Source organism: Natronincola ferrireducens, from assembly GCF_900100845.1.
Classification (GTDB): domain Bacteria; phylum Bacillota; class Clostridia; order Peptostreptococcales; family Natronincolaceae; genus Natronincola_B; species Natronincola_B ferrireducens.
Genome location: NZ_FNFP01000002.1, coordinates 230,686 through 346,028 on the forward strand (window position 1 = coordinate 230,686; position 115,343 = coordinate 346,028).

General features: G+C 32.3%; 112 protein-coding genes (2 of these 112 only partly in view). 70 read left to right on the plus strand and 42 right to left on the minus strand.

Translation table 11 applies throughout. The features are described 5' to 3' along the window. The 40 genes from frr to BLS22_RS06810 all read left to right on the plus strand — a co-directional run. Positions 1 to 340: the 3' portion of a ribosome recycling factor gene (gene frr / locus BLS22_RS06615; protein ID WP_090552458.1), read on the plus strand. 218 nt of this gene lie to the left of the window's left edge; 340 of the gene's 558 nt are visible here — the last part of the coding sequence; its start codon lies beyond the left edge, outside the window; the stop codon is at positions 338 to 340. 2 nt (positions 341 to 342) lie between these two features. Then, complete coding sequence (locus BLS22_RS06620) at positions 343 to 531, plus strand: PASTA domain-containing protein (protein ID WP_090552461.1); 189 nt, start codon at positions 343 to 345, stop codon at positions 529 to 531. Positions 532 to 578: 47 nt separating this feature from the next. Continuing rightward, entirely contained in the window at positions 579 to 1,337 is a 759-nt protein-coding gene (locus BLS22_RS06625; RefSeq protein WP_090552464.1) for an isoprenyl transferase, read from the plus strand. Between the two features lie 11 nt (positions 1,338 to 1,348). Continuing rightward, entirely contained in the window at positions 1,349 to 2,131 is a 783-nt protein-coding gene (locus tag BLS22_RS06630) for a phosphatidate cytidylyltransferase (RefSeq protein WP_090552468.1), read from the plus strand. Positions 2,132 to 2,192: 61 nt separating this feature from the next. Beyond that, complete coding sequence (locus tag BLS22_RS06635) at positions 2,193 to 3,338, plus strand: 1-deoxy-D-xylulose-5-phosphate reductoisomerase (RefSeq protein ID WP_090553274.1); 1,146 nt, start codon at positions 2,193 to 2,195, stop codon at positions 3,336 to 3,338. Between the two features lie 12 nt (positions 3,339 to 3,350). Next, complete coding sequence (gene rseP / locus BLS22_RS06640) at positions 3,351 to 4,364, plus strand: RIP metalloprotease RseP (RefSeq protein ID WP_090552471.1); 1,014 nt, start codon at positions 3,351 to 3,353, stop codon at positions 4,362 to 4,364. Between the two features lie 233 nt (positions 4,365 to 4,597). Next, positions 4,598 to 5,644, plus strand: a complete 1,047-nt coding sequence (gene ispG / locus BLS22_RS06645; protein ID WP_090552475.1) for a flavodoxin-dependent (E)-4-hydroxy-3-methylbut-2-enyl-diphosphate synthase — start codon at positions 4,598 to 4,600, stop codon at positions 5,642 to 5,644. Between the two features lie 18 nt (positions 5,645 to 5,662). Then, positions 5,663 to 6,292, plus strand: a complete 630-nt coding sequence (locus tag BLS22_RS06650; RefSeq protein WP_090552478.1) for a glycosyltransferase family 2 protein — start codon at positions 5,663 to 5,665, stop codon at positions 6,290 to 6,292. 15 nt (positions 6,293 to 6,307) lie between these two features. After that, entirely contained in the window at positions 6,308 to 10,627 is a 4,320-nt protein-coding gene (locus BLS22_RS06655; RefSeq protein ID WP_090552482.1) for a PolC-type DNA polymerase III, read from the plus strand. Between the two features lie 273 nt (positions 10,628 to 10,900). Beyond that, a complete protein-coding gene (rimP, locus tag BLS22_RS06660; RefSeq protein WP_090552486.1) occupies positions 10,901 to 11,365 on the plus strand; it encodes a ribosome maturation factor RimP in 465 nt (154 codons plus the stop codon). Positions 11,366 to 11,379: 14 nt separating this feature from the next. Further along, positions 11,380 to 12,423, plus strand: a complete 1,044-nt coding sequence (gene nusA, locus BLS22_RS06665; RefSeq protein WP_090552490.1) for a transcription termination factor NusA — start codon at positions 11,380 to 11,382, stop codon at positions 12,421 to 12,423. Between the two features lie 13 nt (positions 12,424 to 12,436). Then, a complete protein-coding gene (gene rnpM, locus BLS22_RS06670) occupies positions 12,437 to 12,709 on the plus strand; it encodes an RNase P modulator RnpM (RefSeq protein WP_090552493.1) in 273 nt (90 codons plus the stop codon). Between the two features lie 96 nt (positions 12,710 to 12,805). Then, entirely contained in the window at positions 12,806 to 13,003 is a 198-nt protein-coding gene (locus tag BLS22_RS15555; RefSeq protein WP_330386493.1) for a L7Ae/L30e/S12e/Gadd45 family ribosomal protein, read from the plus strand. 23 nt (positions 13,004 to 13,026) lie between these two features. Further along, positions 13,027 to 15,111: a translation initiation factor IF-2 gene (gene infB, locus BLS22_RS06680; protein ID WP_090552497.1), complete on the plus strand. Its 2,085-nt coding sequence runs from the start codon at positions 13,027 to 13,029 to the stop codon at positions 15,109 to 15,111. 21 nt (positions 15,112 to 15,132) lie between these two features. Then, on the plus strand, positions 15,133 to 15,519 hold the full coding sequence (rbfA, locus tag BLS22_RS06685; protein WP_090552500.1) for a 30S ribosome-binding factor RbfA: 387 nt from the start codon (positions 15,133 to 15,135) through the stop codon (positions 15,517 to 15,519). Then, positions 15,503 to 16,471: a DHH family phosphoesterase gene (locus tag BLS22_RS06690; RefSeq protein WP_176762084.1), complete on the plus strand. Its 969-nt coding sequence runs from the start codon at positions 15,503 to 15,505 to the stop codon at positions 16,469 to 16,471. The genes rbfA and BLS22_RS06690 overlap by 17 nt, the downstream gene beginning before the upstream one ends. A gap of 4 nt (positions 16,472 to 16,475) precedes the next feature. Continuing rightward, positions 16,476 to 17,360 carry a tRNA pseudouridine(55) synthase TruB gene (gene truB, locus BLS22_RS06695; RefSeq protein WP_090552508.1) on the plus strand — a complete coding sequence of 295 codons (885 nt, stop codon included), beginning with the start codon at positions 16,476 to 16,478 and terminating at the stop codon, positions 17,358 to 17,360. Positions 17,361 to 17,377: 17 nt separating this feature from the next. Then, entirely contained in the window at positions 17,378 to 18,304 is a 927-nt protein-coding gene (locus tag BLS22_RS06700; RefSeq protein WP_090552512.1) for a bifunctional riboflavin kinase/FAD synthetase, read from the plus strand. Positions 18,305 to 18,403: 99 nt separating this feature from the next. Beyond that, complete coding sequence (rpsO, locus tag BLS22_RS06705; RefSeq protein ID WP_090552516.1) at positions 18,404 to 18,667, plus strand: 30S ribosomal protein S15; 264 nt, start codon at positions 18,404 to 18,406, stop codon at positions 18,665 to 18,667. A gap of 156 nt (positions 18,668 to 18,823) precedes the next feature. Beyond that, positions 18,824 to 20,959, plus strand: a complete 2,136-nt coding sequence (locus BLS22_RS06710; RefSeq protein ID WP_090552520.1) for a polyribonucleotide nucleotidyltransferase — start codon at positions 18,824 to 18,826, stop codon at positions 20,957 to 20,959. Between the two features lie 164 nt (positions 20,960 to 21,123). Beyond that, positions 21,124 to 21,855 (plus strand): polysaccharide deacetylase family protein, encoded by a 732-nt coding sequence (locus tag BLS22_RS06715; protein ID WP_090552525.1) that lies wholly within the window; start codon positions 21,124 to 21,126, stop codon positions 21,853 to 21,855. A gap of 168 nt (positions 21,856 to 22,023) precedes the next feature. Next, the gene (locus BLS22_RS06720) at positions 22,024 to 23,247 is read left to right on the plus strand and encodes a M16 family metallopeptidase (protein ID WP_090552529.1); all 1,224 of its coding nucleotides are present in this window, start codon (positions 22,024 to 22,026) and stop codon (positions 23,245 to 23,247) included. A gap of 342 nt (positions 23,248 to 23,589) precedes the next feature. Beyond that, positions 23,590 to 23,853, plus strand: a complete 264-nt coding sequence (locus BLS22_RS06725; RefSeq protein WP_090552534.1) for a YlmC/YmxH family sporulation protein — start codon at positions 23,590 to 23,592, stop codon at positions 23,851 to 23,853. A gap of 146 nt (positions 23,854 to 23,999) precedes the next feature. Continuing rightward, positions 24,000 to 24,740 carry a ClpP family protease gene (locus BLS22_RS06730; protein WP_244269487.1) on the plus strand — a complete coding sequence of 247 codons (741 nt, stop codon included), beginning with the start codon at positions 24,000 to 24,002 and terminating at the stop codon, positions 24,738 to 24,740. Positions 24,741 to 24,931: 191 nt separating this feature from the next. Next, entirely contained in the window at positions 24,932 to 27,220 is a 2,289-nt protein-coding gene (locus BLS22_RS06735; RefSeq protein WP_090552542.1) for a DNA translocase FtsK, read from the plus strand. A gap of 46 nt (positions 27,221 to 27,266) precedes the next feature. Next, the gene (gene mnmH, locus BLS22_RS06740) at positions 27,267 to 28,313 is read left to right on the plus strand and encodes a tRNA 2-selenouridine(34) synthase MnmH (RefSeq protein WP_176762085.1); all 1,047 of its coding nucleotides are present in this window, start codon (positions 27,267 to 27,269) and stop codon (positions 28,311 to 28,313) included. Continuing rightward, a complete protein-coding gene (rimO, locus tag BLS22_RS06745; RefSeq protein WP_090552550.1) occupies positions 28,310 to 29,650 on the plus strand; it encodes a 30S ribosomal protein S12 methylthiotransferase RimO in 1,341 nt (446 codons plus the stop codon). Before mnmH ends, rimO begins: the two co-directional genes overlap by 4 nt. Continuing rightward, the gene (pgsA, locus tag BLS22_RS06750; RefSeq protein ID WP_090552554.1) at positions 29,634 to 30,170 is read left to right on the plus strand and encodes a CDP-diacylglycerol--glycerol-3-phosphate 3-phosphatidyltransferase; all 537 of its coding nucleotides are present in this window, start codon (positions 29,634 to 29,636) and stop codon (positions 30,168 to 30,170) included. The genes rimO and pgsA overlap by 17 nt, the downstream gene beginning before the upstream one ends. A 387-nt stretch (positions 30,171 to 30,557) precedes the next feature. Further along, entirely contained in the window at positions 30,558 to 31,598 is a 1,041-nt protein-coding gene (gene recA, locus BLS22_RS06755) for a recombinase RecA (RefSeq protein WP_090552559.1), read from the plus strand. Positions 31,599 to 32,003: 405 nt separating this feature from the next. Next, positions 32,004 to 33,545, plus strand: coding sequence for a ribonuclease Y (rny, locus tag BLS22_RS06760; protein WP_090552564.1), 1,542 nt, complete (start codon positions 32,004 to 32,006; stop codon positions 33,543 to 33,545). 206 nt (positions 33,546 to 33,751) lie between these two features. Then, a complete protein-coding gene (gene spoVS / locus BLS22_RS06765; protein ID WP_090552569.1) occupies positions 33,752 to 34,012 on the plus strand; it encodes a stage V sporulation protein SpoVS in 261 nt (86 codons plus the stop codon). A 572-nt stretch (positions 34,013 to 34,584) separates the two neighbouring features. After that, positions 34,585 to 35,913, plus strand: coding sequence for a sodium-dependent transporter (locus BLS22_RS06770; RefSeq protein WP_330386486.1), 1,329 nt, complete (start codon positions 34,585 to 34,587; stop codon positions 35,911 to 35,913). A gap of 236 nt (positions 35,914 to 36,149) precedes the next feature. Further along, the gene (gene recQ / locus BLS22_RS06775) at positions 36,150 to 38,342 is read left to right on the plus strand and encodes a DNA helicase RecQ (RefSeq protein WP_090552573.1); all 2,193 of its coding nucleotides are present in this window, start codon (positions 36,150 to 36,152) and stop codon (positions 38,340 to 38,342) included. Positions 38,343 to 38,603: 261 nt separating this feature from the next. Continuing rightward, positions 38,604 to 39,425, plus strand: a complete 822-nt coding sequence (locus BLS22_RS06780; protein ID WP_090552576.1) for a PHP domain-containing protein — start codon at positions 38,604 to 38,606, stop codon at positions 39,423 to 39,425. 21 nt (positions 39,426 to 39,446) lie between these two features. After that, entirely contained in the window at positions 39,447 to 39,824 is a 378-nt protein-coding gene (locus BLS22_RS06785) for a PadR family transcriptional regulator (protein WP_090552581.1), read from the plus strand. A 167-nt stretch (positions 39,825 to 39,991) separates the two neighbouring features. Then, on the plus strand, positions 39,992 to 41,185 hold the full coding sequence (locus tag BLS22_RS06790; RefSeq protein WP_330386487.1) for a pyridoxal phosphate-dependent aminotransferase: 1,194 nt from the start codon (positions 39,992 to 39,994) through the stop codon (positions 41,183 to 41,185). 118 nt (positions 41,186 to 41,303) lie between these two features. Further along, complete coding sequence (locus BLS22_RS06795) at positions 41,304 to 42,008, plus strand: pseudouridine synthase (protein ID WP_090552584.1); 705 nt, start codon at positions 41,304 to 41,306, stop codon at positions 42,006 to 42,008. A gap of 13 nt (positions 42,009 to 42,021) precedes the next feature. After that, on the plus strand, positions 42,022 to 42,486 hold the full coding sequence (locus tag BLS22_RS06800; RefSeq protein ID WP_090552589.1) for a GNAT family N-acetyltransferase: 465 nt from the start codon (positions 42,022 to 42,024) through the stop codon (positions 42,484 to 42,486). A gap of 3 nt (positions 42,487 to 42,489) precedes the next feature. Continuing rightward, positions 42,490 to 43,071, plus strand: a complete 582-nt coding sequence (locus tag BLS22_RS06805) for a tRNA 5-(aminomethyl)-2-thiouridylate-methyltransferase MnmM (RefSeq protein ID WP_090552595.1) — start codon at positions 42,490 to 42,492, stop codon at positions 43,069 to 43,071. Positions 43,072 to 43,101: 30 nt separating this feature from the next. Beyond that, positions 43,102 to 44,502, plus strand: a complete 1,401-nt coding sequence (locus BLS22_RS06810; protein ID WP_090552599.1) for an oxaloacetate decarboxylase subunit alpha — start codon at positions 43,102 to 43,104, stop codon at positions 44,500 to 44,502. A gap of 51 nt (positions 44,503 to 44,553) precedes the next feature. Here the strand turns inward: BLS22_RS06810 and BLS22_RS06815 are convergent, their stop codons facing one another. Next, a complete protein-coding gene (locus tag BLS22_RS06815) occupies positions 44,554 to 45,195 on the minus strand; it encodes a hypothetical protein (RefSeq protein ID WP_090552603.1) in 642 nt (213 codons plus the stop codon). Positions 45,196 to 45,303: 108 nt separating this feature from the next. Here BLS22_RS06815 and surE point away from each other — a divergent pair, with 108 nt between their 5' ends. The 16 genes from surE to BLS22_RS06895 all read left to right on the plus strand — a co-directional run bounded on the left by surE (position 45,304) and on the right by BLS22_RS06895 (position 58,935). After that, positions 45,304 to 46,068 (plus strand): 5'/3'-nucleotidase SurE, encoded by a 765-nt coding sequence (gene surE, locus BLS22_RS06820; protein ID WP_090552607.1) that lies wholly within the window; start codon positions 45,304 to 45,306, stop codon positions 46,066 to 46,068. Positions 46,069 to 46,293: 225 nt separating this feature from the next. Further along, on the plus strand, positions 46,294 to 46,509 hold the full coding sequence (locus tag BLS22_RS06825) for an indolepyruvate ferredoxin oxidoreductase subunit alpha (protein WP_090552612.1): 216 nt from the start codon (positions 46,294 to 46,296) through the stop codon (positions 46,507 to 46,509). Beyond that, a complete protein-coding gene (locus BLS22_RS06830; protein ID WP_090552616.1) occupies positions 46,499 to 47,638 on the plus strand; it encodes a 2-oxoacid:acceptor oxidoreductase subunit alpha in 1,140 nt (379 codons plus the stop codon). Before BLS22_RS06825 ends, BLS22_RS06830 begins: the two co-directional genes overlap by 11 nt. A gap of 1 nt (position 47,639) precedes the next feature. Then, positions 47,640 to 48,467: a 2-oxoacid:ferredoxin oxidoreductase subunit beta gene (locus tag BLS22_RS06835; RefSeq protein ID WP_208974678.1), complete on the plus strand. Its 828-nt coding sequence runs from the start codon at positions 47,640 to 47,642 to the stop codon at positions 48,465 to 48,467. Between the two features lie 33 nt (positions 48,468 to 48,500). After that, on the plus strand, positions 48,501 to 49,055 hold the full coding sequence (locus tag BLS22_RS06840) for a 2-oxoacid:acceptor oxidoreductase family protein (RefSeq protein WP_090552622.1): 555 nt from the start codon (positions 48,501 to 48,503) through the stop codon (positions 49,053 to 49,055). Between the two features lie 35 nt (positions 49,056 to 49,090). Beyond that, positions 49,091 to 49,957, plus strand: coding sequence for a MurR/RpiR family transcriptional regulator (locus BLS22_RS06845; protein WP_090552625.1), 867 nt, complete (start codon positions 49,091 to 49,093; stop codon positions 49,955 to 49,957). Positions 49,958 to 50,109: 152 nt separating this feature from the next. Beyond that, positions 50,110 to 50,727: a histidine phosphatase family protein gene (locus tag BLS22_RS06850; RefSeq protein ID WP_090552629.1), complete on the plus strand. Its 618-nt coding sequence runs from the start codon at positions 50,110 to 50,112 to the stop codon at positions 50,725 to 50,727. A 5-nt stretch (positions 50,728 to 50,732) separates the two neighbouring features. Then, positions 50,733 to 51,173 (plus strand): hypothetical protein, encoded by a 441-nt coding sequence (locus tag BLS22_RS06855; protein WP_090552632.1) that lies wholly within the window; start codon positions 50,733 to 50,735, stop codon positions 51,171 to 51,173. Between the two features lie 122 nt (positions 51,174 to 51,295). Next, positions 51,296 to 51,952 carry a (d)CMP kinase gene (gene cmk / locus BLS22_RS06860; protein ID WP_090552637.1) on the plus strand — a complete coding sequence of 219 codons (657 nt, stop codon included), beginning with the start codon at positions 51,296 to 51,298 and terminating at the stop codon, positions 51,950 to 51,952. A 161-nt stretch (positions 51,953 to 52,113) separates the two neighbouring features. Beyond that, positions 52,114 to 52,956, plus strand: coding sequence for a 4-hydroxy-3-methylbut-2-enyl diphosphate reductase (locus BLS22_RS06865; RefSeq protein WP_090552640.1), 843 nt, complete (start codon positions 52,114 to 52,116; stop codon positions 52,954 to 52,956). 22 nt (positions 52,957 to 52,978) lie between these two features. Continuing rightward, complete coding sequence (gene rpsA, locus BLS22_RS06870) at positions 52,979 to 54,151, plus strand: 30S ribosomal protein S1 (protein WP_090552645.1); 1,173 nt, start codon at positions 52,979 to 52,981, stop codon at positions 54,149 to 54,151. Between the two features lie 44 nt (positions 54,152 to 54,195). Then, entirely contained in the window at positions 54,196 to 54,969 is a 774-nt protein-coding gene (locus tag BLS22_RS06875; RefSeq protein WP_090552650.1) for a CheR family methyltransferase, read from the plus strand. A gap of 138 nt (positions 54,970 to 55,107) precedes the next feature. Then, positions 55,108 to 56,160 (plus strand): M42 family metallopeptidase, encoded by a 1,053-nt coding sequence (locus BLS22_RS06880; RefSeq protein ID WP_090552653.1) that lies wholly within the window; start codon positions 55,108 to 55,110, stop codon positions 56,158 to 56,160. Continuing rightward, entirely contained in the window at positions 56,151 to 57,173 is a 1,023-nt protein-coding gene (locus tag BLS22_RS06885) for a M42 family metallopeptidase (protein WP_090552657.1), read from the plus strand. Before BLS22_RS06880 ends, BLS22_RS06885 begins: the two co-directional genes overlap by 10 nt. Beyond that, the gene (locus tag BLS22_RS06890) at positions 57,170 to 58,180 is read left to right on the plus strand and encodes a M42 family metallopeptidase (protein WP_330386488.1); all 1,011 of its coding nucleotides are present in this window, start codon (positions 57,170 to 57,172) and stop codon (positions 58,178 to 58,180) included. Before BLS22_RS06885 ends, BLS22_RS06890 begins: the two co-directional genes overlap by 4 nt. A gap of 158 nt (positions 58,181 to 58,338) precedes the next feature. Then, positions 58,339 to 58,935, plus strand: coding sequence for a MerR family transcriptional regulator (locus tag BLS22_RS06895; RefSeq protein ID WP_090553279.1), 597 nt, complete (start codon positions 58,339 to 58,341; stop codon positions 58,933 to 58,935). 92 nt (positions 58,936 to 59,027) lie between these two features. Here the strand turns inward: BLS22_RS06895 and BLS22_RS06900 are convergent, their stop codons facing one another. Beyond that, positions 59,028 to 60,242, minus strand: coding sequence for a pyridoxal phosphate-dependent aminotransferase (locus tag BLS22_RS06900; protein ID WP_090552661.1), 1,215 nt, complete (start codon positions 60,240 to 60,242; stop codon positions 59,028 to 59,030). A gap of 274 nt (positions 60,243 to 60,516) precedes the next feature. Between BLS22_RS06900 and uppS the strand changes: the two genes are divergently transcribed. The 11 genes from uppS to BLS22_RS06955 all read left to right on the plus strand — a co-directional run bounded on the left by uppS (position 60,517) and on the right by BLS22_RS06955 (position 72,462). Next, positions 60,517 to 61,161: a polyprenyl diphosphate synthase gene (gene uppS, locus BLS22_RS06905; RefSeq protein ID WP_090552666.1), complete on the plus strand. Its 645-nt coding sequence runs from the start codon at positions 60,517 to 60,519 to the stop codon at positions 61,159 to 61,161. 112 nt (positions 61,162 to 61,273) lie between these two features. After that, positions 61,274 to 62,722, plus strand: coding sequence for a tRNA (N6-isopentenyl adenosine(37)-C2)-methylthiotransferase MiaB (gene miaB / locus BLS22_RS06910; protein ID WP_090552670.1), 1,449 nt, complete (start codon positions 61,274 to 61,276; stop codon positions 62,720 to 62,722). Positions 62,723 to 62,881: 159 nt separating this feature from the next. After that, the gene (mutS, locus tag BLS22_RS06915) at positions 62,882 to 65,518 is read left to right on the plus strand and encodes a DNA mismatch repair protein MutS (RefSeq protein WP_456298986.1); all 2,637 of its coding nucleotides are present in this window, start codon (positions 62,882 to 62,884) and stop codon (positions 65,516 to 65,518) included. A gap of 10 nt (positions 65,519 to 65,528) precedes the next feature. Further along, entirely contained in the window at positions 65,529 to 67,376 is a 1,848-nt protein-coding gene (mutL, locus tag BLS22_RS06920) for a DNA mismatch repair endonuclease MutL (RefSeq protein WP_090552678.1), read from the plus strand. An 11-nt stretch (positions 67,377 to 67,387) separates the two neighbouring features. Further along, positions 67,388 to 68,332: a tRNA (adenosine(37)-N6)-dimethylallyltransferase MiaA gene (gene miaA, locus BLS22_RS06925; RefSeq protein ID WP_090552681.1), complete on the plus strand. Its 945-nt coding sequence runs from the start codon at positions 67,388 to 67,390 to the stop codon at positions 68,330 to 68,332. A gap of 99 nt (positions 68,333 to 68,431) precedes the next feature. After that, a complete protein-coding gene (hfq, locus tag BLS22_RS06930; protein WP_090552684.1) occupies positions 68,432 to 68,674 on the plus strand; it encodes an RNA chaperone Hfq in 243 nt (80 codons plus the stop codon). A 143-nt stretch (positions 68,675 to 68,817) separates the two neighbouring features. Continuing rightward, positions 68,818 to 69,795, plus strand: coding sequence for an AAA family ATPase (locus BLS22_RS06935; protein WP_090552688.1), 978 nt, complete (start codon positions 68,818 to 68,820; stop codon positions 69,793 to 69,795). Further along, positions 69,792 to 70,397: a GTPase domain-containing protein gene (locus tag BLS22_RS06940; protein WP_090552692.1), complete on the plus strand. Its 606-nt coding sequence runs from the start codon at positions 69,792 to 69,794 to the stop codon at positions 70,395 to 70,397. Before BLS22_RS06935 ends, BLS22_RS06940 begins: the two co-directional genes overlap by 4 nt. Next, entirely contained in the window at positions 70,378 to 70,941 is a 564-nt protein-coding gene (locus tag BLS22_RS06945; protein ID WP_090552696.1) for a hypothetical protein, read from the plus strand. The genes BLS22_RS06940 and BLS22_RS06945 overlap by 20 nt, the downstream gene beginning before the upstream one ends. A 10-nt stretch (positions 70,942 to 70,951) precedes the next feature. Further along, entirely contained in the window at positions 70,952 to 71,164 is a 213-nt protein-coding gene (locus tag BLS22_RS06950; protein ID WP_090552701.1) for a hypothetical protein, read from the plus strand. A gap of 17 nt (positions 71,165 to 71,181) precedes the next feature. Next, positions 71,182 to 72,462: a methionine gamma-lyase family protein gene (locus BLS22_RS06955; protein WP_090552705.1), complete on the plus strand. Its 1,281-nt coding sequence runs from the start codon at positions 71,182 to 71,184 to the stop codon at positions 72,460 to 72,462. Between the two features lie 45 nt (positions 72,463 to 72,507). Here BLS22_RS06955 and lexA read toward each other — a convergent pair whose 3' ends face one another. Next, positions 72,508 to 73,134, minus strand: coding sequence for a transcriptional repressor LexA (gene lexA / locus BLS22_RS06960; protein ID WP_090552707.1), 627 nt, complete (start codon positions 73,132 to 73,134; stop codon positions 72,508 to 72,510). 101 nt (positions 73,135 to 73,235) lie between these two features. Beyond that, entirely contained in the window at positions 73,236 to 74,357 is a 1,122-nt protein-coding gene (locus BLS22_RS06965; RefSeq protein ID WP_090552710.1) for a tyrosine-type recombinase/integrase, read from the minus strand. Between the two features lie 903 nt (positions 74,358 to 75,260). Between BLS22_RS06965 and uvsE the strand changes: the two genes are divergently transcribed. Next, on the plus strand, positions 75,261 to 76,235 hold the full coding sequence (gene uvsE, locus BLS22_RS06970) for a UV DNA damage repair endonuclease UvsE (RefSeq protein WP_090552714.1): 975 nt from the start codon (positions 75,261 to 75,263) through the stop codon (positions 76,233 to 76,235). 40 nt (positions 76,236 to 76,275) lie between these two features. Here the strand turns inward: uvsE and BLS22_RS06975 are convergent, their stop codons facing one another. The 20 genes from BLS22_RS06975 to steA form a co-directional block, all read right to left on the minus strand. After that, entirely contained in the window at positions 76,276 to 77,562 is a 1,287-nt protein-coding gene (locus tag BLS22_RS06975) for an FAD-dependent oxidoreductase (RefSeq protein WP_090552717.1), read from the minus strand. A 13-nt stretch (positions 77,563 to 77,575) separates the two neighbouring features. Further along, entirely contained in the window at positions 77,576 to 78,514 is a 939-nt protein-coding gene (locus tag BLS22_RS06980; protein WP_090552720.1) for a sulfide/dihydroorotate dehydrogenase-like FAD/NAD-binding protein, read from the minus strand. 138 nt (positions 78,515 to 78,652) lie between these two features. Continuing rightward, on the minus strand, positions 78,653 to 79,759 hold the full coding sequence (locus tag BLS22_RS06985; protein ID WP_090552723.1) for a D-alanyl-D-alanine carboxypeptidase family protein: 1,107 nt from the start codon (positions 79,757 to 79,759) through the stop codon (positions 78,653 to 78,655). Between the two features lie 106 nt (positions 79,760 to 79,865). Next, entirely contained in the window at positions 79,866 to 80,291 is a 426-nt protein-coding gene (locus BLS22_RS06990) for a MazG nucleotide pyrophosphohydrolase domain-containing protein (protein ID WP_090552725.1), read from the minus strand. A 123-nt stretch (positions 80,292 to 80,414) separates the two neighbouring features. Then, positions 80,415 to 80,870: a GerW family sporulation protein gene (gene ytfJ / locus BLS22_RS06995; RefSeq protein WP_090552728.1), complete on the minus strand. Its 456-nt coding sequence runs from the start codon at positions 80,868 to 80,870 to the stop codon at positions 80,415 to 80,417. Further along, positions 80,851 to 81,522: a DUF2953 domain-containing protein gene (locus BLS22_RS07000; RefSeq protein ID WP_090552731.1), complete on the minus strand. Its 672-nt coding sequence runs from the start codon at positions 81,520 to 81,522 to the stop codon at positions 80,851 to 80,853. Before BLS22_RS07000 ends, ytfJ begins: the two co-directional genes overlap by 20 nt. Positions 81,523 to 81,676: 154 nt before the next feature. Further along, on the minus strand, positions 81,677 to 82,243 hold the full coding sequence (gene scpB / locus BLS22_RS07005; RefSeq protein ID WP_090552734.1) for an SMC-Scp complex subunit ScpB: 567 nt from the start codon (positions 82,241 to 82,243) through the stop codon (positions 81,677 to 81,679). 22 nt (positions 82,244 to 82,265) lie between these two features. Continuing rightward, the gene (locus BLS22_RS07010) at positions 82,266 to 83,003 is read right to left on the minus strand and encodes a segregation and condensation protein A (RefSeq protein ID WP_090552737.1); all 738 of its coding nucleotides are present in this window, start codon (positions 83,001 to 83,003) and stop codon (positions 82,266 to 82,268) included. A gap of 10 nt (positions 83,004 to 83,013) precedes the next feature. Then, positions 83,014 to 83,637, minus strand: coding sequence for a site-2 protease family protein (locus BLS22_RS07015; RefSeq protein WP_090552740.1), 624 nt, complete (start codon positions 83,635 to 83,637; stop codon positions 83,014 to 83,016). Then, entirely contained in the window at positions 83,627 to 86,260 is a 2,634-nt protein-coding gene (locus BLS22_RS07020; RefSeq protein WP_090552742.1) for a CBS domain-containing protein, read from the minus strand. The genes BLS22_RS07015 and BLS22_RS07020 overlap by 11 nt, the downstream gene beginning before the upstream one ends. Positions 86,261 to 86,395: 135 nt before the next feature. After that, positions 86,396 to 87,559 (minus strand): D-alanyl-D-alanine carboxypeptidase family protein, encoded by a 1,164-nt coding sequence (locus tag BLS22_RS07025; RefSeq protein ID WP_176762086.1) that lies wholly within the window; start codon positions 87,557 to 87,559, stop codon positions 86,396 to 86,398. Positions 87,560 to 87,724: 165 nt separating this feature from the next. After that, complete coding sequence (locus BLS22_RS07030; RefSeq protein ID WP_090552746.1) at positions 87,725 to 88,897, minus strand: phosphopentomutase; 1,173 nt, start codon at positions 88,895 to 88,897, stop codon at positions 87,725 to 87,727. 102 nt (positions 88,898 to 88,999) lie between these two features. Continuing rightward, positions 89,000 to 89,884, minus strand: a complete 885-nt coding sequence (gene xerD, locus BLS22_RS07035) for a site-specific tyrosine recombinase XerD (RefSeq protein ID WP_090552749.1) — start codon at positions 89,882 to 89,884, stop codon at positions 89,000 to 89,002. Between the two features lie 106 nt (positions 89,885 to 89,990). Continuing rightward, positions 89,991 to 90,626, minus strand: a complete 636-nt coding sequence (gene spoIIM, locus BLS22_RS07040) for a stage II sporulation protein M (RefSeq protein ID WP_244269488.1) — start codon at positions 90,624 to 90,626, stop codon at positions 89,991 to 89,993. Positions 90,627 to 90,701: 75 nt separating this feature from the next. After that, on the minus strand, positions 90,702 to 91,241 hold the full coding sequence (locus tag BLS22_RS07045; RefSeq protein WP_090552752.1) for an NUDIX hydrolase: 540 nt from the start codon (positions 91,239 to 91,241) through the stop codon (positions 90,702 to 90,704). Positions 91,242 to 91,285: 44 nt separating this feature from the next. After that, positions 91,286 to 92,368, minus strand: a complete 1,083-nt coding sequence (locus BLS22_RS07050) for a DUF3866 family protein (RefSeq protein ID WP_090552755.1) — start codon at positions 92,366 to 92,368, stop codon at positions 91,286 to 91,288. A 24-nt stretch (positions 92,369 to 92,392) separates the two neighbouring features. Then, positions 92,393 to 93,202 carry an MraY family glycosyltransferase gene (locus BLS22_RS07055; protein ID WP_090552757.1) on the minus strand — a complete coding sequence of 270 codons (810 nt, stop codon included), beginning with the start codon at positions 93,200 to 93,202 and terminating at the stop codon, positions 92,393 to 92,395. 29 nt (positions 93,203 to 93,231) lie between these two features. Further along, complete coding sequence (locus tag BLS22_RS07060) at positions 93,232 to 93,912, minus strand: glycosyltransferase family 2 protein (protein ID WP_090552760.1); 681 nt, start codon at positions 93,910 to 93,912, stop codon at positions 93,232 to 93,234. A 14-nt stretch (positions 93,913 to 93,926) separates the two neighbouring features. Then, a complete protein-coding gene (locus tag BLS22_RS07065) occupies positions 93,927 to 94,808 on the minus strand; it encodes a copper transporter (RefSeq protein WP_090552763.1) in 882 nt (293 codons plus the stop codon). A gap of 12 nt (positions 94,809 to 94,820) precedes the next feature. After that, positions 94,821 to 95,942 (minus strand): putative cytokinetic ring protein SteA, encoded by a 1,122-nt coding sequence (steA, locus tag BLS22_RS07070; RefSeq protein ID WP_090552765.1) that lies wholly within the window; start codon positions 95,940 to 95,942, stop codon positions 94,821 to 94,823. Between the two features lie 211 nt (positions 95,943 to 96,153). Between steA and BLS22_RS07075 the strand changes: the two genes are divergently transcribed. Beyond that, a complete protein-coding gene (locus tag BLS22_RS07075) occupies positions 96,154 to 96,861 on the plus strand; it encodes a RecX family transcriptional regulator (protein WP_090552767.1) in 708 nt (235 codons plus the stop codon). Positions 96,862 to 96,989: 128 nt separating this feature from the next. Further along, positions 96,990 to 98,240, plus strand: coding sequence for a metal-dependent hydrolase family protein (locus tag BLS22_RS07080; protein ID WP_090552769.1), 1,251 nt, complete (start codon positions 96,990 to 96,992; stop codon positions 98,238 to 98,240). Positions 98,241 to 98,359: 119 nt separating this feature from the next. On the opposite strand, the gene spo0A is transcribed toward BLS22_RS07080, so the two are convergent. The 18 genes from spo0A to spoIIIAE all read right to left on the minus strand — a co-directional run. Continuing rightward, a complete protein-coding gene (gene spo0A, locus BLS22_RS07085) occupies positions 98,360 to 99,157 on the minus strand; it encodes a sporulation transcription factor Spo0A (RefSeq protein ID WP_090552772.1) in 798 nt (265 codons plus the stop codon). A 140-nt stretch (positions 99,158 to 99,297) separates the two neighbouring features. Then, entirely contained in the window at positions 99,298 to 100,626 is a 1,329-nt protein-coding gene (gene spoIVB, locus BLS22_RS07090; RefSeq protein ID WP_244269489.1) for a SpoIVB peptidase, read from the minus strand. Between the two features lie 190 nt (positions 100,627 to 100,816). Then, on the minus strand, positions 100,817 to 102,532 hold the full coding sequence (recN, locus tag BLS22_RS07095; RefSeq protein ID WP_090552774.1) for a DNA repair protein RecN: 1,716 nt from the start codon (positions 102,530 to 102,532) through the stop codon (positions 100,817 to 100,819). 14 nt (positions 102,533 to 102,546) lie between these two features. Continuing rightward, positions 102,547 to 102,996, minus strand: a complete 450-nt coding sequence (locus BLS22_RS07100; protein WP_090552777.1) for an arginine repressor — start codon at positions 102,994 to 102,996, stop codon at positions 102,547 to 102,549. A 173-nt stretch (positions 102,997 to 103,169) separates the two neighbouring features. Further along, positions 103,170 to 103,976, minus strand: coding sequence for a TlyA family RNA methyltransferase (locus BLS22_RS07105; RefSeq protein WP_090552780.1), 807 nt, complete (start codon positions 103,974 to 103,976; stop codon positions 103,170 to 103,172). Between the two features lie 17 nt (positions 103,977 to 103,993). Further along, positions 103,994 to 105,895, minus strand: a complete 1,902-nt coding sequence (gene dxs / locus BLS22_RS07110; RefSeq protein WP_090552783.1) for a 1-deoxy-D-xylulose-5-phosphate synthase — start codon at positions 105,893 to 105,895, stop codon at positions 103,994 to 103,996. Positions 105,896 to 105,913: 18 nt separating this feature from the next. Continuing rightward, entirely contained in the window at positions 105,914 to 106,546 is a 633-nt protein-coding gene (locus BLS22_RS07115; protein WP_244269490.1) for a hypothetical protein, read from the minus strand. A 731-nt stretch (positions 106,547 to 107,277) separates the two neighbouring features. Continuing rightward, positions 107,278 to 107,727, minus strand: coding sequence for a divergent PAP2 family protein (locus tag BLS22_RS07120; protein WP_090552786.1), 450 nt, complete (start codon positions 107,725 to 107,727; stop codon positions 107,278 to 107,280). A gap of 19 nt (positions 107,728 to 107,746) precedes the next feature. Next, positions 107,747 to 108,637 carry a polyprenyl synthetase family protein gene (locus BLS22_RS07125; RefSeq protein ID WP_090552788.1) on the minus strand — a complete coding sequence of 297 codons (891 nt, stop codon included), beginning with the start codon at positions 108,635 to 108,637 and terminating at the stop codon, positions 107,747 to 107,749. 3 nt (positions 108,638 to 108,640) lie between these two features. Continuing rightward, a complete protein-coding gene (gene xseB / locus BLS22_RS07130; RefSeq protein ID WP_244269504.1) occupies positions 108,641 to 108,859 on the minus strand; it encodes an exodeoxyribonuclease VII small subunit in 219 nt (72 codons plus the stop codon). Continuing rightward, a complete protein-coding gene (gene xseA / locus BLS22_RS07135; protein WP_090552793.1) occupies positions 108,849 to 110,081 on the minus strand; it encodes an exodeoxyribonuclease VII large subunit in 1,233 nt (410 codons plus the stop codon). Before xseA ends, xseB begins: the two co-directional genes overlap by 11 nt. Positions 110,082 to 110,090: 9 nt before the next feature. Continuing rightward, on the minus strand, positions 110,091 to 111,056 hold the full coding sequence (locus tag BLS22_RS07140; protein ID WP_090552796.1) for a Kae1-like domain-containing protein: 966 nt from the start codon (positions 111,054 to 111,056) through the stop codon (positions 110,091 to 110,093). Then, positions 111,049 to 111,465 (minus strand): transcription antitermination factor NusB, encoded by a 417-nt coding sequence (nusB, locus tag BLS22_RS07145; RefSeq protein WP_090552799.1) that lies wholly within the window; start codon positions 111,463 to 111,465, stop codon positions 111,049 to 111,051. Before nusB ends, BLS22_RS07140 begins: the two co-directional genes overlap by 8 nt. 291 nt (positions 111,466 to 111,756) lie before the next feature. Beyond that, the gene (locus tag BLS22_RS07150; RefSeq protein WP_176762087.1) at positions 111,757 to 112,143 is read right to left on the minus strand and encodes an Asp23/Gls24 family envelope stress response protein; all 387 of its coding nucleotides are present in this window, start codon (positions 112,141 to 112,143) and stop codon (positions 111,757 to 111,759) included. 82 nt (positions 112,144 to 112,225) lie between these two features. After that, positions 112,226 to 112,963 (minus strand): SpoIIIAH-like family protein, encoded by a 738-nt coding sequence (locus tag BLS22_RS07155; protein ID WP_090552804.1) that lies wholly within the window; start codon positions 112,961 to 112,963, stop codon positions 112,226 to 112,228. Positions 112,964 to 112,978: 15 nt separating this feature from the next. Further along, positions 112,979 to 113,569, minus strand: a complete 591-nt coding sequence (gene spoIIIAG, locus BLS22_RS07160; protein WP_090552806.1) for a stage III sporulation protein AG — start codon at positions 113,567 to 113,569, stop codon at positions 112,979 to 112,981. Positions 113,570 to 113,584: 15 nt separating this feature from the next. Continuing rightward, positions 113,585 to 114,208: a stage III sporulation protein AF gene (gene spoIIIAF, locus BLS22_RS07165; protein ID WP_176762088.1), complete on the minus strand. Its 624-nt coding sequence runs from the start codon at positions 114,206 to 114,208 to the stop codon at positions 113,585 to 113,587. Between the two features lie 8 nt (positions 114,209 to 114,216). Further along, positions 114,217 to 115,343, minus strand: partial view of a stage III sporulation protein AE gene (gene spoIIIAE / locus BLS22_RS07170; protein WP_090552812.1) — the 3' portion only. The gene runs 55 nt beyond the window's last position; the window shows 1,127 of its 1,182 coding nt (coding positions 56-1,182); its start codon lies off the right edge, out of view; its stop codon occupies positions 114,217 to 114,219.

Genomic DNA, 115,343 nt, shown 5'->3' on the forward strand with positions numbered 1-115,343 from the left:
AATTATAGGAGCTATTGAAAAAACTATTCAACAATCGGATTTAGGAATCAACCCATCTAATGATGGTAAAATTATTAGATTAAATATTCCACAACTAACAGAGGAAAGAAGAAAAGACCTAACAAAAATTGTTAAGAAAACAGCAGAAGATAGTAAGGTTGCTATTAGAAATGAGCGTAGGAATGGCAATGATGCACTAAAGAAAATGCAAAAAGATGGCGAACTTACAGAGGATGAGTTAAAATTAGCTCAAGAGGAAGTTCAAAAGATTACCGATAAGTTTATAAAACTAATTGATGAGATGACAGAGAAAAAAGATAAGGAAATTTTGGAGGTATAATATTGAAGATAATACCTGATTTATTAGGTTATAGAATTGAAGATGCTTTAGCTTTAATAAATACAAATTCCTTTAAAATTAACATTCAGGAGAGCAAAGGTAAAAAATGGAATGAGCAGGGACAAGCTAGAGTTATACGGTTAAAACAGCTAACAAAGGATGAAATAGAGCTTATAATATCTTATTTTTAAGCCCCCTCCCAAGGGGGTTTAAAAATAGCTGAGGTGATTGTAGCATAATGAATATATCTGAAAAAATTACTGTTAGAGACAACTTGAAAAATTTACATAATGATGGAGATAATATGCCTCAACATATAGGTATTATTATGGATGGTAACGGGAGATGGGCAGAAAGCCGAAAACTTCCAAGAACCCTAGGTCATAGGGCAGGGGTAGATGCAATAAGGGATATAATCACTAAAGCATCTAATTTAGGTTTACAATATTTGACCTTGTATGCCTTTTCAACTGAAAATTGGAAAAGACCGGAAGCTGAAGTGTCTGCATTGATGAAATTATTAATTGAGTATTTAAAAAAAGAAGTAAGGGAATTACATAAAAACAATGTAAGAATTCATACAATAGGAGATATAACGAAATTTCCAGAGTCTGTTAGGGAGGAAATTAGTAGAGCTAAAGAGTTAACAAGCGGTAATAATGGGCTGTGTGTTAATATTGCATTAAATTATGGCAGTCGGGATGAAATCGTAAGAGCTGTGAAAAAAATCAGCAATAAAATACTATGTAAAGAGATGGATTTGAAAGATATAGATGAAGATCTAATTAGTATACATTTGGATACTGGAGGTATACCACAGGTTGACTTACTTATAAGAACCAGTGGAGAATATAGATTAAGCAACTTTTTATTATGGCAATGTGCTTATGCTGAACTTTGGTTTACTGATGTTTATTGGCCAGATTTTAATGGAGAACATTTAGTAAAGGCTATTCATGATTTCCAAAATAGACAAAGAAGATTTGGTGGAGTTTAGGAGGGGATGACATGTTAAAAAGAATAATTAGTGGTGTTGTGGGAATTCCCTTGTTAATTTTCATCGTACTTTATGGGGATTTACCTTTATACTTAGCAACGATGCTAGTAAGTTTAATAGGCTTAGGAGAGTTTTATCATGCAATGACTTTTAAAGAGTATAACCCCATATCTTACATAGGCTATGGTGTTGGTATAGCTTTATTGACAATTTTCTATTTTTCACTGAATCTGGAACTTATCTTTTTACTTATTTTTATAGCTACAATTATTTTAAGTGGCATTTTATTATATAACTCTAAACATACAATTTTAGATATAAGTGTTACCCTTTATGGAGTTCTTTATGTTCCACTATTTTTAGGGCATATTATTTTAACAGATAAGCTAAATAATAGCTATATCATTTGGTTGATTTTTATAATTGCTTGGGCGACAGATACCTTTGCATATTTTGGAGGATGTTTTTTTGGAAAAACAAAGCTATGTCCATCAATCAGTCCTAAAAAAACAGTTGAAGGGGCTATTAGTGGTATTTTAGGGAGTATAATTGTTAGTAGCATATTTGCCTATATTTTTTTCATAGAATATATTGTAATGGTAGGTTTTTTAGGATTTTTTGGAAGTATTATTGCTCAAGGAGGAGATTTGACTGCTTCTCAAATCAAACGGTACGTAGGAATTAAAGATTTTGGAAATTTAATTCCAGGTCATGGAGGAGTGTTAGATAGATTTGATAGTATTTTATTTACTGCTCCGATTGTCTATTATTTCTTTGCTTTATTGGTAAAATAGTAATGGAAATAAGCATGGCCTCAAGCAATGCTTATTTTATTGGATACGAGGTGAAAAAATGATAAAAAAAATTAGTGTTTTAGGCTCTACTGGCTCCATTGGTAAACAAACGTTAGAAATTGTAAGGGAACATCCTGATAAATTTGAAATAGTTGGTTTAGCTGTAATGAAGAGTATAGATGATTTAGAGGCTCAAATCAATGAATTTAAACCTAAAATTGTAGCAGTTTTTGATGAAGAAAGAGCAAAAACATTGATTAATAGAATATCCGGTAACACTCAGGTACGATGGGGAATCAAAGGTCTTATAGAGGTTGCAACCTATTATGAAACGGAAGTGGTTTTAAATTCGGTGGTAGGTAGTGTGGGATTAATTCCTACTCTTGAAGCAATAAAAAATAAAAAAACAATTGCATTGGCCAATAAAGAAACTTTAGTAGCTGCCGGAGATCTAGTGATGAAGGAATGTAAAAACAATGATGTAAATATGATTCCTGTAGATAGCGAGCACTCTGCAATACTTCAATGTTTGCAAGGAGAAAAAAGTGCAAATCTTGACAAAATCATATTAACAGCTTCTGGGGGACCCTTCAGAAACTGGTGTTATGATGATATAAAGCAAGTAACTTTTAAAGATGCATTAAAACATCCTAATTGGAGTATGGGGAAAAAAATATCCGTTGATTCCTCTACCTTAATGAATAAGGGTTTAGAGGTTATAGAAGCTAAATGGTTATTTGACGTGGATGTGGAGAAAATAGAAGTAGTTATTCACCCCCAAAGTATTATTCATTCCATGATAGAGCTAAAAGACGGGTCCATTATTGCTCAGCTAGGAGTACCTAATATGAAGCTACCAATTCAATATGCCTTATCTTACCCTGACAGAATTCAGGGAGAGGTGACAAAACTAGATTTTAAAAAATTTCATACTTTAACCTTTGAGGAACCAGACCTTAAAAGATTTCCTTGTTTAAGTTTAGCTTATGAGGCTATTAGGATAGGAGGAACAATGCCCTGCGTCCTAAATGCAGCAAATGAGATGTTAGTAGATTACTTTTTAAAAGATAAGGTGAACTTTTATGATATTCCTTATTATATAGAAAAAGCTATGGAAAAGCATAGGCCTTTTTCATATCAATCGGTTGAAGAACTTTTGGAAGTGGAGGCATGGGTTAGAGCTTGGATTATAAATGAATTGAGATAGGATGGTGTTTGTATGATTACTACGGCGGTTACAGCGATAATTGTATTTGGATTACTAGTGTTTTTTCATGAATTAGGTCATTTTAGTGTAGCAAAAATAGTAGGTATTAAGGTTCATGAATTTGCTATAGGTATGGGACCTAAGATCTTGAAATATACAAAGGGAGAAACAGATTACTCTGTAAGAATTTTACCTATTGGCGGCTATGTAAAAATGGAGGGGGAAGATGAAGTATCTAATGACAGTAGAAGCTTTAGCAAAAAAACTGTAGGACAAAGAATAGCAGTAATTTTTGCAGGACCCCTTATGAATTTTATTTTGGCCATTGTATTATTTGTTATTATTTTTTATAATATCGCTGGTGTTCCTACTACTACTATCCAAGAAGTAATAGACCAATCCCCAGCAGAGGCGGCAGGGCTTTTGCGGGAAGATAAAATTATTACCATTAATGATGACGAAGTAAAGGATTGGGATCATTTAGTCCAAGAAATAAACACTTCTAAAGGAGAGCCCTTGAAAATTGGATTCATAAGGGATAATAAAAAAATTGAAAAAGTTGTAGCACCTGAAAGTGTAGAAAATGAAGATAGATTTATGATTGGTATTATTCCAACTACTGAAAAGTCAATGTCTTTAGCAATAAAGGGAAGCTACGGCCAAACACGAATGATTATTAGGGAAATGGGTGGTTTTTTTAGAAGATTGGTTACTAGGCAGGCCACAACAGCAGAAGTTGTAGGACCAGTAGGTATTATTAGCTTAGTAGGTCAAGCTAGTAGAGATGGGTTGTATAATGTATTATTTTTAGCAGCTTTAATTAGTATTAACTTGGGAATTGTCAACTTACTTCCTATACCTGCACTAGATGGGAGCAGAATTTTGTTTTTAATATTTGAATTATTTAGGGGTAAACCAGTTGATCCAGAAAAAGAAGCTTTTGTTCATATGATAGGATTAGCACTATTGATGCTACTAATGATTATTATTACCTATAAGGATATTCTAACCTTTATTCAAGGTTAGAAATCCTTAATATAGTAGGTCTAGTGAAAAAATATTCTTATTAAAATGTAAAAATCCTTGTCTATATAAAAACCCATCAATAAAGATTAATAAAAAATAGTAACTAAGCAACGTCTTCTTTACTCATGGGGGAAACCATAGGATGCTTGGCTTTTATCAAGCTTTAATAGTCAATATTTATATAGATGTAGTTCTATAACAGTTATCAATGCTAAAGCTAAGGGTGATATAAATTGAGAAGAAATACAAAAGTAGTTAAATGTGGCAATGTTTATATTGGTGGGGATAATCCAGTATCTATTCAGTCTATGACCACAACCGATACAAGAGATACTGTATCCACCATTGAACAAATAAAAAATTTACAGCAGGCTGGGTGTGATATTGTTCGCCTAGCAGTGCCCAACATGGAAGCAGCCCATGCTTTAAAAGAAATTAAATCTCAAATAGCTATTCCTATTGTTGCAGATATCCACTTTGATTATCGTTTAGCACTAGAGTCTATAAAACAAGGGGTAGATGGCCTAAGACTAAATCCTGGGAATATAGGTGATAAGGCTAGGGTAAAAGAAATAGTAGAAGCAGCTAAAGAAAGGGATATTAAAATAAGAATAGGCGTAAATGCTGGTTCCCTTGAAAAAATTTTTCTAGAAAAATATGGACACCCTACTGCTGAAGGGATGGTTGAAAGTGCCTTATCCCATGTAGAAATATTAGAAGAAATGAATTTTTCTAATATTGTTATATCTTTAAAAGCTAGCGATATCGATTTAACAGTTGAAGCATATAAACGAATTGCTGAAAAAGTTGATTATCCACTACATTTGGGGATAACTGAAGCTGGGACAGTATGGAGTGGAACAATAAAATCCTCTATTGGAATCGGTGCTTTATTGCTCATGGGAATCGGTGACACAATAAGGGTGTCCTTAACAGGGGAGCCGGTAGAGGAGATAAGAGTAGGAAAAGAAATATTAAAAGCTTTAGGCTTAGTAAGAAATGAAGTTACAGTTATTTCATGTCCTACCTGTGGAAGATGTCAAATTGATTTAATTCATGTTGCAAATGAAGTTGAAAAAAAACTAAGTAATTTAAAAAAACCACTAAAGGTTGCTATTATGGGGTGTGCTGTAAATGGGCCAGGAGAAGCTAGAGATGCAGATATAGGGATTGCTGGTGGTATTGATTCGGCACTTTTATTTAAAAAAGGAAAAATCATTAAAAAAATTCCAGAAAAGGATATTATAGCTACATTACTAAGAGAAATAGAAAATTTGTAGCAAAGGAGTAAAAAATACATGAAAATAGCTACTATCATTCCTGCTTATAATGAAGAAAAGAGGATACAAAATGTATTAAATCCTATTGTCAACTCTAATTTAATTCAAGATATTATTGTAGTGGATGATGGTTCAAAGGATAACACTTCTTTAATTGTGAAAGACTATAGCAATATCACTTTAATACAATTACCACAAAACAAGGGTAAGGCTGAAGCTATTAGAAAAGGCCTAGAAAAATGCAACAGTGATATTATTTTACTTCTAGATGCAGACCTAGTTGGATTGAATTGTCATCATATCGAGAGCCTTATATCTCCAATATTAAAAGAGGATGTTGAAATGACAATTGGAATCTTTAAATCAGGACGGATGATAACGGATTTAGCACAAAGGGTTGCACCCAACTTATCTGGACAAAGAGCATTTAGAGGCTATTTAGCAAAAGACATCGTTAACTTAGAAATGACAGGATATAATATTGAAGTTGCTATTTCAAAATTTATTAAAGATAATAATATTAAAACCAAACAAATTATTCTAAAGGATATAAGTCATATTATGAAGGAAGAAAAGCTAGGATTTAGCAAAGGTATGGTGTGGCGATTAAAAATGTATAAAGATATTTTGAAATATTGGTTAAACTAGAATAGGGGGAACCAAATGGATCCTTTAACAAAAGTAAACTTTCATGATTTCATTACTGCATTTGGACTAAAGTCTACTGCCTCATTAGAAAATACTTTAATTGAGGCAGTAAAGTTTTACAAAAAAAGCAAAAAATTATCCGTCTATTTAAAGGCATCAGAAGTAATTAACCAACAAGAACTAGATATGTTTTGTAAGGAACTGAAAAAAAATATAGGAACATTAAATAATGTAGATATTATTGTTGGCTATAACTTACAGTATCAATCTCTTCAAGAATTAATTTCTATAAATTGGAAAAATATTTTATTTATTTTACAAAAAGAAATACCAGTAGTTAAGGCCATGAGAAATCAACTGACTTGGGAAATTAAAGATAAACTGTTGACAATTAAAGTAGAGGACACATTTATTTCTAAAAAGGCAAAGGAACGCAATGTTGAAAAAAATGTAGAAAGCTACTTTTCAAAGCAATTTAATATTAAGCTAAAATGCAATATTGAAACTAGCAATACTACTACATTTAACTTATCAATTTATGAAGAACAAAAAGAAAAAGAAAATATTATTTTTTTAGATAAAATCAAAAAAGAACTAGAAGAAATAGAACAAAAACAACAAAAACAACAAACAAAAGAAAAGGGTGAAGCAAATAAAAGGGGAAATACTGCTAACTCAACTGTTCTTATAGGTAAAAGCTTTTCTGGTGAGGTAACACAATTAAAGGATTTAACCAATGAATTAGGGACTATAATCCTAGAGGGAGAAATTTTCCATATTGATTCTAGGGAGTTAAATAGTGGCAAAACTTTACTGATTTTGTCTGTTACAGATTATACCAACTCAATAACGGTGAAAATATTTGAGGGTAAAAATCAAGGTAATCTTAAGGAAACCTTTAATAAAGGACAATACATCAGAATCAAAGGTGATATTGTATATGATAAATTTCTAAAGGAAAATATTTTAATGGCTACAGATGTTATGAATATCCCACCAAAAGAAGAAAGAAAAGATTTGTGTGAGGAAAAAAGAATAGAGTTACATTTACATACTCAAATGTCATCTATGGATGGGGTTAGTAGCACAACAAACCTAATTAAGAGGGCAGCAGAATGGGGACATAAAGCGGTTGCAATAACTGATCATGGAGTTGTACAAGCTTTCCCGGAAGCAATGGAGGCTGCAAAAAAGTTTGGCATAAAGCCAATATATGGAATAGAAGGCTATATAGTCAATGATGAAGAAAAATTAGTAGACATTGATAAAGAAACCTATTCTTTAGAGGATGAATACATTGTTTTTGATATTGAAACTACTGGTTTATCCAATATCAATGACAAAATAACAGAAATAGGGGCTGTAAAGATTAAAGGTAAGGAGATTATAGACAGATTTTCTACCTTAATTAATCCAGGTATTGATATACCTGAGAAAATCATCCAACTTACGGGTATTACAAATGAGATGGTTAAGAGTGCACCATCAATTGAAGAAATATTGCCAGAGTTTTTTGGATTTATAGGGGATAGCTGTCTAGTTGCCCATAACGCTGCCTTTGATATAGGATTTATTAGGGAAAATGCTAAAAAATTGGATCTACAATTGAATAATCCAGTAGTAGATACCCTTAAGCTTTCAAGAATACTATTAAATCATTTAAAACGACATAAATTAAATGTTATTGCTAAAGAACTCAATATAACTCTAGAAAATCACCATAGGGCTGTAGATGATGCTAAAGCTACGGCAGAAATATTTATAAAGCTTATAGAATTAATGAATAGCAAGGATATTTATACCCTGCAGGATATCAATGAGAAGTTGGTACAAAAAGTAGATATAAAAAAACTGGACACATATCATATTATTTTATTAGCACAAAATCAAATAGGATTAAAAAACCTATATACACTAGTATCAGAATCTCATTTGCGCTATTTTTATAAAAAACCAAGGATTCCCAAAAGCCTCCTGAATAAATATCGAGAAGGTATCTTTGTAGGCTCTGCATGTGAAGCAGGTGAACTTTTTCAGGTACTACTTAACAATGCTCCTGTTGAAGCAATAGAAAAAACAGCTAAGTATTATGACTACCTAGAAATTCAACCATTAAAAAACAATGAATTTCTTATTGAAAAAGGCATTGTCAATAATTTTGAAGACATTAAAAATTTAAATAGGAAAATTGTAGCATTAGGTAAAAAATTTAATATACCTGTAGTAGCCACTGGAGATGTGCATTTTTTGAATAAACATGATGAATATTATAGAAGAATATTAATGGCTGGACAAGGGTTTAGTGATGCAGATAAACAAGCACCTTTATATTTTATGACCACAGAAGAAATGCTATTAGAATTCAACTATTTAGGAGAAGAAAAGGCCAAGGAAGTAGTAATTTATAATCCAAATGCTATTAATGAAGATATAGATGAGTTATTACCTATTCCTGAAGGAACTTTTCCTCCGGAGATTGAAGGATCTGAGGAAGAATTACGGCGACTATGCTATGGAAAAGCAGAAAGGATTTACGGTAATCCATTGCCCCATATTGTAAAAGATAGATTGGATAGAGAGGTTAATTCCATCATTAATAACGGATATGCTGTTATGTATATTATAGCCCATAAGCTAGTAACAAAATCCTTGCAAGATGGTTATCTAGTAGGATCAAGGGGCTCTGTAGGTTCATCCTTTGCTGCTACAATGAGCGATATAACAGAAGTAAACCCTCTACCTCCCCATTATGTATGTTCTAAATGCAAATACTCAGTATTTATAACAGATGGGTCCTATGGATCAGGGGCAGATTTGCCGGATAAAAAATGCCCAACCTGTGAAGAACAATTGACAAAAGATGGACACGATATTCCTTTTGAGGTATTCTTAGGCTTTGAAGGTGATAAAGAACCAGATATTGATTTGAACTTTGCTGGAGAATACCAAAGTGAAGCCCACAAATATACAGAAGAGCTATTTGGTGAAGGAAAGGTTTTTAGAGCAGGGACAATAGGAACAATTGCTGATAAAACCGCCTATGGCTTTGTAAAAAAATATTTAGAAGGCAAAGACATAAACTACACTCAAGCGGAAGTGAATCGTCTGACTGGTGGATGTACAGGTGTAAAAAGAACTTCAGGTCAACATCCTGGGGGAGTTATGATTGTTCCAAGCAATAGGGACATTCATGAGTTCTGTCCCATACAATATCCTGCTAATGATGCTAAGGCGGGGGTAATTACAACCCATTTTGATTATCATTCTATTAGTGGAAGATTATTAAAATTAGATATATTAGGGCATGATGTACCTACTATCATTAAAATGCTAGAGGATATAACCAAGGTTGATGCTCCACTGGTATCATTAGATGATGAAAAAACAATGAGTATTTTCACCTCTACCAAAGCTTTAGGCATAGATAATGAGGATTATAAATGTGAGGTTGGCACACTGGGAATTCCAGAATTCGGAACAAAATTTGTAAGACAAATGCTAATCGATACTCAGCCCAAAACCTTTGCTGAACTTGTGAGAATAAGTGGACTCTCCCATGGAACAGATGTATGGTTAAATAATGCTCAAGAGTTAGTGAGAAATAATGTAGCTGAATTAAAGGATGTCATTTCTACAAGAGACGATATTATGAATTATTTAATTTTAAAAGGTTTACCTGCTAAAACATCCTTTAAAATTATGGAAAATGTAAGAAAAGGCAAGGGTTTAACAACAGAAGATGAAGAGATCATGAAAAAAAATAGTGTGCCACAATGGTATATTAACTCTTGTAATAAAATTAAATATATGTTTCCAAAGGCTCATGCAGTTGCCTATGTGATGATGTCCTTCAGGATTGCATATTTTAAAGTTCATTATCCAGAGGCTTTTTATGCCACTTATTTTACAATGAAGGCTGAGGATTTTGATGCTGATTTAATAGTTAAAGGGAAACATGCGATAAATAATAAAATCAGAGAATTGGAAAGTATGGGCAATGATGCAACAGCAAAAGAAAAAAACCTCTTAACAGTTTTAGAAGTAGCTCTAGAAATGTACTGTAGAGGAATTCAATTATTGCCAGTAGATTTATACAAGTCGGATGCTGATAAATTTATTGTAGCAGACAAAAAGCTGCTACCTCCCCTAAAATCTCTTCAGGGAGTTGGCCAAAATGCCGCTAGGAGTATTGTTTCTGCAAGAGAAAAAAGCAAGTTTTTATCTATAGAAGATTTAAGGCTAAAGACTAAGGTTACTAAAACCGTTATAGAAACTTTAATAAATCATGGATGCATACATGATTTGCCTGAAACAAATCAACTTTCCTTCTTTTAACTTGCGTGGAAATGCAGTTTATGGTATACTCTAAGTAACAATATAAATTTATTCTTTAGGAGTGGGAATCTGCCCACTTTTTCCTATTATTAGAGAAAAGAATATCATCAGTATATGGCCAGAGTTATAGTAACTACAGAACAAAGCCAATAACATAAACTTAGAAGAGCCGCATTAATACATACAATGATAGGAATAACGAATAATTATAAAACAAATTACAAAATATACAAGTATAATTAAGAAAAAACTAAATATTATGGAGGTTATGAAATGGGGAAAACCAAAGTAGAAAAAATTGTTGAGGACTTGGTACAACCAATTCTGAAAAAAGAAGAATTTGAATTAGTTGATATTGAATTTAAAAAAGAAGGGCCCCATAGATACTTAAGAGTTTATATTGATAAGCCCGGAGGAATTACATTAGACGATTGCCAAAAGGTGAGTGAACAGCTAAGTGAGAAATTAGATGAAACAGATCCAATTGAAGAAAATTACTTTTTAGAAATTTCTTCTCCAGGATTAGATAGACCACTAAAGAAGGATAGTGATTTCGAAAAATTCAAAGGTGAGAATGTTGAAGTAAGGTTGTATGAAGCAATAGACAACAAAAAAGTTATAGAAGGTGAGTTATTGGAGTTGAAGGATAATATAATCAAATTAAATATATCAGAGATAGGTTTAGTAGAGATACCTAGGGAAAAAGTTGCTGTTACTAAACTTGCTATAAAATTTTAAGGGGGGGATAAAATATGAATACAGAGTTTATAGAAGCTCTTGATCAAATTCAAAAAGACAAAGGTGTCTCGAAGGATATATTAATTGATGCAATAGAAGCTGCATTGATTTCTAGCTATAAAAGAAACTTTGGTTCTGCACAAAATGTACGAGTAGAAATAAACCGAGAAACTGGAGAAGTTCACGTATATTCTCAAAAAAGAGTAGTTGAAGATGTTGAAGATGAATTGTTAGAAATTAGCTTAGAAGAAGCTAAAGAGATAGACAGAAACTATGAGGTAGAGGATATTATAGAACGGGAAGTAACACCAAGAAACTTTGGGAGGATTGCTGCTCAAACTGCAAAGCAGGTGGTGGTACAACGGATACGAGAAGCAGAACGTGGTGTGGTTTATGAGGAGTTTATCAATAGAGAATCTGATATTATTACAGGCACAGTGGCTAGAGTTGCTAAAGGCATGGTTTATATAAATCTTGGGAAAACTGAAGCTATGCTGGGCCCTACTGAGCAAATTCCAGGGGAAGAATATAATCATGGTGATAGACTTAAAACCTATATTGTAGAAGTTAAAAAGACAACAAAAGGACCCCAGGTGTTGGTATCTAGAACTCATCCCGGACTTATAAAAAGATTATTTGAATTAGAAGTGCCAGAGATACATGATGGTACAGTGGAAATTAAAAGCATTTCCCGGGAGGCTGGGTCAAGAACTAAAATAGCTGTAGAATCGAAGGATCCAAATGTAGATGCTGTAGGTGCATGTGTTGGTCCAAAAGGTGCAAGAGTACAAACCATTGTTGATGAATTAAAGGGTGAAAAAATCGATATTATTAAGTACAGTGAGGATCCAACTGTATTTATTGCCAGTGCTTTAAGTCCTGCAAAGGTCACATCTACAGAAGTTAATGCTGAAAATAAGACAGCTAAGGTTGTAGTCCCTGATTATCAATTATCATTAGCAATTGGCAAGGAAGGTCAAAATGCTAGGCTGGCTGCAAAGCTAACAGCATGGAAAATAGACATTAAAAGTGAAAGTCAAGCAAAGGCTAAGGAGTAGAGGTGGTAGGTTTATGAAAACAAAAAAGACTCCACTTAGAAGATGTATAGGATGTAATGAAATGAAAACTAAGAAAGAATTAATTAGAATCGTAAAGAATAAAGAGGGGGAAGTAAGCCTAGATATTACGGGCAAGGCCCATGGTAGAGGGGCTTATATTTGTAATAATATCCAATGCTTTGAAAAAATCAGCAAAACTAAAGCTTTAAATCGGGCATTTCAATCAGAAATACCTCAGGAGATTTATGAGAAAGTAATTAAGGAGATTGACGGTTATGAAGAGTAATGTAGTAAATTTTTTAGGCTTAGGTATGAAGGCAGGAAAAATCATATCTGGAGAAGAAACCTGTAAAAAAGAGTTAAAAAAAAACTTTACTTAGTTATTGTAGCGGAGGATGCTTCTGATAACACAAAAAAAGTTTTTGCAGATAAATCCTGTTATTACAATGTACCTATGAAGATTATGGGTACTAAAGAAGAATTAGGACATTCTATAGGTAAATCCTTTAGGGCTGTCATAGGTATTAAGGATAAAAAATTTGCCGCGACACTTTTAGGCTATTTAGATGCTGAGGATTAGATTTAAATTAGGGGGTGATTACTTTGTCAAAAGTAAGGGTATATCAATTGGCAAAACAATTAGGTGTAAGTAGTAAAGATTTAATAGAAAGGTTGAAAGAGCTATCTGTAGAAGTAGGAAATCATATGAGTGCTTTAGAGGATGAAGATGCAAAACTATTACTAGAGCTATTCATAGAAGAAAACAAAAAAACAGAGGAAGAGATAGCTGTTGATGATGAAAAAATCAGTAATAAAGATTCTAAAAAAGTGGTGAATGATAAGGAAAAAAACCCTATAGATAAAAAAAATAATTCTAAAAAGAAAAACACAAATTATGGATCAAGAGAAGATAAAAACAATACTATGGAAGAAAAAGGTGACCAAGTGATACAAATAGGTGAAAAAGTTGCAGTTAAAGATTTTGCAGAAAAAATCAAAAAAAGTTCAAATGAAGTTATAGGTAAACTAATTAAATTAGGTGTAATGGCTACCATCAATCAAGAAATAGATTTCGAAACAGCTGAAGTTATTGCTAAGGAATTTGAAATAGAAATTGAGAAGAACGTTAGTAAAGTAGAAGAAAAACAAGACTTGTTTATTGAACCTGATGACGAAAAAGATCTTCTGCCGAGACCTCCTGTAGTTACTGTAATGGGCCATGTTGATCATGGAAAAACGTCTTTACTTGATGCAATTAGGAAAACCCATGTAACAGAAAAGGAAGCAGGAGGTATTACACAGCACATAGGGGCATCAGAAGTAATGGTAGAAGGAAATAAAGTTGTATTTTTAGATACTCCTGGTCATGAGGCCTTTACAACCATGAGGGCAAGGGGAGCAAAAGTGACAGATATTGCGATTTTAGTAGTAGCTGCAGATGATGGTGTTATGCCACAAACCATTGAAGCTATTAACCATGCTAAAGCAGCAAAAGTACCTATTATTGTAGCCATCAATAAAATAGATAAGCCAGGTGCCAACCCAGATCGTGTTAAACAGGAACTGGCGGATCGAGGCGTGGTAATAGAAGAATGGGGTGGGGATGTTATTAGTGTACCTGTATCAGCCCTACAGGGAACTAACATCGATACATTATTAGAAATGATTTTGTTGGTTGCTGAAATAGAAGAGCTAAAGGCAAATCCAAATCGTAGTGCAGTTGGAACAGTTATAGAAGCTGAGCTAGATAAGGGTAAAGGTCCTGTGGCTACTGTTCTTGTACAAAATGGAACTCTAAAAGTTGGAGATTCTGTTGTTATTGGTACAACCTTTGGTAGAATCAGAGCTATGTTAAGTGATAAAGGAAAAAAAGTAAAGCAAGCTAAACCTTCAACCGCCGTTGAAATCACAGGTTTTTCTGAAGTGCCAGAAGCAGGAGATCAAATGGTTGTGGTTGCAGACGATAAGACTGCTAGAGAGATAGCTGAAAACAGAAAAGATAAGATCAAAGAAGATCAAATGAAAAAAAGCCAAAGAGTTTCGTTGGATGCATTATATAGTCAAGTACAACAAGGTGAAATAAAAGAATTAAATATTATCATTAAAGCAGATGTACAGGGCTCTGTAGAAGCAGTGAGACAATCTATTGAAAAACTATCTACTGAAAAGGTTGTTATTAAAGCTATACATGGTGGCGTAGGTGCTATTACGGAGTCTGATGTAATGCTGGCAACAGCTTCTAATGCTATTATTATTGGCTTTAATGTTCGTCCTGTTTCTGGAGCTACAGCTTTAGCAAGAAAAGAAGAGGTAGATATTAGAACCTACAGAATTATTTATAATGCCCTAGAGGATATAGAAGCTGCTATAAAAGGGATGTTAGACCCTGAATTTAAGGAAGTGGAACTAGGGAAAGCAGAGGTTAGAGCAACTTTTAAAGTGCCAGGAATAGGTGCTATTGGTGGCTGTTATGTTATAGAGGGTAAAATACTAAGAAATGCTAAGATCCGACTTGTACGAGATGGAATTGTTATCCATGATGGAGAAATAGGATCCTTAAGAAGGTTTAAAGATGATGCAAAAGAAGTTGCTACCGGCTATGAATGTGGTATCGGTGTCGATAACTTTAATGATATAAAAGAAGGAGATATTATTGAAGCTTATCAAATGCAGGAGATCGAAAGATAAGACAGAAAGGATGAGGATACATTGGCCTATCCTAGGGTTAGTCGATTAAATGAAGAAATGAAAAAAGAAATTAGCAGTATTATTAGAAATGAATTAAGAGATCCTAGAATATCATCGATGACAAGTATTGTAGAGGTTGATATAACTAAAGACTTAAGGTATGCAACAGTATATATAAGTGTTCTGGGGAATCAGACAGAAAAAGAAGATACAATGAAGGGGCTACAAAAATCCTCCGGTTATGTTAGAAGAGAAATCGGGAAAAAAATTAAAGCACGATATACGCCAGAAATTATTTTCAAACTAGATGAATCTATAGAAAAAGGAATAGATATGTACCATAAGATTTCTAAAATGAAGATTCAAGAAAATATACTAGAGGATGAAAAAGATGAACATAAAGAATAATCCTTTATCATCAATAGGGACCCACGATAAAATTGCAGTCATATCCCATATTCAGCCAGATGGTGACAGTTTGGGGTCCCTTTTGGCTATGGGGATGGCATTAAAAACTTTATGTAGCAATATTTATATTTATACAAATGACATATTCCCTAGAAAATATTATTTTTTGCCAGGACACCAGTATATTGAAGAATATAATGAAGACAATAATCTTTTTTTTGATATTTGTTTTGTATTGGATTGTGGAGACCCCCAACGATTGGGGTATAGTAAAAACATATTGGATAAAAGTAAAACAATAATTAATATAGACCATCATATTAGCAACACAGAATTTGGAAACATAAACATACTAGATCCCCAAGCTTCTTCCACATGTGAGATGGTATATAATTTGTTAAAGGACTATAATTTTCAGTTTAACCAAGAGATAGCTACCTGCTTATATACAGGAATTGCTACTGACACTGGAAATTTTGTTTATGATAATACAACCTCTTATACCCATAGAATAGTTGCTGAATTAATGGAATACAAAATAGATCTACATGAAATTAGCTATAATCTATATCAAAACAAGTCTTTAAAAAACATAAAATTTTTAGGCTATATATTAAACCATATGGAAATAGAATTTGCAGGGAAAGTCGCCATTATTACAGTGGATCAGAACCTAATGAAGGAATTTGATATTACTCCCAACGATATAGATGGTGTTATAAATTATGCAAGAGATATAGAAGGAATAGAAATTGCAATATTACTTAAAGAAAGCTCACAGAATGAAGTAAAGGTGGGTTTTAGATCAAAGAGCTATGTGGATGTAAGTGCTTTGGCCCGAAAATTTGGGGGTGGGGGTCATAAGAAAGCCTCTGGAGCTACAATGCTAGGAGAACTAGTGGAAGTAAGAAAAAAAATCGAAAAACAAATTGCAATAGATTTAGGCTGGTGATGCTTTGAAAGGAATCTTAAATATTTTAAAACCCCCTGGAATGACATCTCATGACGTAGTAGCTTTAGTCAGAAAAAAAACTGGCATAAAAAAAGTAGGTCACACAGGAACATTGGACCCTAATGCTGCTGGTGTTTTACCAATTTGCATTGGACAAGCTACGAAGATCTCACAATTCCTACTAGATAGCCATAAAGCATATAGAGCAGAGCTAACCCTAGGGATAGAAACTGATACCCAAGATAGCTATGGAACTGTTATTAATGAAAAAAAAGTAATGGTGTCACAGGAGGAAATTGAAAGGGTCATTTTAAGCTTTGTTGGTGAATGCCAACAAATCCCCCCTATGTATTCAGCTTTAAAGGTAAAAGGCATGAAACTCTATCAATTGGCTAGACAGGGTGTAGAGATAAAAAGAGACGCACGAAAGATAGAAATATATGAAATACACATTATTACTATTAAGGGAAATCAGGTCCTATTTGATGTGGTTTGTTCAAAGGGAACTTATATTAGAACACTATGTCATGATATTGGGCAACAATTGGGATGTGGAGGTATGATGTCCTTTCTAATTCGGACAAAAACTGGAGATTTTGATATATCTTCATCCATAACCTTAGAGGAACTAGCAGTTGAAAAAGATATAGGTAAATTTCTTAAACCCTTAGATTTTCCACTAGGTCATATGCCAAGAGTTGACTTAGATTCTATACATAAAAAAGCTGCTTTAAATGGCAATAAAATTTATTTAGAAAAAAGCTATCAGTCTATTCCAATAGAAACTGAGGCAAGGCTGTACATTGAAAATGATTTTATTGGCATTGGCAAAATTATAAAAGAGCAGGATAAAAAAGAATACATACGATTTTCTAGGCTTTTTACTTAAAGGAGCGCATTGTTGTTATGAATGTAATAAAACAATATAACCAAATTAATTATAATACCCCAAGAGGTATTGCTCTAGGAAATTTTGACGGGGTACATATTGGGCATCAAAAACTAATTCATCAACTTTTAGAAAAATGTCAATCCAACAATCTTGAAACTTGTGTTTATACTTTTTCCAATCATACGATACCTACTATTTCTAATGGAGAATCGATACAATATATTACAAATTTATATATTAAGAAAAAAATATTTAGTGATTTAGGTGTAGACACCTTGTTCTTAGATTCTTTTAACGAAATATTAATGGCCCTTAATCCGGAGGACTTTGTAAAAACTATTCTAGTGGAAACCTTGAATTGTAAAATAGCTGTTATAGGTTTTGATTACCGCTTTGGCCATAAGGCTGAAGGAGACGCTTTTTTATTAAAGCAATTAGGAGAAAAATATGGTTTTGAAGTTATTGTTATAGATGCTGTTACTATGTATGGAGAAAAGGTTAGCAGTTCTCATATTAGAAATTATTTAAAAAATGGTGATTTAGATAGGGTTAATAAATATTTGGGAAGATCTTTTTCTATTTATAACCAAGTAATCGATGGAGATGCTAAGAAAAAAAAATTAGGGTATCAAACAGCAAATATTTTATTAGAACCATTACAAATCATTCCCAAACCAGGTGTGTATGCAACATTGATTAAAATTCAAAATAAAACCTATAAAGGGCTTACCCTTATAAATACTACGTCGACCTTTGACAGCAAATCACCATTTGTTGAAACATTTATTATGGATTATGATGGAGACTTAGGCAACCAATTTATTGAAGTTCAATTTATTAAGCGATTAAGGGATGAAATTAGATTTGAAGATCCCCAAAGTTTAGAAAATCAAATCAGTAAAGACATTATGCAAATAAAAAAACATTTACAATACAATTAAGATATGCTAAAATGAATAAGGTTAGAGAACCTATTCTCGGTAACTTGACTCACCGACGGTTACTTAGAATATGGGGATATAAAATAAGGAGGTGAAAATATGGAAAAGGATAAAAAGATATCCATTATAGGATCTTATAAGACCCATGAAAATGATACAGGCTCTCCAGAAGTACAAGTTGCATTGTTAACAGAAAGAATCAATCATTTAAATGAACATCTTAAGACTCATAAAAAAGACCACCACTCTAGAAGAGGTCTTTTAAAAATGGTAGGTAAAAGAAGAAATCTACTCAACTATGTTAAAGATAAAAACATAGAAAGATATAGAGAACTTATTGAAAAATTAGGATTAAGAAAATAATGTAGAGCGGGGATTACCCGCTCTATTGTTTAATTTACATAATACTTATGAATTTACATAAAATAAATTAAAATTTATAAACCCATAAAGGAAACAATAATATTGTGAAGGATACTTAAATAAGCAAATGAATTTTTGAAGGGAGGATACATAACAATGGTACATACTTTTAAAACAGAAATTGCTGGCAAATCATTTGAAGTAGAAATTGGGAAACTAGCACAATTATCTAATGGGTCTTGCCTAGTAAAGTATGGACAAACAACAGTTTTAGTAAATGCATGTGCATCACAGGCACCAAGGGAAGGCATAGACTTTTTTCCATTAAGTGTTGACTACGAAGAAAGATTATATGCAGCAGGAAAAATTCCTGGTGGATTTATTAAAAGAGAAGGTCGACCATCTGAAAAAGCTGTTTTGACTTCAAGACTTATTGACCGACCTATTCGACCATTATTTCCTAAAGGCTATAGAAATGAAGTACAGGTTATTGCAACGGTGCTATCTGTAGATCAAGATCACTCTTCGGATATCGTTGCTATGATTGGTTCTTCTATTGCCCTATCCATATCTGATATCCCATTTTATGGGCCAACAGGCTCAGTAAGGGTAGGTATGATAGATGGTAAATATATCATCAATCCCACCAGTAAAGAGCGAGAAATTAGCGATTTAGATTTAGTTGTTTCTGGCGCAAAAGATGCCGTAATGATGATAGAAGCAGGAGCCAATGAATTAACAGAAAAACAAATGCTAGATGCTATTACCTTTGGTCATGAAGAAATTAAAAAAATCATTTCTTTTATTGAAGAAATTGTAGCTGAGGTTGGAAAATCTAAACAAGAAGTGGTATTATTTGAAGTTGACAAGGAACTTGATAAGGAAGTCCGCGAATATGCTACAGCTAAAATATTAGATGCTATAAAAACTGTTGATAAAACAGAAAGAAATGAAAAAATTGATAATGTAAAGGCAGAAACGATAGAATACTTCAGTGATAAGTATGAAGAAAACCTAAAGGACATAAAAGAAGTTTTAGCAGCTATTGTTAAAGAACAGTTTAGAAATATGATTATTCATGAAGGAAAAAGACCGGATGATAGAGGTCTAGAGGAAATTAGACCTATTACATGTGAAGTTGGTTTATTACCTAAAACCCATGGTTCAGGGTTGTTTACTAGAGGACAAACACAGGTTTTAAATGTGGCTACATTAGGAGCTTTAGGAGAGGTGCAAATATTAGATGGCTTAGGGGAAGAAGAATCCAAAAGGTATATGCACCACTATAACTTCCCACCCTATAGTGTTGGAGAAGTAAGATTTCTAAGAGGACCTGGAAGACGTGAAATAGGACATGGGGCCTTAGCAGAAAGAGCTTTAGAGCCTATGATACCATCAAAGGATGATTTTCCCTACACAATACGCTTAGTATCTGAAGTGTTAGGCTCTAATGGATCTTCATCTATGGCTAGTGTTTGTGGAAGCACATTATCTTTATTAGATGCTGGTGTACCTATTAAAAGTATGGTAGCTGGTATTGCCATGGGTCTTGTGAAAGAAAATGATAAAGTAGCAATTTTATCAGATATTTTAGGAATGGAAGACTTTTTAGGAGATATGGACTTTAAAGTAGCTGGAACAGAGAAGGGTATTACAGCAATTCAAATGGACATTAAAATCCGGGGTATAGATAAAGAAATTACACAAAGAGCATTAGAACAAGCTAGAGTAGGAAGACTCCATATTATGGAAAAGATGAAGGAAGTCATAGATGAGCCCCGACCAGATCTATCTCCATATGCTCCAAGAATACTTACTATGAAAATTAACCCTGATAAAATAAGGGAAGTAATTGGAACAGGTGGAAAAACCATTAATAAAATTATTGAAGAAACTGGTGTAAAAATCGATATTGAGAATGATGGTACTATCTATATTGCTGCAGAAAACAAGGAAACTGGAGAAAAAGTAGTAAACATTATTGAAAATATCGTTAAAGAACCTGAAGTTGGAGAAATCTATAAAGGTAAAGTAGTAAAAATAATGAATTTTGGTGCCTTTGTAGAAATTTTACCTGGCAAGGAAGGTTTAGTTCATATCTCTAACCTAGCCCATGAAAGGGTGAACAAAGTAGAAGATGTCCTGGCAGTAGGACAAGAAATAGATGTTAAAGTAATGGAAATAGATCCTCAAGGTAAGGTAAATCTATCCCATAAAGCATTGTTACCAAAACCAATTACTAAAGATAAAAAGGAAGATGACCCTAAAAAAGATAATAATAAGAAAGCATAAACCCATAAGGTTTATGTTTTTTTTCTCTAATAAGGGACTGATATAAAATAGAAGGTTTGGTGTCACTCATTTGCGGAAAACTGGCCTATAAATTTTATTTATATAGAATAACTCCTAGTTTTTAGAATAATATATTATCAAAATCATTGTTTAGGAGGGGTTTTATGATTATTATTTTAAATAAGAAGTTTATAGGTTTGGTTATAGTGGTTGCTATAATGATTATAATAGTTACATCAGGAGTTATAATGTATAACAAAAACGATGAAGCTACTATTACTTCAAATTACAATCTAGTAAACAAACCAATCGAGAGGGGAAACGAAAACAGTAACCATATAGCATTTGCCTGTAATGTAGATTGGGGCAATGAAGTAATACCAGAAATTTTACAAATTTTAAAAGAAAAAGAAATAAAGATTACTTTTTTTGTCACAGGGAGGTGGGTAAAAGCCTTTCCTGATCTATTTCAAACTATTGTTGAAGCAGGACATGAAATCGGAAGTCATGGATATCAACATTTAGATTATAGCAAACTATCATTAGAGCAAAACAAGCAACAAATAAAACAAGCAGAAGAGGTAATCATAAAGTATGGGGCTAAAAGGCCTATTTTGTTTGCACCGCCTTCAGGAGCCTATAATCAATACACCTTAATAGCAGCAGAGGAACTAGGGTATAAAACTATATTATGGTCTATTGATACGATTGATTGGCGCCAGGGAAGTACAAAAGATGTAATCGTTAAAAGAGTAATGGAGAAAGCTAATCATGAAGGTGGAATTGTTTTAATGCATCCAATGCCAGAAACGGCTAAAGCCCTACCATTACTTATAGAGGAGCTTCAAAAGAAAAACCTTGAAATAGGAGGCGTAAGTGACGTACTAGTTCATTAGGTTGCATATGTTATAAAACTGAATTATAATGAATAAAATGAGCTCTTTTACTGAAGTTTAATATGTATAAAGAACTTTATTTACGCTATTAAACAAAACTACAGCTTATTTATGAATTTGTTATATTTTTTAAAGAATTTTTAAAAATTAGTTACATAGGAGGACAAAATGTATAAAAGATATACACTAGATAATGGTTTAAGGGTAGTAACAGAACATATTCCTTTTGTAAAATCAATTTCAATTGGGGTTTGGATTGAAACAGGATCAAAGCATGAAACCACTGAAAACAATGGCATTTCACACTTTATAGAACATATGCTTTTTAAAGGTACTACCACCAAGTCTGCAAAGGAAATTGCTGAATTAATTGATGGCATAGGAGGTCAAATCAATGCCTTTACCAGCAAAGAGTGCACCTGCTATTATACAAAGGTATTAGATGATCATTATGAATTAGCCATTGACTTGTTAGCTGATATGCTATTCCATTCTAAGTTTGATCCTGAAGATATAGAAAAAGAAAAAAGTGTAGTTTATGAAGAAATAAGTATGTATGAAGATTCTCCAGAAGATTTAGCCCATGATTTATTAAATCAATCAATTTTTAAAAACAATTCTTTGGGGTTTCCAATATTAGGTGTTCATGATTCCCTTAAGAAAATTGATCGGGATATGATTTTAAATTATATGAAAGAATTTTATGTTCCTAATAATGCAGTTATATCAGTAGCAGGAAACTTTCAAGAAGAGAATTTATTAAAGATCATAGAAGACAAATTTGGAAATTGGAAAAAATCTGATATTCTAAAAAAATCTGAAATGCCTCTTCAATATAATTTTGAAAATATATCAAAATCAAAGGATATAGAACAAATACATTACTGCTTAGGTTTTAAGGGAATTTCCTTAGGACAAAGTAGCTTATATCCGTTATTAGTAGTAAATAATATATTGGGTGGAAGTATGAGCTCTAGACTTTTTCAAAATATTAGAGAAGAAAGAGGATTGGCTTATTCCATATACTCCTATCCTTCTACATATAAGGGGGGAGGTTTATTAACTATTTACGCTGGGATGAGTCCCCATTTACTTCAGGAAGTAAAAGACTTGATATATAAAGAATTAGAGGAATTAAAATTAAAAGGATTAGCAACACTAGAACTAACTAAGTCCAAAGAACAATTAAAGGGCAATTATATGTTAGGACTAGAAAGCACAAGCAGTAGAATGACTTCTATGGGGAAATCAGAGCTGTTATTAAACAAGATTTATAGTCCCAAAGAGGTTATACAAAAAATTGATGAAGTAAAAATGGAGGATGTTAATTCTATTATTCAAGAAGTCATTCAACTAGATTGTGTAGCTTCTACAACTGTAGGGAAAATATAAAAAAGTCTTCCTTTTGAAGTTTGGAAGATTCATAGGTTGACTTTAGATGAAATAACTAAGGGATTAACACAATTTAAGTTACTAAATTGTGTTAATCCCTTAGTTTTAAAGCAATAAATAGAAATTGTATTTATTAATAGGATAGTATGTTATATAGTTTCCTATTAGCTACAAAAAATAAATAGGTAAAATAGGGCTATCTAAAAACAGCCTTGTTTTATCCATTTACATATCATAATAGATGTTATCATAAATGATGATGAATATTAGATAAATCAGATTAATATATTTAAGTAAGACAAGTACTGCTAAAGAACTATAAAATAAATAAGGAGGGATTTTATGAGATTCAGTGCTATAGGAGGAAAGGAGATAGTAAATCTTTGTGATGGAAGTCGATTAGGAGTTATCGCAGAATCAGATTTATTAATTGATGAAAAGACAGGAAAAATTATTGCTCTATTAATTCCAGATGAAAGAAATTTTTTTAATATATTTTCTAACAATTCTTTACTTGAAATACCATGGCAGGCTGTAAAGAAAATAGGGAATGATATGATTATTATTGAACTAGAGGATGACAAAAAAAGAAAGTATTCATTATAAATCTAGGATTTAGACTTAATGTTTTACAACATAATAAATTTGTTTATACTTTATTATAAGAATATACATCATAATTATAGAATATCTCCTATACAAAAGGTAAAAATATATAGAAAGGTTTACAAAAATTGAATTAGAGGTGAATTATGATGTATCCTTATAAATTTAAGTTAAAAAAGAAACAAATACAACAAACAATTTCTAGTAACGAAGAAACAAATGTACCACCTAACCCAGAATTATCAAATATTAATGCCTTAGGAACACCAAATATACCTAAGGTGGATCAAAAAATCCACACTATAACAATAATTGGTCATATTGAAGGCCATACAGTAGCTCCACCCCAGAATAAAACTACAAAGTACGAGCATATTATACCTCAATTAGTTGCAGTAGAAGAAAATCCAAATGTCGAAGGTCTGTTAGTTATATTGAACACAGTAGGAGGAGATGTAGAAGCAGGATTAGCAATATCCGAACTATTATATAGCTTATCTAAGCCAAAAGTCACCTTAGTATTAGGAGGGAGTCATAGTATTGGAGTGCCTTTAGCCACATCAGGAGATTATTCCTTTATTGCTCCTACAGCTACTATGACGATTCACCCAATAAGAATGACAGGTCTTGTAATTGGTGTACCTCAGACTTTTAAATATTTTGCAAAAATGCAGGATAGAATTGTAGATTTTGTTGTTCGAACTTCTGGAATTGAAAGAAATGAACTAATGGAATTAATGAGTTCCACAGATGAATTAGCTAATGATGTTGGAAGTATATTGATAGGAGAAGAAGCCGTTAAGTATAAAATAATTGATGAAGTTGGTGGTTTAAACAGCGCTATGAATAAACTACAAGAATTAATTATCAAAGGAAAACAATCTTAAAGTAGAACAAAAGTGCTAATATATTAAGTATTAGCACTTTTACTATTTTTCTAGGATATGATTTGTAGTATAGTTAATTATGGTGTAAAATTATTATGATAATATTTTATTAACAAATAAGGATTTGGAATAAAAAGGTTATTTGGGAAAAAGGTATAGTTACACATACATATATTAATGGGGTGATATAATTGAGCAGAAAAAGTAAAAAGACTAAAGAGGGTTTCTCCTCATTTAAAAAAGAATTTAACAATGAAATATACGGTATTTTTATTATTGCATTTGGACTCATTTTATTAACTGCTTTACACAGTAGTAGTAGTGGGAAAATAGGTGGAGGATTAAAATTTTTATTGATGGGATTGTTTGCCAACCTTGCCCTTGTTCTTCCATACGCTATAGTTTTTTTAGGGATATTAGTTTTTATTGATAAACCTTTTTGGAAAGAATTAAAAGGAATACTATTTTTTATATTAATATTTTTATGCTTTTTAGTATTTAAATCTTTATTAGACATAAATTTTATAAAAGAAATTTCCCAACAAGGCTTTTTTTATTCTATACCCACAATCTTTACAAAAGGGACAGAAGGACTAGGTGGTGGTATTATTGGCACAGCAATAACCTATTTGTTAGTTAATTTATTTGGACAAGTTGGCAGTTATATTGTTATCATAGCAATTTTATTAATTTCACTTATAATGTATACTAAAATATCTATAGTAGGGTTTATAGTGAAACTAAAAGTACTTATCAATAAAATTTTAGTTTTTATAAAAAGCTTTATATCTAGGTCTCTACCTCTTATGAAAAATAATAGTAATGATATTTCTCCGAAACTTGAAAAAGATAGTGGTATTCCAGTGGTGGAGGATGAAAGAATCACCATAGAAAACAATGTTGATGAAAAAATAAAAATATTGGACTATACTGTAATTGACAATAATTATTCAGAAAAGGAAAATGCAATAAAAGAAAAAGAAGCTAAAGCTCAAATCTCAATTTCTCAGGATGAACCTTCAGTTTTGGGGGGAAACAATTATCATCAAAAAGAGCATATTGAATATGAATTACCAAATAGTGGTTTGTTAAATGAAATTGATTATATACCCAACAAGGAAGATAAGAAAAAAATTGTTTCTAAGGCCAGGTTACTAGAAGAAACCTTGAAGAATTTTGGGGTGCAGGCAAAGGTTTTACAAGTTAGCAAAGGCCCTACTATTACAAGATATGAATTGCAGCCTAGCACGGGTGTAAAGGTAAGTAAAATTGTTAACTTAAGCGATGATATAGCATTGAATTTAGCTGCATCTGCCATAAGAATTGAAGCACCTATTCCTGGAAAAGCAGCTATTGGTATAGAAATACCTAATGAGGATATTACAACAGTTACTTTAAGAGAGCTAATTGATAGTGAGTGTTATCAATCATTTTCTCATAGTCTACCCTTTGCCTTAGGCAAAGATATTTCCGGCGCACCTATTGTGACAGACATTAGTAAAATGCCTCATTTATTAATAGCTGGAGCTACTGGCTCAGGTAAAAGTGTTTGCATTAACACATTAATTTTGAGTTTATTATATAAGTCAAAGCCAGAAAAGGTAAGACTTTTATTAATAGATCCTAAGGTTGTAGAGCTGAATCAATACAATGGCATCCCTCATCTCCTTATTCCAGTAGTAACAGATGCTAAAAAGGCAACTAGTGCATTAAATTGGGCAGTACAGGAAATGACCCAAAGATATAAGATTTTTGGAGAGTTGGGGGTTAAGGATATCAATGGATATAATGAGAAATTTGAAGAAAATCCATTACCCTATATTGTTATTATAATAGATGAGTTAGCAGATTTAATGCTGGTGGCCCCTAATGACGTAGAGGATGCTATATGTAGGTTAGCACAAATGGCTAGAGCAGCTGGTATGCATTTAATTATTGCTACCCAAAGACCTTCAGTAGATGTAATTACAGGAGTTATTAAAGCAAATATACCTTCTAGAATTGCCTTCTCTGTTGCATCTCAAGCAGACTCAAGAACAATACTAGACATGGGTGGAGCAGAGAAGCTATTAGGAAAAGGAGATATGCTATTTCACCCAATTGGTGCTAGTAAGCCTGTGAGAATACAGGGGGCTTTTGTTGGAGAAAAGGAAGTAGAACGAGTTGTTACTTTCATAAAGGAACAAATAGAAAACCCTTCCTATGAAACAGAAATAGTAGATAAAATTGATAACAATAGTATGATTGCTGAAGATATTAACTGTGATGAACTATTTGATGATGCCTTAAAAATTGTTGTAGAAAATCAGCAAGCATCCATATCTATGCTTCAGAGAAAGTTAAAAATAGGCTATAATAGAGCTGCTCGTTTAATTGATGATATGGAGGCACGAGGTATTGTAGGTCCCCATGAAGGTAGTAAGCCCAGACAAGTACTTGTTACTCAAGAAAGTTTATTAGCAAAGGCAGAGAATGAATAAAAGCAATAAATATAAAATGTAAATGGTTGAAGGTGATGATGCTAGAATGGAAATAAAAATTGAAGATGCAATCTACAAAAACAACTGTCTATTTATTGATGTAAGGTCTCCCTTTGAATTCAATGAAGGGACAGTTCCTAGGGCTATAAATATTCCTTTATTTGATGATGAGGAAAGAATTATAGTAGGAAAAATTTATAAAAATGAAAGTATTGATAGAGCAAAAGACAAAGGTGTTGAATTAGCTTCCCTTAAGCTTCCATATATATATAGAAAGATATCCGAAATGAGAAAAGTTAATGATACTGTCATTGTGTTTTGCTCAAGAGGTGGTTTAAGAAGCGGTGCTGTTGTTAGCTTTCTAAATAACTTGGGTGTTTCTGTTTATCAACTACAAGGGGGCTATAAGGCTTTTAGGAAATTTACTATGAAATATTTGGAGGATATCCAACGACAGCATGAATTTATTGTTCTCCATGGATATACAGGAGTAGGAAAAACGAAAATATTAAATATACTAGAGGATAGAAATATTCCTGTTATTAACTTTGCAAAGCTAGCGCAAAATACAGGATCAGTGTTTGGAGATATTGTTTTTAATGGAGCTTCAACTACACAAAAAATGTTTGATGCTACTATTGTAGATAAGCTTATAAAATATAACAAGAAATTAGTTGTTGTTGAAAGTGAAAGTAAAAGACTTGGAAGTATATTCATACCAATCCATTTGTACAATTCCATTATTAAAGGAAGACATGTACTTATTGCTACTAGTATTGAAAACAGAGGAAATAGATTAATAAATGATTATACAAATAATAATTTAAATTGTCACGATCTATTAATAAAATCAATTACAAGTCTTAAAAAAAGAATTGGCACAGAAAACATGTCAAAATATATTGAGTATGTTCATAATAAAAACTATAGACAGGTTGCTGAAGAACTAATTATAAACTACTATGATCCTATATATAAAAACTCTATAGAAAAATATAAATATGAATTATTAATAAACTATGATAAAATTGAAAAGGCAGCAGATGAAGTAGAAGCCTATTACCATAAAACAGAAGGGGAGATACAAGTATGAATTTATCCATTTTTTTAGAATCCCTTGGATGTTCTAAAAATCTTATTGATGCTGAAGTAATGTTAGGTTTATTAAATAAATATGGTTATAAATTGACCAATAATAAATATAAAGCTGATGTAATTATTGTGAATACATGTGGGTTTATCGAGGCGGCTAAAGAAGAATCTATTAACAAAATAATAGAAATGGGGAAATTAAAAGAAGAAAATCTGAAATTATTAATTGTTTCAGGATGCTTAGCTGAAAGATATGCTGAGGAACTATTAAAAGAGCTACCTGAAGTAGATGCTATTGTGGGTACTGGAAACTATAATGAAATAATCGAAATTATTCATGAAAGCATAAAAGGTAATAAAACTGTACGTGTAGGTAATATAGATAGAATGTACGATGAATCTCTACCGAGAATACAAACGACCCCTAAACATACCGCATATGTTAAAATCTCTGATGGGTGTGATAATTATTGTACCTATTGTATCATACCAAAACTAAGGGGCAAGTATAGAAGTAGAAGGTTGGAAAGTATTATAAAGGAAGTAGAGGGGCTTGCTAATAATGGTGTTAAGGAAGTCATTTTAATTGCTCAAGATACAACTAGATACGGTATCGATTTATATGATGAATATATGTTGCCTGATCTTTTGCAAAAGCTTAATGATATTGAAGGAATTCAATGGATTAGAATACTATATTGCTATCCTGAAATGATTACAGATGATTTAATTAAAACTATTGCTAATTGTCATAAAATATGTAAATATATTGATATACCCATTCAACATTGTAGTAACTATATACTTAAAAAAATGAACCGTAAAACCGATAAGATAAGCATATTAAATGTAATTAGCAGATTAAGAGAAAATATTCCTAACATTACTATTAGAACATCATTAATTGTAGGATTTCCCGGAGAAGAAGAAGAACACTTTAATGAATTAGTAGATTTTGTAAAGGAAATAAAGTTTGATAGATTAGGGGTATTTACCTATTCTAAAGAAGAGAATACACCTGCTGAAAAAATGCCTAATCAAGTTCCAGAAGACATAAAGATTGAACGTCAAAAAATCATTATGGAAATACAGCAAGATATCTCCTATAGAAAAAATACAGAAAAAATAAATACTATTATAGATGTACTAATAGAAGAAAAACTAGAAGGTAACAATGAATATCTGGGTCGAACAAAAGGTGATACGCCAGAAATCGATGGATTAGTTTATGTGCAATCAAAACTACCAATAAAAATTGGTGAAATTGTAAAAGTTAAAATTACTAATGCACTAGAGTATGATTTGATGGGAGAGAAAGTAGATGAATTTAGCCAATAAGTTAACGATTTTACGAATTTTTTTGATACCTGTATTTATGATTTTCCTTTTAAATAAAATCTCCTATGGTGTAGAAATAGCAGCAATTATTTTTATTATAGCTGCTATTACTGATGCATTGGATGGATACGTTGCAAGAAAAAAAAATCAAATAACAACATTAGGGAAATTTATGGATCCTTTAGCAGATAAACTATTGGTTTCTGCTGCTTTAATATCTCTTGTGCAAATGGGTAAACTATCTGCATTGGTAGTAGTCATTATTATTGCACGGGAATTTACTATTAGTATTTTACGAGCTGTTGCTGCTGCTGAAGGAGTAGTAATTGTTGCTAGCTGGTGGGGAAAGTTAAAAACCATCACTCAAATAGTGGCTATTATAGTTATATTAATAGATAATTTCCCCTTTAAATATATCAACTTTCCTTTTGATGTAATTATGATTTGGGTAGCTGTTATTTTTACAATAATTTCTGGTGTTGACTATATCCTAATTAACAAACATATTTTAAAGCATTAATGTTAATCCTAACATCAAATTTAAATCAGGAAAAGTGCATAATAAATTTCATATACTTTTAGATTGAGGATGTACTTCAATCTAAAAGTTTTTTTATAATCAATAGGAAATTAGAAAGCTATGTAATCTAGGGATAACTTTAAACGTGAGTTACATCAATTCTTCCAATTTATGTTGTAAGCAAAAGAATTGATTTATTTTTCGCAATTATTTTCATAAAAGTCCACTGATAAATCTATTGGAACAAAGATTTTTTTATTTTTAAATTTTTAGTTTTAAATTTTCACTTTAGTATTTGACCGATTATATATAATAGGTTATAATTATATAAGAACATCTGTTCGACAATAAAGAAAGGTAGGTGAACCAGACAGCGTCTGGGTTACTATGGAAAAGAAAAAAGCATTAGAAATGGCTATTAATCAGATTGAGAAACAGTTCGGAAAAGGCTCAATTATGAAATTGGGTGAAGAATCCAAACTAAACCTTGAGTGTATATCTACTGGTTCTATTGATTTAGATATTGCATTAGGAATTGGTGGAGTACCTAGAGGAAGGATTGTAGAAGTATATGGGCCAGAATCATCTGGTAAAACTACAGTTTCTTTACACATCATTGCAGAAGCCCAAAAAAATGGGGGAACAGCTGCTTTTATAGATGCTGAACATGCCCTTGATCCATCCTATGCAAGAAAATTAGGTGTAGATATAGATAACCTAATAGTATCTCAACCTGATACTGGCGAACAGGCCTTAGAAATTGCAGAAGCACTAGTAAGAAGTGGTGCTGTTGATGTTGTTGTAATAGATTCTGTTGCTGCACTAGTGCCAAAAGCTGAGATTGAAGGAGAAATGGGTGATACTCATGTTGGTCTACAGGCACGATTAATGTCTCAAGCTTTAAGAAAGCTAGCAGGAGCTGTAAATAAATCTAGAACTACAGCTATTTTTATTAATCAATTAAGGGAAAAAGTAGGGGTTATGTTTGGGAGTCCTGAAACAACTCCTGGAGGTAGAGCATTAAAATTTTATGCATCTGTTAGGTTAGATGTAAGAAAAATAGACATTATTAAACAAGGTAATGATATTATGGGAAATAGGACAAGAGTAAAGGTGGTAAAAAATAAAGTTGCTCCTCCATTTAGACAAGCTGAGTTTGATATTATGTATGGTATAGGAATTTCTAAACCAGGAGATGTCTTAGACGTAGCTAGCAATTTAGATATAGTAAAAAAAGCTGGAGCATGGTATAGCTATGGAGATCATAGATTAGGCCAAGGAAGAGAAAATGCTAAACAATTCCTTCAAGAAAATCCAGATATTTATTTAGAAATAGAAAATTCTATTAGGAAGCACTACAGTTTACCAGAAGCCACAAAACCTCAAATAACTGAAGCAATCGAAGAAGTGGTAGATGTAGAAGCTTAATAACAAGAGAACTTCTTTTTGAGGTTCTTTTTTTTATTTCTATATGATAACACAAGGGGGATGTAACAGTTATTATATTAATTATTTTGGCCCTATACAATACTAATAAATGGAAAAAATACAATCTAGCTGAAGGCTAAGAAGCAATAATCAAACTTGACACAACATAAAAAAAGATATAAAATAAAATCAAATCATTGTGTTTAGATGATTTTACCTATACTTTTAGATTTACAAGATTTTTTTATTTGCAAAGAAAATTGTAATTTTTTAAAATCTTATTTTAAGTTATAATTTTCATGCTACAAAACAACAAAATCAATTTTAAATTTTTAAGAAAGATTTTGTTATTAACGATGATGAATGTATTTGGAAGCTAAAATTTAATAAAGGAGGTGTCCACGTATTAATAATGTTCTAATTATACTCATAGCTTTAGTTGCTGCTATAATAGGATGCCTTATCGGCTATTTTATTCGAAAAAACATTGCGGAGGGAAAAATCAATAATGCTGAAGAATTAGCAAAAAGGCTAATTGAAGATGCAGAAAAAGATGCAGAAACTTCTAAAAAAGAAATTCTTTTAGAAGCAAAAGAAGAAGTTCATAGACTTCGTAATGAGTTTGAACGAGAGAGCAGAGAGAGGCGTAATGAGTTACAAAGAATTGAAAGAAGATTAATTCAAAAAGAAGAAACTTTAGATAAAAAGTCAGATTCTTTAGAACACAAAGATGAAAAATTGACTAAAAAACTAAAGGACTTAGAAGAACAACAACAAGAAATTCAGTTGCTTTATGAGAAAGAGCTTCAAAAACTAGAAGAATTATCTGGTTTAACTTCAGAAGAAGCAAGAGCTTTGCTCTTAAGCGATATTGAAAAAGAAATTAAACATGAAGCGGCAATTATGATTAAAGATATAGAAACAAAAGCTAAAGAAGAAGCTGAGAAGAAAGCTAAGGAAATTATCGTCTATGCTGTTCAAAAATGCGCAGCTGACCATGTAGCAGAAACAACAGTTACTGTTGTTCAGTTACCTAATGATGAAATGAAGGGCAGAATTATTGGAAGAGAAGGAAGAAACATTAGAACCTTAGAGACTTTGACTGGTATCGATTTAATTATCGATGATACGCCTGAGGCAGTAATCCTCTCAGGATTTGATGCTATAAGGAGAGAGGTAGCTAGGTTAGCTTTAGAAAAACTCATTGTTGATGGTAGAATTCATCCAGCTCGAATTGAAGAAATGGTAGAAAAATCGAAAAGAGAAGTAGATACTATCATAAAAGAAGAGGGTGAACAAGCTACTTTTGACACTGGTGTTCATGGACTTCATCCAGAATTAATTAAACTGTTAGGTAGATTAAAGTATAGGACAAGTTATGGTCAGAATGTATTAAAGCATTCTGTTGAAGTTTCTTATCTTGCGGGTATTATGGCTGCTGAATTAGGATTAGATGTTAAACTTGCAAAGAGAGCAGGATTGCTTCATGATATTGGAAAAGCAGTAGACCATGAAATAGAAGGTACACACGTAGAAATAGGAATGGAACTCCTTAGAAAATATAAAGAGTCTAAAGAAGTTATACATGCTATGTCTACTCATCATGGGGACTATGAGCCTGAAACAATTGAAGCTGTATTGATAACAGCAGCAGATGCAATATCAGCAGCAAGACCTGGAGCTAGACGGGAAACACTAGAATCATATATCAAACGTTTAGAAAAACTTGAAGAAATAGCTAATACTTACGATGGCGTTGAAAAATCCTTCGCTATTCAAGCAGGAAGAGAAGTAAGGATTATGGTTAAACCAGAACAATATAATGATGAAGAGATTGTTGTATTGGCTAGAAATATTACTAAACATATAGAGGATGAGTTAGAGTATCCTGGTCAGATAAAAGTTCATGTAATTAGAGAAACAAGAGCTATAGAATATGCAAAATAAAAAAACTGCTGAGGCAGTTTTTTTTATACCTTTAATTATCATAAGCAATTGCTTTATCAAGCAAAGGGACACATTACAATTATAAAAAATAAATTTTACTAAATTTTATGAAAAGTGAAGGTATTTTTAAAAATAAGTAGAATAATATATTTTGTATCTAATTTTAATTGTAGGAAAGTACACTATATCAAAGGGGGCTTTTTTAGATGGAAGTTTTAAAGGTATCAGCAAAATCAAAACCAAATTCTGTTGCTGGAGCATTAGCAGGTGTTCTAAGAGAACGAGGATCTGCTGAAATTCAGGCTATCGGAGCTGGAGCTCTAAATCAAGCAGTAAAAGCAGTGGCAATTGCACGAGGGTTTGTGGCTCCTAGTGGAATTGATTTGATATGTATCCCTGCATTTACTGATATTGAAATAGATGGTGAGGAAAGAACTGCAATAAAGTTAATTGTCGAGCCACGATAGCAATAGAAGTCTAAAAATCTACTAAAATTACTAGGCTCAGGTTATTTACAAGCCCATAAGACTTTTTCTTGTGGGCTTGTAAAATTATTTGTGTGTATTGGAAAAAATCAACTCATTTTTGGTAACAAATAAAATATTAATTTAGAGGGGGATTTTTTACATCCTTCAAAAGCAAAGTAAATGCCATTATAAAATTTGATTGTATTTTTTTTATAGTTATGATATAATTTTATCAATATTCAGCAGGAGGAGCTTTTCTATGATTACTATGTTTAATAAAATCCATATAAATAAATATTATTATTACTATTATAGATAGGGTTTGCTGAAATGAAAAAATTCATAGATGCAAACCAGTAAATTCCTTTGAAATACGGTTTGCATCTATGATGGTATATTGGTAATGCAAAAAACCACGTAGATTGCGCTATGTGGTTTTTTATTATGATAAAGTTTCAACCACATAGTATCGAGTCTATGTGGTTTTTTATTTTCCACGCTGTGAAAGTGATTGACGCCAATTCAAAACCTTGGGTCATCTACTTTTATAAATAAAAAAGGAGGTTATTAAAATGAAAGTTAATGAAATCCATGAAAAAGAAGGTTTTAATAGTAAGCTTGGATTTATATTATCCTGCATAGGTTCAGCAATAGGATTAGGGAATGTATGGATGTTTTCCTGGAGGTTGGGCAGGTATGGGGGTGCAGCCTTTCTTATACCTTATTTATTATTTGTTTTTATACTAGGAACAACAGGACTTATGGGTGAGTTTGCATTAGGTAGAGCTAAAGGCAAGGGTTCTATGGCAGGGATTAAGGAAATATTGGATGATAAAAAAATTCCTGGAGCATCTATTATATCTGTAATACCTACATTAGGAGTTTGCGGTATTTTTTTATTTTATAATGTAGTAGTGGGATGGGTTCTGAAATATTTTTCAATGAGTGTTGTTAGTAATTTTAAAAATATAAATGTGGAAACCTATTTAGATAATTTTTTAGGAAGCAGTCAAACCATAATTTGGCTTGCAGTAGCTATAACAATAACAACTGTTATATTAACCTTTGGAGTAAGTAAAGGTATAGAAAAGGCTAACAATGTTATGATGCCGACACTTTTTATCGTGTTTATCGTTTTACTAATAAGGTCAGTAACCTTACCGGGTGCATCTGAAGGAATTAAATATTTATTAGTACCTAAATGGTCTTATTTATTAGACCCGATAACTTGGGTAATGGCATTGGGACAAGCATTTTTCACTGTATCTTTAAATGGGGCTGGAATGGTGGTATATGGTAGTTATATTGACAAGAATCTAGATATCCCCTCATCAGCAATTAATACAGCGTTTTATGATGGCCTAGCAGCAATATTAGCAGCTTTCATTATCATTCCAGCAGCTTTTGCCTTTGGTTTGGATCCAGCTGCAGGACCAACACTTTTATTTATAACAGTACCAACGATATTCAAATCCATGACAGGGGGACATTTATTTGGTGCTATATTCTTTGCAAGCATTGTATTTGCAGCTATATCCTCTACAATAAATATGATGGAAGCAACTTCGGAGGCTTTTATGCAAAAAACTAAGTGGCGTAGAGAAAAAAGCGTGATTTTTATAGGAATAATATCTTTTTTCATAGCTATCCCCTTAAGTTTAAATATGGATTTGTTTGGAAAATTCTCTGATATCGTTACAATTTATATAGCACCTCTAGGAACACTTATTGCAGCCATAGCCTTCTTTTGGATATATGGTGTAGAGCAGGCAAGAAAAGAGATAAATCATGGAGCAAAAAAACCTTTAGGGAAGTGGTTTGAACCTTTATCTAAGTATGGTTTTGTACTAGTTTCAGCCCTAGTGATCATTTTAGGAGTCGTGTATGGAGGTATTGGTTAGATATATAATACATGCCCCTTATAACAAGGTTTATTAAATTTAAAATAAAAGTATATTGCTATAGTTTTTAGTAATGTACTTTTATTTTATCCTTTGGTGTATTGTCAAGAGCTTGTTTTTATTAGAGGAATAATAATAAACTATGTTACAATAAAATAGAGGAAAGTTTATGCTGAGGAGAAATATAAAACTATATCCAAAGAAGGACAAATTCTTTGGAGGTGGGAGTGAATTAGGTGGATATTTATAAAGCACTAAAAAAATATTTTGGTTATGATAGTTTTAAAAAGGGTCAAGAGGAACTGATTAATAGTATGCTTGATGGAAAAGATGTCTTAGGAATTATGCCTACTGGAGGAGGGAAATCCCTATGCTATCAACTGCCGGCGATGATGTTGGAGGGAGTTACTCTAGTAATTTCTCCTTTGATAGCTCTTATGAAGGATCAGGTAGATACCTTAAATGAAATGGGGATAGAAGCCACCTATATCAATAGTAGCATTAAAGAAGAAGAAGCGGTTCAAAGGGCAAGGGATATAAGAAATAATAAATACAAAATAATTTATGTAGCCCCTGAGCGATTAAATGCTATAGCCTTTAAGGGTTTAACCCAGGATATAACTATTTCCTTGGTAGCTATTGATGAAGCCCATTGTATTAGTCAATGGGGACATGATTTTAGGCCGAGTTATACTGAAATACCGAGATTTATTCAATCGTTAAAGGCTAGACCTACAGTAGCTGCTTTTACAGCTACTGCAACTACGGAGGTTATAGAAGAAATAAAAAGATTATTAGCCCTACAAAATCCTATTACCTCTGTTACTGGATTTGATAGACCAAACTTATTTTATAGGGTTGTAAAAGCAAGTAATAAATTTGCCTATTTGCTGGATTATTTAAATAAGCAGGGGGAAGGAGTAGTTGGCATCATATACTGTTCCACCAGAAAAACTGTAGAATCTTTGGTAAAGCAACTAAAGGATAAGGGGATTGAGGCCATTGGCTATCATGGTGGTATGACGCCAGAGGCCCGACAAAAAAACCAAGATACTTTTATCTTTAACCGTACTAGAATTATTGTAGCAACGAATGCCTTTGGTATGGGGATCGATAAACCAGATGTTCGGTTTGTCCTTCATTATAATATGCCTCAAAATATGGAGGCCTACTATCAGGAGGCTGGAAGGGCAGGCAGGGACGGAGAGGACAGTCAATGTATTATGATGTACTCACCCTCAGATGTAGTAAAACAAAAGCTAATCCTACAAAATGAATATATGTCTATAGAAAGAGAAAAGCTATTATATAAAAACCTTCAATATCTTATAGATTATTGTCATACTAATGACTGTTTAAGGGGCAGAATATTGACCTATTTCGGTGAAAGGATAGAAAATAGAAACTGTGGAAAATGCAGCAATTGTCTTGAGGCTGGAGAAACAATAGATATTACTGTGGAGGCCCAAAAAATCCTTTCCTGTATCTATAGGGCTAAGGAGAGGTTTGGCGCGGCAGTCATTACACAGATTTTAAAGGGGTCTAAGAGTAAAAAAATCATGGAGCTAGGTTTAGATAAATTATCTACCTATGGTATTATGAAGGAGTACAATACTGATGTTATAAGGGAGATTACTATGACCTTGGCTTCAAAGGGTTACATTCATGTAACTACAGATAAGTTTCCTGTATTAAAACTGACAGATCAGTGTCGCAAGGTTTTAAAGGGAGAAGAAAAAGTTTATCATAAAAAGGATTTAGTGGAGAACAAGGCAGTAGTAGATGAAGGAAAAACACAAAGGTCCAAAAAGATGATAGAAGGTTTTGAAGAAGAGCTGCTTAATAGATTAAAGGAACTACGAAGCAAATTATCTCTGGAAAAGGAATTACCACCCTTTATGATTTTCCATGATGCCACACTAAAGGAGATGGCGGCTTCTTTTCCCAGAAATAGAGAAGAGCTTCTTAACGTAAGTGGTGTAGGTCTAAAAAAGTACGAAAACTATGGAGAAGCCTTTATAGCCATCATTAAAGGCTACTGTGAAGAAAGAGGAATAGCGGTTGATGCATTTAAGAAGAAAAATATTATAGAAGTAAAGGTGGAGGAGGACTATAAAAACAACCACTTAGATCGGTATGGACTAACCTACAGCCATTATGAAGAAGGTTTATCCTTAAAGGAAATAGCAGAAAAAAGAGGTCTTAGTAAAAACACCATTATAAAACATTTAATAAAATGTGAGGAAAAGGAACAAGTTGTGGACTGGGAAAGGTTTATAAAGGATCCTTTAAAAGAAGCAAAAATACTGAAGGCAATTCATGAGGTAGGTTTAGAAAAATTAAAGTCTATTAAAGAGATGCTACCAGAAGACATTACCTATGATGATATCCATATCATCATTTTAAAAAATCAATTAGGGAGAGGCTAAGGATTATAGGAGTGACAATTTGAGAGTATTATCGGAAGTTGGATATCTATTGGAATTTAAGAGGATATAAAATGTAAATATTTACCATGTTGCAAGGCTAAAGACTGCTTCCTTGAATTAGTCAGGTTTCACAATAGCATTAAACTCACTCTATCAAAATATTGGAAATCTTTATAGGTATAACAAATTATATGTTGTACGATTTATAAAAATCGGTAATAATTATAGATAAAAACTTATTACTGAATAAGGAGCAAAGAGATGAGATATATAGATATGCATACACACACTACCGCTTCAGATGGAACTTTTACACCAAAAGAAATTATAGATTATGCCATACATAAAGAATTAGCTGGCATAGCAATTACTGATCATGATACAGTAGATGGGGTAATACAAGCCTTGGATCATGCTGAAGGATATAAATCCTTTATTGTTATAGCTGGAATAGAGTTAAGTACTGAATACCTTGGTGAAGAAATCCATATTTTGGGATATAATATAGACTATAAGTATAAAAAAATGTTAAAAAAGCTTACCCTTATTCAAAACGAGCGAGTAAATAGAGGGATGAAAATCATACAAAAACTGCAGCATTTAGATATCATGATATCCTATGATGAGGTATTAGAGATATCCAGAGAAGGGGTTATGGGAAGACCTCACATAGCAAAGGTTTTAGTTAATAAGGGATATGTTAAAAATATTGAGATGGCTTTTAATAAATATTTAAATAAGGGATGTCCAGCCTATGTAGCAAGATATAAATTAACTCCTTTTGAAGCCATAGATTTAATTAAAGAAGCTAACGGCTTTACGACCATAGCTCATCCAGGATTAATAAAAAACGAAACAATTTTAAAGAATATATTAACTAAAGGGGTGGATGGTGTAGAAGTATATCATCCAGAACACAATTCTCGAGATCGTAATAGGTTTTTAAGTTTAGCAAAAAAGCATAATTTATTTATTACAGGAGGATCGGATTTCCATAGTCCTCCACTACAAGAGGGGAGGCATGGAGATTTAGGTAGTGAAAAAATTTCTGTTGAAATAGTAAGTAAATTTTTAAAAATTTAAAGAGCTGGGTGGGAGAGAAACATGATAATAAAAGGTGAAAGAAACAGACAATTTCCTTCAAAAATAAGTACAACTCAATTTGTTAAACTATATATTTTGCACCTATTATCTAAGAAAAGCTTTTATGGTAATGAAATAATAGAAGAAATAAAGACTAGAATGGATTATAAATGGGAGCCTAGTCCCGGTATGATATACCCTTTATTAAGGGAGTTAGAGAGTAATAATTATATTATAGGGTGGTGGAAAGAACCAGATAAAAGATCCATTAGACATTATCGTATAACTGATGAAGGGTTGGAACATTATAACAACATTAAAAGGTTATATGAGCAAGTTTTACAAGATTCCCTAACGATTATCAAAAATACACTAAAAGATATTTATAAATGTGTATAAATAGAGATACTCCTTTATTATAAAGTTGGATTATTTGCATTATTTTCTACAATGCTACTATCAGTATAGTAAAAGATTTGATAAAATAAGAAGAGATGTAGAAAAAAGTGTAAAAATAGTAATAAAAGAGTTGAATAAAAATAATTAAATATTGCGGAGGGAATAAAATGAATATTAAATTATCTAAAAAAAATCTTAATATTACGCCTTCAGTTACATTAACCATTGATGCTAAAATAAAACAAATGAAATCAGAAGGGATTGATGTTATTAGCTTTGGGGTAGGAGAACCAGATTTTCACACCCCTGATAATATTAAGAAAGCTGCAGTAAAGGTCATTGAAAAGGGTTCTACAGGTTATACCGCTGCATCGGGGCTACCCCAGCTAAAGGAAGTTATTTGTCAAAAACTTGAGAAAGAGAATAAATTGCATTACAAGCCTGAAAATATAATTGTATCTAATGGTGCTAAGCACTCACTATTCAATATTTTTCAGGCTATTTGTAATCCTGATGATGAAGTGGTTATACCTACACCCTATTGGGTTAGTTATCCTGAACTAGTAAAGATGGCAGATGCAACACCTGTTTACATAGAATGTAGTGAAGACAATGGATTCAAACTAAAAAAAGAAGATTTAATATCAGTGATTACCCGTAATACAAAGGCTATTATTTTAAATAGTCCATCTAACCCAACAGGTTCTCTTTATACAAAGGAAGAGCTAGAGGAGATTGCAGAAATAGCTGTAAAACATGATATTCTTGTTGTTGCAGATGAAATATATGAAAAACTAGTCTATGACGGAGAAGAACATATTAGTATTGCCAGTCTAAATGAAGAAATTAAAGAAAGAACAATCGTTATTAATGGTATGTCAAAGGGTTATGCTATGACAGGATGGAGAATAGGCTACACAGCTTCTAACACAGAAATTGCCAAAATAATGGGGAATATACAAAGTCATGCCACATCTAATCCTAATACTATAGCTCAATACGCTAGTATCGAAGGATTAACAGGAGATCAAACTTCTATAGAAGAAATGCGAAGAGCCTTTGATGAAAGAAGAAAATATATGGTCAATAGAATTAACCAAATTAAAGATATATCTTGCATTACCCCTAAAGGTGCTTTTTATGTTATGATGAATATTTCCAAGTGGATTGGAAGAGAGATAAAAGGAAACAAAATCAAAAACTCTATTGATTTTGCAGAAGTGTTACTAGAAAATGCTAATGTTGCCATAGTACCAGGATTAGCTTTTGGAGCTGATGATTTTATTCGTTTATCCTATGCAACTTCATTAGAGAATATTGAAGAAGGATTAAATCGAATTGATAATTTTTTAAATAGTTAAGATATGAGGACTTCTCATATCTTAATTTCTTAAAGGTATACATAAAAGGATATAAGCTTAAGCAATATAAGGATAGATTTATTAGAATATGTAAAGCTGTTTAGAAGGAGTGAAATGGATGCGATTGCAAAAATTTTTAGCATCTTGTGGGATAGCTTCTAGAAGAAAAAGTGAAGAGTTAATAAAAAAGGGTATAATTAAAGTAAATGGTGTAGTTGTAACAGAAATGGGCTATAAAATAGATACTGAAAAAGATAAAATCACTATAAACGATAAAGAAGTTCAACAAGAGGGGAAATTTATTTATGTTTTATTGAATAAACCTGTTGGATATGTCACTACTGCCTCAGATCAATTTAATCGTAAAAAGGTAACGGACTTAGTTGAATCACCCTATAGGCTATTTCCTGTAGGTAGATTGGATTACAACACATCTGGACTCCTCTTGTTAACCAATAATGGAGAACTAACCTTTAAATTAACCCATCCTAAATTTAAGGTTGAAAAAACATATATTGCTAATGTGATAGGTAAATTAACAAAAGAAGAAATAGAAGCTTTCCAAAATGGTCTACAAATAGAAGATTATGTAACCTCGTCAGCTAAGTTAAAGGTTCTAAAGGAGACAGAGGAAAGTAGTCTAATAGAAGTTAGGATTCGCGAGGGAAAAAATCGTCAAGTAAGAAAAATGTGTGATGCTATTGGACATCCAGTTCTGCATTTGAAAAGAATCTCCATGGGAGAAATCAAGCTTGGTAAATTACCTGTTGGCAAGTGGAGGTATTTAGACAATGGAGAAACAAAATATTTACAAGGACTATAAGGAGTAATGATAGATGGTGATAATTAGAAGAGCCCTAGAGGAAGATAAAATAATATTAGCAAATTTTTATAGGGATTACTGGTTTTGGAATAATACAAAAGTAGATCATGAATATATGATAATTTTAGATAAAAAAAAGCTTTTAGGCTTTTCAGAAATAAAAAATTTCAATAATTTTATAGCAGAAATTATAAATATATATGTAAATGAAGATGTAAGGAATCAAGGCCTGGGGGATGGCCTTTTAAGAGCTTCAATGAACTATATTGAAAAAAACGGATCTGAATGGGTAGTGATTCAACAAAATGAGGCATTAGAAAATTTTCTTTTTAAAAAAGGATTACAACTACTAAAAGATATTAAAGTACCCCCTAGTATTAGAGAATATTTGAAGGAATATAACAATAGCACAACATTGTTATGCAACATCCCTTTGTTTTTCCAAAAAGGTTGCAAAAATAAAAAAAGTATGGGGTGAAAAATGAGTTACACATCAGTTTTGAGAGCAACAGATTTTGTACATAATTTTTTAAAACATAAAATTAATAAGGGAAGTATTGTTATTGATGGAACGATGGGAAATGGCCATGATACCTTATTTCTTCATAGGCTAGTAGGAGCTAGTGGTAAAGTATATGCTTTTGATATTCAAGAAAAAGCTCTAGAGGCTACAAAACAAAAACTACTATATAATAATGTTGCAATGGACAATAACTCCATTCACCTGATTCTTGATGGACATGAAAATATTGAAAGTCATGTAAAAGAACCTATTGATGCAGCAATGTTTAATTTAGGTTATTTGCCTAATAGTAATAAAGAAATAATTACTATACCCCAAACAACAATTAGAGCCTTTGATGGAGTTTTTTCCTTGCTAAAAAAGGGAGGAGTTGTTTCTATTCTTATATATTATGGTCATAGGGGAGGTATATTAGAAAAGGAATTAGTTCTTGACTATATTCGAAACTTAGATTATAAAAAGTATACGGTACTAGAATGCAACTATACAAATCATGAAAATAATCCACCCATTATTGTATTTATTGAAAAAAAGCAATAAAAAACAAATTCATATAGGAGGGGATATGAAGTGAAGGGAAAACTAGGTATTACAGAGACTGTATTTAGAGATGCCCATCAATCTCTTTTAGCAACAAGAATGAAGACAGAAGATATGCTGCCTATTGCTGCAAAAATGGATGAAGCAGGATACCACTCCCTGGAAATGTGGGGAGGGGCTACATTTGATGCTTGTCTAAGATTCCTTAATGAAGATCCTTGGGCAAGGCTTAGAAGTATAAGAAAAGAAGTAAAAAAAACAAAATTACAAATGTTGCTAAGGGGTCAAAATCTATTGGGATATAAGCACTATGCAGATGATGTAGTTAGTGAATTTGTAAAAAAGTCTATCTATAATGGTATAGATATTATTCGTATTTTTGATGCTTTAAATGATATCCGCAACTTAGAAACCGCTGTAAAGGTTACAAATCAAGAAGGTGGTCATGCTCAATGTGCTATATCCTATACAATTAGCCCTATTCATAACCTAGACTACTATGTGAAAAAAGCAAGGGAAATGGAGGAGATAGGTGCACATTCCATCTGTATTAAAGATATGTCAGGGATATTAACACCTTATGTAGCTTTTGACTTGGTTAAGAAGTTAAAAGCTGCTGTAAAAATACCCATACAGTTACATACCCATTATAGTAGTGGAATTGCGTCCATGACCTATTTAAAAGCAATAGAAGCTGGTGTTGATGTTGTTGATACTGCTATTTCTCCATTGGCGTTAGGAACTTCTCAGCCCCCTACCGAACCTTTAGTAGCAGCTCTTAAGGATACACCTTATGATACAAACATCAACTTAGAACTACTAAGTAATATTGCTGATTACTTTAGACCTCTAAGAGATAAATATTTAAATGAAGGACTTATTGATCCAAAGGTTTTGGGAGTAGATGCTAATACTTTGATATATCAAGTTCCAGGAGGTATGCTTTCTAATCTTATTTCACAGCTAAAACAGCAAAACAAACTTGATAAATTTGAAGAAGTTTTAGCAGAGGTACCAAAGGTTAGGGAAGATTTAGGATACCCTCCTCTTGTAACGCCTATGAGTCAAATGGTAGGTACCCAGGCAGTGTTCAATGTAATCATAGGTGAGCGCTACAAAATGGTACCTAAAGAGGTTAAGGATTATGTTGCAGGATTATATGGTGAAACAACAATTCCTATAAAGCAAGAAATTAAACAAAAAATTGTTGGAGATAGGCAGGTTATTACAGGGAGACCTGCTGATCTCATTAAACCTCAATTAGAAATTCTTAAAGCAGAGATAAAAGAGTACTTAGAACAAGAAGAAGATGTATTATCCTATGCTTTATTTCCACAGGTAGCTATGAATTTCTTTAAAGAAAGATGGTCTGAAAAATACAAAATAGAATCAACATTATATAATGAAAAAGAAAAAACCCATCCAGTTTAAATAAAGATGTTTTAAAGCCCTATAAATAGCTCCTGCAAGTCTAGGAGCTATTTAAACACACTCGTTATGTACAAATACCTTGGTTAATTTATTGCTGTAATAGGTAATAGCAGTTCCAGCTGTGTTTTTAGGAATAACCTCATAACACTTTAAACACATCAAATTGTTATTTTTAATTAACTCCTGTGTATGCTGAACTTCAAGATTACCATATTTCTTCCAGCTTTTCCAACCGGTTTTACACAGTAGACTGCGATTATTATAATCAGCATAAATCCATTTTAATATTCGATGAAAATGAAAAGGATATTTTGTATAGCTAATAAAGCTCTTAGGTAGTCCCAAATGAACAGTATAGTTTTCGAAGGTTTTTTCAATCTTTGTTTGCAGAGGGTTTTTGATTTTTGTTTTTATATAATTATAATTATGTTTTTTAAGCCATACTGATAGGGCATCAAACATATATCCTCGGCATATTTCAATAACTTCTGTTTTATCTACATTTAATTTTTTGAAAATATTTTCTACAATTGTGACAACATAATTAATATATATTTTATTTTCAAAATTTTTATCTTTATAATATTCAAGAGGAATAACATCATAATAATATTCATTAGTTTCTACTCTTAACACACCAATGATTGTTCCACCAAGTAAACTACCGCTTCCTGCATCATCTATTTGAATCAAAATATCACCCCAACATATTAGTTTAAATAAATAGAATAAGTTATTATATTATTTGTAATAGTTAATATATATATAATAAAAATAATAGTTAATTATAGGAGGAAATATATGCGTATTTTAGTAACTAATGATGACGGAATATTTGCAAGTGGCATTTATACATTAGCTAAAGAACTGCAAAAAATTGGTGAAGTAATTGTAGTAGCACCAAATACAGAACGGAGCGCAACAGGACATGCTATTACAATCCATCACCCTTTAAGAGTAACTAAAGTTAAATTCTTTGATACAAACATACAGGCCTATTCAGTTGAAGGTACGCCTGCTGATTGTGTTAAATTAGCGGTAGAAGCATTGCTAAAGGATGGAAAGCCTGATATTGTTGTTTCAGGCATAAATAATGGTCCTAATCTAGGTACAGATGTGATTTATTCAGGGACTGTTTCAGCAGCTGTTGAAGCGGCAATTATGGATATTCCATCCATTGCCATATCCATGGGTAGTACAGATATTATTCAATACAATGATGCAGCAGAATTTGCATGCAGAATGGCAGAAAAAATGCTTGAACATAGGGATTTAATAGAGACTATTGTTAATATTAATTATCCTACCTGTTTAAAGGAAGAAATAAAAGGGTCTAAAGTGACCACCTTAGGAATTAGAAAATATGCAAATACCTTTATTGAAAGACAAGATCCTAGAGGAAATAGTTACTTTTGGACATCTGGAACCGTTATTGACATGGAACAAAGCAAAGAAAGTGATATTTTAGCATTACAAAGCAACTATATATCTATTACTCCTATACATTTTGATTTAACTCATTTTAGAACTTTTGAAAAAATGAAAAAATGGAATATAGAAATATAACCTTACTGTTAGGTTATATTTCTTTTTTAAAAAATGACAGAAAAAATGTAAAACATGATTAGATAATTGCAAAACAAATATAATTCATTCAAATCATGAAATTTAAATTGCAAAACAAACAAGAGTTTGATATTCTTAAATTAAGAGATATAGAAATGTAATATTAATATTAATATTAATATTAAAAGGGAGAATACTTAACAATTATGGAGGGAGTTGTAAAGGGTGGCTAATCAAAAAAATAACAAAGAATTAAAAATAGTTAAAGCTTGGTGCAAAGGGTGTGGCATTTGTGTAGAATTTTGCCCAGTAAAGATTTTAGGGTTAATAGATGAAAAGATTCATATAAATGATATAGATAAATGCATAAAATGTGGTTTTTGTGAACTCAGATGTCCAGATTATGCTATTTATTTGGAGGAGGATAAAAATGAAAAATAGAAAAGTAAAATTAATGCAAGGAAATGAAGCTTGTGTTGAAGGTGCGCTTGCAGCAGGAATGAAATTTTATGCAGGGTATCCTATTACTCCTTCAACAGAAATAGCAGAAATTTGTTCTCAACGACTTCCAGTAATAGGAGGTAAATTTATACAAATGGAAGATGAAATTGCAGGAATGGCTGCAACTATAGGTGGCTCCCTTGCAGGACTTAAATCCATGACGGCTACTAGTGGTCCAGGATTTTCCTTAAAACAAGAAAATATTGGTTATGCAGCTTTAGCGGAAATTCCATGTGTAATAGTAGATGTTCAAAGGGCAGGCCCTAGTACAGGATTACCAACTGCACCTTCTCAAGGAGATGTTATGCAGGCAAAGTGGGGGACCCATGGAGATCATCCTGTTATAGCTCTTTCTCCAACATCTGTAGGTGAAACCTTTGATTTGACCGTTAAAGCCTTTAATTTAGCAGAAAAATACAGGACACCTGTTTTGTTAATGTTAGATGAAATCGTGGGACATATGAGAGAAAAAATTGAAATTCCTAACAAAGACGAGATTGAAGTTATAGATAGATTAAGACCTGAAGCTAATGATACAGATTATATGGCCTATAGGACAACAGATGATCAGCTGGTACCGCCAATGGCTGCCTTTGGAGATGGATTCAAATTTCACGTAACAGGATTAATGCATGATGAATTTGGCTTTCCTACAAATGATGCAGAAACATCAGATAAACTATTAAGAAGAATAATGCAAAAAATTGATAATAATGTTGACGATATAGTACTATATGAAGAAGAATTTTTAGAGGAGGCTGAACTGATTATTTTAGCCTATGGTGGTACCTTTAGATCTGCTAAAAGTGCTGTTAAAGCTGCAAGAGAACTAGGGTATAGGGTTGGACTTTTTAAAGCTTTAACACTATGGCCATCTCCTGAAAAAAGAATAAAAGAACTTGTAAAAAATGTAAAGAAAATCCTAGTGCCAGAAATGAACTTAGGACAATATGTATTGGAAGTTGAAAGAATTGTTGCAGGTAAAGGGGAAGTATATCATTTAGGAAAAGTAAATGGAGAAGCAATTACTCCTGATGAAATCCTAACTAAAATTAGGGAGGTTCTTTAAAATGCATATAGGTAGTCAATTAATTAGAGATAATTTTAGAATGGATCGATTGCCTCATATTTGGTGTCCAGGCTGTGGACATGGAATTATCATGAAAACGGTTGCCCAAGCTATTGAGAATTGCAATTTAGAAAAGAAAAAGGTTTGTGTTATTTCTGGTATAGGATGCTCATCAAGGGCTCCAGGATATATGGACTTTAATACACTGCATACAACTCATGGAAGAGCCTTAGCCTTTGCCACAGGAGTAAAGCTAGCTAATCCAGAATTAAAGGTAATTGTTATTACAGGAGATGGAGATTGTACAGCCATAGGAGGTAATCATCTTATCCATGCGGCAAGAAGAAACATAGATATTACAACAATTGTATTTAATAATAATATCTATGGAATGACTGGTGGACAGTACTCTCCAACAACTCCAACAAATGAGTTCGGAACAACTGCTCCATTTGGCAACATAGACAAGGCATTTGATGTATGTAAGCTAGTTGACGGTGCTGGAGCTACTTATGTTGCTAGGGGCACAGCCTATCATGCAAATCAGCTAACAAAATTAGTGGAAAATGGTATTCACAACAAAGGATTCTCTTTGATTGATGCCATTAGTATATGCCCTACTTATTATGGGAGAAAGAATAAAAAAGGATCTGCTGTTGATATGATGAAATACTTAAAAGATACTGCAGTTGATGTTAAAGTAGGTGAAAAACTACCCAAGGAGAAGATGGCTGGAAAGTTTTTAATCGGAGAGTTTAAAAATACAATTGAACCAGAATATACAGAAGAGTATTTGAAAATTATAGAAAAATTCAAAACTGTAAAATAGTAGTAATTATAATGTTGCCAAAGGAGAGATAATATGAAGAGTCGACAGGAAATCAGACTCAGTGGTTCAGGAGGTCAAGGATTAATCTTAGGAGGAATTATTTTAGCAGAGGCGGCTATTTTAGATAAAAAAAATGCAGTTCAATCCCAGTCATATGGACCAGAAGCAAGGGGTGGGGCCAGTAAATCAGAAGTTATTATCAGTAGTGAAGAAATAGATTATCCCAAGGTCGAGAAAGCAGATGTATTACTTGCATTAACACAAGTAGCCTATGATAAGTATATAAATACTTTAAAGGATAATGGGATTTTAATCATTGACACTTCTATAAAGCATACTAGCAATACATCTTATAAAGTTGTTCAAGTTCCAATACTATCTACAGCATCTGATAAAATAGGAAAGTTGATGGTTGCTAATATTGTTGCAGTTGGATTAATTCAACAACTAACAGATGTTGTAACTAAAGATTGTTTAGAAGCTGCTGTTCTTAATAGAGTACCAAAAGGTACAGAAAAGTTAAATAAACAAGCATTGATAGAAGGATACAACCTAGCCAGTAGGTCGTTCTTGGAAGTAGTCGGGTAAAACATTTCAAAAATTTTTAATAGGATGATGATAATATGATCGAAGATACAAAGGATTTAATTCTAGAAATTCAAAGAAATTTTCCAAAGCTTAGCAAAGGCCAAAAACTTATTGCTCAATACATTGTAGAACACTATGATAAAGCTGCATTTATGACAGCCTCAAAATTAGCAAAAATAGTGGGAGTCAGTGAATCAACTGTAGTTAGGTTTGCAAATGCTCTAGGCTTTGATGGATATCCTCAATTACAAAAGGGCCTACAGGATATCATAAAAATAAAGCTTACTACTGTACAAAGAGTAGAAATGTCTAGAGATTATTTTGGTGAGGAAGCAATATTAAAAAAAATGTTTAAGTCGGATATTGATAATATTCGTGCTACTCAAGAAGCTATGGATTTTAAAACCTTTCAAGAGGTAGTAGACAAAATATTAAAAGCTGAAACAATTTATATTATAGGCTTGAGAAGTTCTACTGCCCTAGCCCAATATTTAGGCTTCTATTTAAATATGATTGTAAATAATGTAAAAATTGTAGGCTATGGCATAAGTGATATTTTTGAACAAATGCTTAGGGTCTCTGATAAAGATTTAGTTATAGGATTGAGTTTTCCTAGATATTCAAATAGAACTGTAGAAGCATTAAAATATGCAAAGGAACAAAATGCAACTATAGTAGCAATTACTGATAGTTTTATGTCACCTATATATGGCCTATCTAATTACTGTTTAACTGCTAAAAATAATATGGCTTCCTTTGTTGACTCATTGGTTGCACCTTTAAGTTTAATTAATGCCCTCATCTTAGCAGTTGGAATGCGTGAAAAAGAAGAAATAACTGCCTACTTCAACAAACTAGAAGATTTATGGGATAAACATAATGTATATGACAATGAGAAATAGAGATAAGCATATCTTTCCTAATAAAACAAAGAACACCTCTAAATTTGGTGTTCTTTGTTTTATTCTATGAATATAGTGTAATAATTTATTGATTTTTTGAGAATAAATAAGTAAAAATCAGATTTTTAAAATAGGAGATAGGGGAATCATTAATGAAGAAGTTATATGTAGTTAGGCATGGAGAAACTAATTGGAACTTAGAAGGCAGAACCCAAGGGATTAAGGATTCTCAATTAACAGATGATGGCCTGCTTCAAGCACAGCTTTTAGCTAAAAGATTAATTGAAGAAAAAATAGAAGTAATTTATTCTAGCTGTCTGTTAAGGGCCAAATCTACAGCAGAAATTATCAGTAAAATATTAAAGCTTCCTTATTATTGCGATAAAAATTTAAATGAGATGAACTTTGGCCAATGGGAAGGATTAACAAACGAACAAATTCTAAAATTATATCCAAGTGAGTTGAAAACTTGGAGAAACTATCCTCATGAAACCTGCATACCCAGTGGAGAAAAGTTGATTTCTGTCCAAAGAAGAATAGTAGAATTTGTAGAAAATGTTTTAAAAAATACCAAAGAAAAAAATATATTAATCATTAGTCATAGCACTATAATTAAATTATTGTTATTGAATGTATTAAACATGGATATATGCAATTACTATAGATTAAAACAAGAAAATTGCTGTATAAATATAATTGAGTTTAGAAATTATGGCCCTGTTCTATTAAAGTATAATGAGACAGGTCATATACAACATAACAGTAGGTGACTTTCATGATTAAAAAATCAATTGATAAATTTGAAAAGTTTTGTTTAGTTATTACTGTCTTTAGTATTTTTTGTATCTTTATATTTAATTCTTTAGCTAATTATAATCGATATTATGATGTATATTATAAAAATTATGATGATTTACAGCACAATTATCTTGTACTACAACAACAGGGGACCGTTACTATAGAAATAATTGGAGATAAAGTTTATCCACATTTAGAAATTTTACTAAATGGAGAAAGTTATAAAAAGTTTCACAACGAAAACACCTCTGTTATAATGGTTAAAGATGGGGACGTAGTACAGATAAATGGTAGCATGTACAATGAAGATATACAATTAAAGGTAGTGAATGTTTCCTATAATGTTAAGTTGCCACAGCCCCCAAAAACAGTATATATAAGTAGAAATATAAAAACTTTATCAAGAGTAGAAATTTAAGAATACTTGAGTAATATGTAAAATTAATGTATAATTTTAATAGTGTGTATCAATAAATAGGTTGATTTTATAAATAACCACCCTTTATTGGTGGTTTTATCACTTTAAAGGGAGGAATCCAATTGAAATATCTACAAATAGCCATCGATGGCCCGGCTGGAGCGGGCAAAAGCACTATTGCTCAAAAACTGGCAAAAAGGTTAAACATTACTTATATAGATACTGGTTCCATGTACAGGGCTTTAACTTATAAGGTAATTAAAGAAAACATCAATATACATAACAAAGAACAAATTATTAATATCACTAACAATGTTGATATGACAATTTCCCAAGATAATATTTTTATCGATGGTGAGGATGTGACAAGAAACATCAGAAGCCAAGAAGTCACAAAAAGTGTTTCTTATATAGCGCAGATACCAGAAGTTAGAGAATGTCTAGTAAGGCTACAACAGAAATTTGCCACAAATAATAGTGTAGTTATGGATGGTAGGGATATTGGTACCCATGTATTACCAAATGCAGCTATCAAGATATTTTTAACTGCTTCTATTGATGAAAGAGCCCATAGAAGGTATAATGAACTGATACAAAAAGGTGAGGCTGTAGTCTATGAAGATATCAAAGAATCTATTAAAGCAAGGGATAAGCTTGATACAGAACGACAACATGCTCCTTTAAAAAAAGCAAAGGATGCTATTATTTTAGATACAACAGGTTTAGATGTAGATATAGTTGTAGAAAAAATTATTTATATCATAAGTCAAAAGTCATAGATAGTAGGGTGACCATAAAAGATTATAATAGAAGAGATACTATAAATTTTCTAATAAAATAATTTAATTAAAGAAGGAATTTAGAATGTTTTATAGAATATTAAAATGTTAACTCTCTTATATTCAGTCAATAAATCCATTATTGCAGTAGGAGGTAATGAATGAAGGTAATTTTAGCTGACTATTCAGGATTTTGCTTTGGAGTAGAAAAAGCAATCAATACTACTTTTGGAGAATTAGAAAAAAAACAAAAGGATCAAAATATCTACTCGTTAGGGCCTTTAATACATAACAACCAAGTAGTAAAAAATTTGGAAGAAAAAGGGATAGAGGTTATAGAAAATATTGAAGATTTGTCAGAAGGATCTATCATAATAAGATCCCATGGTGTTTCAGAAAAAATTTATGAAGAACTTGAAAATAAAGGTTTAAATATCATTGACGCAACATGTCCTTTTGTAAGAAGAATACAAAATATTGTAAAAAACTATTATGGTAAAGGATACACAATTGCTATTATAGGAAATTCTTGTCATCCTGAAGTAATAGGGATTAATGGATGGTGTAATAATCAAGCTATCATTATTAATAAAGAAGAAGATATTCATAAAGTACCATCAGTAGATAAATTATGTATTGTAGTTCAAACAACAATGGCAGTAGAGCAATATAATACAATTAGTGAAAAGTTAGAAAATTATGCAAAAGAAGTTGTGAAATTTAACACGATTTGTTTAGCTACAAAAGAGAGACAGAATGCAGCGAAACACTTAGCTACAAAGGTAGATGCTATGGTTGTTATTGGTGGACAACATAGTTCAAATACACAAAAGTTAGTATCAATTTGCAAAAAAATAAAACCCAATGATACATTTCATGTAGAAACTATCAAAGATTTACCTATAAACACTTTTAAAAAATATGAAACGATAGGAGTTACTGCAGGAGCATCTACACCAAGATGGATTATAAGTGAAGCTATTGAAACAATAAGAAATATATAATTATTCTAAGGAGGCCAATATTATGCATAATGAAATGGAAAATTTGATGGCAGAAATAGAAAAATCTATGGTCAAACTACATAGAGGAGATATAGTAAATGGTAAAGTCATTAATGTTACACAAAACGAGATAGTTGTTAATTTAGGATATAAATCTGATGGAATAATACCAAAGGAAGAAATTTCAAATGACACGTCTATTTCACCTAAAGATATAACAAAGGTGGGAGATGAAATTAAGGTATATATTCTAAAAGTTGATGATGGAGAAGGAAATGTTTTATTATCAAAGAAAAGAGTAGATAGTGAAAAAGGATGGCAGGATTTAGAAAAAATAAAGGATGCTCAATCTCTTGTAGAGACAAAAGTCATAGAAGCTGTTCGTGGGGGAGTAGTAGCATTAGCTCGAGGAATCCGTTGTTTTATACCTGCAAGTCAACTTTCCAATAGATATGTAGAAGACCTAAGTGAATTTGTAGGTAAAAACTTTAATACAAGAATCATAGAATTTGATCGTAAAAAGGCTAAAGTAGTATTATCTAGAAAGATAGTATTAAAAGAAGAGTTAAAAGAAAAGAAAAATGAAGTGTTTAGCAAACTTACAAAGGGTGAAAAAATCCAAGGGGAAGTAAAACAAATTACAGATTTTGGTGTTTTTGTTGATATAGGTGGGATTGATGGACTTGTACATATATCTGAATTATCTTGGGGTAGAGTAAAGCATCCATCAGAAATATTAAAGTCTGGAGATAAAGTAGAGGTAGAGATATTAGACTTTGATAAAGAAACAGAAAAAATTTCTCTTAGTCTTAAAAGCACTCAAAAACAACCTTGGGAACAAATTGAAGAAAAATACAAAGCTGGAGATATTGTTGAAGGAAAAGTAGTTAAATTAGTAGATTTTGGAGCATTTGTTGAGTTAGAAGCAGGATTGGATGGATTAGTTCATATTTCTCAAATTAGTGATAAGCATATTGCTAAACCAGCAGAAGTTTTAAATGTTAATGATAGTGTAAAGGTGAAAATATTAGATATTAATAAAGAAGAAAAACGTATTAGCTTAAGTATTACAGCTGTTGAAAAAAAGGATGAGGAAGAAGTAACATCTGAATATATCAGCGATGATGCACCTGTAACTATTGGAGATATCATCAATACATCTGACAATATTGGAGAAGAAAATAGAGAGTCTTAGACTCTTTATTTTTTACTCTGTTTATAATCAGGAGGAGATTTTAAATGGAAGGTTATGATGTTTTTAAAGAAAAAATTTATAGAAAAATAGGAATAAACTTATCTAGCTATAAAGAGAGACAAATGAAAAGAAGAATAGAATCTTTAATTACCCGTAATAGTTATCATTCTTATGATGAATATTTTGCAGCTTTAAATACTAATGAAAAGTTATTAGAAGAATTTATTAATTATTTAACAATTAATGTTTCAGAATTTTATCGCAATCCTCAACAATGGGAAACATTAGAAAAAGAAGTTATCCCCAATCTACTAACCAATAAAAGAAATTTAAAGATATGGAGTGCTGCCTGTTCCACAGGTGAGGAACCCTACTCTTTAGCAATGCTTTTAACGAAATTTTTATCATTAGAGGAAATTAGCATATTAGCTACAGATATTGATAAAGAAGCACTAAGCAAAGCTAATACCGGAATTTATGGAAAAAAAAGCATTGAAAATCTTCCGAAAGATTTTATCCATAAATACTTTAATAAGATTGCAGAAAGCTATAGGATTTCAGACGATATTAAAAGTAGAATAACCTTTAGAAAGCATAACCTTTTAGAAGATGCATATCCAACCGATTGCGACTTAATCATATGTAGAAATGTTATGATCTACTTTACTGAAGAAACAAAAAATGAAATGTATCATAAATTTTATAATTCGTTAAATAATAATGGTGTACTATTTGTTGGCAGCACTGAACAAATTATATTACCCCATAGATACAAACTTACTCCTATTAAAACTTTTTTTTATAAAAAAATGCTATAAAATGACAGCTGATTTATAAGTAGATGGCTGAATTGTAGATGAATTTACTTGGAGGATGTAGTACTTGATCTCCTGCTGAAGGAAGTGGCAGGCTCAAAGAAATACACTGAAGGATAACTTATAGAAAGGATGCTGTATATGGAATTGAGAGAGCTTATGCAAAAATTATCAGAAGCATCTGGGGTTTCTGGTTACGAAAGTGAAGTAGCTGAAGTAATCAAAGCTAATTTTCAAGACTACACAGATAACATTAAAAAAGATAATCTAGGAAACTTAATTTGTTTTAAAAAAGGGAAAAAAAATAATGGAAACAAAATCATGTTAGCAGCTCATATGGATGAAATTGGCTTGATGGTGAAGGATATTGATGAAAAAGGTTATGTTCAGTTTACCAATATTGGGGGAATTGATCAAAGAACCCTGCTTTGTCAAGAAGTCATCATACATGGAAAAGAAAAGATATATGGTATCATTGGGGCTAAGCCTCCCCATCTATCAACCGATGAAGAAAGAAATAAAGCTTTAAAAATGGAAGACTTGGTTATAGATATAGGACTAAATAAAGATGAAACAAACAAGGTGATAAGAATAGGAGATATTATAACCATCAAAAGAAGGGTAACTCACCTATTAAACGATTGGATGGCTGGAAAAGCTTTGGATGATAGAGCAGGAATTTTAGCACTGTATATATGCCTCAAGGAACTAGATAACATAAACCATGACATGGATGTATATTGTGTAGCTACGGTTCAGGAAGAGGTAGGAACTAGAGGTGCTATAACCTCTACCTATGGCATTAATCCAGATGTTGGAATTGCAATTGATGTGGGTTTTGGAAAAACTCCAGAACTAAATAAATTTGACACAATAGAAATGATGAAAGGACCTGCTATTACTATGGGTCCCAACATTCATCCTAAAATATTTGAAAAGCTAAGGGAAGTAGCAAAAAATAATTATATAGACTATCAAGTTGATGTAGCTCCAGGCAGAACAGGAACAGATGCATGGCCAATGCAAGTATCAAGAGAAGGAGTTGCTACTGGCCTGCTATCTATTCCTCTAAGATATATGCATACTTCTGTTGAAACTATTAGTTTGTCTGATATTGAAAAAACTGGAAAGCTATTGGCTAGATTTATTGCTTCATTAAATGGAATAGATATGGAGGAATTGCTATGTTATTAAAAAAATTAACTAGTGCTTTTGGCATATCTGGCAATGAAGGAGAAGTTCGAAGAATTATAATAGATGAGATAAAAAATACTTCAAATCATGTAAAGATAGATAAAATGGGAAATATTTTTGTGGAAAAAAAATCTTTTGAAAACAGACCCCATATTGTCATTACAGCCCATATGGATGAAGTAGGGTTTATGGTGAAAGGAATAGATGACAGTGGTCTTATTAAGATTACTCCTGTAGGAGGAATTGATGCTAGAATTTTGGTTTCTAAGATTGTAATAATTGGCGAAAAAAGAATCCCAGGTGTAATTGGAGCGAAGGCCATTCATATGCAAAAGCCAGAAGAAAGAAAAAAATCACTGAGTATTGATGATTTATATATTGATATTGGCTCAAAAAGTAAAGAAGAGACAGAAAAAAATATTTCTATAGGAGATTATGTTGCTTTCCATAGCGAATATATAGAATTTGGAACCAATAGAATCAAAGCTAAGGCTCTAGATAATCGAGTAGGTTGTCATATTCTTATTGAAATTCTAAAGCAAGAAATGCCTATCAATATCACTGGGGTTTTTACAGTTCAAGAGGAAATTGGTCTCAGGGGAGCAGAGGTTGCAGCAAATCAAGTAGATGCTGATTTAGTTATCGTATTAGAAGGTACCACATGCTCAGATGTTACTGGGATTGAACCTCATATGCAAGTTACTGAACTGGATAAAGGACCTGCTATCTCTATTATGGATCAGACTTCGATCTATCAACGAAAATATATTGATTCTTTAATTGCTATTGCTAAGCAATATAATATACCATGGCAGCGCCGTAAAACAACATTCGGGGGAAATGATGCTGGTAGATTTCATTTGGCTAAAACAGGATTACCCTGCATATCAATAGCAGTTCCCTGTAGATATATTCATTCACCTGTTTCAGTTTTGAGCAAAGATGATTTAAGCAATACAATCCAACTTGTAAAAAAATATATTGATGAGATTAGTAAAGGAGGTATTCTATGATGACAAACTTAAATATAGATTTTCTTAAAAAGATGCTATCTACCTATTCACCAGCAGGTAATGAGGTTAAAATAGCAGATCTTATTAGAGAAGAAATAAAAGAACTTGTTGATGAGATCACAGTAGATACACTGGGTAATTTAATTGCTAGAAAAAAAGGTGCTGGTAAAAAAGTGATGTTGGCAGGACATATGGATCAAATCGGTTTGATGGTAACCTATATTGATGATGAAGGATTCCTAAGGTTTACCAATGTAGGGGGCATTTCTCCAGCTATTACATTATCCCAAAGAGTTATTTTTGAAAATGGTACGATTGGAGTTATAGGAAGTGAAAGACTTGAAGATTTAAAGGATTTAAGACTGGATAAATTATTTATAGACATAGGTGCCTCTAGCAGGGAAGAAGCAGAAGACAAAGTGAAAATAGGAGATATTGCTGTTTACTGTAGTGAAGTCGTAGCTGATGAAAAAAAGGTAATATCTCAAGCATTAGATGATAGAATTGGATGCTTTGTGATGATAGAAGCACTGAAAAGGCTATCTAACACCGAAAATGATCTCTACTTTGTATTTACTGTTCAAGAAGAAGTGGGCACAAGGGGGGCAAAAACGGCTGCTTATGGAATAGAGCCAGATATCGCCATAGCTTTTGATGTTACAGCCACTGGAGATACACCAAAGGCAAAGTCCATGGCAGTGAAGTTAGGTAAAGGGCCTGCTATTAAGGTGAAGGATAATTCTATTTTATGTCATCCTAAAGTAAAAAACTATATGATAGATCAGGCAGAAAAAAATAATATACCTTATCAAATAGAGATTTTAGAATTTGGGGGAACAGATGCAGGTGCCATCCACTTAACTAAATCTGGTGTTCCTTCAGGTGTATTATCTATTCCCTGTAGATATTTGCACAGTGATTGTGAAATGGTTTTTCTATCTGATGTAGAGGAAGCAATAGAATTAACTAAAAATATAGTAATCCATCCTATTCAATTAGATGAATAAAAAAAGACATGATATCATGTCTTTTTTTGTCTGATTTTTTATTGTTATACTATAAATTGATTGAATTTGTATTACGAAAGTCTATCATTTTAAAAGGAAATTCTTCCATAAATATTGAAGAAGTTTAGAAGAAGTCTATAGGAGGTGAAGGTTTGGAAGTGATCAATGAAATCTATTCTATAAAAGAAATAGCAGATATAACGGGGTATAAGCCTCATGTTATAAGATTTTATGAAAAAGAGTTTGAATTAGATATTCCTAGAAATGAAAGTAATAGAAGGTATTTCACCTATAATGAATTAGAACAGCTTAGATATATTAAAACCTTACAGGAAAAAGGATTAACAAACAAACAAATCAAGCAGGTATTAAAATCTCCAGAAGTAATTATAAATAGTAGTGAGGACCCTGTAGAAGAAACTGCTGTTACTCAAATGACTTTAGAGGATATCCATCATTCCGTGGAAAAAAACAATTTATTAGGGCAAGAGGAGTTTCACTATTTATTAAAAGAAATAGTGACAGGTCTTCATAAATTTAATTATAAAGAGGATATTGAAGAACTATCTATGAAAATAGACGACCTAAAGGCTCAGTTGATAAACCAGGAAAAGGATGTTTTAATATGTGAAAATGCAAAACTTAAAATGAAAATTAAAGAAAAATCCTATGAAGTAGCAGAATTAAAAGAAAAACTTAAAAGAGAAGAACATAAAAAGGTATCTATTTTTGCTAAACTATTTGGAACAAAATAATAGAAAGCCCGGAAAATCCGAGCTTTCTATTATTTTGTTCTATCAGGATAGTTTTATAAATTACAAATTTCCCCACACCATCTACTGGCAGTTTAGCAACAACTTTGTGGTATTAGAGTGGTATTAGGATATTTTTCTAAAGCTAATTTCAAGATATTCATAGCTTTTTTTAGGTCATTTTCATTTAAAATGTAAGCAATTCTTGCTTCATTTTTACCTAGGCCTGGTGTAGCATAAAAACCTTCTGCTGGTGCTAACATAACAGTTTCACCATCTACATCAAAATCCTTTAACAGCCAAATTGCAAATTTTTCTGCATCATCTACTGGTAGTTTAGCAACAACATAAAATGCACCTGTTGGCTTTTTACATAGTACACCAGGTATTTCACTAAGTCCATTATATACGATATCTCTACGGTTTTGGTACTCTGTATTTACTTCATTGAAGTATTCTTGTGGTGTTTTATATAGTTCAACAGAACCAATCTGCTCAAGAGTAGGTACACATAGTCTTCCTTGGCAAAGCTTTAATATTTGCCTAATTAACTCTTTATTTTTACTAGCTATAGAACCAATTCTTGCACCACAGGCACTATAACGTTTTGAAACACTATCTATGATAACTACTCGATCTTGTATTTTTTCGATGTTTCCAAAACTAGTATAGTGTAATCCATCATAAACAAACTCTCTGTAAACTTCATCAGCAATGATAAATATGTTATACTCTTCAGCTAATTCAGCTAATATTTTAAGTTCTTCTTTAGTATAAACTACACCAGTAGGATTACCAGGGTTAGAAATTAAAATAGCCTTTGTACGAGGATTAATTAATTCCTCAATCTCAAATTTAGAGGGCAAATGAAAACCTTCTTCTGCTTTACAGGTAATAGGAGATACCTTTACATCCACAGCAGAGCTAAATCCATTATAGTTGGTATAGAAAGGTTCAGGTACTAATATTTCATCGTTAGCATCAGCTATAGCAATAATAGCAAATAAAAGAGCCTCAGAACCCCCATTGGTAATTAGAATCTCATCTTGCTCATAATGGATATCATATTTTTTATAGTAGTTAATAATGGCATCTATCAATTCAGGCATACCTTGTGATGATGAATAAGCTAATACTTTTTCATCAAAATTTTTAATGGATTTCATAAAGGATGTAGGAGTTTCAATGTCAGGTTGTCCGATGTTCAAATGATACACATGTTTTCCATTAGCCTTGGCCCCTTGTGCATAGGGTACAAGCTTTCTAATAGGTGATTCCTGCATTGCTGTGATACGTTTTGATAATTTCATAAACATACCTCCTATATAATATTTGTACATACATCTATATATTAACATAAATTGTAAAAACCAAACAAGAAAAACCTTTGCGAGAACAATAAGTTAGAATTTTTAGATTTTTATCAACCTAATTAACAAATAGCAATTATCGATTATCAAAATATAATTAAAATCGATTAAAAGAATGAATGAATATGTATACTTATGGTGATAATCAAATAATATAATGCATAATTTTCTATTTGCTGTGAGGTAGATAAATTATCTTTCAGGAGGGGTTATGATGAGAATTCCAGCACATATTGGTATTATTCCTGATGGGAATCGAAGGTGGGCAGAAAATAAAGGATTATTAAAGGAAGAGGGATATGAAAGAGGTTTAAAGCCAGGACTAGATCTATTTAAACTTTGTGAAGAAATAGGAATAAAAGAAATAACTTATTATGGATTTACAATGGATAACACCAAAAGACCATCAGTTCAAGCCCTAGCTTTCACCAAAGCTTGTATAGAAGCAGTAAAATTGCTTTGTCATGAGGATGCTTCCCTATTAGTATTAGGCAATACCGATTCAAAGATGTTCCCCAAGGAATTAAAACAATACACAAAACGACAAGTATTTGGCAAAGGTACTACTAAAGTCAACTTTTTAGTTAACTATGGATGGCATTGGGACTTATCAAGATCAACAGATAAAGCATTAAAAAATCAAAATGATTTATTAAAGACCTTATATTCATCAGATATATCAAGAATTGATCTAATTATTAGGTGGGGAGGAAGAAGACGATTGAGTGGATTTCTACCTATACAATCTGTATATTCAGATTTTTATATTATAGACCAGTACTGGCCAGATTTTCAATCCCAGCATTTATATGAGGCTTTGGAATGGTATAATAAACAAGATATCACATTAGGAGGATAAGAAAAGACTTCTGCAGGGAATTCAACCCTGCACTTTTTTTATAGATTTATTTAGGTTATAATATATTAATAAGAATTTGTAATACTTGATTCAATATAAGGAGGAAGTAGGCTTGAAAAGACAAAATAACTATGAAGTACATTCCATTGACCTTCAGAACCAGCAAGAGATTGTGGAGGAAATTTACTGTGAAAACAAAGAATTATACGAAACAACTGGAAAGCAAAAGAAGGTATTAATTGTAACCTACGGTTGTCAAATGAATGAGCATGACTCAGAGAAGCTACTATCTATGTTAAAGGATATGAACTATATAGAAACTACTAAAAAAGAGGAAGCAGATTTAATTATATACAATACATGTTGTGTTAGAGAAAATGCTGAATTAAAAGTTTATGGGAATTTAGGGGCCCTAAAGCCCCTAAAGAAAAAGAATAATGATTTAATTATTGCTGTGTGTGGATGTATGATGCAGCAGCCTAAAGTTGTAGAAGAAATAAAAAAGAAATATCAGCACGTTGATTTAGTTTTTGGAACCCATAATCTCCATACATTCCCAGAACTTTTAGCCAATTGCAAACAGGCTAATAATATGATAGTAGAGGTTTGGGAAAAGGAGGGGGACATAATAGAAGGTATACCTTCTATTAGAAAATATGATATTAAAGCATTTGTAAATATTATGTATGGATGCAATAACTTCTGTACCTATTGTATTGTACCCTATACTCGAGGACGAGAGCGTAGTAGAGAAGTAGGAGATATCGTAAAGGAAGTCACTGATCTTGTGGAAAATGGGACAAAGGAAATTACATTACTAGGTCAAAATGTTAATTCCTATGGCAAAACCCTAGAAAGAAGAATTGAATTTGCTGACCTATTAAGAGAATTAAATAGAATAAAAGGTTTAGAAAGAATTAGGTTTATGACTTCTCATCCTAAGGATTTGTCTGCTGCACTAATTACTTCTATAGCTGAATTAGATAAGGTTTGTGAGCATATACACTTGCCATTCCAAGCTGGAAGCAACAATGTATTAAAAAATATGAATAGAAAATACACAAAAGAAGGTTATTTAGAGTTAGTTCACAAACTTAAAAAAGCCGTTCCTAACATAGCAATGACAACGGATATTATTGTAGGCTTCCCTGGAGAAACCGAAGAAGATTTTAAGGATACATTAGATGTTGTGGAAAAAGTTAGATTTGACTCAGCTTTTACATTTTTATATTCTATTCGTGAAGGTACTCCAGCTGCTAAAATGGATGAACAAATAGATGACAAAATGAAACATGAAAGATTTAATAGATTAGTAGCAGCAGTGAATCGTATCAGTGGAGAAATAAATCAAGATTATATGAATAAAGAAGTTGAAGTATTAGTAGAAGGGCTTAGTAAGACGGATTCAACTAAGTTAATGGGAAGAACAAGACAAAATAAGCTAGTTAATTTTCCCGGTGACACATCATTAATAGGACAAATAGTTACAGTGAAAATTACTGAATCAAAAACATTTTCATTAAATGGAGAAGTAATAGATAAGACTTTAGATAATAACTAATCAATTCAAAACTGGCTTAAAGATAAAGCCAGTTTTTATTTCCAGTTTTTTTAAAAGAAAAAATATATCATATTAAATATTATCATAAATGATAACATTATTAAATAAAATTATTCAAGTTTATATTTCAAACAAATACATATTTGTTATAATTATACTATGAGTCATTTAAAGGAGGCGTTGCAATTGAGGAAACTAACCCCTATGATGCAACAGTATACAGAAATTAAAAATCAATATAAAGATACACTTTTATTATTTCGTCTAGGAGATTTTTATGAGTTATTTTTTGATGATGCTGTTGTAGCTTCTAGAGAACTGGAGATTGCCCTTACTGGAAGAGATTGTGGCCTAGAGGAACGAGCCCCCATGTGTGGGGTTCCCCACCACTCCGTTCATAATTATATTAATAGATTAATTATAAAAGGTTATAAAGTAGCCATATGCGAACAAGTAGAGGACCCTAGTGAAGCTAAAGGAATTGTTAAACGAGATGTTGTAAGGGTAATTACTCCTGGTACAATTATTGATACAGATTTACTGGAGGAAAAGAAAAATAATTATATTATGTCAATCTATTGGGTAGATGAAGGCTGTGGTCTAACCTATGCAGATATTTCTACCGGAGAATTATTTTCTACAGAAATTTTACAAAAAGGCTTAGAGCAGAATCTTCAAAATGAGATATCTAAAATACAGCCCAAAGAAATTATATATTGTATTAAAGATTCAAACCTAAAAGATGTCCTACTGAAATATCAAGGAAACTTTGATTTGTTTGCTAGTGAGTATCAGGATTGGAAATTTGAATACCATCAAGCTGCAAATCAATTAAAGCGTCATTTTGATGTGTTAACTTTGGATGGATTAGGATTTACTAATAATCATTTAGGCATTCATTCTACAGGTGCTTTGATTGATTACTTGCAGACTACTCAAAAAAGAGCCTTAAATCATTTAAATAAAATTAACATATATACCCTTAATAAAACAATGACCCTGGATTTAACCACTAGGAAAAATTTAGAACTTACGGAAACCCTCCGAGAAAAAAAGAAAAAAGGTTCCTTATTATGGGTGTTGGACAAAACCATGACTTCCATGGGGGGAAGAATGATTAGAAAGTGGATTGAAGAACCTCTAGTTGATGCTGTTGAAATTAATCAAAGATTAGAAGCGGTTGAAGCTCTGAAAAACAATACTTTAATAAGACAAGAACTAAAAGCCAATCTTAAAAACATTTATGACCTAGAGAGATTAGCAGGTAAAATAGCCTATGGTTCTATCACACCAAGAGATTTAATAGCCTTAAGAAATTCTCTAAATCATGTACCTAATCTTAAAATACTTTTAGAAAATATAGCCTCACCCCTCTTACAAAGTATCTTGATTTCTATAGATGAGCATCAGGATATTAAAACATTGATCGAAAAAGCAATTCAAGAGGATCCTGCCATAGCTCTAAAGGAAGGTAATATAATAAAAACTGGGTACAATCATGATGTAGATGAACTTAGGAGAGCCTCTATTGAAGGTAAGTCATGGATTAGCAATCTTGAATCCCAAGAGAGAGAATGTACAGGGATTAAGTCACTTAAGGTAGGATATAACAAGGTTTTTGGATACTATATAGAAGTAACAAAATCTAACCTTCATATGGTTCCTAAAGAATACATTAGAAAGCAAACCCTTTCAAATTGTGAAAGATATATTACCCCAGCATTGAAGGAAATAGAAGCAAAGGTTTTAGGAGCTGAAGAGAAAGTAGTGTTATTAGAATATCAGTTGTTTGTTAATATCCGAAGTATTATTGAAAAAGACGTTCCTCATATTCAGCAAACAGCCCATGCTATTGCTCAGCTGGATGCATTATATTCCTTAGCTGAGGTAGCTTATGAAAATGGGTATACTAAACCTATTGTAAATGATGGAAACACCATCAACATACATGAAGGAAGACACCCTGTAGTAGAAAAAATATTGGGGATTAATATGTTTGTAGCTAACGACACATATCTTGATGAAAAAAATCATGAAATCTCCGTCATTACAGGACCTAATATGGCAGGAAAATCAACCTATATGAGACAAGTAGCTCTCATTGTACTCATGGCTCAAATTGGCTCCTTTATTCCTGCTACCCAAGCTGAAATAGGAATAGTTGACCGTATATTTACAAGAGTTGGAGCTAGTGATGATCTTAGTCAAGGTCAAAGTACCTTTATGGTAGAGATGAGTGAGATGGCAAATATATTAAATAATGCTTCTTCTAAAAGCTTACTTATACTAGATGAAATTGGACGTGGCACAAGCACTTTTGATGGATTAAGTATTGCTTGGGCTGTTATTGAATATATTAGTAAGCTCTTGAAATGTAAAACTCTTTTTTCAACTCATTACCATGAACTAACAGAGCTGGAAGGAAAAATTAATGGAGTAAAAAACTATTGTATATCCGTAAAAGAAGAGGGTGAAAGTATAGTTTTTCTCAGAAAGGTTATAGAAGGCAGTGCAGATAAAAGCTATGGTATTCAAGTAGCTAAATTAGCAGGTCTTCCTAATGATGTTATACAAAGGGCACAATTAATATTAATAGATTTAGAAAAAAATGATATGGTCAAGGATAATGAAACTATTGATAATTCAAATAATAATCAAAACCAACAGTTAAACTTTGACGATTTCCATCGGGAAGAAATATTACAGGAGATAAAAAATATCAATTTATTAGAAACAACACCTTTAGAGGCTATAAATATGCTCTATTATTTACAAAAAAAAGCAAATGGGATTTAAGGAGGCATAAATGATAAATAAAATTAAGATGTTAAACGACTTAACTATCAATAAAATAGCTGCCGGGGAAGTGGTAGAGGCCCCCTATTCAGTTATAAAAGAGTTGACAGAGAATGCCATTGATGCAAATTCCACCAATATTACTGTAGAAATAAAGGAAGGTGGACAAAAACTCATTAGAGTTAGCGATAATGGAGATGGGATATATGAAGAAGATGTTGAAGCTGCTTTTATGCGACATGCTACCTCTAAAATCATAGATTTAGAGGATTTAAATACTATCCTAACCTTAGGGTTTCGTGGCGAGGCATTAGCTAGCATAGCTTCTGTATCACAAATTGAAATAACTACAAAGCCTAGAAATCAATCCTACGGAATATATTTAGAGATTGAAGGTGGGGTTGTTATTAATAAAAAACAAGTAGGATGCTCTAATGGGACAACTATTACAGTGAAAAATTTGTTTTTCAATACTCCCGCTAGATTTAAATTTATGAAAAGTCCCCAAGCTGAGGCTACAAAAATAAGTGAATTAATAACTAGACTAGCCCTAAGTCAGGCAAAAATAGGCTTCAAGTACATTAACAATAATAATATTATGTTCACCACCTCTGGAGATGGTCATTTAAAGGAAGCTATATTATCAATTTTAGATAAAGATTTATTTAAAAGTCTTATACCCATTCATAATCAGAAGGAACCTATTAAATTACAGGGTTATATTGGTCAACCTACCTATGCTAGAGGGAATAGGAATTATGAGATTGTATTTGTTAATGGAAGATATATTAAGAGCAAGCTTGTTTATAAGGCTATTGAGGATGGATATAAAGAGAAGTTGCCTATAAATAAATTTCCTGTATGCATTATGAATATAGAAATTAGTCCACAGTTAATTGATGTTAATATTCACCCTATGAAGACAGAAATCAAGTTTCACAATCAACAGATGGTCTATGATTTAATTTATAATACTATACGAAATACTCTAGTGGAAAATACCACTGTTCCTTTTTTCTCATTATCAAATAGAGATAAAAAAAATCATCATAATCCAGTAAATATGCCTTTTAGTCCTAATCTTCAAGAGAATAAAAGTACGTATAATACACATAATAACAACGAATTTACCAATAAAACTGAAAGCAATCAATTGTTTTTTGAAGGCTATAGGGAGCAAATAGACAATAATATTTTCATTAATAACGATATGAGTGAAAATGTTATTATAAATGAAGACCATATCCAGACCGAAGTTACCCAAGAGAACTTTCTTAGCAGTTTACTTTATAATCATAAGGTTATAGGTCAGTTATTTAACACCTATATTATTGTTGAAAAGGATTGTTCTATGATTTTGATTGATCAACATGCTGCCCACGAAAGAATAGTTTATAATCAAATGCTACAGGATTTTAAAAACAACAAAGTAGTTACCCAAAGATTGTTGACACCTAAAGTGTTAGAACTATCCCCTGAGGATTTTCTATTAGCAATGGAAAATGTAAATAAGTTTAATAGTCTTGGCTTTGGTATAGAGGTTTTTGGCCATAATACTATTATTATTCGAGAGGTTCCTTTAATAATGGGCACACCAAGAAATTTTGATTTTTTTATTGATATTTTAGATGACTTTAAAAATGAAAAGAATCATGAATCATATTTTTATGAAAAAATTATACGAAAATCCTGTAGAGAAGCCATCAAGGCTATGGATAAATTAAATTTACAGGAAATTAATGCTTTAATTAAAGATTTATGTAAAGTACAGCCACCATTAACTTGCCCCCATGGACGACCTATCGTATTAGCCTTATCAAAATATGAAATAGAAAAAAACTTTAAAAGAGTTCAATAGGAGGAGACGCTTTGAGTAAAAATCTACTAATTATAGTAGGCCCAACTGCCGTTGGTAAAACAGCTACTGCTATTGAAGTAGCTAAAAGATTAGACGGAGAAATTATATCTGCTGACTCTATGCAGATATATAAATACATGGATATTGGAACTGCCAAGCCTACTATAAAAGAAATGCAAGGGATACCCCATTATTTAATTGATATCATAGAACCAAATGAAGACTTTTCAGTTGCATCCTTTCAAGTAAGGGCAAAAGAAACAATAGAAAAAATTAATGCTAAAAAAAAGCTTCCCATCGTTGTTGGAGGAACAGGTTTATATATTAATTCCCTTATTTACAATATGGACTTTACAAAGACTATATCCAACTGGAATTTAAGAAAGCAGTTACAAGAAGAGGCAGATAAGTATGGTAACGAATATATTCATAATAAGTTGAAGGAAATAGACCCTTCTGCAGCCGAAAGAATACATAAAAACAATGTTAAAAGGGTTATTAGAGCAATAGAGATATTTCAAGAAAGTGGGGAAAAAATCGGAAATTTCCGTGAGGACCTTCAATTAAATGAAGCCTATAACTTTGTCATCATAGGTTTAACTAGAAATCGTGAAGAGATATATGATAGGGTTAATCAGAGGGTAGACATAATGATGCAAGAAGGTCTAATAAAAGAAGTAGAAGCACTGGTACATCAGATGAATTATAATGAAGATTTAATAGCCCTTAAGGGCCTAGGATATAAAGAAATTATTAGTTATTTAAATGGAAATAGTACTTTAGAGGAAGCTATAGATATATTGAAACGAGATACTAGAAGATATGCAAAAAGACAGCTAACATGGTTTAATCGTCTAGAAAATATTAAGTGGTTTAACTTATCAGATTATAGCTCATCTGAAAAATTATTTAATAATATTGTTCAGTATGTTGAAGGACATTTTAATCCCTTATAGAATATTAATATAAATATACTACTTATGATGGTTATACTGTCAAAATGACTTTAGACTGTATAAATTAAAGGTAATAAGAGAATCCAAGGAGGGTAAAACATGAAAAATACTATTAATTTGCAGGATATTTTTTTAAATCAAGTTAGAAAGGAAAGTATTGCAATAACCATATACCTAGTAAATGGTTTTCAACTCAAAGGGTTAGTAAAAGGGTTTGATAATTATACAATTGTTTTAGATTCTGAAGGAAAACAACAGTTGATATATAAGCATGCTATTTCCACCATATGTCCAAATAACCCAGTAAATTTTATGCAAAATCCTAAAAATCTTAATGAATAAGCAAACTTTTATAAAACTTCCCTATTAACAACAAGTAGGGAAGTTTTTTTCTAATTAAACAAATAAATATTTATTATCTACCTCTGACACTTTTTTTGTTATTACTGAATATGATAGAATAGCATGTATTTTGAGGTGATATGATGACAAATAAATTTAGAAAAGATATTGAACAGTTATATACCTTAGTTAAAATAGGTTCTATTGGCAGTAATGAATTTTTAAATCATTTAATTATAAGCCAACAGTTAAAAGCAAATCAACAAAAACATCTCCTGGATACAGATGGTGATCTAAAAGAGGAATCTCTAGAGGATATTATGGGAGAACTTCATCAACTGATAGGACTAGATGAAGTAAAAGGAATAGTAGATGAAGTATTAGCTTATGTTGAAATCCAACAAAAACGTAAACTACAAGGACTAAACGCTACACCACTGGTATTACATATGATTTTTAAAGGCAATCCTGGAACAGGTAAAACAACGGTAGCTAGGCTGTTGGGTAGAATATTTAAAACAATGGATTTATTAGATAAAGGTCATCTCATTGAAGTTGAAAGGGCAGATTTAGTTGGTGAATATATTGGACAGACGGCTTTAAAGGTTAGACAACAGGTCAAAGAGGCGATGGGAGGTATTCTTTTTATAGATGAAGCATATTCTTTAGCAAGGGGAGGGGAGAAGGATTTTGGAAAAGAAGCTATAGATGCTTTAGTGAAAGCTATGGAGGATTATAAGGATAGCTTTATATTAATTCTAGCTGGATATCAGGAAGAAATGGATGATTTTTTAAAAATCAATCCTGGGCTTAAATCACGGTTTCCTATACATATAGATTTTCAGGACTATACTATAGAAGAACTGGTAGATATAGCAGAAATGATGGTGACAGAAAGACAGTATACCATGCCGAAGTCAACTAAAGCTAAACTTTACGTGCTACTGGCATCAAAAAGAAAAAATGATGGCAGGTATTCTGGTAATGCGAGACTTGTAAGAAATTTAATTGAGAAGGCTGTTAGGAAACAAGCTGTTAGACTTAAAGGGCAATGCTATTATACAAGGGATGATTTAATTACTTTAAAAAGAGAAGATTTTTTGGATGGTGAAACTTTATGAAGTGTTGTATTTTGTTAGGCAAACCAAACGTTGGTAAAACATCTTTTTTTTTGAATTTTGCTGAGTATTTAGGTATAACTAAATGCATACTTGAGTTTATTGATTACCAGGGAATGAAAACAGTAAAAAACTATTCTCTTAGTATGGCTAAAAGCCACCTAATTAGTCCTTCCCCTTTTCACACTCGAGATATATGTAAATTAACCTTATATATACCTATATATAAAGGGCATAGTGAGTTTTTGCTCTATGACACAGGAGGATTAATCGATGGGATTAGTAAAGATGAAGGGATTAGAAAATCTATGGCCGAAACATTAAAATATCTTTATGATAGTCAAATAATATTACATATGATAGATGCTTCCAGCATATACAAAAACCAAATTAATACTTTAAGTGAAATAGATTATCAACTTAATCAATATGGGAGAAGTCGGGGATGTTATTGCATCTTAGCTAATAAGGTTGACTTAAAAGAAGGTGTAGGGGGTCTAGAATTGTTGAAAAAAGAATTTAAGGATACATATGTTATACCTACCTCATCTATCAAGAGAATAGGTTTTAAAGAGGTGAAAAAATTTGTTTCTAGAAATCTTTAAAACCTTTATAGCAGTATTTTTATTAGGCATTGTAATAAAGCTATTAGACGATGAGGTGGATGGAGATAAAGTTCTAAAGGCAGTCTATAGCAGCATTTATAAAGATATTTCAGCATATAAACTACCCTATAGTTTGCTATTCGTTAGCTTGACAATGCTATTACAACCTCATCTTGTTTTTTCCTTATTTACTTCTGCATATATGATTGGCATGTTTGATTTTCCAAATAAGAAGCTGCCTCTTAAATTAAAATCCTACCAAGAAATAGGAATTATTATTGTATTAAACTTATTTTTAATTCCATTAGAAATTTTCTTTTTAAGCTTTACAATTATCTTACTTATTCAACTCATCGATGATTTATTAGATTATAAGTATGATTTTAAGTATGGTTATAAAAATTATGTCAATAAATTTGGTAAAGGAGAGATAATTATTACAAGCTGTATTCTTTTACTTTTATGTTTGATATTATCATGGATAAACACAATAATAATTTTATCCTCAAATTTTTTCATAAATTACTTGTATGCTAGAATATAGGGGGGATATAATGTTATATGGGTACATACTTATTTGTTGTTTGATTATACTATTGATGGGCTATAGCATGGGACGGAGAATAGGTATAAAAGAAGGTAATGAAAAGGCATTTAGTAACACAATCATAAGTTTAAAGCTGGACTATTATAATAATAAAAGTTGTCCAATTTGTTCAAGCAGCCCCGAAAAAAGCGAGGGCGATGACAAACAAAACAAAAGATAAATAAGGAGGAAAATAAAATGAATTATGATAAAGCTATACTAAAAGAAGCTTTTGGAATTAGCTCAGATGTTTTAAATAAAGGGGAGATAATAGAGGAAAAGCTATATGATATTTACAGTAATCTTAAAAAAATTAAAGCCTATAATCAATATAAAGTCCTGCAGGCTATGCAGGAAAGTAATATAAGTGATCAGCATTTCAACTGGACTACAGGCTATGGTTATAATGATATAGGCCGAGATAAGCTGGAGGAGGTATATGCTAAGGTTTTTAAAAGCGAGGACGCTATTGTGAGACCAACCATCGCAAATGGGACTCATGCCCTAACCTTATGCTTAACAGCTTTATTGAATCCAGGAGATGAGATGGTAGCAGTAACAGGCAAACCCTATGACACACTAGATGAGTTGATTGGGATTCATGGTGACTATAGAGGAAGTCTTAAGAATATCGGCGTAAAATATACTCAAATAGATTTTTTGCACAATGGAGAAGTAGACTTTTCTGCTATTAAAAAGGAAGTAACAGAGAAAACTAGATTGGTATATATTCAACGTTCTACAGGATATGGCTTTAGAAAGGCTATAGATATTGATGCTATTGAAAAAATTGTTACATACATAAAAAATATAAATCCAAATATTTTATGTATGGTTGATAACTGTTATGGGGAATTTCTAGAAATAAAAGAACCTACAGAAGTGGGGGTAGATATTTTAGCAGGATCTTTAATTAAAAATCCAGGTGGTGGACTTGCTTTATCAGGAGGATATATTGTAGGAAAAAAATCTTTAGTTGAATTGGTTTCGTATAAGCTTACTTCTCCAGGCATTGGAAAGGAATGCGGTCTCACCTTTGGATTAACTAGAACAATGTTTCAAGGGCTTTTTTTAGCCCCTCATATTGTTACGGAAGCTGTAAAAGGTGCCATATTCTGTTCTAAACTGTTTGCAGAAGAAGGCTATGAGGTCAAACCTCAATATAATGAGAAAAGAAGTGATATTATACAAGCTGTAAAATTAGAAAGTGAAGAGAAGGTATTAGCCTTCTGTAAAGGTATACAGGCAGCTGCACCTATAGATTCATTTGTAACACCAATACCCTGGGATATGCCTGGATATGATGCTCCTATTATTATGGCAGCTGGAGCCTTTATTCAAGGCTCATCTATAGAACTCAGTGCTGATGCACCAATAAAGCCCCCATATATTGTATACTTTCAAGGAGGTCTAACCTATGAGCATAGTAAATTAGGAGCTTTAATGGCACTACAAAATATAAAAAACCTAAAGCTATAAAAGAAAACTTAGAAAAAAAAATTTAGGGAGACCCACAAGGGCTCCCTAAATTTTTCTAAATACTCCTATTACTTTTCCTAGTATCGTAACATCTATAACCCTAATGGGCTCCATAAATTTATTTTCTGGTTGTAATCTTATATGATCAATTTCACGATAAAATCTTTTCACGGTAGCTCCATCATCTAACAAAGCTACTACAATATCACTATTAGAGGCATAGGACTGCCTTCGAACAATAACATAATCTCCATCCAAGATTCCCGCTTCAATCATACTATCTCCTTTAACCGACAGCATAAAAACGTCTTCATCTTTATGATTTATAAAATCAGCTGGGAGGGGAAAGGTTTCTTCTATATTTTCTACAGCTAAAATAGGTTGCCCCGCTGTAACCTTTCCAATAATAGGAACATTTATTATTTCTTTATGTAGTTTATAGTCATAGTTATAGTCATTATCTAAAATTTCTATTGCTCTTGGTTTGGTAGGATCTTTACGAATATATCCTTTTTCTTCTAGTTTACTTAAATGCCCATGGACAGTAGATGTGGATTTTAATCCCACAGCTTGGCATATTTCTCTTACTGAAGGAGGATACCCCTTGGAACTGATTTCATTTTTCATGTATTGTAAAATTTGAAGTTGTTTACTATTTAAATCTTCATACATTTATATAAAGACTCCTCTCTAATCTAATATATACTTATTAGTTAGTATATCATATATATACAGCATTATCAAACATTTGTTCGTGGTAGGAGAGTAGTATACTAATTCTCGTCTAACCACTCAAAATTTTTAACGATTTCTCGCTTTACATTTTTTTTGTGAGCTGCATATAACTGTGTTGTTGTAACATTATCATGGTCAAGAAGATTCTGTACATCATATATAGAAAATCCCTGCTGTATTAAAGAAGTAGCCGCTGTAGCTCTTAATTTATGGGGGCTATATCCATTATTCTTACTAGTTCCTAAAGCCAAAGATGTATATTTTTTTACTAGATTACGAATAGCCCTAATAGTCATACGTTTGTTTTGCATTGATAAAAATAGAGCATCTTTATCGGCTTCATTCACAGTATTTTCAGGAGCTCGTTCATTTCTAATATACTCTTTAATAACTTTTTCACAGGTTTTGTTTAGAGGCATTAATACTTCCTTACTACGTTTGCGATAAATTCTAAAATCTCCTCTGTTAAAATTAAAAGAAGAAATATTTAGCTGTTGCAATTCGCTTACCCTAAGCCCATAGGTAACAAATAAGATAATAATTGCTTTATCTCTAAGCTTTGTCTTTTCCCAATATACTTTTTCCTTCTCTGTAAAGCCTTCTCCCGTCTCAACAAAGTCTAGCATTTTGGCAACCTCATCTATTTCTAATCGTTTTATGGCATCAGGCTGAGGTTTAGGTAATCTAATAGGATTAAAACCATCCGTTATATTTTTTTCTAAAATTTCATCTCTATACAAAAACTTAAACAGAACTGATAAAGAAGATTTCTTTCTGGCTAATGATCTATTTCTATTTTCAATTATTTTAACAAACTCATCTCGTTCCATTGTATATCTAGAACAATAGTCTCCTAAAAAACGATTAATATCTTTAGCAGAGATTTTATTAAAATCTTCAATGGAAATAGCAGTAGCAGTGGGAGCCTCAGTAAGAGATGACTCATTAACTAAATACTTGCAAAAAAATAATACATCTTCTAAATAAGCTAGACGGGTGGAGAGAGCCACACCGCTTTTTAAATAAAGGAAGAAGTCTCTCATAAAAGAAGGGAGTTGCCTTTCAATTTCCAAGCATCTTTCAATGATTTCATTTTCCTTTAACACAATATTGTTGGGTTTGTCAGACTTATTATGTATAGATAGTTTGTTTTTTACCATAAAATCACTCCTTGCTATAATCTATTTTAAAATGTATAAGAAGGGAAGGCAATAAGTATTTTGTAATAATTTTTAAAAATAACAGAAAATAAAGTTAAAATATAAATGAATTTAATTCTCCCTATTAACTATTCCCTAAATATACATTTAAAGAATAGTTGATAGGGAGAGATTTGCCACTATTCTTTACACTTATATATGTTCTAAATTACTACTATTTAAGTTCCCTTACTTTACTCCCCACTTTACTATTAAAATAACATTTATTAATTGCGTTGGTTAATATGTGACACTCAGTATCCAGAAATGAGATTTATAATATAATCAGGACTTTTTATGTAAAATTAAGCAAATTAGTTTTTAAATTTTTTATAATTAGCTTCAAGATATTTCATCAATATTTTGGGAGTTTTTTAATACAAACTATTATTATTTATCAAGGTTGATTTGTCGTTATTATTCTTCAAATTTCTTATATATCTACAACTTTGTAGATTTTTATCAAAAATTATAGTGATTTTTCTCGACATTAGTCTCAAATTAAATGTCGAAGTCATCCTTTCGTTTTTATATCCTTTCGACAATATTCTTATTTGTATACACGAATAAAACAACACTGCCTAACGCTTTAAATGTCGTTGGTATATTTATACGCGTATATTCATACATTCTTTCTTTGTGGATCTAACCTAAAGCTTCTGGTTTTAAAAAAGTTCTTTTTTAATTGATAACATTTATCATATGATAGATGGCTGTTGTCTTTGTAAATCACAGCAAGTACCCTATCCTTCACTTGTTTTAAACAACAAATTACTAATCCATTACTAAATTAAAATAAGATTCTATATTTAACTGTTTTTTATCTTAACATATTTGGGTATATTAATATTTGAGGTGATTAACTTGAAAATTAGATTAGGTTATGTAGCAATAGCTTTAAATATTCATGAAGGTTCCCCAAACAAAACTGTAACCTATAAAACCTTTTCTCAGCTTCCCGATGATGAAACGAAGCTGTATAAACTTAAATCTCTTACAAAGAAAAATTTGGAAACAACAAAAAGAATTCTTATATATAACAAAGCCCATAACATTGCTTTATATCGTTTTACCTCTAAGCTAGTGCCCTTGGCTACTCACCCGGAGGTAATACAATGGGATTATATTCAGGAATTTAATAATTTATATAAAGATATTGGAAAATTTATTCTAGGCAATAAACTTAGGGTAAGTGCTCATCCTGATCATTTCACTCTGATTAATACTCCAGATGAGAAGGTTTTAAAAGCTTCACTACAGGATTTAGAGTATCATGTGAAGGTTTTTGAAGCTATGGATTTAAATCATCAGGATGGTAAGCTTGTTCTACATATTGGGGGAACTTATGGCAATAAAAAAGTAGCCACCGATAGATTTATTGGTAATTTTAAAGAATTAAGTCCAAGGTATAAAAATCGTATTATTTTAGAAAACGATGATAAATCCTTTACTGCTAAAGAAGTACTTGAAATATGTGAATACTTGCAAATTCCAATGGTGTTAGATATTCATCATCACTGGTGCAACAACAACGGTGAAAACATTAGAGAGCTAATACCATTTATTTTTGACACATGGAAAGGAGAAAAGCATCCTCCTAAAATTCATGCTTCAAGTCCTAAGGATAATAAAAATATTAGAGCTCATGCCGATTATTTAGACTTAGATTTTTTGATGGGTTTTATTAATGATGCAAAAAATCATGGATGTGACTTTGATATTATGATTGAAGCTAAAAAAAAGGACTTGGCACTATTTAAACTAATGGAGGATTTCAAACAAATTCAAAAAGAGGCAAATATAGATATATTAAACGAAGCTACTATTCAAATAAATTAACAGGGGTTTTGTTTCCCCTGTTAATTTATTTGCTATTGTTTTAGACTAATTTCTCACAGTATATATTTAATAGATTAAGTCTATCTATTTTATTGCTTAATAATTTAGTATCTGTAGTGTATAAATTTAATTGCTTCATTCGTTTAAAATAATCTCCCCCTGCAAAAGTGTATCTTCTTTTTAATCCTTCTTCTTTTAGAATTTCTTCATTAGCATAAGCAATTATATCTCCTGATGCAAGATTTCTAGGAAGCTCTAGTAATGGCATTCCCAATAAAGTTCGAACTGCATTGTGACCTGCAAGACTACCGGTTACGATGGCTTCAGTATGACCAACAAAGAGTCCCCCCTTCTCTCCCCCGCATAGTAAATTATCTAATCCATCAACCTTCATACCATTATTACGTGGAGCTATAGATAAATATCGAATAGAGTTCCCTATTCCCCCTGCATATGGATCCTCAAAACGTACATTCTCAAAACCTGGTAGCTTTCTTAATTTTTCTAATGGATAGAATGGTGCCATTAATTTTGCATGACCTGTATCCAGCAATACAAGATTTTCTGCATATTCCTTTAACGCATATTGTTGGCATACCTTCATATTTAACTTATCCATGTTCACATCTTCTTTAGGTACTGGAATTACAAATACTCCTTTTTTATTTAGTTCCTCTACTATTTCCTTAGATAGAGAGTCCTTATTCAATTTGCAGGAACCACTAAAGGCTCCAAAGGAACCATTAGATCTTTGACCTAATATATCCTCTACACCAGCCTTATAACTTAAACTAACTCTAGGACCAAAAGAGGGACATCTTAGGATACACATAGCACACCCATTTCCATACTTTAAACAATTACCCATAGGTCCAGTGGATCCTGTTGTTTCAATAAATACATCACCCTCTACAATACTGTTATCTTGAAGCTTAATAGCTGCTATTTTATTATCCTGCTTTATAACATCTATGACTCTTTGTTGAAAATATATTTTAATACCCTTGTATTCTAATAATCTTCTAACTCTAGGCTCTATAATAGTTACATCATAGAGATTTGCATGTTGATGACCTGGAAAATCGATGTTTTTGTGTCTAGAACAATTATCACATAACTCAAAAAGTTCGTTTGCTCCCAGCAAAATTGATTCTTCAGTAGCTGTATAACGACCATTATTTCTCATAATCCCTCCCACATTACCTAAACCTAACACCATATCAGTTCGTTCGTATACAACTACATTGGCACCAGCTTTTTTCGCTGTTATAGCAGCTGCACAGCCAGCCCAGCCCCCACCTATAATAACTACTTTAGTTTTTGTCATAAGAAATCCCCTCCTAACTTTGACTTTTTACTATTTGGGTTTTACAGGTACGAATAGGGATTCCATTTATATCATACATAGTACATGAACCACAAATCCCTTCCCCACAACACAACTCATTATTGTTTGTTCTTACTACATTCATACCCTCTAGTTTTTCAATTGAAGAAAACAATCTGCTCTTCAAATAATCAGATCCTCCTAAAAAAACAACACCATAGGTTTTAGTGTCCAACTGTTTTTCTAAAGCCTTTGTTCCTTCGGACTCATATAAATTGCATTCTATTGTTGAGTTTATGTCACAGTATTCTTCTATGAAATTATAATTTATTGATCCTCTGTCCAGTATCAAATCTATATTATTGTTATTTCTTAAAAGATAATGAATTACGAGAATTGCTGGTGCTTGAGCAATTCCTCTAGCTATGATTAAACAATTGGTATTTTGTGTCTGCTTTAAATATTCTAGTCCAAATACTCCATTCCAATAAGGACCCCTTATTAACATATAGTTATCTGCACTTTTAATGGTTTTTGTTTTTACACCATGAATTTCTACTGCTATTTTTATATAATCTCTTCTGCTATCAACACTCATTACAGAGATGGGAATATCAAAATATTGACCAAAATTTTCATTACGAATAAAAATGTAAGAGCCAGGTTGATTTACCTGCCTAGCTAATGTATGAGGGACTTTTAATGTGAAAACTATGAGTCGATCCCCTAACTCCTCTCGTTCTGTAATTTCAGCCCTAATATCCCCTCTAGGATTCTTCTTTTTATGACCTTCAAATGTAAATGCTTGATAAATACATACACCTCTCCAATCGCAGTCGCAAAATTCCTTTTCTTGTAAATGTGAACAAGTAATGCAATCCATAGTTTCAGCTAAATAACATGGACAATAATCACTCCCAGCATCAATACACTGCCAACGGTGCTCGCTCATACTTTCCCTCCTTCTTCCATCAAAAACATACTATAATATTAGAATATTTTTTTAAGGCAATTGTGTTACAAAGTTTTATGAGAAACCACCACAAAAAAGCAGCTATTGCTATTAGCTGCTTAGTTCTTTTATTTGACTCTAATATATTTTTAGAAACTTTAATACTCTTTCCTTTATAGTTAACTTATCTATGTTTTCATTAGCTAATAAGCTTTGGGTATCTATTAATTCTCCATTTAAATAAGTTAACATCTTGCCAATAACCTGGCCATTTATTATAGGTGCATCAAGAAGCGTAGGAGTTTGTATGACAGATATTATTTTTTCTTCTTCTCCCTCTATAACAGGAATGATGATTGTTCTCGGCGCCCTTACATAAAGATAATCTTTAGTACCATTCTCCACCATAATTTGTTTAATTATATCCCCTTTTTCCACTAGCTTATAGGGCTGATATTTTTCAAAAGAGTATTCTAATAATTGTTTTGTGGTATTAAACCAATCCCCATCATTTAATGTTATTGCAATAAATTGCATATTGTTTTTAGTAGCCGAAGCAACTAAGCATCTTCCTGCTTTTTTAGTAAATCCAGTTTTTACTCCATCTCCACCTTCACAAATATTCAAGGTTTTATTTTTGTTAGTAAAATGCTTATATCCCTCCCTTTCAGCTACCCAAAACTTAGTTTTAACAATTTGTTTAAAAGTAGGATTTTTAAGGGCTTCTCTTGTAATGACAGCAAGATCATAAGCAGTTGTATAGTGATTATCATCATGTAAACCATGGGGATTCATAAAGCTTGTATTATTTGCCCCTAGTTCTCTGGCTCTTGCAGTCATGAGGACTGCAAATTCCTCTATAGAACCACTGACCTCATAGGCTATAGCTTCTGCCGCATCATTACCTGACCTCAACATTAGCCCATAGAGTAGATCAATCATCCTTACTTTTTCATTTGCTTCTAAATATATAGAAGAGCCCTCTACCCCCTGAGCCTTTGGATGAATCTCCACTTTTTTATCTAAGGGAATATTTTCAATAGCCAAAAGTGCTGTCATAATTTTAGTAGTACTAGCCATTGGTAGTTCTTCAAAAATATTTTTTTCATATAATATTCTACCAGTTTCTACATCCATCACAATTCCAGCTTTACCATTACACTGTATCTCCTCAGCCCACACCTGATGGGGAGATATTAAATGAAAAACCAGCATCACTACTACAAGTGCTGCTTTCTTATACATAGCACTTACCTCATTTCATATAATAAATAATGTACGTAAATTATTATGAACAAAAGTGAGGGTTATCATTCTAAAAAAGCCATAAAAAATGATAAGTAATGTTTCATTACTTATCATTTTGTTCTTTTTTATCAAATTCATGGCGAATTTCACACCCAAATTCTTTAGCTAATTTTTCTGCTTCTCGTATATCCTCATTACCCCAAATGGACCAACCACCCTTTAAAGTTCCATCTACATAGATTTCAACCTTATCTTCCTTAAAAATCATAATCTTGCTATTTCTTTTTTTCATTTGTTCTATTTGTCTATTAACTGATTCCTCCACATCTACATCTAAAACCTTCATGGCTATAAATAAACAAGACATTGCATCCTGAAGTTCTCGTTTAGCTTTATCTAAATCATCCTTCATTAATGCCTTTAACGATTCTGCTACTTCTTCATTTAGGTGGCTGATGGCAGTTTTAGCATCATTAGTAATATACTTTCTATTATCCCAAATCATTTCAACAGCATCTCTTATATCCATATTCTCCCCCCTTTTTTATGGAAATAACTTTGTTGTATATATTATACGATTATAATGAAAAACTTTCAAATCAATATTAAGATTACTTTATCTACAAAAGATAGAGGATATAAAAAATATCCTCTATTCATAGGTAATTATATTGTTGGCTCCACCATCTGATTTTTCTTTATTACTGAACATACTTTGAATACTTTGAACAACCTTCGGTGCAGTAGTGATGAGGTTATCAATCATATTAGCCCTTTGATCAACTGGCATGAGCTTTATGTGCCCATTACCAACCACCATAAATGCTACAGGTTGTACAGAAACACCAGCACCAGCACCACCTGCAAAAGGAAACTTTTCCTTATCATATTTATTATTTTCATCCTCTTGACTTTGGTTATCTGAAGAATCTCTATTTACATAGTCACCACCTCCAGATGCAAATCCGAAGGATACCTTTGATATAGGTATGATTACTGTTCCATCTGGAGTTTCAACAGCATCTCCAACAATTGTGTTGACATCTACCATCTCTTTAATACTTTCCATTGTTGTTTTCATTAATGCTTCAATTGGATGCTCGCTCAAATTTTCCACCACCCTTAAGTTTTATTAAAAGCATTTTTATACCCGCATTTATAATATATCCTATTTTCAAGGTGACTATACAATGAAAAGTTGTTGTAAGCTTTTCAGAAGCATAACAAGGAATAACATTAATTTGGATATCCTTGAGTGTAAATCCAGTCTTCAAAAAAACAATAATATTAGACTTAATTGCCCACAAGAATCCACTTGCAATAGCTGTAACTGCCGCATCTTCTAATCCTATTTCAGTACACCACTGAATTTGATGAATGATAATTTTTCTATTAATATATTGGTAAACTTTCCAATATCTTCTATAAAAATATTTTATTAAATCTATCCCAGCTTTAATTTCATCAAAATTCAATCCCTCATTTTGTCCTTCCTCTCCACTAAGAGATGCCTCTGTCCTAGCTATTTTAGCTTTTTTATAAATCCTTGCCCTTATAATAGAACGTCCACCATCAAAAAAATCTACAAAAGGAATAGTTGTTTCATATTTTATCAATTCTTTTAACGCAGATATTCTAATATTAATTTCGTCATTCTCCCCTTTTCTCATCATGCCCAAGTCAATCTTTATATTGACAAAGAGAATCCCTATGAATAGTGTTAAAAAAGTAACAAAGCCTATTAATAAGTAATATAGCATCAAATCACCTCAAAACCGTAGTATTACTATTTTTTCCATTTTTTCTTATTATAGACTTATTTGTTTATTCTATTTTAATAATAAAACTTCTGACTAAACTCCACTATAAAAGCCACCCCTTCTTAGATGATTTAGAATGAGTGGCTTTTATCATTTATTTAGTGAAAATGTCTCTTACTTCCTCCTCCTGCTGCTCCTGCGTTAGTAATTTAAATTCACTTATATCTGGGAGCTCCTCAAGGGATTTCAATCCAAATGTTTTTAAAAAATTTAAAGTAGTACCGTAGACGATAGGTCGACCTATTCTCTCTAATCTCCCCTGCTCTTCTATTAAATTCTTTTCTTGTAGGGTACTAATTGCCTTATCGCACTTAACCCCTCGAACCTCTTCAATGTCTACTTTAGTAATAGGCTGTTTATAAGCTATAATTGCCAATGTTTCCATTGCAGCTTGTGTTAGACCTTTGTTTTGCTTAGGCTCTACGAGGTTTTTAATATAGTTATAATGTTCAGGTCTTGTTGACAGTTGGTAATAATCATTCATTTCAATAATTTGTATACCTCTCTTATGAAAATTAAAGTCATTCATCATATCTTTTAAAACAGCTTTTACTTCATTACTATCTATTGATAAAGCTCGGCTTAATTCCTTAGACGATATTGGCTCCGACCATACAAACAATATTGCTTCTATAATTGATTTCATTTCCTCTTTATCCATAAACAACACCTCTGGTAATTTCCTAATTTATTCCTTCTATTGTTATACCGTCAAAACATTTTTCTTGTATAACCTTTACTTTCTTCATTTTCATCAATTCTAATAAGGCTAAAAATGTGACAACAATCTCTATTTTATCTGTTAACGATGTAAAAATACTAGTAAAGCAGATTCTTTTATCTATTTCTAGTTTTTTCATAATACTATTTAACTTATCTTCTATTGTTACTGGCTCTCTATTTATTTGTCTTATATGAGACAAGGCTTCATTCCTTTGATTACTCTTATTAAAAAGCATCTTGTTAAAAACATTTATTAAGTCCTTAACCTCTAAATTTTCAAAAACTGTATCATATTTAGAGGATTCTATAAGGATTTCTTCCCTCTGTTTAAAGAATAATTTGTTATAGTAAACTTCTCTCTTCCTCAATTCTTCTGCCACAGCTTTATATTTTTTGTATTCTAGTAATCGTTTCACCAATTGACTCCTAGGGTCAATGTCTTCTTCAACTTCTTCATCCTCTAAGACTTCATTAGGCAAGAGAATTTTAGATTTGATCTCTATTAATGTAGCTGCCATTACCAAAAACTCACTGGCAATATCTAAATCTAATTTTTCCATTTCATAAAGATAATAAAGATATTGTTCCGTAATTTCATTAACAGGTATATCATAAAGATCAATTTTGTTTTTTTCTATAAGATGGAATAATAGGTCAAAGGGACCTTCAAAAGCTTCTATTTTTATTGTATAGCCCATTTAATTCCTCCTAAATTATATAAATAACTAAACCCATTAACATATTAAGCATATAAGTTACTATAGGAAATAACATCTTATTAATAATACGGAAGTAAACTAATAAAAATAATAGAACATAAGAATACTTCTGTAGTTCATAATATTTATATTCAAAACGACTAGGTAAGATAGTTAAAAGTAGTTTTGATCCATCTAAAGGAGGTATAGGAAATAAATTAAATACCGCCAATACTAAGTTAATAAATATAGCAAAATACAACAAATCATAGATAAATACACTTAATTCAAACTTTATGGCTAACCCTAGTCCTAGTGTTAAGAATACTGCCAATATAATATTAGAGATAGGACCAGCAATAGATACAATGAAATATCCAGCCTTTCTATTAACAAAATTATTGGGATTAATAGGAACTGGTTTAGCCCATCCAAATCTAAAAAATATAAGCATTAGAAAGCCTACAATATCAATATGAGACATTGGATTCAAGGTCAATCTCCCATAATGCTTAGCTGTAGGATCTCCTAATAGATAGGCACTATATGCATGAGAAAATTCATGGACTGTTAGTGCCAATAATATTCCTGGTAAGGTTAGTAAAATTGTAGTTAAATCTAGATTAAACACCATCTCTCCCCCCCTTGATTTCCTCATATAGTCTATAGGCATAGTTTATTTCATCTCTTCTATCATATATTTCCCCAAGAACCTTAGCTTTAAGTATAGCGTCAAAAATTATTTTATAGGTTGGTCCTGGCTTTATATTTAAATCCACCAAATCCTTTCCCGATATGCTGGCTTTTATATTTCTTAGGTTCACCATATAGTACGTAATATAATGTCTTATATATCCATTAGTACAATTGTTATAGTAAAATATCAACCCCTCCATACTATGTTTATGTAATGTATTATAGAGTGTATACCTGTCTAAGTCTTCTGTATCAAGGATTTTATAAGTATGCTCTTTTTCCTCCAATGTAGCTTGTATATTTAAGATTGATGATTTATGGGGAACAAATTTATTGATTACCTGGAAAATTTCATCAATAGGTAAATCATCTAACAACTCCATGATAACAATAAGCTTCTTATTTACTTTTTCTTTGTAGAAGGTGCTAAAAACTTCAATAGATTTTTGAATGTCCTTTACTTTATTTATCTTTATATCGGTAACTATAAGCTGGGGGTGCAGGGCCTGAAAAATATTGTAATGATTAAGAAGAGATAATATATTTTTATCTAAATATCTATCATCTAGGAGCAAGAGAATCTCTTCTCGAATTCTATCAACACTTACTTTACCTATCATACCATCCTTGATAGCTTCCTCTATAAAATTATTAGTTTCATCTTCGATCCTAAAGCCTAACCTGGAGGCGAAGCGGAGTGCCCTTAAAATTCTAGTAGGGTCTTCAATAAAGCTTAGATTATACAATACTCTAATTTTCTTATGTCTCATATCCTCCAAACCACCAAAATAATCAATCAGTCTTCCAAAGCTATCTTTATTAACTTGAATAGCCATACAGTTTATGGTGAAATCCCTTCGAAAAAGATCATTCCATATTGAACTTCGCTCCACAACTGGTAATGCAGCAGGATATTCATAATACTCCCTTCGTGAAGTTACAACATCTAATGTATTACCATTTTCAAGTTCAATACAAGCTGTTCCAAACTCCTTATGCTCTATTAAATTTCCACCTAACCTACTATGTAATTCATTGGCAAATAGAAGTCCATCCCCCTCTATGACTAAATCTATATCTAAATTTTCTTTTCCTAATAATAAATCCCTAACAAATCCACCTACTACAAAAACCTTTTTATCTAAATAATCTCCCACCTCTCCTGCAGTCTTCAGAAGATAATAGATATCCTTAGGTAGCTGTTTAATCTTTTCCTTGCAATTTACCGTTTCTTCCGTTGTCTCTTGAAAATTTTCCTTGTACCAATAGGGATGACTTTGTCCATGAAGCATTCTTAACAAATCCGTTCTAGTTACAATACCAATGATTTTTTTACCTTCTACTACAGGCAATCTTCCAATATTATTTTTAACTAACAAATCATTAATTTCAGCTAAGGATGTGTTAGACTCAATAGTTTTAACATCCCTTGTCATAAAACCTTTAACAGGAGCATGACTAAGACTATGTATCATAGCTTTGTCTATATCTGTTCTAGATATAATACCAATGATATGATTGTCTTTTATGACGGGCATTCCTGTATGTCCATACCTCAGCATAATCTTATTAACTTCTTCTACTGTCATATTCTCTTTAACTGTTTTAACAGGATAATTCATTATATCCTTAGCGGTTATCTGGGGCTTGATTTTTCTATGTAAATTCTCTAACACTACTTCTTTTATGTTTTGCAAGTCACCATGCTTTATAGTAGCTGAAGCAGCTCCAGCATGGCCACCTCCCTTAAATTCTTGTAAAATATGAGGTATATTAATCTCTTCCTTTGAACTTCTACCTATAATATAACAGCGGTTTTCCATTTCTACAATGAGGAATACTGCATCACAATTTTGGAGCCCAAGCATTTTGCTAGCTATGTAGCCTAATTCCCCAATGTATAGGTCGCTTTTATAAAGGGAAACAATCACTTTATAGTGATTAATTTCTATAGTTTCCATGTTTAACAAAAGAGATAAAAACAACTGATTGTAATCCTTACCAAAGGAGCCTTCCATATATTCATTGACGATTGCTAGATCTGCATTCTTTGTTAAAAGATAAGCTACTGCCTCTGCATCCTGAGGCTTTGTATGGGGTAGCGTTAAGCAGTTTGTATCAGCATAAATACCTAAAGCAAATAAAGTGGCCTCAAAAGATGTAATAGTAATATTTTTTCTCTTAATTTCTTCTATTAAAATACTAGTGCAAGCTCCATAAGGTTTTATTATTTTTTTAGCATCCTTGATAGTATCATGGGATGATTCCATATGATGATCATAAATAACAATAGAACTACTGTCTTTTTTAAACGCCTTAAACTTTCCTATTCTTTTAAGGGAATTAGTATCAACAATGATTAATTCCTCGATATCATCAATAGCGATAGTGCTAGCCTGTTTTATAGGTAGTATGTTTTTATAAAGACTATAAAATTTTTTCACATCATTGCTTACCTTTCCAGAAAAAACCATAATAGCTTCTGGATAAATTTTTGAGCAAGCCACCATACTGGCAATTCCATCAAAATCCAAATTCTCATGACTGATAATTACCTTCATTCTACCGCTCCTTTGCTATGTTTGACTAATTCATTATAACATACATATATTTTAACAAAAAGTAAAGCAGTACATTTCTGTACTACTTCTAATTAGTATATCTAAATATTTATTTTAATATATCAAATGCTATATCTAATGACCCATCATTCTTTGAAACATTCTACTCAACATATTTAACACTGATGCCCGTTCCACTGTTTCTGAACTTGTAATATCTACTTTTCCTATTTCTTTACCCTCTAATGTAACAATAACTTCTCCTATTTTTTCTCCTTTAATTATTGGTGCTTTCACAGATTGAGGTAAAATAACTTCCTTTTTTACAGATCCTTCTTCCCCTTTTTTCACCAGTACCTTTAAATCATCCTGACCTACAACCTTTACTTCCTGAACTCTTCCCTTTTCAACTGGTATACTTCCCAAAATCCCATCTTTTTCTACAATCTTTACTGTGTTAAAGTTTGCAAAACCATAATCCAGTAGCTTTGTTGTTTCACTAAATCGAATTGGAGAAGTAGGGGCTGCTAGTATAACGGCAATTAAACTTGTTGCTCCTCTAGTTGCTGAAGCTGACAAACAATATTTAGCCTCAGAGGTAGATCCAGTTTTTATTCCTGTACTACCTTTATATGTTCTAATTAATCGATTTGTATTAACCAATTCCTGCGTAGAAGTAGTTCGTCTGCCTACATCCACCGTATCCATCCAAGTCGTTAACCATCGATGCACTTCTTTATGCTTTAATAGTTCTCGAGACATTAAAGCAACGTCATAGGCTGATGTAACATGTCCTTCTGCTGGAAGTCCATTTGTATTAACAAAGTTAGTATTTTCCATACCTAGTTCCTTAGCCCTAGCATTCATCTTTTCAATAAATAGCTCGTCAGTTCCAGCAATATGTTCAGCTATAGCAACACATGCATCATTTGCAGATCTTATTGCTATCCCCTTCATCAAATTCTCTACTGTTTGAACCTCACCTGGTTCTAAGTAAATTTGTGTACCTCCCATAGAGGAAGCCCTTTCACTAACCACTACTTTATCTTCTAAGGTAATTTTATTACTTTCTAAACCCTCCATTACTAAGAGCATTGTCATAATCTTTGTTACACTGGCTGGTGGTAATGGTTCATGGATATTCTTTTCATAAAGAACTGTACCTGTTGATACATCCATTAGAATAGCTGCTTTACCATTTATATCGAAGGGCTGAGCGTAGGTTACAACTGCATAGTTGCTAAAAACCATAGTAATTACAAATAGTATACAAATAACTTTAATAATGTTTTTTCTCATAGTTCTCCTCCTTGTATCTATTTTAATGTTAGGTTTTCCATCAAAGGGTTTAGTTATACAAGAAGGAATTTAGAAAAACAGAGACTTCCCTTACAGTCTCTGTTTACCATCCTTTGTTGCTACCTCTTCTTTTTTCTTTTTTGATTGGTTGATTGCTTCAACTTCCTATCCTATAATTTGATTTTTAAAGCTTTCTCCTTTACCGGTAGATGGTATACCTAAAATATCAGAAATTGTAGCAGCAATATCAGCAAATGATTTCCTTGTTCCTAAATTAACATTGCTATTAACTTTATCACCATAAATAATGATAGGAATATATTCCCTAGTATGATCCGTACCTTTAAAGGTTGGGTCATTACCATGATCAGCCGTAATAATAATAATATCATCTTCTCTTAAGTTCTCTAATAGTTCAGGAATTCTAGCATCCATTTCTTCTAATGCATCTTTATAACCCTTGGCATCTCTTCTATGACCATACTTAGAATCAAAATCTACTAGGTTTGTAAAAATAATACCTTTGTTGTTTTTTTGTAGATAATTTATTGTTTCATCTATACCTGCCATATTATCTTTTGTATGTACGGCCTCTGTAATCCCTTGTCCATTAAAAATATCCTCAATCTTACCAACGGCTATGACATCTAACCCATAATTCTTAGCAATATCCAAAATTGTTTCTTCAGAGGGATTAAGAGAAAAATCTCGCCTATTAGAGGTTCTTGTAAATTTGCCTACTTCTCCTATGAAGGGTCTAGCTATAACTCTAGCTACTGCTTGATCCCCCATCATGATCTCCCTAGCAACTTTGCAAATTTCATAAAGCTCTTCAAGAGATATTATTTCTTCATGGGCAGCTATTTGAAACACACTATCCGCTGAGGTGTATACTATAGGATACCCCGTTTTCATATGCTCTTCCCCTAGCTCTTCAATAATAACGGTTCCTGAAGCTGGTTTATTACCTAAAGTTTTTTTTCCAATTCTTTTCTCAAACTCCTCCATTACTTCCTTAGGAAAACCATTAGGATAGGTATTAAAGGGCTTTGTAAGATGTAATCCAGCTATTTCCCAATGGCCAGTAGTTGTATCCTTGCCGTGGGATACCTCTAAGGATTTACCAAAAGCCCCTAAAGGATAATCTATAGCTTCTATTCCGGAAATATCATCAATATTACCCAGACCCAGTCTTCTTAAATTAGATAAATTTATTTTGCCTTCTTTTTTAACAATATTGCCTAAAGTATTTGCTCCAACATCTCCAAAATCACCGGCATCAGGTAATGCTCCTACACCAACACTATCTATGACAAATATAACAACACGATTAATCATAAAATTCCTCCTTTATTTAATTTTTATATTATTATACCCTTCAACAATAAATATAATTTAATTCTTTAATGATCTATTATAACATTTAAAAGAGGACCTAAACTAGGCCCTTGGATGAGTTTTATTATAGACATCCTTGATTTTGTTTTTTGTAATGTTTGCATATATTTGTGTAGTAGATATATCTGAATGTCCTAGCATCTCTTGAACAGACTTTAAATCTGCACCATTTTGTACTAGGTGGGTAGCAAAGGAATGTCTTAATGTATGGGGGGTAATAGTCTTTTCTATATTGGCCTGCTTTGTGTAAGCTTTAATAATTTTCCAAAATCCTTGCCGGGTTAAACCACCACCCTGCATATTTAAAAAAAGTAAATCTTGATTATCAGTTTTGACAAAAGAGCCTCTAGCTTTATTTAAGTAATCTAACAATGCTTTTAGAGCTAGAGTTCCTATAGGTATAGTTCTTTCTCTATTAGAGGATGAACATTTGACAAAGCCCAAGCTTAAATTGACATCATTAATTGTTAGAGAGATCAATTCCGACACCCTAATACCAGTGGCGTACAAAAGCTCAAGCATAGCCTTATCCCGCATACCTTTACTTGTCCAAGCCTCAGGTTGATTTAATAAAACATCTACCTCTTCTAGGGACAAAATACTTGGTAATTTCTTTTTTGTCTTTGGAGATTCTATGTTTAATGTAGGGTCCTTTGGAACCATCTTACTCTGCACTAAATATTGATAAAAACATCGAATTGAAGCAATACTCCTAGATATTGTTGATACTGCTCTCCCCTTATCCTGTAAATAAACTAAATATGTAATAATTGTAGCTTTAGTTGTATAAGAAATATCATTAACTTCATTTTTATTTAAATAATCTAGGTACTGCTTTACATCCCTTAGATAAGACTCTAAAGTATTAGTGGATAATTCTTTTTCAGTTGTTAAATAGTCGGTGTACTTCAAAATAAGTTGTTCCATATTTAAATTCTCCCTTTATCATTGCTATAAAAACTATTCAACAAATGATTAATAATTCCTGCATGAAATTTAAATTTGGAATAAAATCTTTATAAAAACCTAATGGCTAAATAATGTTCCTAGTAATTAAACGTATAAACACAGGTGCAATGTAACCCTCTATAAAACATGCCACCATAATAAGAATTAATAGACTACTGTATAAGCTAGTATAAAATATGAGTCTTTTAGAAAAGGTAGTATCCTTTATTTTTTGTAGCTTTACCCTTAAAAAACTAATAGCAAAGGATAAAGAAATAACAGAAGCTATAATAAACACAGGAATAATAACTAAATTTTGAGGAAATACACCAAATATAAATATCAAAACACCTAAAAATTTAAACTCTTCAATTAATAATCCAACAGTAAATCCTATAACAAATCCTTTAAAACCAATAATAAATAATACAAGAGGAGCTGTAATTACTAAAACCCCTAAAAACCAGCTAAATATTAGCAATTGAATGTTATTTATAAAAGATTGCTTTAAAATACTACTATTACTAAGCTCATCTGTATGAAACAACTGAAAAAAATCCCTTAAATAATAAAAAAGTTCTTGTTTTTGATGTTTGTCTACTATTTTTACAGTAAATGCTCCAACAGAAAGACCTATTAAAAATACTAGTACAATTATAGAGTAGATTATCAAATTATCTTTTATATGCTTCTTCAAAAAATCCATACCCCTATTAAACACAGAACAACCTCCATTTCTATGTATACTGATATTTAAATCATTATGCCAAAGAAGGAGGTTTTATGACACATGTCCTTACTCTATACCTAGCAAATTTTTATAAGTTAAAATTGCTATGATTGTTTTACTATCCTTTATTTCTCCATTGATTATTTTTTTCACTGCTTCTTCTAGAGGGATATGTACAATCTCAATATACTCATCTTCATCGGGTGTTGCTATTCCTTTAGATAAATTTTGTGCTAAAAAAATATGCATTATTTCATTAGAAAAACCAGGTGTAGTGTAAAAATCCAATAATTTTCTAATATTATCGGTTTCAAAACCCGTTTCTTCTTTAAGCTCCCTTAGAGCACATACTTCAGATGTTTCGTTGGCCTCGATTTTACCAGCAGGAATTTCTAAAAGTATTTCTTCAACAGGTTTTCTAAATTGCCTTACTAAAACAATATTTTTTTCTTCTGTTATAGCTAAAATCCCTACAGCTCCAGAGTGCTCTACTATTTCTCGTTTAGAATATTTTTTATGAGGTAACTCTACGGTATCTACCCTTAAATTAATAATTTTCCCTTCGTATATACGTTCAGATTTCAATGTTTTTTCTTCAAATGGCATAAATAAATGAATCCTCCTTTTAAAATAATCCTGCTTAACCTATTTTAAAAAAATTTGCTACTAAACTTTAAAGCATATTTTGCAGCAGCACTACAGGTTAAAAAGAAAGCAGGATCCTGAGAAAAACTTCTTCCCATGGTTTTAACAGATAAATCAAAATGCTCTAGAGCATTAGATAGTACAGCACCATCTTCTTCAATAATATTATGTTTCTCTAAAATTTTCAAGTTTTCCATTTGCTTATAGACATACTTCCTTTTATCAGCAGATAATTGTGGGAGAATAACATTACACTTTGTTTTAGTAATTTTACTAAAAACAGTTAAGCTGTGATGACTTATTCCATAATGACGTTGCCGTTTATCTTGAAAGCTTATTCTAGGAACAGCAATAGGAAACCCTTCTAAATCGTTTACCGAATCTAATATGTTACCCTGCTCAATACCTGTAAATCCATAGGTTGTTCCAGTTCCTACAATTCCAGGACCCATAGTAATAATAATAATATCGCTATTTACTATCTCCTTGGCTGCAATCAATCCATTATAGATATTAACCGTCTCTATATCTCCACCAAACGCATTACCTATCGTAACAGTAGCATCTATTAGCCTCTTTTTCTTTAAGTGATACACAGTATCACTGAAATATATGGGTAGAGCTGCTGCATCTGTCATAATATAACTAACCTTTATATGGGGCTGTAAATACTTCAAAGTAGCTGCAATGGGGGATAGCATACTATGGAGTGTTCCTACAATAACAGGTAATTGATTTAAAGATTTAAATCTATTGAATAAATCATGATTAGGATGGTCCTGCTCTTCTTCTGAAAAAACCTTTAATTGTAGAGGGGTATACCGTAGCTTCATAATGTGACCCTCTCCAGTTAGCTGGTTTGAAAATTTATTTATGTTGCAAATAACAAAATGATAGCCCCCTGTCCCTAAACTTAAGTCAACAGCAGTTGTATTTAGTACCACCTCATCGTTTATATCAACTTCCCCTGTCATCAAATTATAGTTTATTGCTGGCTCTTTTTTACCATCTATCGAGACAACAATCTTTGTCCTTTCTTTTTTTTTATCTAAAATTTCTACTACCTTCCCCTGTTTTATCCCTATCATAAATTACTTCACCTCTACTATTATTTAATTTCTTCCTAACTCATCTATATAGTTTAGAAGTACGTTGTTTTTGATAATATTTGAAAGAGAATATTTTTCTGCTATAAGATGTATAACTATTAGAAAAGCTAACAATAGATATTTGATTGTCATTGAAAAACTTGTAACAGCTATTATACCTAAACTTATACCCAATGGATTTGAACCTACATCGCCCATCATACTCCTTGCTTTTAAATCCTGAGGCAGGTACCCTACACAGTATCCTATAATACTTAAAAGAATATACCGTGGCAACCCAATGACACCCATTAGGATAAAGAGTAGAGCAATAACTAAATATCCTTTTATTGCTCTACCAGGCCTTAAATCCAATAGGTTTAACAAGTTGGTAAATAGGGCTATCACAAAGGTATGGATAACAAGCTCTATCAATGTGTTAGAATAAACATAGCTAATTACTAAAGAAATAATACCACCTACTGCTGCCTTAAAGAAACCTGTCGTTAACTTTCCTTTTATGAAGCTAAGGAAATGTCCTTTAAATCCTAATGTATTTCTATTGCCTATTAAGTCATCTATAATTCCTACAAAGGCCATAGTTGTGATAGCCGTGAAAAAAATCATCAAGGAAGTATATGTCTCATAAAAAACAAAAAATAACAATAAAGTATTTATAATCATTACAGGAATAAAGGTAATACCCATACCAATGGGAATCCTCTCCCCTTTATAGTTTTTAGCTACTACATTTCCATCCAATAACATATTCATCACATAGAATATAATTATTTTAGTAAAAAAGATACTAATAACGAGAATCATAAGTCCCATTTTATAGCCTCCAATAATTCATTTATGCCTTATCTTTTTTTAATTAATACTTTTAAAATGTGCCAAAACTGCTTTCCTCTATGGATGAAGCCTTGAATATTTCTACTGGTTTCATTATGAAACATTGTTACATCTACTTCCTTTACACGATATCCTTTATTTAATATATCAATTGTCATTCCCAATTCTATACCGTAGCCTTCGTAATTAAAGGAAAGATCTCTTAAAACCTCTTGCTTAAATGCTCTTTGACCAGAAAGAACTGTATTTAACTTTATTCCAGTATTAAAATATACACCATATCTTGCTAGAGCCTTTACCAAGCCAAAGCCTCCCTTTTTCTTAGCTGCAGGGAACCTTCCTATCGTAACATCTGCGTCATCCTCTAGTATAGGATAAATTAACTTGATGGCTTCTTCAGCACTTTCTTCTAAATCTGCATCTAAGAAAACAATAATATCTGATGTGGTTATAGCTTCTTCTATACCTTTTTTTAAAGATGCACCTTTTCCCCTATTTACTATATTTTTTATTAAAATAATATCTTCTATAATCTCCACTTGTCTAACAGTATCATCCTTTGAACCATCATCAATAACATATATTTTAGAGACTATATCAATCCTTTTAACTGCATTTAATGTTTTAATAATTCTTCCTCCTTCATTAAATGCTGGAACAATTACTGAAATCTTAGGATTTGTATTCAAACTATTCCTCCTCCCTAAAAGCTACCTACGGGTGCCAATGCTTCCGAAGTATCTTTTTCTCCAAAAGAACCTTCTTTACCACTACAAACAAGTACCAGGGATATTCGACCCATCAATGTATCCACATTATCAATGGTAGAAATATTGGCCTTTTTATATAGAGGAATCGAAGAATTAAGTATATCCAATCTTTCAACCCCTATAACCCGGATATCATTATACTTTAAATCTTCAATTAAATTTAAATCTATAATATTTTTCCTTCTATCATTTGATATTTGATTTCCAGCTGCAATAATTACTTGATGAATTGGTGAAATGTCTTCATCATACTTATTTATCTGAAGAAATCCTTCTGTTATTAAAAAATCCAATAAATTAGACATCTTATTATCCGTAACCAGTTGAATAATGTTATTGTTTATTAGTTCAAGTATCTCTTCCTTATTAAGGGATAATCCAAAGGAATAATTTATATTTTCTAATGCCTCATCTGTTAATTGGATCAACTGTTGATTATATATAACCTTTATTGGTACAAAGGCTCCAGCCTCTTCTAAGGTTGTTCTAACATCATTATAATAATAGTGATCAGTCATTTGTATGATAGCTATATTTAATCCTGTTAACTTATTTCCAATAACTTCATAATAAATTCTCTCCATAAAATTATCTCTTTTTTCCTTTTGAACTATTAAATCTTGAATTCTTTTTTGTAGACTTTCTTTTTCAATTCTAAACTCACTAAACCTATCCTCAAGACTATCTACTATTTGTTGTTGTTGCTTCAAATAGATATCTTCACCATCCATATTAAATCCGATAAAAATACCTATTCCTAAAGAGATAAATATGGCAGTAATTGTAATAATATAATATTTTACATCAATAATCACATAGTACCCTCCCTAAACCCCTAAAAGTATTCTAAGTCGAATCACTAATAGGGTCAGCAAATTTCTTATAGGCTGAGAAATCGATATTGTAACAACTATTGGAATCATTGCTGCAAAAAAAATCCAAAAGATATATTTTAACTTTATATGGGCATGATATAGTTTATTTACCCCTCTAGCATCTACAAGCTTTGAGCCCACCTTTAATCTAACTAAAAATGTACTTGCCATACCTTTTCTACCCTTTTCCAAAAAATCAATCATATTGGAATGGGTACCTACCGCAACAATTAAATCAGCCCCCTTCTCATAGGCTAGGAGCATGGCTATATCCTCACTGGTACCAGGTGCAGGAAATATTTTAGCCTTCAAATTTAGTGTATTTATTCGCTCTAATCCTGGAGCTTCACCATTTGGATAGGCGTGAACTATAATTTCTTTACACTTTATTAAAGCGTTATCACTTACACTATCCATATCTCCTATAATAATGTCAGGAATAAAACCAAATTCCAACAATGCATCAGCTCCACCATCTACACCGATAATTACAGGCTTTACCTCTTTAATATAGGGAAAAATAGCAGTTAAATCCTCCCTATAATTTTGACCCCTCACCACAACCAAAACCTGCTTATTAGAAAACTCTGTATCTACTTTAGGAATTTTCAACTTGCCTAAAATGAAATCCTTTTCTTTATGGGCATAGGTTAAAGTATTGTCAATAAACTTCTCTAACTCAATCTCTAAATTTCTTTCTGCTTTTTCTAACAAATCAATGATTTGGTTTTCTGTTAATTGTTGTAAAATCCCAATAGGATTATTTTCAAAAATCAGTTGGTTTTCTTGAATTACTACAATATCCCCATCCTGTAATAAATTAAACAAATCTCCTTCTATCACATCAAATATAGGGATCTTAGACTTTACCAGTATAGAGGGTCCTAAATTTGGATATCTACCACTAATAGATTTATCACAATTAATTACAGCTACTACTTTACTTTGAATTAGAGAATTTGCTGCCACCTCATCAAGGTCTCTATGACAAATAACTGCAATTTCTCCATCATGAATTTTTGTGGTCAAATTTTTAGTTTTCTTATCTAATTTTACTGACCCTCTTATCTTCATTAATTTTTCCCTCCATACTCTCCTTTTATTATAGTATTTGTATTAATAATAGAATAATGCTTTATATATACGTAAAGAGAAGTTACCATTTATAGTAAAGATTTCATAACTATTAAAAAATATTTGTTTGATTTGAAAAACAAATTCATTTAATATATAAACATGGACAAATCATGTTTTCTTTATATAAAAAAACTAAGAGGTGAGTTTAATGAATCCCAACTATGACTCTTGTGATAGCATAGCTATAAAAAAAGCTTTCAATCTGTCATTAAAGTACTTGACCTATAAAGCTAGAACAGAAAATGAAGTGGTTAATTATTTAGCTGGCAAAGAATATAGTAGTACAGTTATTTCCCATGTTATTGAGAAACTACAAGAATATAAGTATCTTGATGACCATAAATACAGTAAAATTTTCATAGGAGATAACATAGAAAAAGGAAGTAAAGGAAAAAGCTTAATTGAAAGAGAACTTGCACAAAAAGGGGTTTCAGAAGAAATCATTACAAAAACCTTATCTGTTTTTACAGAAGAAAAGGAAATAGAAATAGCTAAAAATATAGTAAAAAAACTTTTTCATTCTAAAAAAAGCTTACCTTTAAATCATATTAAATCTAAAGCCTACAACAAATTACTACAAAAAGGATTTTCAAAGGTTTCTATTCATAAGTCCCTTTTATTATTAGAACAAGATGTAGAAATTACTACCACCGTATCACAACAAACAGATATATATAAATCCCAAGCCTTAGCCTTAGGAAAAAAATATTATGATAAATATGTAAAAAAAGAAGATCATTTCTTTAAATTAAAGCAAAAAATCTATAGTCAGCTTATTAGAAAAGGCTTTGACTACCAATTAGCTAAAAATGTGGTTGATGAAATAATGATGGATAAAAAAGTAGAAAGCTGGTGAGTGAAATGTTATAATATATAGAATATTCTTTATGTATTTTAGGAATCAACCTCAAGCAAATGATATTTTGATTTGATCGGAATTTAAGCCTGGTTTTCATAATTATTATAGGTAAGGGGGATAAAATTATGAATAAAATTGCATTTATAGGGGGGTTATTAATTGATGGTACTGGAAAAGTCCCAATAGAAAATTCCCTGTTGTTGGTAGTGGATAAAAAAATCCAATATGCCGGATCAATGATAGAGATTGGGGAGGACTACCAAAAGATAGCTATTCATGGAAAAACCATCATACCTGGTTTGATTGATACACACCTTCACTTTAGTGGAAACAAAACTGATAATGATAATGAATGGGTACTTGAGCCTGTGATACAAAAGACAATCGTTGCTGTTGCCCAAGCCCATGAAGCATTGGAGCATGGACTAACATCTGTAGGTGAAATTTCTCGTTCGGGAATATATATTCGTGATATGATCGAAGAAGGAGTTATTCCTGGGCCTCGTGTAGTTGCAACTGGGCTTGGGTTTTGCAGAACAGCAGGACATGGAGATTCCCATAGATTACCACTCAATTATAACAATGCTGCCCATCCTTGGGCTGAAAGAGTGGATGGTCCATGGGATTTACGCAAAGCAATAAGACGAAGGATTCGAGAAAATCCAGATGCCATTAAAATTTGGGCAACAGGTGGAGGTATATGGAGGCATGACGCAAAAGCCCACTCCCATTACTGTATGGAGGAGATTCAAGCAGTAGTAGATGAATGTAATATGGTAGGTTTGCCTGTGTGGTCCCATGCAGAAGGTTATGACGGTGCCCTGAACTCTTGTAAAGCAGGGGTATCTGCCATTATTCATGGTCAAGAACTAAATGAAGAATGTCTTGAAATCATGAAGGAAAAAGATATTACCTTCTGTCCAACCCTTCAGTTCTTTTATGAATGGTTTAGTGTATATCAACCACCTTATAGACCCATTCATGACCAATATCCAGGCTGTACAACCGCTGAGAAAGAGCTGAATCGTATTATTAGCAATCTACAAAATGCAAATGAAAAGGGTATTAGAATTACAGTGGGGTCCGATTCTTTTTGTAGTAGCTTGACGCCCTATGGCAAATATGCCATTACAGAAATGTATACCCTACATAAAGCAGGGCTAACAGAGATGGAGACCATCTTGGCTGCCACCAAAAATGGAGCTGAAATGCTGAAAATAGATGATATTACTGGTACCCTAGAAGAAGGTAAATTCGCTGACCTTATAGTGCTTCAAGGTAATCCCTTAGATGATATCCACCATGTAGCCAGTGATAAGATGGAAGTAATTATGAAGGAGGGCAAATTTATAAAAAGAAAAATATTTGGATCATAAAACGAAAAACAAATTCCTCTGTTTCTTTCATAAAAATAAAAAACAAACACCTTGATAAAATATTAGCTATGTAAAGCAATACTTTATCAAGGTGTTTGTTAGGCTTTAACTTCCAGCCCTTAACTTACTCTTTTTTCAAGTCTCAGTTTATCTGCCACCATAGCGATGAATTCACTATTTGTTGGCTTACCCTTATCATTATGAACAGTGTACCCAAATAAATTGTTAATGGTATCTACCTTTCCCCTACTCCAGGCTACTTCAATTGCATGTCTTATAGCTCTCTCTACCCTGCTTGGAGTGGTGTTAAATCGTTTAGCGATGGATGGATACAGTTCCTTTGTGACGGCACTTAACAATTCAACGTTCTCTATAACCATTGTAATAGCTTCCCTTAAATATAAATATCCTTTTATGTGGGCTGGAACCCCTATTTCGTGAATAATATTTGTTATTTCTGCCTCTAAGCTACTATTGTTGGTAATTAAAGCAGATGAACCTACATAACTGGGTCTTTTCTTTACATTATTAGAAGATCCTCTAGCCATTTGTCTAATCCTATCAATAAAAACCTCAAAATCAAAGGGCTTTATCACATAATAATCTGCCCCTAAATTAATAGCACTTTGTGTTATTTTATCCTGCCCCACCGCCGATAGGATAATTACCTTTGGAAATATTTGTAAATTCATTTTGTTTAATCTCTCTAAAACCCCTAAACCATCCAAATGTGGCATAATAATATCTAAAATCACTACATCTGGCATTTTCTCATTAATTAATTCCAGTGCCTTTAATCCATCCTGAGCTACCCCCACTACACCGATATCCTCTTGTCTCCCTAGGTATTCACTTAGAATATCACAAAAATCCTCATTATCATCTACAATTAATACAGTAATTTTTTCACTTTTCACGATAAACCCCCCTGAAACACTTTATTTTTTATAATATGATTTATATTCTGTAACTTAATTATTCGACAAGTGAATTTTTATTCCTCCCTACTCTTAGAAAAAACTTCAAAATTTTGTAAATTTTCGTTCTCTTTATTTTTCTAATTTTCTACAATTTTTTTGACATCTCTATCAAATATTCCCGACTCCTCTAGCATCCATTCAATAAAAATGCCGTAACCTTTTGTTGGATCATTAATTAAAACATGGGTAACTGCTCCCACCACCTTGTTATTTTGTATAATTGGACTACCGCTCATTCCTTGAATAATACCCCCGGTTTTCTCTAATAATCTCCTATCAGTTATGCGAATAACTATACTCTTACCATCTATCTTGGTTTGGGTATTGACTTTTAAAATTTCTATTTGGTATTTTTCAATTTTATCATTTTCTATTGTCGTTAAAATATGAGCAGGTCCTTGCTTAATCTCATGTTGATAGGCAATAGGAATAGGATTTTTATAAAACTCATTTTGTAGGGAATATAGTAATTCTCCATAAACACCATAGTCTGTATTTTTTTCTAGCTTCCCTATTGGTTCATGAGTATCATAAAATACTCCTCTAATTTCTCCAGGCTTTCCTCTTTTTCCTTGTTCAACAGAAACTACTCTTGATTTCACTACCTCACCATCTCTAATTGACAAAACTTTTCCAGTGTCAATATCAGTAATAGCATGACCTAATGCACCAAATTTTTTTGTCTTAGGATGATAAAAACTCATGGTTCCTACTCCTGCAGTTTTATCCCGTACCCATAATCCCAACCTATACTGTTGATCCTCCATAGATTGAATAGGTGTTATGGAAGTAGTATAACTTTTGCCATCCCTCTTAAGTGTTAGCTTTAATTCTGTACCATCACTATCTTTAATAATCTCTCCCACATGTACAGCATTATTAACTTTTATGTTATTTATAGCTATTAATGAATCTCCTATTCTTATACCTGCTACGTCTGCTAAATTATGGATCATACCATTGGAATCAGTAATTTCCGTTGTACCTACTACCAATACTCCATCGGTATTTAGTCTTACTCCAATTGAATGTCCCCCTGGAATAACCTGTAGTTCAGGTACCACATTTACTTTAATATTTCTATATGGAACAAAGCCCAATATTTTAAGCTGAAGACTTGCTGTTCCCTCATCTAAGGTTTTAATATAGAAGCTTCTATTAAATTGAAACTTAGAGGGGTTAAGTTGTGTAAGTTCTATGATAGAAGGTGCTATGGAATTATTTGAATCTGAAAAAGAAAGAAATAATGGGAATCTTTGATTTAAAGTATAGTCATTTCCAATTGATATATGGTACTCTTTATATAAACCACCGGTAACTTCTATAAATGACAAATAAAATGTCAACACCATCATTATTAACATTAGCCAGCCAATATATTTTTTATATGTTTTTTTATTAATCAAAAAAATCACTCTCCTACCAATGCTTAATCTAGTAATACATTAAGGAATTTAATTATTTTTATAGCTACTAAGATTAATTTGGCTTTTTTATAGAGTGATTATTATATATAAAATATAATAAACTTGTAACTATCATCCTTTTTTGCCTATATTAATTTCTATATCATATCAAATAATAAAAAAATAAAAGCTAATTAGTAGCTTTTATTTTTTTATGGGCTTTATCTATCATTTCTTCAGCATGCTTTAAAGTTATTTCTGTAACTTCTCCACCTAATAATCTACCTAATTCATATAATCGATTATCTTTATCCAATTTTTTCACAATGGTTTTTGTAGTATTTTTTTCTATTTTCTTTTCAATTAAAAAATGAGTATTAGCTAAGGCAGCTATTTGAGGTAAATGTGTTATACATATTACCTGACGTTTCTTAGAAATATGATGTAATTTTTCTCCCACAATTTGAGCTGTTATACCACTGATTCCGGTATCAATTTCATCAAAAATCAAAGCTGGTATTCCATCTATATGAGCCAATATTGTTTTCAGTGCCAACATAACCCTAGAAATTTCACCACCAGAAGCAACTTTAGCTAAAGGTTTCAAAGGCTCACCAGGATTTGTAGAGAGCTTAAACTCCACCTTATCAATACCCTTTTCTGAAACCTTAAGATTTCCATAAGTATCCTTTAGTTGTTTAATGTCAACAGCAAAGGATACATTTTTCATATTTAAGCTTTTTAATATATCCACCAATTGACCTTCAAATACTTTGCCAGCCTTTATTCTTAATTCACTAATATTAATAGATAGATCTTCTATCTCCTTCTTTATAGCCGTAATTTCGTGCTTTAATTGGGAGATTTTCTCTTCGCTATAAATATAATTATCCAGTTCTTGCTGAATTACCTCCTTATAGTCTAAAATATCCTGGATAGATGATCCATATTTCCTTTTTAAATTGTTAATTGTATCTAATCTTTTTTCTATTTCCTGTAGTATTTGAGGATCAAATTCAATTTGTTCTCTATAATTCCGTATTTCTGTAATTATATCTTCAATTTTGTATTGAATATCTTCTAATGCTTCATAAAAATAGCTCAAGGACCCATCTAGTCCAGCAACACTCTGCAATGCTTTAGTGTTTTTAGAAATATAATCAATCACTGAAGGATGGGTATTACTGTTATAAAAATCTTCATAAGTAGTAGTTAATGTTGTATAAATCCTTTCACTATTGCCTAAGAGTATTCTCTTTTGATTTAATTCCTCTTCTTCTCCTATGGTTAATTCAGCTGTTTCTATTTCTTCTATTTGAAACTTTAATAAATCTATTTTTCTTTCTCTTTCCATATCATCATAGCAAAAAGATTCTAAGCTTTTTTTAAGTTTTAGATAATGCTGATATTTATTGGATAACATTACCAGTAAATCATGGATATCCTTACCTCCGTATAAGTCCAGTAAATCTATATGAAACTCTGTATGTAATAAAGATTGATGCTCATGCTGTCCATGTATATCAATAAGTTTTTGAGTAATTGACTTCAAAACCCCTTGATTTACCATAATACCATTTATTCTACTAACACTACGGCCATTACCATAGATCTCCCTTGTCACAATGATAGCTTTGTCTTCATCAACCTCAATGCCATATTCATCTAACACTTCTTCTAAATCACTAATCTCGCTAACAGAAAAGATAGCCTGGATCATGGATTTTTTTGATCCTGTTCTGACGAATTGTCGATCGGCTCTTTCTCCGATAGCCATATTGACAGCATCAATGATAATAGATTTGCCAGCTCCTGTCTCTCCTGTTAATATATTCAAGCCCTTATCGAATTGAATGTTTAATTCATCTATTAAAGCAAAGTTTTTAACCTCTAGCTGTAAAAGCATAAAGGCCCCCCATTCTATCTCACTAATTTTCTAAATTTATCAATCATTTCATCCATTTTCTCTGCATCCCTTATCACAACAAATATCGTATCATCTCCAGCCACAGTTCCAACAATACCATCAAAGCCTGTTGCATCTATGGCAGAGGCTGCTGCTTGTGCTGCTGCTGGTATCGTTTTTAATACCAGTATATTCCCTGCATAATCATAGGATATAATAGAGTCTTTGAACAGTCTGACAAGTCTATCAGAGAGAATTGTATCCTGACTTTTTAATGTGGCATATTTATACTTTCCTGATTTGGATAAGACCTTTATAAGTCTTAACTCTTTAATATCTCTAGAAACTGTTGCTTGGGTAACATTTAAACCAATTTTCCTGAGCTCCTCTGAAAGTTCCTCTTGTGTTTCTATTTCATTGTTCTCAATAATCTCTAAAATTTTTGCATGCCTCGTATACTTCATAGATATCCTCCTTATTAAAATGCTAAAAAGCATTCACTGAAAATTTAATACAGAAATCTATACCTGATTTGATTTGGGAACAAAGTCTTACTTCAAAAGTACTAATATTAACTTGCATTTACTTTATTCTGCAAAGAATGATATTTTCCTTCAAATTTCCAAATTATTGTTATCTAATTTAAACTTTTATGGGATTCTTCAATAATATTATGTATATAGGATATTGAGGGTTCTTCCTGATTATCCTTATTGTTTTTCATATATAATAAATACTCAATATTACCTTCAGGTCCTTTAATAGGAGAATATGATAATTCCAGTATTTGAAATTCTAGGTTTTTAGCAAAGTTTATTATTTCCTCCACTACTTCTTTATGGACATTTTCATCTTTTACTACCCCTTTTTTTCCTACCTTTTCTTTGCCAGCTTCAAATTGAGGCTTTACTAAGGCTACTATTTCTCCCGATGACTTTAAAAGTGTTTTTACTACTGGTAGTACTAATTTTAGAGATATAAAAGAGACATCTATTGATGCAAAATCCCCTAATTCCTCCATAGCCTCTGGTTCCACATATCTGATATTTGTTCTCTCCATAACAACAACCCGTGAGTCCTGTCTTAGTTTCCAATCCAATTGTCCATACCCTACATCAATAGCGTATACTTTTGATGCTCCATTTTGCAGCATACAATCAGTAAACCCCCCGGTAGAGGCCCCTATATCTAAACAAATCTTGTTTTCAAGATCAATGGCAAATGCTTCAATAGCCTTTTCTAACTTCAGTCCCCCTCTGCTTACATAGGGGATCGCATTACCCTTTACAATGAGGGTTGCATCAGCCTTTACTTTTGTACCTGGCTTATCAATTTTTTGGTTATCTACAAATACTAGCCCTGCCATAATATTTCGTCGGGCCTTTTCTCTGCTTTCAAAATACCCTTTTTCTACTAAAAGCATGTCCAATCTTAATTTCTCCATTAATTCACTTCTCCTATTTAACGTGTAATAACGATATTTTTAAAGGATTTACCTGTAAAATCATCAACTATTTTTTGTAACAATTCATCTTCATCCATACCATATAATTTATAAAGAGTATTCACATCTCCATGCTCTATAAATTCATCTGGTAATGATATTCCATGAACCTCTTTGAAAATTTTATGTTTATTCAGAAGTCCCTGTACCTGAACACCATATCCACCTATATAGGCATTGTCCTCCATAACATAAATTCTTTTGTGTTTTTTTGCATATTTTATAATCATGTCCTCATCTATAGGTTTGATAAACCTGGGGTTTAATAGAGTAGCATGTATATTCTTTTCTTCAAGTTTTTTGCATATTGTTAGAGCCGATGAGTTCATATGACCTACAGCCATAATTAAAACATCGTTTCCAGCCCCATAAAGTACCTCGCCCTTTCCCTTGACAATTTCATTTTTTGTAGGATCCTCTATAGTTACAGCAGTACCTCTAGGATACCTTATGGCTACAGGTCCATTTTGCTGCAGGGTATATTTTATCATCTCCTCCAATTCTACCCCATCCTTTGGTGCAACAATTGTCAGATTGGGTATTGGAGATAAAAAGGAAATATCAAAGGATCCATGATGGGTCTCGCCATCATTTCCAACCAAACCAGCCCTATCAATCAAAAAGGTAACAGGCAAATTTTGCAAACATACATCATGAATAACCTGGTCATAAGCCCTCTGAAGGAAAGTAGAATAGACAGCAAAAAAAGGTCGATAACCTTCAGCAGCCAATCCAGCAGCAAAGGTAACAGCGTGCTGTTCTGCTATCCCAACGTCAAAAAATCTTTTTGGAAAACGCTTTGCAAAATCTGTTAATCCAGTTCCTGCGGGCATAGCAGCAGTGATAGCTACAACCTTATTATTTTCTTCTCCACATTGTACTAAGGTATTTCCTGCTACATCAGAATAAGAAATGCTATTACTAGATGAGATGGGTTTTCCTGTGTCAATTTTAAAGGGATTTACTCCATGGAATTTGTCAGGATGTTTTTCTGCCAATGAATAGCCTTTACCCTTTTTCGTCATAACATGGATTAATACAGGACCCGATATATTCTTACAGCTTTTTAATACTTTGCATAGTTCATTATAGTTGTGACCATCTATAGGTCCTATATATTTAAAACCTAACTCTTCAAATAAAATGCCAGGAACAAAAAAATACTTTATGCAGTCCTTTGCTTTTTCTGCTGTTCTTGCTACACTTTTACCTATGCCGGGAATTTGATTGATTAAGTGCTCCACATCCCCCTTAACTTTTGAATAAACAGTATTTGTCCTGATTCTATTTAAATAATTAGATAGACCACCAACATTTTCAGAAATAGACATTTCATTATCATTTAAAATAACAATCATATTCTTTTTACTTTGTCCAGCATGATTTAATGCTTCAAAAGCCATTCCACCAGTTAAAGCCCCATCCCCTATTACCGCAACAACAGAATGCCGTTCATTGTTTAAATCTCTTCCACTGGCCATCCCTAAAGCAGCTGATATAGAGGTGCTACTATGTCCAGTATCAAAATGATCATGAGGACTCTCATACCTTTTAGGAAAACCACTTATTCCTTTATATTGTCTCAAGGTATGAAATTGTTTTCTTCTATCAGTAAGGATTTTATGTACATAGCTTTGATGTCCTACATCCCATACGATTTTATCATTTAAGGTGTCAAACACTGTATGTAAAGCCAGGGTTAACTCAACTACACCAAGGTTTGAAGCCAAATGACCGCCAGTTTTAGAAACAGAATCAACCAAAAACCTTCTGATTTCTTCTGCTAATAGCTTTACCTCATGACTTTTCAAAGCTTTTAAATCATCAGGGGAGTTGATTTGTTCTAAAAGTCTATACATGGATATCATCTCTCTTTCCTATTTTTTTTTCTTATATCCAGTGAATATATTTATGCCTAGTTTCTTATCGAAAAAATTTAAAACCTTTACTGTATTGAAAACGATGGTGTGGGAGTTTAAAATAGCAACACTTTTACCAACAGCCTTGCCACCTACCGTTAAAGATGCTATAAATCCACTCATAGCTACTGTTAATAAAGCACGATTTACAGGCATAAAATAGCTTTGTACCTGTAATATAATCGTAACACCGGCTACGCCACTTATAATTCCACAGATATCTCCAATTACATCGTTGCAAAAATTCGACACTGGACCAGCATTTTTTAAGAGATTTATGGCATATTTGGCTCCTTCTACCCTATCGGCAGCCATAGCATGGAATGGCTTATCAGAGGCAACAGTAACAGCAATTCCTACCATATCACTGATAACCCCCGTAAATATAATCAGTATTAAGATAAAAAAGGCAAATATAACTTCAGTTCTAACAAATATCATTTCCGCTGCAACACTTATAACAACTGTTAATATAAATGTCCATATAGAAACAAACACAACCCATCTTAAATTATATTTTTTCCAAATATCACTAATATCATTATTATTACCTTTTTTAACATTCTTACCATTTTCATTCTTCTTAGGCAAAGATATCCCTCCGATTATTATACTACATCAATAACAATTTATCTATTTTGTCAAATATTTATGCGTTATTTTTAAACATAAACTTAAAGCTGATAGCATTCGCTATCAGCTTTAGTCTGTAGTGGTAGCATACTAAGTAAATTTTACGGCTTAGGTCCAGTAGGATTTCCCAGATTAATACTGCCTGTCGCCATAGCAGCGGTTTCCCTTTAAATTAATCTCTGCCTTGTCACCATAGGCAGGACTGGAGTACCACTTAGTCCGCACTGTAATCCTTAGTATGCTTCTAATAGAACAGTCTAGGAGTTTTCCTCAACAGTTTAAATTAACTCTTAGCCTCTTTTGCAGAATAGGTTTCAAATAGCAATGATTTTCTCCATCGGGCCCTGATATCAAAAACCTGATCCATTTATCTGCCTATTCCACGCAAGGCAGGCTACTCTATAGTTCCCACAATTTGCAAGCACCTATAGGTTTCACCCTCTAAAAGATAACTTTTAAAAGGCCTCCACGGAGCGAGGGTCATCGCCCGCATGCCTTTGCGGATCGCCCCCATCCCCTTTACTCCCAGAAACGACCCCCGACTGGGCGTCAGAAGCCGAAACCAAGAACTTCATCGATGTGCCCTTCAACGGATTTTTAGGCCCGCCTTCCAAGCTAATTTAACTGACTAGAATACTGTACCACTACGGATAACATAGCAATCATTATAGCATATACTTCAATATTTATCAAATCACCAATTTGGCTATTATGATTCCTAAAATAGCGCCTATCACTACTTCTACTGGTGTATGACCTATTAACTCTTTTAATCTCTGCTCTGTGATTTTTTTCTCTTTTTTATGATGAACATCTTCAATGATCTTGTTAAGAATAATGGCTTGTTTTCCAACTGCATTTCTTACCCCAGCAGCATCATACATCACCACTAGAGCAAACCCCAATGAAATCGCAAATATTCCAGAATCCCATCCATGAACACGACCTATAGCAGTAGTTAAAGCCATAACAAAGGCTGAGTGGGAGCTGGGCATCCCCCCAGAACCTACAAACCTCGATACATTAAAGTGTTTATCTACTACAAATGTATGGATTACCTTTAAGGACTGTGCAATAAACCAAGCTAATACCGAAGTCAAGAATATTTTGTTATTCAATATACCATCAAAAAAATCCACTTACTTTCCTCCTTGTTATTTAAAAATCTCTATTGATGAGATAGTTACTTAATTCATATAAAAATTTAGATTTGGTATCGTACCGGTTTAATTTTTCATGAACTTCACAGGTTAGCTCTTTTACTCTATTAATAGAATAATCTAATCCATAGAGGGATGGATAGGTTGATTTATTGCTATCCTCATCACTTCCTACATGTTTTCCTAGCTTTTCTTCTTCACCAATAATATCTAAAATATCATCCCTGATTTGAAAAGCCAATCCTAGATTCCTACCTATATCCTCCATATTCTTTATATCGTCTTTATTAGCTCCAGCTAGGATAGCTCCGACTTTTAAAGGTGCTGCTATCAATGCTGCTGTTTTATTTAAGTGGATATAATCTATGGTTTCTTTGTCAATTTTCTTATTTTCACTTTCAAGATCTACAATTTGACCACCTATCATACCATGAACTCCAGCGGCTTTAGCAATCACTTGCATACATTCCACATAGGATTTTATATTATCTTCCTTTAATGCCTCCTGCAACATAATTTCAAAGGCGTAATTTAACAATCCATCTCCAGCTAAAATAGCTGTTCCCTCTCCATAAACCTTGTGATTAGTTAATCTACCCCTACGATAATCATCATTATCCATTGCTGGCAAATCATCATGAATTAGAGAATAAGTATGTATCATTTCAATAGCACAGGCACAGGGTAGCACCTTATGGGTATCTTCCTTGAAAATTTCATAGGAGGCTATGGCCAGCACCGGTCTAAGTCTTTTTCCCCCACCCATTAAACTATACTTCATTGCATCAATCAGTGTTTGATTCTTATTATTAGCGTTACCATCTATATACTTTTCTAATTCCCTATTAATCTTTTCTGTATAATTATTTAACTGCTGTTTCCAATCCATTTATTATTCCTCCCCATCTGTAAAAGGAATTTCCTCTATCTCTCCCTTTTCTTCAACCATCATTGTTATTTTTCCTTCAGCCTCATTTAGTTTATCATTACAGAGCCTATATAAATCAATTCCCTCCTGAAATAGATTCAGTCCATCATCTAAAGATAATTCCTTGTTTTCCAATTGTTCAACAACTTCTTCCAGCCTTTTAAGGGCTTTTTCATAAGACATTTTTTTCAAGAGACTTGTCCTCCTTTGTTAAGCTTATAACCTTTGCATCAATCATACCATCCAGTAGATTTACTTTTATTTCTTCATCTTTATTAACATCTGTAATACTTTTAATGACTTTACCTGCTTCAGTGGTTGCTACAGCATAGCCCCTAGAAAAGACCGACAGGGGACTTAAACTATTTAATCGTTCTACGGTGGCTTCTAGCTTTTCCCTGTGTTGAAGCTTTCTTTGATTCACAACCTTTAACAAGCTTTTATACAGATTATCCAAGTGCTGTTTTTCATCATATATAAAGTTCAATGGGTATTTAAAGTAGTAGTTATTTTCTACTATATTTAATCGCTGTCTTTCTTCGGTGATTTTTTTATTTGCTGCAAACAGTAATCTACGATTTAAAGCCTTCAGGGTTGTAACTACATCCACCTGCCTTGGAACAGCTAGTTCTCCAGCTGCAGATGGAGTAGGTGCCCGGAGATCTGCAACAAAATCAGCTATAGTAAAATCTGTTTCATGTCCCACTGCAGAGATAATGGGAACCTCGCTTCCATGAATAGCTCTAGCTACAGCTTCTTCATTAAAAGCCCATAACTCCTCTATAGATCCTCCTCCTCTACCCAGGATAATTACTTCCATATCTTTAAGGGTATTACACATTTTAATAGCTTTTACAATAGAGGGCACGGCATCCTGTCCCTGCACAGATACAGGAAAAATATGCAAATCTACCTTTGGAAACCTTCTTTTTATTACCGATAGGATATCTCTTATTGCAGCACCTGTAGGTGAAGTTATGATTCCAATTTTTCGTGGGATTAATGGTAAGTTTTTTTTCTTTAAGGGTTCAAATAAGCCTTCCTTTTCAAGCTTGTTCTTTAACTGCTGAAATGCTATATACAAATCTCCTATACCTATCATGTCAATTTCATTAACATATAATTGATATTGTCCATCCCTTTCATATAGAGAAATATAGCCTTTAGCTATAATGTTATCTCCATCTTCAGGAATAGTTTCTAATTTTTCACAATTGGATTTAAACATAACACAAGGAATTTTACTATGCCCATCCTTTAATGTAAAATACATATGACCACTACTATGTAATTTAACATTAGATAATTCACCCTTTACATAGATATTATAAAGGATAGGATCACTAGTTAAAAGTCGTTTTATATAATTATTTACCTGAGAAACCGATAGGGCTTTTATCTCCATCTTATCACCTTACTTTAATTGTTTTTTATGGTCCAAATAGCTTTCTACACCTAAAACAGCAATCCCTACCCCATTGTCTGAACAATATTGGCCATCACCAAAGTACAGCTTTAACCTCTTCTGTAGTTTATCCTGCAGGTAGCTTCTAATTATTTTATTAGAGGCTACTCCACCAACAAACAATATTTCATCACTAGGATAAGACTTTAAAAGATTATCAATCCACTTGTATAATGATCTAGCAACACATTGAAAAACACCATAGGCTATTTCTACTGGGTTGCTGGCTTCTTTTATTTCTCTTTGAAAATGGGTTTCTGGTCCAGAAAAACTAATATAGTTTCCCTTAACAGATATAGGTGGATTTCCCTTTAGTAACTGCAAGTCTTGATTTTCTAGAATTTTTTCTAAATGAGGTCCAGCAGGAAAGGGAAGATTAAGCTTTACACCAATTCTGTCAATAAACTGTCCTGCACTAATATCAGTGGTGCCACCTATTATTTCAATTTCATAGCCTATATCCTTAGGAATTACCTTTAGAGCCTCCGTTGTACCACCAGATAGATGAAGGGCTAAAAAGGGTTTTGAAGGCTTTACGCCTGTAGACCATAATCCTGCTTTAATATGTCCTTCCTGATGACTAAACCCATAAAAAGCCACATCCCATAAATTACTCATGGTTTTGCCAAAGGATTCTGCCGCCAAAAACACAGGCATATAGGAATCCTCTATAGGTCTTGGCTTTATAGCACTACTTATTGCTACTATTTCATAGCCAGAGGTCCTCTGTGCCAGCAGAGGCAAACCCTTTATATGGTGAAATAAAGCCTCCGATTGTCTTAATCCTAAGTTCCCCTTTTTAACCGGCAAAAGTATTCTCTCATCTTGAATAAGCTGACCTTGAAGATTTACTACCCCTAAAGATGTTGTATAGTTACTGGTATCTAGGCCTATAACAACCTTTTCCTTAGTCATGCTTTTTAATGCCTTCTTTTTCCACAAATTTTCCTAATATACCGTTTATAAAAGAGGTGGATTCATCGCTACTATACTTTTTAGCCAGCTCTACAGCCTCATTAATAGATACATTATAGGGGATATCCTCCATATGTAAAATTTCTATTACGGCTAACTGCAAAATTGCCAAATCTACTTTTGCAATACGATCTAATGTCCAGCCAATTGCATATTTCTTTATAAGCCCATTGACTTCTTCTATATGCTGAATACTACTACTGATGACAGTATGTACGTACTGACCCTGACTATCCTCTCTTTCATCAGAAGATAGATAATTATCCAGTATTTCTATATTGTATTCTTTATTCATAAGCATCTCAAACAATATCTTCATACATAATTCTCTAGCTAATTTTCTATTCATAATATGTAATTATCCTCCTAATTTATAACTTTCAAATTTGATTGTATTTCTATAAAATACTATATATCAAAATAGTACCCAAAACTACATTTTTTTATAATCCATAGGAAATTATAAATCTTTAAATCATCTTTTAAGTCCTTCAAAGGATAACTTTATTTATACTGCAGGTCATTTGAAGGTTGTCCAAAAAGCGACTGCTGAAAATTTATAAATTTATGTCCTTAGCTTATACAAGGTGAAACTCAAACTAACCCTCTGATACCAGAGGGTTAGTTTGGAATGAAATTTTTAATTTTTATTAGGGAGATTTTCTTCCGCGACCTCCTTAGGAAAACTAACCCCTTGAATATGAATATTTACATCCATAACGGTGATACCCGTCATACTTTCTATCGTAGTTTTTACATTGTCCTGAATGTTCCAAGCTATATCTGGAATTTTTGTTCCATAATCAACAATAATATATAAATCTATGGCTACACCATCATTGGAAACTTCAATTTTCACACCCTTTGACAAGCTCTTTTTTCCTAAAATTTCAGCTATACCATCCACTAAGCCCCCACTCATTCCACATACCCCTTGCACTTCGGTGGCTGCTAAGCCTGCTATAGTTGCTATAACTTCATCTGCTATTTTCACTTCTCCGTATTCTAGCTTTTCAAGTGCATCCATTTCTATACCTCCTAAGGATAACCTATAAAAAATTACTTTATTTAATTATTATACCAAATTCAATCTCCATTGACAAACACTTCTACTTTTTACTCATAATTGTTATCCCATCCATCCCTATATTTGTCTCCCGTCTTATAACATCAACAATTTGTGCTACATCCTTTTCTGTTAAGACTTGACTATTTACCACAACGTTAATGGAATTATCTGTTAAGTATACGATGGCATCACTAAAGCCTTTAGCTATAATCATATTTTCAATTAACACTTCTTTTTCAGTACTAGCTATCACCTCTAACTTTATACTTTCGGCCTGCATTCTTATATCTTCACTAGTCAGTTGATTGTTTATCATATCATTTAGATGACTAATCATCTCACTTCGTTTTTTATCTCTTTCAAGCTTACTTTCAATAAAATAAATACTACTTTTCATTGACTCCTTGCTAGTAATTGTTTCTGCAATCCGATTATTGGTTTCCTGTGCCAAATCAGTAACCTCATTAAAGCTTCTACTATCCACAATTTGTGCTTCATCAAAATCATCTTGAGTGTTACCCTCTTGTATATCTTCTAGAACCTCTAGATCGTCTAGCTCAACACCCTCCATACTATCTAATAAAGCTAATTCCTCCTCAAGTAAATCCATCATCACACCACTTTCCTCTAACATGGTCATTCTATATTGTTCTAATTCACTGGAGGTCTGTAGTAGAGATTGTTTGTTTAAATTGTAGTTTACATATCCAATAAGTCCCAACATCATTACCAAAGAAAAAATAATAAAATTTTTTTTACCTGTTTTTGAAATTTTCATATTAATTCCCCCTTACTAGTTTTTGGAATATACCTGTACCTTATGTCCCGGCACCTGTAGAACTGTTTTTACTGCATCATATAATTTAGCCTTTACTTCTATATTCTCTGCACCCTCCGCCACTACAATTACGCCATTTACCTGAGGCTTTATTTCCTTTAAAACCAATGGTTTATGACCACTGGGTTCATTGGCTATAACAATCGTTTCGGTGGTGCTTTCTGAAATCATTGTTCTTGTACCACCATTGGAATCCTTCTCCTCCGTTGTATCTGCAGATCTAGTACTATTGGATGCAGGAATAATTTCTGATCCCATTTCGAGAGTAATCATAACCTCCACTTCTCCAACACCTCTTATTGTCTCTAATATTCTTTTTAATCTATATTCCACAATTTCTTCCTCTGTCATGGCTTGTTGAGGCTGCTGTACCAGCACATCCCCCAGTGGATCCTCATAGGTATTTCTTGTCTTAGAATCCCTTGATAAAAAATCACTGGATACAATCAAAGCCATCAATGCTATTGCCAGTAAAACTAAAATATTGGCCATATACTTTTTAGAAAATAATTCCTTCAGTATATCGTTTAAATTTTTACCCCTCATCTCTTATCCCCCTTTTTATTTATCCTTTAGTATATAAATATTTATGTTGTCCTTTGGTAAATTGTAGTAAATACTAAAATCATTTTTAATTCTTTCCCCTTCATTATCTATCAATATGCTTCCAGCCTCTACAGTATTATCATTTTCGTTAAGTAGAACATTAATTTTTACAGGTTCAATATCTTTTTTTTCTATGTTAACTTTTTTATAGGCTTTTAATGTTATATCCACCCCATAAATCATTCCAAGATTACTTTGATCCTTCTCTTCTACCTCCAGTTGTATATTTTCTACACCATAATCCGATATAGCTTCTATCCGATGCTCCATTTGTTGAATTAAGTTCTCCTTATATAAAGCCATCACCATCTCGGTTTGCACATAATCCTTCTGGTGAGAAATTGTATTTTTTATGGTTGTATGCTCCATCTGATTAGAAGCCTCTAAAATTTTATTTCCTAGATCTACATCTCCCTTAATCACTTGAAACACTGGACTTAAAATTACAATCATAATCAGTAGACCTACAACAACATTAATATACCTTTTGTTATCAGAATTTGGTATTAATATTTCTACAAAGGTAATAAATACAATAATTGACACAATCGTTATAATCCATTCTCTAATAATGTCCACAAAATCACCTACCTCATCATTACAGTTATGTTGCCGGTACTTATGATAATAGTTATTGTCATGAAAAACATGATGGCTACAGAGCTTACAGTAGCAAATAATAAAATCAGTGCGTTGCTCATACTGTTGAGACAATCCACCAGTCCATTCTCTGATATTGGTTCTATTAGAGCCGCCGCCAGCTTATACACAATAATAAGGGCTAATATTTTTATCATAGGCATCAAACACAATAGAAAGATAGATATTAAACCAATTGCCCCCACTGCATTTTTTAGTATGAGGGAGCATCCTATCACCGTATCCATTGCATCCGAGAGAAAACCTCCTACTATTGGTATAAACTTGTCTACAGCAAATTTAGCCGTTCGTATCGTAACACCATCTACAGTAGCTGCGGTAATCCCCTGTATAGATATAATCCCTACAAAGGCTGTTAAAACAAATCCTAAAATAACAGCAGCTGACTGCTTTAGTAAACTAGCTAATTTTGTTACTTGGATTTTAGAGGATAAATTGTTTACAATAGTCAGTACAGCTGAAAATAGGATTAATGGCAGGATGATGGTTTTAATGATGGTCCCCACAAAGCCTATAGCACCCAACAAAATAGGATGTAAAAAGGCCGAGGTGGTTATACCTCCTATAGCCATTAACATTGCCAAGAGCACCGGCATTAAAGCCTGCATGAAGCTCACCATCAAATCTATCGTTTCCTTTCCTATATGAACAGCTATCATAAAGCTTTTTATGGAAATACTGATAATCACTAGGTAGCATACATTATAAGCCAGTTTTCCAACCACTTCATTTTCAAAAGCACTTTGTAAGTTCTTTAGAACCGCACAAATAGATGCCAATATAATAATTTGCACCAACAGCCTCCAGTTGGCAATTACTTCACGAAATAAAAATCTAACACTTCCTTTTAAAAGCTCATTAAAGGAAATTGTGCTTTCTCCCTTTAACACGTTGATAATGAAGGCTTTGAATTCTATTTTAGGTATATATTCCTCTAAATCCCTATTGATAACATCCATGATCTCCTGTAATTCCTGGGTTTCTAGTCTTTCTATTTGATTTTGTATTATTTTCTCTGGTGTCAATCCATCCTCCTGACCCCATACAATAGAAA

Coding starts and splice junctions, on each gene's coding strand:
- BLS22_RS06625 (WP_090552464.1), top strand. CDS start 579: ATGAATATATCTGAAAAAATTACTGTTAGAGACAACTTGAAAAATTTA.
- BLS22_RS06630 (WP_090552468.1), top strand. CDS start 1,349: ATGTTAAAAAGAATAATTAGTGGTGTTGTGGGAATTCCCTTGTTAATT.
- rseP (WP_090552471.1), top strand. CDS start 3,351: ATGATTACTACGGCGGTTACAGCGATAATTGTATTTGGATTACTAGTG.
- BLS22_RS06650 (WP_090552478.1), top strand. CDS start 5,663: ATGAAAATAGCTACTATCATTCCTGCTTATAATGAAGAAAAGAGGATA.
- BLS22_RS06655 (WP_090552482.1), top strand. CDS start 6,308: ATGGATCCTTTAACAAAAGTAAACTTTCATGATTTCATTACTGCATTT.
- rimP (WP_090552486.1), top strand. CDS start 10,901: ATGGGGAAAACCAAAGTAGAAAAAATTGTTGAGGACTTGGTACAACCA.
- nusA (WP_090552490.1), top strand. CDS start 11,380: ATGAATACAGAGTTTATAGAAGCTCTTGATCAAATTCAAAAAGACAAA.
- rnpM (WP_090552493.1), top strand. CDS start 12,437: ATGAAAACAAAAAAGACTCCACTTAGAAGATGTATAGGATGTAATGAA.
- BLS22_RS06690 (WP_176762084.1), top strand. CDS start 15,503: ATGAACATAAAGAATAATCCTTTATCATCAATAGGGACCCACGATAAA.
- BLS22_RS06700 (WP_090552512.1), top strand. CDS start 17,378: ATGAATGTAATAAAACAATATAACCAAATTAATTATAATACCCCAAGA.
- rpsO (WP_090552516.1), top strand. CDS start 18,404: ATGGAAAAGGATAAAAAGATATCCATTATAGGATCTTATAAGACCCAT.
- BLS22_RS06710 (WP_090552520.1), top strand. CDS start 18,824: ATGGTACATACTTTTAAAACAGAAATTGCTGGCAAATCATTTGAAGTA.
- BLS22_RS06715 (WP_090552525.1), top strand. CDS start 21,124: ATGATTATTATTTTAAATAAGAAGTTTATAGGTTTGGTTATAGTGGTT.
- BLS22_RS06720 (WP_090552529.1), top strand. CDS start 22,024: ATGTATAAAAGATATACACTAGATAATGGTTTAAGGGTAGTAACAGAA.
- BLS22_RS06725 (WP_090552534.1), top strand. CDS start 23,590: ATGAGATTCAGTGCTATAGGAGGAAAGGAGATAGTAAATCTTTGTGAT.
- BLS22_RS06730 (WP_244269487.1), top strand. CDS start 24,000: ATGATGTATCCTTATAAATTTAAGTTAAAAAAGAAACAAATACAACAA.
- mnmH (WP_176762085.1), top strand. CDS start 27,267: ATGGAAATAAAAATTGAAGATGCAATCTACAAAAACAACTGTCTATTT.
- rimO (WP_090552550.1), top strand. CDS start 28,310: ATGAATTTATCCATTTTTTTAGAATCCCTTGGATGTTCTAAAAATCTT.
- pgsA (WP_090552554.1), top strand. CDS start 29,634: ATGAATTTAGCCAATAAGTTAACGATTTTACGAATTTTTTTGATACCT.
- recA (WP_090552559.1), top strand. CDS start 30,558: ATGGAAAAGAAAAAAGCATTAGAAATGGCTATTAATCAGATTGAGAAA.
- spoVS (WP_090552569.1), top strand. CDS start 33,752: ATGGAAGTTTTAAAGGTATCAGCAAAATCAAAACCAAATTCTGTTGCT.
- BLS22_RS06770 (WP_330386486.1), top strand. CDS start 34,585: ATGAAAGTTAATGAAATCCATGAAAAAGAAGGTTTTAATAGTAAGCTT.
- BLS22_RS06780 (WP_090552576.1), top strand. CDS start 38,604: ATGAGATATATAGATATGCATACACACACTACCGCTTCAGATGGAACT.
- BLS22_RS06785 (WP_090552581.1), top strand. CDS start 39,447: ATGATAATAAAAGGTGAAAGAAACAGACAATTTCCTTCAAAAATAAGT.
- BLS22_RS06790 (WP_330386487.1), top strand. CDS start 39,992: ATGAATATTAAATTATCTAAAAAAAATCTTAATATTACGCCTTCAGTT.
- BLS22_RS06795 (WP_090552584.1), top strand. CDS start 41,304: ATGCGATTGCAAAAATTTTTAGCATCTTGTGGGATAGCTTCTAGAAGA.
- BLS22_RS06800 (WP_090552589.1), top strand. CDS start 42,022: ATGGTGATAATTAGAAGAGCCCTAGAGGAAGATAAAATAATATTAGCA.
- BLS22_RS06805 (WP_090552595.1), top strand. CDS start 42,490: ATGAGTTACACATCAGTTTTGAGAGCAACAGATTTTGTACATAATTTT.
- surE (WP_090552607.1), top strand. CDS start 45,304: ATGCGTATTTTAGTAACTAATGATGACGGAATATTTGCAAGTGGCATT.
- BLS22_RS06830 (WP_090552616.1), top strand. CDS start 46,499: ATGAAAAATAGAAAAGTAAAATTAATGCAAGGAAATGAAGCTTGTGTT.
- BLS22_RS06835 (WP_208974678.1), top strand. CDS start 47,640: ATGCATATAGGTAGTCAATTAATTAGAGATAATTTTAGAATGGATCGA.
- BLS22_RS06840 (WP_090552622.1), top strand. CDS start 48,501: ATGAAGAGTCGACAGGAAATCAGACTCAGTGGTTCAGGAGGTCAAGGA.
- BLS22_RS06845 (WP_090552625.1), top strand. CDS start 49,091: ATGATCGAAGATACAAAGGATTTAATTCTAGAAATTCAAAGAAATTTT.
- BLS22_RS06850 (WP_090552629.1), top strand. CDS start 50,110: ATGAAGAAGTTATATGTAGTTAGGCATGGAGAAACTAATTGGAACTTA.
- BLS22_RS06855 (WP_090552632.1), top strand. CDS start 50,733: ATGATTAAAAAATCAATTGATAAATTTGAAAAGTTTTGTTTAGTTATT.
- BLS22_RS06865 (WP_090552640.1), top strand. CDS start 52,114: ATGAAGGTAATTTTAGCTGACTATTCAGGATTTTGCTTTGGAGTAGAA.
- rpsA (WP_090552645.1), top strand. CDS start 52,979: ATGCATAATGAAATGGAAAATTTGATGGCAGAAATAGAAAAATCTATG.
- BLS22_RS06875 (WP_090552650.1), top strand. CDS start 54,196: ATGGAAGGTTATGATGTTTTTAAAGAAAAAATTTATAGAAAAATAGGA.
- BLS22_RS06880 (WP_090552653.1), top strand. CDS start 55,108: ATGGAATTGAGAGAGCTTATGCAAAAATTATCAGAAGCATCTGGGGTT.
- BLS22_RS06885 (WP_090552657.1), top strand. CDS start 56,151: ATGTTATTAAAAAAATTAACTAGTGCTTTTGGCATATCTGGCAATGAA.
- BLS22_RS06890 (WP_330386488.1), top strand. CDS start 57,170: ATGATGACAAACTTAAATATAGATTTTCTTAAAAAGATGCTATCTACC.
- BLS22_RS06900 (WP_090552661.1), bottom strand. CDS start 60,242: ATGAAATTATCAAAACGTATCACAGCAATGCAGGAATCACCTATTAGA.
- uppS (WP_090552666.1), top strand. CDS start 60,517: ATGAGAATTCCAGCACATATTGGTATTATTCCTGATGGGAATCGAAGG.
- mutS (WP_456298986.1), top strand. CDS start 62,882: ATGAGTCATTTAAAGGAGGCGTTGCAATTGAGGAAACTAACCCCTATG.
- mutL (WP_090552678.1), top strand. CDS start 65,529: ATGATAAATAAAATTAAGATGTTAAACGACTTAACTATCAATAAAATA.
- hfq (WP_090552684.1), top strand. CDS start 68,432: ATGAAAAATACTATTAATTTGCAGGATATTTTTTTAAATCAAGTTAGA.
- BLS22_RS06935 (WP_090552688.1), top strand. CDS start 68,818: ATGACAAATAAATTTAGAAAAGATATTGAACAGTTATATACCTTAGTT.
- BLS22_RS06940 (WP_090552692.1), top strand. CDS start 69,792: ATGAAGTGTTGTATTTTGTTAGGCAAACCAAACGTTGGTAAAACATCT.
- BLS22_RS06950 (WP_090552701.1), top strand. CDS start 70,952: ATGTTATATGGGTACATACTTATTTGTTGTTTGATTATACTATTGATG.
- BLS22_RS06955 (WP_090552705.1), top strand. CDS start 71,182: ATGAATTATGATAAAGCTATACTAAAAGAAGCTTTTGGAATTAGCTCA.
- lexA (WP_090552707.1), bottom strand. CDS start 73,134: ATGTATGAAGATTTAAATAGTAAACAACTTCAAATTTTACAATACATG.
- BLS22_RS06965 (WP_090552710.1), bottom strand. CDS start 74,357: ATGGTAAAAAACAAACTATCTATACATAATAAGTCTGACAAACCCAAC.
- BLS22_RS06975 (WP_090552717.1), bottom strand. CDS start 77,562: ATGACAAAAACTAAAGTAGTTATTATAGGTGGGGGCTGGGCTGGCTGT.
- BLS22_RS06980 (WP_090552720.1), bottom strand. CDS start 78,514: ATGAGCGAGCACCGTTGGCAGTGTATTGATGCTGGGAGTGATTATTGT.
- BLS22_RS06985 (WP_090552723.1), bottom strand. CDS start 79,759: ATGTATAAGAAAGCAGCACTTGTAGTAGTGATGCTGGTTTTTCATTTA.
- BLS22_RS06990 (WP_090552725.1), bottom strand. CDS start 80,291: ATGGATATAAGAGATGCTGTTGAAATGATTTGGGATAATAGAAAGTAT.
- BLS22_RS07000 (WP_090552731.1), bottom strand. CDS start 81,522: ATGCTATATTACTTATTAATAGGCTTTGTTACTTTTTTAACACTATTC.
- scpB (WP_090552734.1), bottom strand. CDS start 82,243: ATGGATAAAGAGGAAATGAAATCAATTATAGAAGCAATATTGTTTGTA.
- BLS22_RS07010 (WP_090552737.1), bottom strand. CDS start 83,003: ATGGGCTATACAATAAAAATAGAAGCTTTTGAAGGTCCCTTTGACCTA.
- BLS22_RS07015 (WP_090552740.1), bottom strand. CDS start 83,637: ATGGTGTTTAATCTAGATTTAACTACAATTTTACTAACCTTACCAGGA.
- BLS22_RS07020 (WP_090552742.1), bottom strand. CDS start 86,260: ATGAAGGTAATTATCAGTCATGAGAATTTGGATTTTGATGGAATTGCC.
- BLS22_RS07025 (WP_176762086.1), bottom strand. CDS start 87,559: ATGAGAAAAAACATTATTAAAGTTATTTGTATACTATTTGTAATTACT.
- BLS22_RS07030 (WP_090552746.1), bottom strand. CDS start 88,897: ATGATTAATCGTGTTGTTATATTTGTCATAGATAGTGTTGGTGTAGGA.
- xerD (WP_090552749.1), bottom strand. CDS start 89,884: ATGGAACAACTTATTTTGAAGTACACCGACTATTTAACAACTGAAAAA.
- BLS22_RS07045 (WP_090552752.1), bottom strand. CDS start 91,241: ATGCCATTTGAAGAAAAAACATTGAAATCTGAACGTATATACGAAGGG.
- BLS22_RS07050 (WP_090552755.1), bottom strand. CDS start 92,368: ATGATAGGGATAAAACAGGGGAAGGTAGTAGAAATTTTAGATAAAAAA.
- BLS22_RS07055 (WP_090552757.1), bottom strand. CDS start 93,202: ATGGGACTTATGATTCTCGTTATTAGTATCTTTTTTACTAAAATAATT.
- steA (WP_090552765.1), bottom strand. CDS start 95,942: ATGAAGATAAGAGGGTCAGTAAAATTAGATAAGAAAACTAAAAATTTG.
- BLS22_RS07075 (WP_090552767.1), top strand. CDS start 96,154: ATGAATCCCAACTATGACTCTTGTGATAGCATAGCTATAAAAAAAGCT.
- BLS22_RS07080 (WP_090552769.1), top strand. CDS start 96,990: ATGAATAAAATTGCATTTATAGGGGGGTTATTAATTGATGGTACTGGA.
- recN (WP_090552774.1), bottom strand. CDS start 102,532: ATGCTTTTACAGCTAGAGGTTAAAAACTTTGCTTTAATAGATGAATTA.
- BLS22_RS07100 (WP_090552777.1), bottom strand. CDS start 102,996: ATGAAGTATACGAGGCATGCAAAAATTTTAGAGATTATTGAGAACAAT.
- BLS22_RS07105 (WP_090552780.1), bottom strand. CDS start 103,976: ATGGAGAAATTAAGATTGGACATGCTTTTAGTAGAAAAAGGGTATTTT.
- dxs (WP_090552783.1), bottom strand. CDS start 105,895: ATGTATAGACTTTTAGAACAAATCAACTCCCCTGATGATTTAAAAGCT.
- BLS22_RS07125 (WP_090552788.1), bottom strand. CDS start 108,637: ATGGATTGGAAACAGCAGTTAAATAATTATACAGAAAAGATTAATAGG.
- xseB (WP_244269504.1), bottom strand. CDS start 108,859: ATGTCTTATGAAAAAGCCCTTAAAAGGCTGGAAGAAGTTGTTGAACAA.
- xseA (WP_090552793.1), bottom strand. CDS start 110,081: ATGGAGATAAAAGCCCTATCGGTTTCTCAGGTAAATAATTATATAAAA.
- BLS22_RS07140 (WP_090552796.1), bottom strand. CDS start 111,056: ATGACTAAGGAAAAGGTTGTTATAGGCCTAGATACCAGTAACTATACA.
- nusB (WP_090552799.1), bottom strand. CDS start 111,465: ATGAATAGAAAATTAGCTAGAGAATTATGTATGAAGATATTGTTTGAG.
- BLS22_RS07150 (WP_176762087.1), bottom strand. CDS start 112,143: ATGGATGCACTTGAAAAGCTAGAATACGGAGAAGTGAAAATAGCAGAT.
- BLS22_RS07155 (WP_090552804.1), bottom strand. CDS start 112,963: ATGAAAATTTCAAAAACAGGTAAAAAAAATTTTATTATTTTTTCTTTG.
- spoIIIAG (WP_090552806.1), bottom strand. CDS start 113,569: ATGAGGGGTAAAAATTTAAACGATATACTGAAGGAATTATTTTCTAAA.